The sequence below is a fragment of the Micromonospora sp. NPDC048947 genome (genome assembly GCF_040649495.1).
GTDB classification, from domain to species: Bacteria; Actinomycetota; Actinomycetes; order Mycobacteriales; family Micromonosporaceae; genus Micromonospora; species Micromonospora alfalfae.
Map to the genome: position 1 here is coordinate 1 of NZ_JBEZFO010000022.1, position 113,846 is coordinate 113,846.

Consider the following 113,846-nt stretch of genomic DNA (forward strand, 5'->3'; position numbering starts at 1 on the left):
ACAAACACCCCACGTTTTAACACCACCCCCCCCCGCTCGGGCTTCCGGGCGCGGGGGGGGTGGCCCCTTTTGGGGTCTTAAAAAACACCACACCCCCCGGGGGGGGGCGCGCCCCCCCCCCCCCCCCGACTGCTGTGCGGCCCCGCCCCGTTGAGGTGTGACGTGCCCACCGAGACCATGGCCGCCGTGACCAACGAGCAGGCCGATGCCCGGGGACTGGCACCGCCGTACTGGGGGTTCAGCCGTGTCCGGGCATTCCCGTTCGGCCCTGTGATCGAAATCCGTTGCCGAGCCCGACGAGAACTCGATAGCGTGGCCGTACACGTGAAAGGAGGTGGTCCAGACTTGTATAGCAATCGGACTCGTGAGGTGGCTGTCAGCTAGCCGCTGTCCTCGACAGTGATCGGCTCGCCGCGAGGCGGGCAAAAAGCACCATCGTCGAGACCGTGTGGCAGCGGTGCGGCGAATCCACGACAGCCACCCGACCCCCGGGGTGCCGGCCAAGTCCAGCCGGCCCGCGCACATGCGCGGAGCGCCCCGGGGGTCGCTCCATATCCGCAGGAGTGGCGATGTCAATGCGCGAGCTGGTGGTGCTGGGGACGGCCAGCCAGGCGCCGACCCGTCAGCGCAACCACAACGGGTACGTGCTGCGGTGGGACGACGAGGTGATCCTCTTCGACCCGGGTGAGGGCAGCCAGCGCCAACTCCTGCACACCACTGTCACCGCCACCGACCTGACCCGGATCTGCGTCACCCACTTCCACGGCGACCACTGCCTGGGCCTGCCCGGCACCATCCAGCGGCTCTCCCTGGACCGGGTGGCGCACCCGGTCGCCGTGCATTTTCCCGCGGGCGGCGCCGAATACTTCGCCCGACTGCGGTACGCCACCTCGTTCTACGAGACCGCCGAACTGCGGGTCGAGCCCATCGAGGCGGACGGGCAACGGATCGCCCTGCCCTGCGGCACGCTGGAGGCACGCCGGCTCCGGCACCCCATCGAGACGTACGGCTACCGGCTGGTCGAGCCGGACGGGCACCGGATGCTGCCGGAGAAGCTGGCCGCGTACGGCATCGCAGGGCCGGCCGTCGGCGAGCTGATCCGCGTCGGGCACCTGGACCTCGACGGACGCCGCGTCACCCGGGACGAGGTGAGCGTGCCCCGGCCGGGGCAGCGGTTCGCGTTCGTGATGGACACCGGGCTCTGCGACGGGGTGTACGCCCTCGCCGAGCACGCCGACCTGCTGGTCATCGAGTCGACGTTCCTGGAGTCGGAGGCCGCGCTCGCCGCCGAGGTCGGCCACCTGACCGCGGCGCAGGCCGCCCGGGTGGCCACCGAGTCCGGGGTACGCCGACTCGTGCTCACCCACTTCTCCCAGCGCTACCCCGACCCGCGCCGGTTCCACGACGAGGCGCGCGCGCACTTCGACGGCGAACTGATCATCGCCGAGGATCTGACCACGGTGCAGCTACCGCCGCGCCGGGTAGCCTCGGCCGGGTGACCGTCACGCTCCGCCCAGCGACCGAAGACGACCTGATGGCGGTGGGTGCCCTGCACCAGCGCTCCCGGGTCGCCGCGTACTCCGCCTTCCTGCCGGCCGAAGCGTTGGCCGACCCGACACCGGAGGCGATGGGGCGGTACTGGGTCGAGCGGTGGATCTGGGAGCGGGACACCCACCGGATGACAGTGGCCGAGCGGGCCGGGGCGTTGGTCGGGTTCAGCCACCTGGGCCCGGACGACGAGGACGACCCCGCCACCGGACTGCTCAACGCGATCCACCTCGACCCTGCCGAGCAGGGCCGCGGCGTCGGTCGCACGCTGATGGTGGACGCCCTGGACGCCATGCGGGCGCAGGGCTGGCGGCGTGCCGTGCTATGGGTGCTGCGGGACAACGCCCACGCCCGCTCGTTCTACGAGCGCGGCGGCTGGACCCCCACCGGCGACGAACGCGACGAGGCGATCGGGTCGGCCCCGACCCGACAACTCCGCTACGCCCGCCCCCTCTAACCGCCCACCCCACCCCGCCACCACGCCCCGCCTCGCCCCGCCCCCACCTCGCCGATCTTGCACTTTCTGTCGGGACAAAACGCCGCAGTAACGACATTCAGGCGACAGTAAGTGCAAGATCGACGGGGCGGGGGACGGGGGACGGGGGACGGGGAGCGGGGAGCGGGGGTTAGTGGGCGCCTAGGTGGGACAGGAGGTCCTGGCGGGTCAGGACGCCCTTGGGCTTGCCGTCGACCAGGACCAGGGCGGCGTCGGACTTCTCCAGCATGCCCACCGCCTCGCTCACCGGCTGACCACCACCGATCATCGGCAGCGGGTCGCCCATGTGCCGCTCGATCGTGTCGTGCAGGTGGGCCTGGCCGGTGAACAGCGCGTCGAGCAGGTCCCGTTCGGCGATCGAGCCGGCGACCTCACCGGTCACCACGGGCGGCTCGGCCTTGAGCACCGGCAGCTGCGAGACGCCGTACTCGCGCATGTAGTCGATCGCGTCGCGGACGGTCTCGGTCGGGTGCACGTGCACCAGTTCGGGCAGCCCGCCGGGCTTGCTGGCCAGCGCGTCGGCCACCGTCGGCTCCGCGCCCGAGTTGTCGAGGAAACCGTACCGGGCCATCCACGAGTCGTTGAAGATCTTGGAGAGGTAGCCACGACCGCCGTCGGGCAGCAGCACCACCACCACGTCGTCAGGTCCGGCCCGGCGGGCGACCTCCAGGGCTGCGACCACCGCCATGCCGCAGGAACCGCCGACCAGCAGCCCCTCCTCGCGGGCCAGTCGCCGGGTCATCTCGAAGGACGCCTTGTCGGAGACCTCCACGATCTCGTCGGCGACACCCCGGTCGTACGTCTCCGGCCAGAAGTCCTCGCCGACGCCCTCCACCAGGTACGGGCGGCCGGTGCCGCCGGAGTAGACAGAGCCCTCCGGGTCGGCCCCGACGATGCGCACCCGACCCTCGGACGCCTCCTTTAGGTACCTGCCGATGCCGGAGATGGTGCCGCCGGTGCCGACGCCGGTCACGAAGTGGGTGAGTTCGCCGTCGGTCTGCTTCCACAGCTCCGGGCCGGTCGTCTCGTAGTGCGAGCGCGGGTTGGCCGGGTTGCTGTACTGGTTGGGCTTCCAGGCGCCGGGGATCTCCCTGGTCAGCCGGTCGGAGACGTTGTAGTACGAGCGCGGGTCCTCAGGCGCCACGGCGGTCGGGCAGACCACCACCTCGGCGCCGTACGCCCGGAGCACGTCCTGCTTGTCCTGGCTGACCTTGTCGGGGCAGACGAAGACGCACTTGTAGCCCTTGAGCTGGGCCACCAGGGCCAGCCCGACGCCGGTGTTGCCGCTGGTCGGCTCGACGATGGTGCCGCCGGGCTTGAGCAGGCCGGCGGCCTCGGCGTCCTCCACCATCCGCAGCGCGATCCGGTCCTTCACCGAGCCGCCCGGGTTGACGTACTCCACCTTGGCCAGCACGGTGGCCTGGATGCCCTCGGTGACGTTACGCAGACGCACCAGCGGGGTGTTTCCGATCATGTCGACGACGTTGTCGTAGTACTGCACGGTGTGCCCTTCGTTGCGGCGCCGACGGTGGCGGCCAGGAAGACGTTCGCTCACCGCCCAGCGTACGTGTCGTCAGGGCACCAACCCCCCGGGGATGACCGAGCTGCGGCGGGCCTCCCACTCCAGGAACCTGTCGGTCTCGGCGAGCACGCTGCCGGCCAACCAGGTGACCATTACCGCGTCGTCGGCCAGCCCGAAGATCGCCAGCGGGATCTCCGGAAGCAGGTCGATCGGCGAGACGATGTACGCGGTCGCCGCGGTCATCAGGGCCAGCCGAAGGCCGCCGTCGTACTCCCCCTTGGTGGTGGCCCTGATCATCCGGGGCAGCGCGGCCAACCGCGTGCCGATCGACGGTCCGTTGCGCGCCCCGGCCGCCAGGGCCCGCGCCAGGGCCGTGAACGCCGCGCTGCGCTTCAGTGTCTTACCCATCGTCGCGCTCCTCTCCGCCGGATCAGCGTGGCGGGTCGGCGCAAGTCGGCCGGCCTCGGTAACCCAGGTACCCCGTCGCGTCGGTTTCCAGGCACCCGGGTGCCGTCACGACGACAGCGGTGTGTCGGGCCAGCGCGATAATGTCGAGATATGGGGGTGGCAGGTTTCGTCGTACCCGATGAGCGCTGGCGGCAGGCCAGGCGCGTCGCCCTGCTGGCCGCCATCGGGACGGGCGCCACAGCGGCGGCCGCTGTGGCGACCGGCGGGGTGCTGGTCGGCCAGGCCCGCCAGGCTCGACGGACCATCCCGATGGCCGAGGCGCCGCCGCCCCGCTGCGATGGGATGTACGGCGCGAAGTTCCCCGGTCCGGCGCTGACCATGGTCGTGCTCGGTGACTCGTCGGCCGCCGGCTACGGGGTGCACCGCCGTCGGGAGACGCCCGGGGCGCTGCTCGCCACCGGCCTGTCCCGTCGACTGCACCGGCCGGTGCAGCTGCACCGCTTCGCGGTGGTCGGCGCCATCTCGGCGGCGCTGCGCCACCAGGTGGAGGCGGCGCTGGAGTGCCGACCCGACATCGCGGTGATCCTCATCGGCGGCAACGACATCACCAACCGCACCCCGCGCGGCCTGGCGGTGCGCTACCTGGTCGAGGCGGTGCACACTCTGCGCGACGCGGGGTGCGAGGTGGTCGTCGGCACCTGCCCCGACCTGGGCGCGATCCGCCCGATCCAGCCGCCTCTGCGCTGGCTGGCGCACCGCTGGAGCCGCCAGCTCGCGGCCGCCCAGACGGTGGCGGTGGTCGAGGCGGGTGGGTGGACGGTCTCCCTCGGTGACCTGCTCGGCCCCCGGTTCGCGGCCGAGCCGACCCGGATGTTCGCCTGGGACCGGTTCCACCCCTCCGCCGAGGGGTACGCGATGGCCGCCGCCGCGCTCCTGCCGACGATGCTTTCCGCCCTCGGCGCGACGCCGGAACGACGGGCCACACCGACGCGCGCCGACGGCGTACGGTCGCTGCCGAAGGCCGCGCAGGAGGCGGCTCGACACGCCGGCACGGAGGTCAGCGGCGTCCAGGTCCGGGGCCGCGACCGAGGGCCGGCCGGCCGTTGGGCGCAGCTACGCCGACGGGCGTTCTTCGGTGTCGGCGCGGTGCCGCAGCACGGGTCCGCCTCGGACACCTCGACAGTGGAGGGACTGGCATGAACGAGCGCAGCGCACGGAGCGTGACCTCCGGCCTCGCCGGCCGACTGGGTCGGGCGGCGGCGATCTCGCTGTTCGCCGGCACTGTCGGGGGCGCCGCCGTCCTCGCAGGTGAGGCCTTCATCGCCCGGCACCGACGCTACGCCGAACCGGAGCTCGGCCTTGCCCTGCGCGCCACTGTCGGCCGGGCGGGCGCTTCCCCGCTGCGACTGGTGTTGCTCGGCGACTCGTCGGCACTGGGAGTCGGTGTCGACCGTCTGGAGGACACCATCGGCGGGCAGTTGGCCAACCTGCTCGCCGAGGGCCCGGCCGGCCGCCGGGTGCACCTGTCCAGCGTCGGCGTCTCCGGGTCCCGCTCGACGGACCTTGCCACCCAGGTGGCCCGGGCCCTGCTCGGCGAGCGGCCCGACGTGGCGTTGATCCTGATCGGCGCGAACGACGCCACCGGGCTGCGCCGACCCTCCGACGCGGCGGCCTACCTCGGCGCGGCGGTGCACCGCCTGCGCGAGGCGCGCGTCGAGGTGGTGGTGGGCACCTGCCCGGACCTCGGGGCCGTACGTGCCATCGCGCCGCCGCTGCGGCAGGTGGTCGGCTGGTCCGGGCGTCGGGTGGCCCGCGCGCAGACCACTGCCGTGCTGGAGGCGGGCGGCGCGGTGGTCGACCTGGCCACCGAGACCGGGCCGGTGTTCCGGGCCGACGCCGGGACGCTCTGCCAGGACGGCTTCCACCCCTCCGCCGACGGCTACCGGGTGTGGGCGCACGCGCTGCTGCCCGCCATCGTCGCCGCGGCGGCGGCCACGACCCGGCGCTAGATCACCCCCGGCCAGGGTGACATTTCCCGCCGCGCCGGCTTCTTCCGCGCCATGTTACCGGCGGGTTAACGTTGGTCCATGCCGATTGAGTCGTCCCGCGACGCCGTCATCGTCGCCACCGCCCGCTCCCCCATCGGCCGGGCGCACAAGGGTTCCCTGCGCGACGTCCGCTCCGACGACCTCGCCGCGACAATCGTCCAGGCCGCGCTGGACAAGATCCCCGCGCTCGATCCGACAACGATCGACGACCTCTACCTCGGCTGCGGCCTGCCCGGCGGCGAGCAGGGCTTCAACATGGCCCGGGTGGTGTCCACCCTCCTCGGTCTGGACACTGTCCCCGGGGCCACACTGACCCGCTACTGCGCCTCCTCGTTGCAGACCACCCGGATGGCGATGCACGCCATCCGGGCCGGCGAGGGCGATGTGTTCGTCTCCGCCGGGGTGGAGATGGTCTCCCGCTACGCCCGGGGCAGCTCCGACGGGCTGCCGCCCGAGGCGCAGGCACTGGTCGGCGGCGGCTGGGAGAACCCCCGCTTCGGGCCGGCCGGTGAGCGCTCGAAGCGCCGCGCGCAGGGCGGTGCCGAGGTGTGGACCGACCCGCGTGAGGCCGGCGAGCTGCCCGACATCTACCTGACCATGGGGCAGACCGCGGAGAACCTGGCCCAGGTGTACGACGTCACCCGCGCCGACATGGACGAGTTCGGTGTACGCAGCCAAAACCTCGCCGAGAAGGCCATCACCGACGGTTTCTGGGCCCGGGAGATCACAGCGGTCACCACGCCGGACGGCACAGTGGTGAGCACCGACGACGGGCCCCGGGCCGGCGTCACGCTCGACGCGGTCGCCGGGCTGAAGCCGGTGTTCCGCCCGGACGGTCGGATCACTGCCGGCAACTGCTGCCCGCTCAACGACGGCGCCGCCGCCGTGGTGGTGATGAGCGCCCAGCGGGCCGAGGAACTCGGGCTCACCTCGCTGGCCCGGATCGTCTCGACCGGTGTGACAGCCCTGTCGCCGGAGATCATGGGTCTCGGGCCGGTCGAGGCGTCCCGGCAGGCGCTGCGCCGAGCCGGCATGACCATCGACGACGTCGACCTCGTCGAGATCAACGAGGCGTTCGCCGCGCAGGTCATCCCCTCCTACCGCGAGCTGGGCATCCCGGAGGAGAAGCTGAACGTGATGGGCGGGGCCATCGCCGTCGGCCACCCGTTCGGCATGACCGGTGCCCGGATCACCGGCACCCTGCTCAACGCGTTGGAGTGGCACGACAAGACCATCGGTCTGGAGACCATGTGCGTGGGCGGTGGCCAGGGCATGGCCATGGTGCTGGAACGGCTCAGCTGAGCTGCCCCGCTCTCAGAGCGCGCTGCGGGTCGCCGTCACCTCGACGGCGGCCCGGGCCAGCGCCTCGGCCCCCGGGTCGGCGGCCAGCAGGTCCGCCGTGACCACCCGCAACTGATCGGGTAGGGCCAGGTCGTTGTCGAGCCGGGGCACCACCCGACGGGGCTCCCCCTCGGCGTCGGCGGCCAGGTTGGCGACCTCCTGCACCAGGCGGTGCACCAGGTCGGCGCGGGACACGTTGCCGACGGTCGCGACCGCCGCCCACCGGGGCTGCTGCCAGTGCGCGATCTGACGCACCAGCAACTGCACGGCCTTGTCCAACTCCGCTGCGCTCATCGCCGCCGAGTCTACGGCCGGGTCGGCCCGGTCAGCGGCGCAGGTAACTGAGCAGCCGCAGCAACTGCCAGTAGAGAAAGACCAACCCGGTGAGCAGGCCGAACGCGCTCAGCCACGCGTACCGACGGGCTCGGCCGTCCCGCACCGAGCGCTCGACGAGATCGAAGTCGAGGATGAAGCTGAACGCCCCGGCGATGATGGCCACCACCGAGATGGCGTACGGCAGCCAGCCGACCTCCCCGCTGACGCTGTAGCCCGCCAGGCCCGGCCGCCCGCTGATCAGGTACGACACCAGGTTGACCACGCTGAGCACGGCGATGCCGAGCAGGGTGCCGATCACCAGGCGGGCCAGGCGGGGCGTCGCCCGGATCACCCGGGCCCGGTAGAGCGCCGCCATGCCGAGGAACACGCCGAAGGTGCCGGCCACCGCCTGCACCACGATGCCCGGATAGACCTGCTCGAAGGTGCGGCTCGCCACCCCCAGCAGCAGCCCCTGGAGGATGGCGTAGCCGACGATCGGCACCGGGTTGGTGATCGCTCGCAACGAGATGACCAGGACCAGCGCGATCGAGGCGAGCGCGCTGCCGGCCAGCGCGGCGCCCAGCCACACCGCGTCGGGGATCACCGCCCAGGACACCGCCGCGGCCACGCCGGTCACCAGCAGCAACCCGACGGTACGGACCACCACGTCGTCGACTGTCATCGGCTCGACGTCACGGGCGCCGAGCACCCGGGCCTCCACCCGGCCGGTTTCGTCCAGCCGGTTGAGCACCGGGTTGTTGCTGCGCACCGCCGCCTCCTTCGCCCGCGTACCCCCCTCGCAGTCACTCTGCCCCGGGCGGACCGGCGGCGGCGGGCAAACGGCGCGGACGACGGCGCCCGCCCCCACCGGAGTGGGGACGGGCGCCGGTCGGCAGTGCGGACGAGGTCAGTCGTCGCCCTGGAAGTAGCTCAGCAGGCGCAGGATCTCGATGTAGAGCCAGACCAGGCTGACCAGGATGCCGAACGCGGCCACCCAGGAGTAGCGCTGGGGCAGGCCCATCCGGACGCCGTCCTCGATCTCCTTGAAGCTGAGCACGAAGCTCAACGAGGCGACCACGATGCAGACCAGGCTGAAGCCGATGGCGAGCGGGCTGCCGTCGCGCAGGCCGGTGTTGACGCCGAACAGCGCCAGCACCAGGTTGATCATCATGACCGCGAAGAGGCCGACCATCACGGCGATCATGCCCTTGACGAAGGCCGGGGTGGCCCGGATGACCTTCGCCCGGTAGAGCATCGCCATCAGGAAGAAGATGCCGAAGCTGGCTGCGGCGGCCTGAAGCACGATGCCGTCGTAGGCAGTCTCGAACGCCTTGCTGACCATGCCGACGAAGACACCCTCGACGACCGCGTACGCGATCACGAGCGCCGGGTTGGCCATCCGGGAGAACGAGATGATCAAGCCGAGCACCAGGCCGACCACCGCGGCGCCGACCCAGGCGGTACTGACCAGCGCGTCGGGCACGAGCACCCAGGCGGCCGCAGCCGTGATGCCGAGAATGCCGAGCAGAGCGACAGTCTTGACGACCACGTCGTCGACGGTCATCGGTGCCACGGTCGGCGGCGCGGCCGGGTAGTCGGCCTGGGACGGGTACTGCTGGGGAATGCCGGGCTGTCCGTACGGCCCGGCCGGGGCGTACCCGGCGGAGCGCTCCCGCTCGGCCGCTTGGCCGAGCCGGGCGAGCACCGGGTTCGAGGTCTTCACTGTCTGGCCTCCCTCAGGGGGTCGTTTGCACGTGAACGTGCCCTCCAAGAGTAGACGGCAGAGCCAAGTCCTGGAGATCACGAATGAGAATGTGTGAGTCGACCGGTGCCCGGGGCGGGGGTCGAACCCGCACGCCTTTCGGCAGCCGCTTTTAAGGCGGCCGTGTCTGCCTTTCCACCACCCGGGCGAGTGGCACCGGCGCGCCGACACGCCTGGTGCAGTGTCACCGTAGCCGGTCTGCGGCGACCCGGCGTACCCCGCCGGCCTGGCCACATTAGGGTCGATGCCGTGAGCAGCGCAGCCCCCACGGCCCCCGACGCCGCCCCTGAGCAGGCATTCCGCCTCGCCGATCAGGTCAACCGCCGGCCCCGGGCCACCCGGCTGCTGGCCGCCGTCCGCCGCCACCGGGCGGACCTGCTGGCCGCACTGCTCTTCGCGGTGCTGGCCGGCTGGCTCACCCACGGGCTGTGGCCCGACCCGGGCGCCCGAATCCTGGCGCTCAACCCGGAGGACCAGGCCCTCTACGAGTGGTTCCTGGCGGTGGACGCCCGCGCGCTGCTCGGCGACTTCGACCTGCTCACCGACCGGCTCAACGCGCCCGACGGCGTGAACCTGATGACAAACACCACTGTGATCGCCCTCGGGGTCCTCTTCTCGCCGGTCACCCTGCTGCTGGGCGCACCTGTCACCTTCGCGCTGCTCGCCGCCGGCAACCTCGCCGGCACCGCACTCGCCTGGTACCTGCTGTTCCACCGGACGCTGCGCGCCCGCCGGGTGGCCGCCGCGCTCGGCGGCGGGCTGTGTGGATTCGGGCCCGGTATGGTCTCGCAGACCAACAGCCACCTGCACATGACCGCCCAGTGGCTGGTGCCGGTAATCGTCTGGCTGGTGGTCCGGCTGCTGCGGGCGGCCGACCCCGGGCCCGGGACACCCGACGAGACCGGCCGTACCCGCACCACCGGGCCGGACCGTCGGCGGATGTTCACCTCCGCGGTCGGGCTGGCCGGCGCGGTCAGCGCGCAGGTCTTCATCGGCGAGGAGGTGCTCTTCCTCGCCGCGATCACGCTGCTGGTGATGGCGGTCAGCTACGCCGTGTCGGACCGGGACCTGGCCCGCCGGGCGCTCCCCGGGTTCGCCGGCGGGTTGGCGATCGCCGGCGGGCTCGCCCTGCTGGTGCTCGGCTATCCGCTGTGGTTCCAGTTCGCCGGGCCGCAGGGAGTCGCCGACGGGATGTTCACCCCGGCCTACTTCTCCGCCGACCTGAGCAGTTGGTGGACGTTGTCCCCGCTGTCGGTCGCCGGCAGCGACGCATCCGCCCGGCTGACCACCGGCCCCGCCGAGTACAACACGTTCCTCGGCTGGCCACTGCTGCTGGTCACCGCGGTCTGCGCGATCTGGGCCGGGCGACGCCGGCTGGTCTTCGCCTGCGTCGTGGCGGGCCTGGTGATGGGGGCGCTCTCGCTCGGCCCGGAGGTGGTGCTCGGCGGCACCAGGACGGCGATCCCCGGCCCGTACGCGGTGATCGGAGGGCTGCCGGTGGTGGACGGGGCGTTGCCGATGCGGTTCGCGCTGGCGTTGCTGCCGATCGTCGCGACGCTGCTGGTGCTCGCTGTCGACCGGGCCCTGCGCAGCTCCGGGCGGGCGCGGCGGCTGGTGCCCCTGGCCGTCGGCGTGGCGCTGCTGCCGATCTTCCCGACCCCCCTGCCGACCGCCGGACGACCCGCCGTGCCGGAGTTCATCACCGGCGGCCACTGGCGGCAGTGCGTGCCGCCGGGCGGGGTGCTGGTCCCGGTGCCACTGCCCACCCCGAAGGAGCCCTGGCCGATGCGCTGGGCGACCGCCGCCGACGCCGCTTTCGGGCTGCCGGAAGGCTTCTTCATCGGCCCGTATGGCAGGGGCGGCAGCGCGGCGATGGGTACCTTCAAGCAGCCCACCTCGGCGCTACTGGCGGACGTCGCCCGCCGTGGCGACCAACCGGCCATCGGCGACGAGCAGCGCCGCCAGGCGGTCCGCGACGCGGACTTCTGGGGCGCCTCCTGCGTGGCGCTCACCGACGACGCCCCCCACGCGGACAGCCTGCGCGCCACCCTGGAGCAGTTCTACGGCCCAGCCACCCGCATCGCCGACGCCTGGACCTGGCGCGTCTGAGCGGAACAGCGGATACGACAAGGGGCCCCTGCCCCACCGGAAACGGTGGGAAGGGGCCCCTTCGTACAGTTGGCGGTCAGACGCGGGGCGCGCCGACGGGCTGGGACGCCTCGACGAACTCCTCACGCGGGTCGTGCAGCTGACCCAGCGCGACCACCTCGCGCTTGAGGAAGAACGCCAACGACCAGTCCACCACCACGCGGACCTTCCGGTTGAACGACGGGATCCGGCTCATGTGGTACGTCCGGTGCATCACCCAGGCCGGCCAACCGGTCATCTTGATCCCGTACACCTGGGCCACGCCCTTGTGCAGGCCGAGGCTCGCCACGCTGCCCACGTGCTTGTGCTTGTAGTTCACCGGCTCGCGACCCCGGATCACCGCCGCGATGTTGTCGGCCATCCGGGCGGCCTGGCGCACCGCGTGCTGAGCGCTCGGCGAGCAGAAGTTGCCCGGCTCCTTCGTCAGGTCCGGCACGGCCGCGCAGTCCCCGGCGCTCCACGCACCCTCGAGCACCTGGTCACCGTCGACCACCTGGAGCGTGGGCAGGCAGGTGATCCGTCGACGGTCGTCGCGCGGGAAGTCGGTCGAGTCCAGCATCGGCGACGGCTTCACACCGGCCGTCCAGACGATCGTGTCGGAGCGGAAGCTGTCACCGTCGGAGAGCTTGACCACCCCGTCGACGCAGGACTCCAGGCGGGTGTCCAGCCGGATGTCCATGTTGCGCTTCAGCAACTGCTGCACCGTGTAGGCACCCATGTCCCGGTCGACCTCGGGCAGCACCCGCTGGGTGGCCTCGACCAGCACCCAGCGGACCTCGTCCTGCTTGAGCTCCGGGTAGTAACGCAGGGCGTCGCGAGCCATGTCCTCCATCTCGGCGAGCGCCTCGATGCCGGCGTACCCACCGCCGACGAAGGTGAAGGTCAGCGCCGAACGGCGGACGTCCGGATCCGGCGTGGCGGCCGCCACGTCGAGCCGATCCAGCACGTGGTTGCGCAGGTAGATCGCCTCGCCGATGGTCTTGAACCCGATGCCCTGCTCGTGCAGGCCGGGGATCGGCAGGGTGCGGGAGACCGACCCCGGGGCCACGATCACGTGGTCGTAGGTGATCTCCCGGGCCGGGCCGCTGATCGGCTGCACGGTGGCCACCTTGCGGTCGTGCTCGATCCGCGTGACCGTGCCGGCCACCATCTTGCACCGGCGCAACTCCCGCCGCAGCGGCACCACCGAGTGCCGCGGGGAGATGTTGCCCGCCGCAGCCTCGGGCAGGAACGGCTGATAGGTCATGTGGGGTTGGGGGTCAACCACCATGACCTCAGCCTCACGGGAGCTGAGCTTCTTCGACAGGCGCAGGGCCGCATACAGACCGACGTGCCCGGCACCAACCACAAGGATCCGCTTCGGATTCACGTTGTCTATCTTTCCCCGGCCGGCTCAGGTAATCCCGCTCGCGCCCCCCATCTGTGACGGAGCACAACCCATGTGACCTGCGTAACCCTTGCCTCGCAGTGGTCACCGACGCCGCAGAAGCCAGCCCAGCAACACTGCCACCCCCACCGCCACCAGCAGCCCCAGCACTGTCACCCACTGGTATCCGGCGGCCCCACCCGTCCCCGTCGCCTGCAACAACAGCACGCCGAGCACGGCGGAACCCAACAGCACGGCGGCCGACCGCGCCAACCACCGGGTGATCAACTCAGGGTCCACCATCGCGTCATAGGGCAACAGCGCGGCCAGCGCGCACAGGGTGTGACCCAGGTAGAGCAGGGCCGCGACGCCGAGCAGCCGCCAGAGCGTGACCGGACGGCCGTACCCGTCGGTGGCGAGCAGCCAACCGCCGACTGTGACCAACGCAGTGAAGGTCGTCCAGACCTTTCGCGGCCCGAACGCGGGCAGCAGGGCCGCCATCGCCAGCAAGAAGACCGGACGGCCGGAAAGCACCTCGGCGGGGAACGCCAGGGCGAACCCGGCAAACACGATGACGAAGATCCCGGCCCGGACCAGCAGCGGGGCCACACTGACGCGAGCGACGGCGTACTGCGCCGCCCGAACCCGCTCCACCAGAGCGTTCACCGCACCCGCCTTCCGTTCGCGACTGCGGGGCTCGCAAGCTCACTCCTCGCGCTCACCGCACCCGCCTTCCGTTCGCGACTGCGGGGCTCGCAAGCTCACTCCTCGCGCTCACCGGCCACCCACCCTCGGGGCCGTCGCCAACCGGGCCACGTCCCGCAACACCTGGTCCAGGCTGCCGGCACCGGCCCAGCGCACCACAGGTACGCCGTGCTCCCGGAGCTGGCCAATCATGATCTCCCGATCCAGGCGCCACAGCCGGTACGCCACCTCGGCCCAACCCCGGTCCTTCGGCGACGCCAGGTCGGCCGGCAGCGTGTCGACCGCCACTACGAACCGCCCACCGCGGGCCAACCGGGCGAGCATCTGCGCCGACCGTTCGTCCAGCAGCGGGGTGAGCACCACCACCAACGCGTCCGAGGAGAGCAACTGCGGGCCGAAGACCTGGTCGTACGGTTCGTGGGCGGACGCGTGGACCCGGACGTCGAGCAACCACTCCAGGACGGTCAGGTACTGCCGCCGCCCGGCGGCCGGCCGGAGCCGGCGGGCCGCCGGCCCGTACTCCAGCAGCGAGACCCGGTCACCACGGTGCAGGTAGTGCTCGGCGATCGCGGCGGTGGCCCGGACCGTGGTGTCCAGGACCGACGCCGCGCCGTCCACCCCACCGGAGCGGCCCGCCTCGGCGAGCACGTCGAGCAGCACCACCACCTCCGCGTCCCGGTCGGAGAGGGTGGCGGCCACGTGCAGCTGCCGGGCCCGCAACGAGACACGCCAGTCGATCCGGCGCAGCCGGTCCCCGGGGGCGAAGACGCGTACGCCGGCAAGCTCGCCGCCCTCTCCGGGTCGGCGGGAGTGGTGCGCCCCGACCAGTCCGGCGGCGCGGGGCATCGCCTCGACCGCCTCGAACGGCTCGGTACGGGGATACACCCGTACCCGCACCGGCTCGATGATCACCGCCCGGGAGACCAGCAGACCCCCGGCGGTGGCGACCCGGGCACCGGCGGGGCCGATCGGGTGCCGGCCCCAGCGCAGGGCCTTGCCGGCCAGCTCCAGGTCCACGGCGGCGCCCATCGGCACCGAGGTCACGAACGGCCGGTCCGCTACGGAACGACGCCCGCCGTTGCCCTGCGCCGTCGCACCAGTTTCCGGGGTGGCGCTCGGCCCTCCGTCGTCGACGGCCTCGTCGCGGGCGAAACCGGCCCTGTGGATGCGCAGCCACGGCGACACGCGGGTCCGCATCACCACCAGGTCGTAGTCGACAGTGTCCGGGTTGCCGACGCTCACCGCCGCCGCCACGTCACCGCCCTCGACCAGCGGCCCACCGTCGGCCTGGCTGATCCACACCTGTGGCAGCGCCGTGGGCCGTCGGCGCAACGCGTACGCGGTGCCCAACGCGAACGGGGCGGCGAGCACAATCAGGTCCACCCGGCCCAGCAGCACCCCGGCCACCAGCAGCAGGCCGGCGAGCAGCACCGCGCGGCCGAGCGCCGGGGTGGGCGCCCAGCCGGCAGCCGGTTCCGCTTCGGTGGCTGTCGGCACTGTCGGTCCGGTCATCAGTGCCGGGGCCCGCCGGCGGCGTAGCTGGGCAGCGCGCCACTGGCCGGGGCGGGAGTCGCCTCCAGCACCTCGCCCACCACGAACGCCGGGTCGACCCGGCGCAACCACATCTCCGGGCGCAGGGTGATCCGGTGGGCCAGGGCGGGCGCCGCCACCGACTTGACGTCCTCCGGCACCACGTAGTCCCGTCCGCCGAACACCGCGCGGACCCGGGCCAGCAGCAGCAGCGCCAGCGAACCGCGAGGTGAGGCGCCGACCAGCACCGACGGGTGCTCCCGGGTGGCAGCGGTGAGCGACACGATGTAGCGGCCGATGGAGTCCTCCACCACCACGTCCTCCAGGGCGGCCTGCATGGCCCGCAGCGTCGCCGCGTCGACAACCGCCTTGATGTCCGCCTCCTCCCGGCGACGGCTCATCCGACGGCGCAGCACCTCCCACTCCTCTTCGTGCTGCGGGTAACCGAACGAGACCCGCAGCAGGAACCGGTCCAGCTGCGCCTCCGGCAGCGGGTAGGTGCCCTCGTACTCGATGGGGTTGGCGGTGGCCAGCACGTGGAACGGCTCGTCGAGCTTGTAGGTCACACCCTCGACCGACACCTGCTTCTCCTGCATCGCCTCCAGCAGCGCGGACTGGGTCTTCGGCGGCGTCCGGTTGATCTCGTCGGCGAGGAGCAGGTTGGTGAAGACCGGGCCGGCCCGGAAGGTGAAGTCGCCGTTGCGCTGGTCGTACAGGAAGGAGCCGGTGACGTCGGCGGGGAGCAGGTCGGGAGTGAACTGCAACCGACGGAAGTCCAACCCGAGGGCCTGGGCGAACGAGCGGGCGGTGAGTGTCTTACCGAGGCCTGGCAGGTCCTCCAGGAGCACGTGCCCGCCCGCGAGGATGCCGGCGAGGACCAGCTCCAACGCGTCCCGTTTGCCGACCACGACGGTGCCGACCGCGTCCAGGACCGCCCGAGCCAGGTGCCCGACCTCGGCGGGGGCAATGCTCCGGTCCACGTCGTTCATCAGATGCTCTCCAGTTCGGCGACGATCACCGCGAGGTCGCGCGGCGACGGGGTGCGGCGAGGCGGGGTCTCCAGGAACGTCCACAGGCGGTCACCCAGCAGGACGCGAGCGCGGGCGGGATCCGACTCACGGGTGACGCCGTGCTTCAGCCGCATCCGCTCGTCGGCCAGTTCACCGATCCGGGGAAGGACCACCTCGGTGAAACGTTCGGTTCGGTTCGAGGACCAGTCCAGGGGCCGTTCCCACTGGTTGATTGCGCCACGCAGCGCGTCCCGGGCGCCCCAGTTGTAGTTGCCGTCCTCTTCGCCCGCACCGGCCCGGCGAGCCGGCGGCGGCGGGGGTGGCGGCGCGAGCAGGGCGGTGACCCGGCGGACCGCCAGCACGGCGAGCACCCCGGCGATCAGTACGGGCAGCGAGACCTGGAGGCCCACCGCGCGGAGGCCGACCAGCAGGACCGCGACCACCGCGGCGGCCCACGCGAGTGAGCGCAGCACCGGACGCCATCGGGACGGGCGCGCCTGCGGACCGACCGGCGCGGCCTCCTCTTCGAACGCGAGCAGATCGTCGATGCTGGTGCTGCTCATGAGGCCACCGCCGCGGTGAGCTCTCCGCGCAGCCGGCCGAGCGCGGCGCGGGCCTGGTCCCGGGTGCGTTCGCCGACCGGGTGGGTGGCGTACCGGGCCTCCCGGTAGACGTGCGCGAACTCGGCCAGCACGTCGGTGCTGGCGATGGCCGGCACGCCCGCCGCCGGGTCGCCCTGCAACAGTCGGCTGACCAGGTCGGTGGGGGTGTCTCCGGCGAACTTCGGCACACCGGCAGCGGCGGCCGTCTCCTCCAGGCGCACCCAGCAGGCGATCACCGCCACCCGGGGGTCGGTGTCCCGGTCGTCGAGCTCCACCAGGCCGGCGTCGAGGGCGGCGACCACCTCGCGGGCGGTGCCCTCGGCGGTACGGCGGGCCCGCTGCGCAGGAAGCGCCCGGGTGGTACGGCGCAGCGCGCCCCGGATCAGCACCCAGCCGAGGTAGCCGAGCGCGGTGAGGATGGCCAGCCCGAGCAGGACCACCGCCACGGTGCCGACCCACTGCGGGATGTGCGCCTGGGTGGCCTCGCCGGCGTCACGTGGCTCGAACGGGATGGACGGTGACGGCTCAACGGTCGGGTACTCGGGAACCCAGGGAACGTTGTCCGCGGCCGGCGGGATGCGACTGGCCCCGATCGACGAGTGAGCGGACGCCAATGCGGCACCGGCGAGCAGTGCGGCGACCGCGCCGACCGGCCACCACCGGCGGAGCAGGCCCAGCACCGGCCGCAGCACACCCGGCTCGGCGGACTGTACCGGTGTGGGCGGGCGTGTTCCGTCTGTCATCGCCACCACCCCACGCGTCGTCTCAGTCCACTCCGGCCAGCTGTTTGGCCTGGCCGAAGACGTCGTCCAACATCCCTGGTGTCAACCGCCCGGTGAAGGTGTTCTGCTGACTGACGTGGTAGCAGCCGAGCACGTCCGGAGCGTTCGTGCCGGACCAGTGTGCCCCATGACCGAACGCCGGTCGCGGGCTGGGCGGGCGCTGCCCGTACACCGCTCGGAGCACCGGCCACCACGCGGCCCAGGCGAACGCGCCCAGCGCGACAACTACCCGCAGCGTCGGCCGGATCAACGTGACCTCGCGGTGCAGCCAGGGCGCGCAGGTGTCCCGTTCCAGGGGGGTCGGCTTGTTGTCCGGAGGCGCACACCGGACGGCCGAGAAGATCCGCAGGTCGCGCACTGTGAGCCCGTCGTCGGCGGCGACGCTGGTCGGCTGGTTGGCCAGCCCGGCCCGGTGCAGCGCGGCGAACAGCACGTCACCCGACCGGTCACCGGTGAAGATCCGGCCGGTGCGGTTGCCACCGTGTGCGGCGGGTGCCAGCCCGAGGATGGCGATCCGGGCGTCAGCGCTGCCGAGGCCCGGCACCGGCCGACCCCAGTACTCCTGGTCACGGAAGGCGGCCCGGCGGGTGCGGGCAACCTCCTCCCGCCATTGGACCAGCCGTGGGCAGGCGAAACAGTCGCTCACCGCCGCGTCGAGGTCGGCCAGGTCGGTCGCCCGCGCTGCGCGGGCGACCACCTGTGCGGGGGTACGCGTCTCAGCCAAGCTTGGCCCGGAAGAGTTCCAGGGTGCGGGCCCAGGCGCTGGCGGCGGCGCGCTGGTCGAACGCCTCCGGCCGGTCGTCGTTGAAGAAGGCGTGCGAGGTGCCCGGGTAGTCGTAGAGGTGGCAGTCGCCGCCGGCCTCCTCGATGGCCCGCCGGGCGGTCTGTACGCCCTCGTCGGCCGAGGTGCCGTCCTCTTCGGAGCAGTGGATGACCGCTGCCTTGCCGGCGTAGTCGGCCCAGTCGGGGCGCATCGACTCCCAGGGCAGCACGGGATAGAAACCGGCGGTCGCGACGATCCGCTCGGAGATGGTGGCCGACCAGAGGGCCAGGCTGCCACCGGCGCAGAAGCCCACGGCGCCGACCTTACCGGTGACCTCGGGTCGCCCGGCGAGATAGTCGGCAGCTCCGGCGATGTCCTTCGCCGCCTCGTCCATCCGCATCGCCAGCAGGAGCCGCTGCGCCTCGTCCGGCTCGCTGGTCGTCTCACCGTGGTAGAAGTCCGGGGCGAGGGCGACGAAGCCGGCTTCGGCGAACCGGTCCGCCACCGACCGGATGTGCGGGACCAGACCCCACCATTCCTGAATGACGATGACGGCGGGGCTGGCCGTGCCGCTGGCGGGTATCGCGAGATACCCCTCGCTCGTGCCCCCGTTGCTGCGGTAGCTCACCATTTCGCCCATGGGCCGTCCTCCTAGCGGTCAGTCATCGTTGGCTGGTCGCCCAGTGGTCCTACGTGCCGGTAGCCTGCCACGCCACGCGGCCGTCGGGAAGACGCCGGAACAGTGGCATTCACCTCCTGTTCGCCCCCCGGTGACTCCGGGTACGCCGACGGCGGCGGGGTCTGCTCCCGCCGCCGTCGATGCCGAGCTACCGCTGTGGTCAGACCTTCTTGGTCAGGCAGAGCACGTAGCCCGTCTTGCCCGGCTCGATGCTGGAGAAGATGTACCCCTCCTCGCCCTCCTTGAAGAACTGGGTGCAGGTGGTGTCGGCCTTGGCCTGAGCCTCGCTCTGGCCGTCCACCCGACCGACCACGCTGTACGCCGCGTCGGTGGAGGTGCACTCGACGACCTTGGCGCCGTCGACCTCCTCCTGCTCGGTGCCGGTGACCTCGGGCAGCTCGGCGATGCAGTCACCGGTCTTGGCGGCTGCCGTCTCGTCCTTGTTGAAGTAGTTGCCGATCGCCGAGGCGACGCCGAACTTCAGACCGGCGATGACGACGACGGCGAGGATCGCACCGACGATGCCGAGGGCCTTCGTCGCACCGGACTTCTCCGCCTTCGGCTCGGCCGTCGGCGGCGTCTCGGCCGTCAGTGGCGTCTCGGCCGTCGGCTCCGTCTCGGCCGTCAGCGGCGTCTCGGCCGTCGGCGGCGTCTCGGCCGTCGGCTCCGGCGCGGCGGCCGGCTCCGGCTTGGCCGTCGGCGGTGTGTCGGCGGCCGGCTCCGGCTCGGCCTGCTGCGGCGCGGCCGCTTGCGGCGTCTCGACAGCCGGCTCAGGGGTTGCGGCGTCGGGCGCGGGGGGCGGTGCGACCTGCTCTGGCACGGGGGTTCCTTCCGAGGGGTTGATGAGCAGACGACACCGTAACGATCATTGATTTCCGGTGCCGTCCCGCTCGCCTCGTCCGTTCAGATATTTCCCAGCTTCCTCTGCATGATCCAGTTCACACTGTGGTTCAGCGCGTCGGGGTGGGGGTTGGCGTTCCGCTCGGCGGCAGGCCGGTGGCCGTGGCCGTACCGGTCGGCAGCGGCGGCCCGGTCGCCCCGGATGTTCCGCTCGGGTCCGGCGTGCTGGCCGGGTCCGGGGTGGTGGCCGGCTCCGGCGTGCTGGCCGGGTCCGGGGTGCTGGCCGGGTCCGGGGTGCTGGCCGCTGGCGCGGGTGGAAGGGGCGCGCCCGGTGCGCGGGGCACGAAGGGCGCCTGCTCCGGGCAGTACGGGTACGCCCGCAGCGTCTGCTTCACATAGCCGCCTTCCAAGCAGTCCGGGTAGCCGAGCCGGATCGGGTTGCCGTTCTGGTCGAAGAGCCGGGCGTTCTCCACCAGGCGTCCCTCGCTGTCGTAGACGAAGACGTCCCGGACCCGGTCGTACGGGCTGTCGACAGAGGTCTGGTCGTAGCCGTAGTCGCCGTAGCGCATCCGGTCCTCGGCCTGGATCAGCGCGGCGAACGCGAAGACCACCAGCACCACACTGGCGACCTGCACTACCGAGCGCGGCCAGCGGGTCAGCTGGGCCGAACGGCGACCGATCCAGATGGAGCCGAGCACGAAGCCGATCAGCATGATCAGACCGGCGAGCAGCTCACCGCCGAACCTCGGCAGCAGCCCGAATTCGCCACCGGTGGTGATCACGGTGACCAGCATCGCCGCCAGATAGCCGCGCAGCACCCACCAGGCCGGACGCAACAGTCGGAGGAAGTCGCTGGCTGTCTCGTACCCCAGTGGTGGGCCGAGGCGGGTGTCCATGCCGCGCAGCCGGCCGCGGACCCGGGCCATCGCGCTCGCCACCCGCTGGTCGAGGTTGCGCCCGCTGCCCGGCGCGGCGCCGGCTGCGGCGCGCAGCTCGGCGGCGTACGTCTCGGGCTCGCCCAACCGCTCGACAAGGGTGCCCTCGGCCTCGGCGGCGACCTCGGTGAGGTGGTCGGCGAGATCCTCGGTCAACTCGTCGCGTTGCCCCGGCGGCAGGTCGGCCAGAGCGGCCCGGACCCGCGCCACATAGTCGGTGATCTCCTGCTCCGCGACGGTCATGCCGCCATCCCCCGATCGTCGAGCAGACTGTCCATTGTGGTGGCGAACGAACGCCAGAGCTTGCCGGAGCGGGTCAACTGGTCACGCCCCGCGGCGTTGAGTGAGTAGTACTTGCGGTGCGGCCCGGATTCGCTCGGCACGACGTAGGTGGTGAGCAGGCCGGCGGCGAAGAGGCGGCGCAACGTCCCGTAGACCGAGGCGTCACCGACCTCTTCCAGGCCGGCCTCGCGCAGCCGGCGCAGGATGTCGTAACCGTAACCGTCCTCCTCTCGGAGAACGGCCAGGACGGCCAGATCAAGCACGCCCTTCAACAACTGTGTGGTGTCCACGCATTGCACACTACTGCGTAATACGAAGTAGCGTCAACGAATCCGCCCCGACACGCCAAGCCGGCTGGCGCGCGGCCCGCCCGGAGGTGCGCTGGGCCGCTGCGGGGGTGCGCTGGGCGGAGATCGACTCGGTTTTCAGGAAGTCGGGGCTTCCGAGGCGACCAGACAACGCGGTTTCAATGAAAGCGAGTTGATCAAGCTCGCTGGCGCGCGGTGGCTTACTGGAGGCTCCAGGCGATGCCGTCGAGGATGTCGTGCTCCGAGGCGACCACCGACGGCATCCCGGCCCGCTCCATGATCACACGCAGCACCAGCGCACCGGCGCCGATCACGTCCGCGCGGCCCGGGTGCATCACCGGGTTCGCCAACCGCTGCGCACGGGTCTGACCCAGCAGCTCCGCTGTCACCCGGGCGACCTCCTCGTACGACACCCGGGCGTGGTGGATGCGCTCCGGGTCGTACTGCCGCAGGCCCCGCGCGAGCGCGACCACTGTGGTGACCGACCCGGCGAGGCCGACCAGGGTGGCCGCCTCGCGACCGGGCACCACTGCGAGCGCCCGATCCACCACCGCGGCGATGTCGGCCTGCGCCGCCGCGACCTGCTCGGACGTCGGCGGGTCACCGGGCAGGTGCCGCTCGGTCATCCGGACGCAGCCGATGTCCACCGAGATCGCCGACCGCACACCGGCGGCCCGGTCACCGACCACGAACTCGGTGGAACCACCACCGATGTCGACGACCAGGAACGGCTCCTTCGCGTCGGCGGGCAGCCCGCGCACCGCGCCGGTGAACGACAGCCGGGCCTCCTCGTCGCCGCTGACCACCTCAGGCGCGACACCGAGGGTGGCCTGCACCATCTCGGTGAAATCGGCGGCGTTGGCGGCATCGCGGGAGGCCGAGGTGGCACACATCCGCACCCGCTGCGCGCCGAACTTCTCAATGTCGGCGGCGTACGACGCCAACGCCACCCGGGTCCGTTCGATCGCCTCCGGCGCCAGTCGGCCGGTGCGGTCCACGCCCTGCCCCAACCGGACGATCTCCATCCGCCGGGTCAGGTCGACCAGCGGTGCCTGCGGCCCGGCCGAGACGTCGGGCAGGTCGGCGACCAGCAGTCGGATCGAGTTGGTCCCGCAGTCGATGGCCGCCACACGCGTCGTCACGGCAGCAACCTTACGGCAGGCCAGGCGGCCGTCCGGCGGCTTGGTCGGCAGTGGGCCACGACTCGCCCAGGTCGCCCGACGGCCCCCGCAACAACCCCACCCCGAGCGCGGTCAGGTGATGTCGGACGGCCCCGCCCTCCCGCTCGCTGGTCACCAGACCGGCCATGCGCAGCGCGCGGGCGTGCTCCGAGGCCGAGGAGAGACTGATCCCGACCGCCCGGGACAACACCGTGGTGGTCAACCCGCCGTCGGCAGCCAGTCGGCGCAGCACCAGCGCCCGGGTGACGCCGAGTAACCGACCGAGGGCATCGTCGTCGGCGGGAGCCCCGCGCGCGGGCATGACCACCGGGTAGACGAGCAGGATCGGGTAACCCTGCTCGACGAGCACCCGGGGCCGCGGCCCGGCCAACGGGGAGGGCAGCAGGATGATCCCGTGGCCGGTGCCGGGGAGATCGCCGTCCCACCACGTCCGCACCTCCAGCACCGGCTCCCGCCACCGGATCCCCGGGTGCAGGCCGGCGAAGAGACTGGCCAGGCCGTGCTGCGCCAGCCGCTGGCTGGCAGCCGTCACCTGCTGACGGTACGCGGACACCAGCTCGGCCCAGTGCGGTTCGAGCACCGCGTCGCACCAGGTCCGCACGGCCCCGCCGAACAGGTCCAGCACCTCCGGGTCGGCCGCCGCGAACCGTCGCCGCAGCGGGCTGGCCGACGTGTCCGCGTACGCCAGGGTGACCTCGGCGCGGACCCGCCGCGCCGGGGTGGCCCGGATCGCCTCCAACCCGGCCTCCACCGACTCCAGGCCGTCGAAGGGGGTGACGAAGTCGGGCAGACGTCCCCGGTCGGGCAGCAGATGCCGCAGAATCGCCGTGGCAGTCTGGGCGGCAGCAGTGCCCTCGGCCGCCGCCGCCCGCCTCGCCAGGGTCGGTGCCATCGCCGCGACAGTCGGATCGCGCAGCCACTGACCAGCCAGCAGCGCGATCCCGACCGGATGCAGCCGATCGGCGAACCGCACCCGGCACAGGTCGGCCGACCCGAGCTGGAGGCGAAGCATGGCAACAGCCTGCCTGCCTTCGCCCAGGACCGAAAGGGTTGATTCGCTGCCGAACGCTCTCCAGTGTGGACCGCGAGGTCGACGGGGGGTGGCCGGCGTGCGGCGAACAGTGGCGGTGTTGACGGGGCTCTGTCTCCTGGTCGTTGCCGCAGCTTGTGGTGAGCGGGGGCAGCCCTCGTCGGCCTCGCCAGCCTCACCGTCCGCGTCGAGCGAACGGCCGGCGGCCGGTGACCACCAACTCACGGTGCGCCACAACGGACGCGACCGCACCTACCTGCTGCACGCCCCACCGGGGTACGACCCGGGCAGAGCCTCCGCGCTGGTCGTCGCGCTGCACTTCTATCCCGGCCTCGGATCCTCGATGCGGGAGTTGGCGGGCCTGGAAGCCAGAGCCGACACTGACAACGTGCTGGTCGCCTACCCCGACGGGCAGGGCGGCGGCTTCAACGCGCTGATCTGCTGCGGCAGCGAGGACGACGTCGGCTTCCTCAACGCCCTCACCGATCATCTGGTGCAGACCTGGCACGCGGACCCGAACAGGGTGTTCCTCACCGGCATCTCGAACGGCGGCGACATGAGCTTCCGGGCGGCGGTGGAGAGCACCGGCAGGTACGCCGCGATCGGGGTGGTCAGCGGTGGCTACAGCGGAAACCTGACCACCGCCGACAGTTACGTGCCGAAGAGCCCGGTCTCCGTGATCACCTTCATCGGCGGCCAGGACCGCTACGCCTCGACCTTCCAGACCGGCATGCGGACCTGGCAGCAACGGCTCGGCTGCCGGCCGAGCCCGAAGGCGTCCGGGGTGCCGGGCGTGACGCACACGGTGGCTAGCTGCGCGGACGGCAGTGACGTCAGCGTCTACACGATCGCCGACATGGGTCACAGTTGGCCGGGGGCGACATCGGGCCAACTCGCCGCGTCCTCGGCGGGGCTGTCCGCCACCGACCTGATGTGGGAGTTCTTCGCCGCCCACCCCCGCAGGGCCTGACCTAGAGGCGCAGCAGCATCCGGGTGTTGCCCAGCGTGTTCGGCTTGACCCGCTCCAGGTCCAGGAACTCCGCGACACCCTCGTCGTACGAGCGCAGCAGTTGCTCGTAGACCGGCTGCGGCACCGGAGCGCCGTCGATCTCCCGGAAACCGAACGAGCCGAAGAACCGGGTCTCGAAGGTGAGCACGAAGATCCGCGCCACGCCCAACTCCCGGGCCGCGTCGATCAGCTCAGCGACCAGCCGGTGACCGATGCGCCGGCCCCGGCAGGACGGGTCCACCGCCACAGTGCGGATCTCGGCCAGGTCCTCCCACATGACGTGCAGCGCACCGCAGCCCACCACGACGTCGTCCTCGGCCCGGACCGCGACCCGGAACTCCTGCACGTCCTCGAAGAGGGTGACGGTGGCCTTGCTCAGCAGCCGCCGGTCGTCGGTGTAGGTGTCGACGAGTCGTCGGATGCCCCGCACGTCCCCGGTGCGGGCCCGCCGTACCAGGATCTGACTCTCGGGTGCCTCGGACCCGGCCGGCGTGCTCACTCGGCCGCCGGCACGTCCACGCACGGCCCCGCCGACCACCAGGGCTCGACCAGGCCCAACGTCTCGTCGCCGAGCGGGTTCACCCCGGGGCCGGCGCCCAACGCGTGGCCCAGGTGCACGTGCAGGCACTTCACCCGACCCGGCATCCCACCGGCCGAGATGCCGGCGATCTCCGGCACCTCGCCGATCGCCTCCCGGCGGGCGAGGTAGTCCTCGTGCGCGGCACGGTAGTGGGCGGCCAACTCCGGATCCGTCGCCAGCCGGTCCGCCATCTCCTTCATCAGCCCCACCGACTCCAGTCGGCTGCACGCGGCGGTGGCCCGGGGGCAGGTCAGGTAGTAGAGCGTCGGGAACGGGGTGCCGTCGGCGAGGCGGGGGGTCGTCTCCACCACGTCGGGAAGGCCACACGGGCACCGGTGGGCCACCGCGCGGGTGCCCCGGGGCGTCCGGCCGAGCTGCGCTGCCACAGCGGCCAGGTCGGCCTCGGTGGCCGGTTCGCGCTGCGGCAGGGGAACGGAATCCGCCGCCGGCTCCGACGGTGGTACGACAGTCACGGTGCCCATCTCTCCTGGTGTGCTGGTCGGTGGATCACTGGCCCGGCTGCTGGCTGTCCGCCGCCCGCACGCTCGACCAGAGCGTGTCGTACCAGGTCACCGGCCCGGCTGGCGGGGCCGAACCGGCCGACTTCCCGGCGTCGCGGGCGGCGCCCTCCGGGTCGTGCAGCACCACCATCATCTTCTCGCCGGGCCGGCCCATGAAGAACCGTTCCCGAGCCTGCGTCTTGATGTACTCGGGGTCCTTCCAGTTGGCGGCCTCGGCGGCGAGCTTGGCGATCTCCCGCTCCTGCACCGCCTGGGCCGCCTCCATCCGCTCGATGTCGGCCTGCTGGTCCAGGTAGACCCGGACCGGATAGGTGTAGGCCAGAGCGAGCGCGATCAGGACAGCGAACAGCACTGTGGCCCGGCCGGTGAAGCGACGGGGGTGGGGTGCGGCGAGCCGCTTCACCGCACCAGCGGCAGCGGTACGCCGAGCGGCGGCCGGACGATTCGCGGAGCGAACGCCTTCGGCGCCACGGGCAGCACCCGGCGCGCGACCGGCGGCACGCGGCTCGGCGCGTACGCCGGCCTCCCGGACCGACCCCCGCGTGGCGCGCCCACCGCCCGGCCGACCGGACTGACCCGACCGGCGGGCGGGACGCTGACCACCCGGTGTGCGGCGCTGCTGCATCGTCACACCCCTCCCCCGAGGCTTTCGTGGCTCAGGCCGAACGGTAGCGCGGGAACGCGCCAGCGCCGGCGTAGCGCGCCGCGTCGGCCAGCTCCTCCTCGATCCGGAGCAGCTGGTTGTACTTGGCGACACGGTCCGAGCGGGCCGGGGCGCCGGTCTTGATCTGGCCGCAGCCGGTGGCCACCGCCAGGTCGGCGATCGTGGTGTCCTCGGTCTCGCCGGAACGGTGGCTCATCATGCACTTGAAGCCGGCCCGGTGGGCCAGGTCCACCGCGTCCAGGGTCTCGGTCAGCGAGCCGATCTGGTTGACCTTGACGAGGACCGCGTTCGCCGCCTTCTCCGCGATGCCGCGGGCGATGCGCTGCGGGTTGGTCACGAACAGGTCGTCACCGACGATCTGCACCCGGTCGCCGATCGAGGCGGTCAGCGTCTGCCAGCCGCTCCAGTCGTCCTCGGCCAGCGGGTCCTCGATCGAGACGATCGGGTACTCGTCGGCCAGCTTCGTGTAGTAGGTGCTCATCTCCTCGGCGGACTTCGCGGCACCCTCGAACGTGTAGGTGCCGTTGTCGAAGAACTCGGTGGCCGCCACGTCGAGCGCGAACACGATGTCGGTGCCGAGCCGGTAACCGGCCTTCTCGACCGCCTCGGCGATCAGGTCCAGGGCCGCCGCGTTCGTCGGCAGGTTCGGCGCGAAGCCACCCTCGTCGCCGAGCCCGGTGGACAGGCCCTTCTTCTTCAGCACCGACTTCAGCGCGTGGTAGACCTCCGCGCCCGAGCGCAGCGCCTCACGGAAGGTGGGCGCGCCGATCGGCGCGATCATGAATTCCTGGATGTCGACGTTCGAGTCGGCGTGCGCGCCACCGTTGAGGATGTTCATCATCGGCACGGGCAGGAGGTGCGCGTTCGGGCCGCCCAGGTAGCGGAAGAGGCTCAGCTCGGCGCTGCCGGCAGCGGCCTTCGCCACCGCCAGGGAGACCCCGAGGATGGCGTTCGCGCCCAGCTCCGACTTGCTCTCCGTGCCGTCGATGTCGAGCATCTTCTGGTCGATCAGCCGCTGCTCGCTGGCCTCGTACCCGATGATCTGGTCGACGATCTTGTCTTCGACGTTGGAGACCGCCTTCTCCACGCCCTTGCCCTGGTAGCGGTCGGCGTCACCGTCGCGCAGCTCGATCGCCTCGAAGGCGCCGGTGGAGGCACCGGACGGCACGGCGGCGCGGGCTACCGTGCCGTCGTCCAGACCGACCTCGACCTCGACCGTCGGGTTGCCCCGCGAGTCGAGAATCTCCCGGGCGACGATTCCCTCGATGGTTGCCACTAAGTCGCTCCTCGTTGTTGTGATCCGGTCCGTGGGTGGGCCGCGACGGTGCGGCTGAGGCAGGTGTTGAACGCAGCGTATCGGGCGGCGCGAACGGGCACGGCGTCGCCCGCGCACCCGGGTCACCCCGCGTTGACGGACATTCCCGGATTTCCGGGCGTCAACCGGCAACGGGTTTGCGCTGCGCGGACCAGATCCACCAGGCTGGTCGCCATGCCCGCCGCCTCGACCACCCTCCGCATGCTCGCCGTGTCGGTCATCGCGTCGCTCACGGTCACCGGCTGTCAGACTTTCGAGGACGCCGGAGTCGCCATGGGCCGCTCGGACCTCGTCAACGACCTCGCCGCCCGGCTCGATCGGGCCCTGGAGTTGACCTACTCGGCCGACTACCAGTTGCCCGGCGGCCAGCGCGCCGCGATCGTGCAGGCGCAGGACCCGGCGCGATCCACGTACACCTATCCGGGCGGGCAACTCACCGTCACCCCGGAGGCCATCACCCGGTGCGCGACGACCGCCGCCCGCCCCCAGTGCACGCTGATCACCCCGCCCACGCCGGGCAGCAAGCCCACGGTGACGCTGTTCGGCGAGGCCAACCAGCAGGGCCTCGTCACCCCGCCGGTGGTGGTCGGGCTGCTCACCGCAGCCGCGCTCGACCCACAGGCAGTCATCAGGCAGAGCGACACCACAGTCGCCGGGCACCACGCCGCCTGCGTCGCTGTGCAGAGCTCGTCGTCCGGCGACTTCACCGCCTGCGTGACCACCGAGGGCGTGCTCGGCAGCTTCATCGGGCCGGTCGACGGGAAGCCGATGGAGCTGGCACTGAGCAACTACTCCGCGACAGTCGACGAGGGCGCGTTCGACCCGCCCGCCGGGGCCGACGTCGTCGACCGCCGCCCCGGCGGCTCGTGACCGACAGACCGGCAGAGCGCCCAACAGTCGCACCACCCGACGGGTCCGCGACCGGAACGCCGCCCGGTGGGTTCCTGCCGGGAGCCGATCGGAGCCGGCCTCCCGGCCCCGGCGACCTGGCCCTGCCGGTGACCGGCGCGAAGCTGCTGACCGGCGTCGACGGTCGACCCCTCCGCGTCGCCGACCTACCCGCCGACACCGACTGGGTGCCGCTGGGCACGCTCGACGGAGTGCCCGCCTGGGGCACTGACCTGACCAGCACCGCCACCGACCTTCCCGGCCCGTCACGCGGCTGGGCGTCACTCGCCGCCGAGGTGCCGGAGCCGCACGCCACGCTCGCCGGCCGGGCGCTGGCGGTGCTGACCTGGCGGCGTACCCACCGGTGGTGCGGCGCCTGCCGAGCGGAGCTGGCGGACCGACCCGGCGAGACCGCCCGACAGTGCCCCGACTGCGGGCTGTACGTGCCGATGCAGCTCTCCGCCGCCGTACTGGTGGCGATCACCCGGCCCGGCCCGCCCGGGCACGTCGACGAGCTGCTGCTGGTCCGGCACGCCACCGGTCCGACCGGGCTGTGGGCGCTGGTGGCAGGCTTCGTCGAGGCCGGCGAAACACTTGAGGCGGCGGTACACCGGGAGGTCGGTGAGGAGGTCGGGCTGCCCGTCGACCGGCTGGCCTACTTCGGCAGCCAACCGTGGGCGATCTCCGGCCCGAGCGTGCTGCTCGCCGGCTTCACCGCCCGTGCCGCCGACCCGCAGGCCGAACCGGTGGTCGACGGGCGGGAGCTGACCAGCGCTCAGTGGTTCGGCCTGGATGCGCTGCCGGCGCAACTGCCGCCCGCGTACTCCATCTCGCGCTGGCTCATCGACGCGACGGTGACCGCCGGGCGGCGGTGAGACCCGCGCGGCCCGGTTCTCCTCAGAGACCGAGCAGGGTGCGCAGGTGGCGCGGGGGCGGGCAGTCGTGGGCGAGCATCGCGTCGTGCCAGTCGCGGACCGACACCCCGTCCGGGCGGGCGGCGGCGATGTCGGCGACCTCGCTGTACCCGACGAAGTAGGTGGAGAGCTGGGTGGAGGTGAGCTGCGCGCGCCGCCACTTGCCGGCCGCCTCGCCCTCCTCCTGGAATCCGCGCCCGGTCATCAACGCCATCGCCTCGGCCTCGGGCAGGTCCTCGGCGTGCACCAACTGGTCGAGCAGCGCGTTGATTGTCATCCGTAGTTGCATCTTGAGCTGCTGCAACCGCACCGGCAGACCGCCGAAGCCGAGGCCCGTCATCACCTCCTCCGCGTAGACCGCCCAGCCCTCGATGAACGGGCCGGACTCGGCCAGCGCGCGGACCCGCGTGCCACCCACGTAGCGGCGGGCGTGGGCGAGCTGGAGGAAGTGCCCGGGCATCGCCTCGTGCACGGTGAGGTTGCGGATCATGTGGTCGTTGTATTCGCGGTAGAACGACTCGACCCGCTGCGCCGGCCAGTCCGACGGGGTGGGCGCGATGCAGTAGAAGGTCGGCACGGCGGCGGTCTCCAGCGGGCCGGGCGCGTCGCAGTACGCCACGGCGACCCCCCTGGCGAACTCCGGCATCTCCTGGATCACACACCGGTCGTCGACAAGGGTGACCAGGTCGTGTGCGCGGACGAAGTCGGTCGCCTCGTCCAGTGTCACAGCGGCCAGCTCGACGATCGTCGCGTCGTTCGGGTGTTCGGCGGCGAGCAGGTCCAACGCCCGACGTACTGACGCGTCGTCGGCCGGGCCGCCGACCAGCTCGACGGCCGCCTCGCGGATCTCCGCGGTGACGCGGTCCAGGTTGGCCCAGGCGCGGCGCTGGATCTCGGCGGCGCCCAACTCGGTGTCGAGGGTGTGCCAGAGCCGGGCCTCCCAGCGGCGCCGGCCCAGTCGCGGGTCACGGCCGGGGCCGGCGTCGGCGGCCAGGCCGACGCGCAGCCAGGCGACGAACTCGTCCAGCGCGGCAATCGCGGCGGTGGCCGCCGGTTCGACCCGGTCCAGGTGGCCCGGCGCCTGGGCGAGCAACGCCGGCAGCTCGTCGCGGATCAGCGCGGCAGTGCCGGTGAACTGCCCGACCGCCGTCTCCGCGTGGATGCGCGGCATGTCCCGCAGCGTCGCGCGGGCGGTGGCGAGGGCGTCCGGTACGGCGGCGAGCCGGCCGGCAAGTTGGGTCAGCCGCACGTCCGCGGGGGCGTACGGGCGGGCCAGCAGCGGGTGCAGCAGCGGGCCGGGGTTGTGCCGCAGCGGGTCCCACTCGTGCGACCGGATCTCGGTCAGCTCGAAGAGCTCCCGGTCCACGAATGAGGTGAGCAGCGCGTGGTCGACCTGCTCGTCGACGTCGAGCGAGTCCGGGTCCAGTTCGGACAGTGCGTTGGCCGCGTCGGAGAGCATCGCCCGATCGGCTGTCAACCCGTCGGCGGACAGGTCCGGCAGCCGGTCGTCGAAGCGGTGGTCGCCGGCGGCGGTGGCAACCCCCGGCCGCGACTCCAGTAAAGCCTCGACAACCCGCTCAGCCAGCACCCCAAACGCTTCCACCGCCCCACCCTACCGACCGCCGCACGCTCCGCCGCCGGTTCCACCCAGCGCCCCGGCGCCGTCGAGTTGATCAAGAGGTTTGCGTCAGGTCCGAGCCGATTCTTGACGTAAACCTCTTGATCACCGCGACCCGGCGGGTGGGGGTGGGGGTGGGGGTTCGGCTTTGCGGATGGTTTCGGCGTGGGCGAGGGTGGTGCGGCGGAGAGCCGCTTCTGGGTCTGTGCCCGCCTCGCGGGCGGCGGCCACCCTTGCCAGGAGGTCGGCGCCCAGCCTTGCCTCGGCGTCGGTCTGGTCGTCGGCCGACGGGAGTGGGACGTTGACGCCAGTGCGGGCGGCCCGGTCCAGGATCTGCGTCGCCAGGGCCAGCGCGGGCTGACTCAGTGCCACGCCGTCCAACACCGAGTGCCGTGCCTTCTCCGCGCGCTTGATCCGCTCCCAGTTCTCGGTGATCTCCTCCAGGGTGCCCGCCTCAGCACCGGCGAAGACGTGCGGATTACGCCTGATCATCTTGTCGACCAGACCACCGGCCACGTCGTCGATCGTCCACCGCTCGTCCTCGGGCAACTCCTCGGCAAGCCGCGCGTGCAGCACCACCTGCAACAACACGTCGCCCAACTCCTCGCGCAGCGCGTCGGTGTCGTCGGCGCAGATCGCGTCGTACGCCTCGTAGCTCTCCTCCAGCAGATAACCCGCGAGGCTGCGGTGCGTCTGCGCCCGCTTCCACGGGTCGCCACCCGGAGAGGCCAGTCGATCCAGCACGGCCACCGCGTCGAGCAGCCTGGCACCCGGCGGATCCCAGGAGCCGTACATCAACTCCATCTCGGCCAACCCCGGCTGCCGGGCCAACCGCAGACCCAACTCCCGGGCCAGCGTCTCGTCACCCGCCGGACCGGCCAGCCACACCACGGTGCCGTGCGTCGCCACAGCGTCCAGCAACGGCTGCGTCGCCGGGCCGTCCACCACTGTGACCTCGGCGCCCGCCTGGCGCACGGCCGTGGTCAACTCGCTGTCCGCGCCGGTCAACACCGGGTGCTGGCGTACGACGTCCCAGGCCGCGGCCGTCAACAGGCCGGCGGGCAACCGGGGTGAGGTGACCAGGAGGACGATCCGTGCGGTCATGCTCAGCTGGCCGTGCCCTCGGCCTCCGGCGTCCCGGTCGGCGCCTCCGGGGTGGAGATGTCGGTCACCGCGTCGGAGCCCGGCTCACCCAACGGCACGCTCACCGCGGGTGCGTCACCGGCGAAGCTGAGCAGCGGGAACTCAAGCGGACGGTACCGAGGGCTGACCGTGACGTCGTAACGACCGACCGCCTCGGCCAGGATCCTCTTGGTCGCCAGCGCGCCGCGTAGCTGCTCGCCGTCGAGCTGCTGGGCGGCCTCCGCATCGGTCACCTCGGCGGGGATCTTGCCGGCCGCACGCCCGGCGGCGATCACGTCGGCGATCTCCTCCTTGCTCGGCTCGACCGGCTCGGCCGGCAACCCGGACAGGCAGGTGAAGAGCTTCGCCACCTCCCGCACGTGCCCGGTCTCCGGGTCGAGACCGAGCTGCTGGGCGGCCTGGTCGGCCGCCACCTGGCCGCGCGGCTGGTAGTTCTTCTCGGCGGAGAGCTTCTCGCACACCTTCGTCAGCACCATGGTCCGCACCACGTCGGCCACCTTGGGCAGGGTCGGTTGCGGCGCCGCGGGCTGCCCACTGGCGGATGACTCCGGGGCCGGGTTCTTCGTCCGCAGGTCCTTCATCGCGCTGGTGACCTGAACGTCGGTGATGCGCTGGTCACCGATGTAAGCGGCGATACCAGGCTCAGCACGGCAACCGGAGAGGGCGACGAGGCCGAGCGCCACAGTGGCGACGGCGGCAAGACGGCGAGCACGCATAGCCGTCACTCTCTCACGCCGTCACCCGGGGTTGTGACACCCCCCACCTTCGCTCATCCCCGTACCAGGGACGGCGTCGACGCGCCGTCCCTGGTCGAGAGCACACCGCCGGCTCAGGCGCTCGCGGCCACAGCGATGGCTCAGGCGCTCGCGGCGACGGCGAGTGGGGCGGGAGCACCGAGCACATCGGAGAGCAGTTGCGCACACCACTGGAGCAGCGCCTGGTCACGCAGCGGCTCGCCGCCGATCCGACGGGTGGTCGGTCGGGGCACGCTGACCTGGTCGGTGGCCTGCTTGTAGACGGCATCCGGGTGGTAGCGCTTGAGCCGCAACTGCTTCGAGTCCGGTAGCGGCAGCGGGCCGAACCGTACGTGCTTGCCCTGCATCGACACGTCGGTCAGGCCGTAGCGGCGGGCCAGCAGACGGAACCGGGCCACCTCCACCAGGTTCTGCACCGGGGCGGGCGGCTCGCCGTACCGGTCGGTCATCTCGGCGATCACCTCACCCAGCCGCTCCTCGTCGCGCGCCTCGGCGAGCTTGCGGTACATCTCCAGGCGCAGCCGCTCCACGCTCACGTAGTCGTGTGGCAGGTGCGCGTCGACCGGCAGGTCGATCTTGACGTCGGTCTCCTCCTCCGGCCGCTCACCCTTGAACGCGGAGACCGCCTCGCCGACCATCCGCACGTACAGGTCGAAGCCGACGCCCTCGATGTGCCCGGACTGCTCGCCGCCGAGCAGGTTGCCGGCGCCCCGGATCTCCAGGTCCTTCATCGCCACGTACATGCCGGCGCCCAACTCGGTGTGCTGGGCGATGGTGGCCAACCGCTCGTGGGCGTGCTCGGTGAGCGGCTTCTCCGGCGGGTAGAGGAAATAGGCGTACGCCCGCTCCCGGCCCCGGCCGACCCGGCCCCGGATCTGGTGCAGCTGGGCCAGGCCGAGCAGGTCGGCCCGCTCCACGATCAGGGTGTTGGCGTTCGGGATGTCGATGCCGGACTCCACGATCGTGGTGCAGACCAGGACGTCGAACTCCTTCTCCCAGAAGCCGACCATGACCTTCTCCAGGGCGTCCTCGCTCATCTGGCCGTGCGCCACAGCGACCCGCGCCTCGGGCACCAACTCCCGCAGCCGCCGTGCCGCCCGGTCGATCGACTCGACCCGGTTGTGCAGGTAGAAGACCTGCCCGTCGCGGAGCAGCTCACGGTGGATGGACGCGGCGACTTGACGGTCGTCCTGCGCGCCGACGAAGGTGAGCACCGGGTGCCGCTCCTCCGGCGGGGTGGCGATCGTGGACATCTCCCGGATGCCGGTGATCGCCATCTCCAGGGTGCGCGGGATCGGGGTGGCGGACATGCTGAGCACGTCGACGGACGCCCGCAGCGTCTTCAGGTGCTCCTTGTGCTCGACACCGAAGCGCTGCTCCTCGTCGACGATCACCAGGCCCAACTGCTTGAAGCGGGTTGCCGTCTGCAACAGCCGGTGCGTACCGATGACGATGTCGACGGTGCCGTCGGCGACCATCTCCAGCGTCCGCTCGGTCTCCTTCGCCGTCTGGAAGCGGGACAGCTGCCGGATCTGGACCGGGAACTGGCTCATCCGCTCGGCGAACGTGTTGTAGTGCTGCTGAACCAGCAGGGTGGTCGGCACCAGCACCGCCACCTGCTTGCCGTCCTGTACCGCCTTGAACGCCGCCCGGACCGCGATCTCGGTCTTGCCGTAGCCGACGTCGCCGCAGATCAGCCGGTCCATCGGGACGGTCTGCTCCATGTCCCGCTTGACCTCGTCGATAGCGGCGAGCTGGTCTGGCGTCTCCTGCCAGGGGAAGGCGTCCTCCAGCTCCCGCTGCCACGGGGTGTCCGGGCCGAACGAGTGCCCCTTGGACGCCTTGCGGGCGGCGTAGAGCTGGATGAGCTGCGCGGCGATCTCCCGGACCGCCTTGCGGGCCCGTGCCTTGGACTTCTGCCAGTCCGAGCCGCCCATCTTGTGCAGGGTGGGCTGCTCGCCGCCCACGTAGCGGGAGAGCTGGTCGAGCTGGTCGGTCGGGACGAACAACCGGTCGCCGGGCTGGCCCCGCTTGCTGGCCGCGTACTCGATGACGAGGTATTCCCGGCTGGCGCCGTTGACGGTGCGCTGCACCAGCTCCACGTAGCGGCCGATGCCGTGCTGCTCGTGCACCACGAAGTCGCCGGCCTTGAGCTCCAGCGGGTCGATGGTGTTGCGCCGGCGGCTCGGCATCTTGCGCATGTCCCGGGTCGAGGTGCCGCGACCGCCCGTCACGTCATTGCCGGTGAGCAGCACGAAACGGGACGCCTCGTCGACGAACCCGCTGCTCAGCGCACCGCAGGTGACCACCAGCTCGCCGGGGACGGGCGCTGTCGGCACCTCCTCGACCAACCGGGCGCCCAGGCCGGCGTCGCGCAGCACCTCCACCGCCCGCTGGGCGGGGCCGTGCCCCTCGAAGACCAGCGCGATCGACCAACCCTCGCCGGCCCAACGCTTGAGGTCCTCGACCACCCGCGAGGTCTCGCCGTGGTACAGCGGGGCCGGCTGTGCGGCGAGGGTCACCGCGATGGCGTCGTCCGGGGTCACGCTGGCCTGCTCGGGCGCGTCCTCCCACGGCTGCCGAGTCTCGGCGGTCTCCCCCTCGACAAGGCCGAACGGGGACAGCGTCCACCACGGCTGGCCGAGCCTGCCCGCGGCGGCGCGCACCTCGCCGAGGGTGCGGAAGGCGGCGGCGCCGACGTCCACCGGCGCCTGGCCGCCGACCGCGGCGGCGGCCCAGCTGGCCTGCAAGAACTCCTCCGATGTACGCACCAGGTCGTGCGCCCGCGTGCGGATCCGCTCCGGGTCGCAGAGCAGGACGTGGGTGCCGGCCGGCATGGCGTCCAGCAGCAGCTCCAGCGAGTCGGGGCCGACCAGCACCGGGGCCAGCGACTCCATCCCCTCCACCGGGATGCCCTCGGCCAGCTTGTCGAGGATCTCGGCCAGCTCGGGGTGCTGCTCGGCGAGCGCGGCGGCCCGGTCGCGGACCGCCGGGGTGAGCAGCAGCTCGCGGCAGGGCGGTGCCCAGAGCAGCGGAACCTGCTCGATGGTCCGCTGGTCGGCGACGGCGAAGGTGCGGATCTCCTCCACCTCGTCGCCCCAGAACTCGACACGCGACGGGTGCTCGTCGGTGGGCGGGAAGACGTCCAGGATGCCGCCACGCACCGCGAACTCGCCGCGCTTGGTGACCAGGTCGACCCTGGCGTAGGCCATGTCGATCAGGCGGCGGGCGACCTCTTCCAGGTCGGCCTCCTCGCCGGCGGCGAGCTGCACCGGCTCCAGATCGCCGAGCCCCTTGAGCTGCGGCTGGAGCAGGGAACGGACCGGGGCCACCACCACTCGCAGTGGACCGGTGCCGCCGTGCGCGTCGGTCGCCTCCGGGTGCGCCAGCCGGCGCAGCACTGCCAGCCGCCGGCCGACGGTGTCGGAGCGGGGGGACAGCCGCTCGTGCGGCAGCGTCTCCCAGGAGGGGAAGACCACCACCTGCTCGGCCGGCAGCAACCCGCCCAGCGCGGCGGCGAGGTCGTCGGCCTCCCGGGTGGTGGCGGTCACCGCCAGCACCGGTCGCCCGGCGCCGTCGTTGTCGGCGGCGACCGCCGCGACGGCGAACGGGCGCAGGGCCGCCGGGGCGGTGATGTCGAGGCCGTCGACCTGGGCGGCACCGGAGCGCGCCAGGTCACGCGCCCGGGTCAGCCCGGGGTCGGCCAGGGCGGCGGTGAACAGACCGGTGAGCAAGGGAAACCTTTCGGGGAGTCGACGCACACGACGGCGGCCCCTCGTCCAGCCGGACGGGGGGTGCACGACGCAAGCCTATCCCCGTCGACCGACAGCCACCCCCTTCCGCCCAGGTCCGCGCCGCGCGCCGTGTCCCCGCAGGCCACCCCTCGTTCCAAGATCCGCGCAACTTCCCGGAGATTGCCGCGTCCGGGGCGCGGGAGGCGGCAGTTCCTCGATGTTGTGCGGATCTTGTCGCTGCCGCACTGTCGACCGCGCCGGAGCGCGCCGACAGGTGACCGGGCGGGGCGATCCGTCCCGCTGCCGCCTCGCGCGGCGGACACACCGAGCAAGATCGTCCTCGATCCAGGATGTAGTGGTCTCGAAGCCGGCAGACCGCACTCTTTCCTGGATCGAGCACGATCTTGGCGGAGCGGAGGGCGCTGACCGCTGCCCCGCCGATGGGGGCCGGCACCGGCACCTTTCGGTCCGCGCCTTCGCCGTCGTCGACCCCTGACGCCTGCCGCACCGCTGGTCTCTGCCGCGCCTCGGGGACGGCGAGCTGATTCCACCCTGGGGTCTGCAAATCGGGCCATAGGCTAACAACGTGGACGAAGAACCGCGGGGCACGGCTCGCGACTGGGCGCCGCGCAGCATCGGACTGCTCCTCGGCACCCTCGTGCTGGCCACGGCGTTCATCGCTGCCTACGTCGGCGCGTTGCACCAGCCCACACCCCGCGACCTTCCGATCGGCGTCGTCTCCGGCGACCAACGCGCCCAGGCGACGCTCGACGCCGTGCGCGGCCAGACCACCATCCTCAAACCCATCGGGTACGACGACCCGACCGCCGCCGAGGACGGGCTGCTCAGCCGCGCGGTGTACGCAGTACTCAGCACCGGAGAAGACAACGGCCTGCTCCTCACCGTGGCGAGCGCCTCCGGCCCCTCCGCCACCAGCGCGATCAAGGAGGTCCTGGGTACCGCCACCACCCGCACCGGGACCCCGCTCCGGATCGTCGACGAGGTTCCGGTCACCCCGGCCGACACGCGCGGGGTGGTGCCCTTCTACCTGAATGTCGGGTACGTGCTCGGCGGCTACCTCGCCTCGACGGTGCTCGGGATATCCGCCGGCACCACCCCCCGTACGGCGCGACGGGCCGGACTGCGCGTCGCCGCCCTGGCGGTCTACAGCGTGCTGCTCGGCATCGCCGGCGCGGTGGTGGTCGGACCCGTACTGGACATCTGGCACCACGACGTACCGACGATCGCCGCCATCGGGGCGCTGGCCGTCTTCGCCGCAGCCATGTTCGCCAGCGCCATTCAGGGCTGGCTCGGCGTCGCGGGCACCGCGCTGGTCATCCTGCTGTTGGTGGTGCTCGGCAACCCGGGCTCCGGTGGCATCTACGCGCCCGAGTTCCTGCCCGGGGTGCTGCGCGGCATGCACCGCTGGAACATCCCCGGGCTCGCCAACGACCTGACCAAGGCCGCTGTGTACTTCGACTGGCGGTCGGCCGGCTGGCCCGCTTCCGCCCTCGGGATCTGGGCGGTGCTCGGAGGGCTCGGACTGGTCAGCGCGAGCCTGGTCCGGGGTCGCCGGGCCGCCCCCTCCGGCACCGCAACGACCCGCTCGGGCCCCTCGCCGGACCGCGACGGTGGTTGAGATCACCCCGGAAAACACCCTCCTGAGGGCAGTGGATCACCAGGGGGCCCTCCAGACATCCCCTGCGCGCGGATACCATCCAGTAAGTCGGACAGCGCTGTCCTTCGTATCCACGTAAGGGAGCGCATCGTGACCGACCAGCACGACCACGACGGCCCGGACGCCGCACTGCGCGCCGACATTCGCCGACTCGGCACCCTCCTCGGCCAGACCCTGGCCCGCCAGGAGGGTCGCCCGCTGCTCGACCTCGTCGAGGAGATCCGCGCCCAGGTCCGCTCCGACGCCCCGGCGGCCGCCCAGCGCCTCGGCGGGCTCGACGTGACCACCGGCACCAAGCTGGCTCGCGCCTTCTCCACCTACTTCCACCTGGCCAACATCACCGAGCAGGTGCACCGGGCGCGGGATCTGCGCCGCCGCCGCGCGGTGCAGGGCGGCTGGCTGGACCAGGCCGCCAAGATGATCGCCGAGCGCGGGGTGCCGGCCGAGGAGATCGCCAACGCGGCTCGCCGGCTGGCGGTGCGACCGGTCTTCACCGCGCACCCGACCGAGGCGGCTCGTCGCTCGATCCTGTCCAAGTTGCGGGCGATCGCCGACGAGTTGGACACCGAGACCGCCAACGCGATCCTCTACGGCGCCAGCGACGAGGGCCCGGCCAACCGCCGGCTGGCCGAGTTGCTGGACCTGATGTGGCAGACCGACGAGCTGCGGCTCGACCGGCCGGACCCGACCGACGAGGCCCGCAACGCCATCTACTACCTGCGCGACCTGTACGCCGAGGCCGCCCCGCAGGTGCTCGACGACCTGGCCGACACGTTGCGCACGCTCGGTGTGGAGACCTCACCGACGGCCCGGCCGCTGAGTTTCGGCACCTGGATCGGCGGCGACCGCGACGGCAACCCGTTCGTCACCCCGGCGGTCACCCGTGAGGTGCTGACCATTCAGCACGAGCACGGCATCGCGGCCACCGAGAAGGCGATGGACCACCTGATCAACGAGGTCTCGGTGTCCCGCCGACTCCGCGGGGTCTCCCTGGACCTCTCCGCCAGCCTCGCCGCCGACCTGGACGCGCTGCCCGAGGTGGCACAGCGCTTCCGCCGGGTCAACGCAGAGGAGCCGTACCGGCTCAAGGCACGCTGCGTGAAGGCGAAGCTCGCCAACACCCGGCTGAGGTTGCGCCAGGGCACCGCGCACGTACCGGGCCGGGACTACCAGGGCTCCGCCGAGCTGATCGCCGACCTGGACCTGCTGCGCGCCTCGCTGGCCCGCAACTCCGGGCAGCTCACAGCGGTCGGCCGGCTGGCCTCCACCATCCGTACGGTCTCCGCGTTCGGCCTGCACCTGGCCACCATGGACGTCCGGGAGCACGCCGAGGCGCACCACGCGGTGCTCGCGCAGCTCTACGAGGCGGTCGGCGAGGTCTCCGACTACCCGGCGCTGACCCGGCTGGAACGCACCAAGCTGCTCGCCGACGAGCTGACCGGTCGCCGTCCGCTGTCGACTGTGGACACGTCGCTGTCCGAGCCGGCCCGCAAGACGTTCGACGTGTTCAGCACCATCCGGGAGGCACAGGACCGGTTCGGTGCCGAGGTGATCGAGTCGTACATCATCTCGATGACCCTGGGTGTCGACGACGTGCTGGCCGCCGTGGTGCTGGCCCGCGAGGCCGGCCTGGTGGACGTGCACAGCGGGCGGGCCCGGATCGGGTTCGTCCCGCTCCTGGAGACCCCGGCCGAGCTGAACTCCGGCGGCGAACTCCTCGACGAGCTGCTGTCGCTGCCCGCGTACCGGGCGCTGGTGACGGCCCGGGGTGACGTGCAGGAGGTCATGCTCGGCTACTCCGACTCGAACAAAGAGGCCGGGATCACCACCAGCCAGTGGTCGATCCACCGGGCGCAGCGCGCGCTGCGCGACGTGGCGGCCCGGCACGGTGTGCACCTGCGGCTCTTCCACGGCCGGGGCGGCACGGTCGGGCGCGGCGGCGGGCCGACGCACGAGGCGATCCTGGCGCAGCCGTACGGCACCATGGACGGCGCGATCAAGGTGACCGAGCAGGGCGAGGTGATCTCCGACAAGTACACACTGCCCTCGCTGGCCCGGGAGAACCTGGAGCTCACCCTCGCCGCGGTGCTCCAGGCGACCCTGCTGCACACCGCACCCCGCCAGCCGGCCGAGATGTTGGAGCGCTGGGACGCGACGATGGACGTGGTCTCCGAGTCGGCGTTCCGGTCCTACCGGTCGCTGGTCGAGGACCCGGACCTGCCCGCGTACTTCTGGGCGTCCACCCCCACCGAGCTGCTCGGCGCGCTGAACATCGGCTCCCGGCCGGCGAAGCGCCCGAACACCGGCGCCGGGCTGTCCGGGCTGCGGGCCATCCCGTGGGTGTTCGGCTGGACGCAGACCCGGCAGATCGTGCCGGGCTGGTTCGGCGTCGGCTCCGGGCTGGCCGCCGCCCGCGAGGCCGGTCTGGCGGACGTGCTGGCCGAGATGCACCGCAACTGGCACTTCTTCCGCACGTTCCTGTCGAACGTCGAGATGATGTTGACCAAGACCGACCTGAGCATCGCCCGCCGGTACGTCGAGACGCTGGTGCCGAAGAAGCTGCACCCGATCTTCGAGCAGATCGAGCAGGAGTACGAGCTGACCAAGCGGGAGGTGCTGGCGGTGACCGCCTCACCGGCCCTGCTGGAGAACTCGCCGGTGCTCCAGCGCACCCTGGCCGTCCGCGACACCTACCTGGAGCCGCTGCACCATCTCCAGGTGGCGCTGCTGCGGCAGTACCGGGAGTCGGGCGCTGCCGGGCGGGCGATCGCCACCGCACCGGGCGGCCGTCGCGCGCCGAGCGACGGCACCGCCCTGGAACGCGCGCTGCTCACCACTGTGAACGGCATCGCGGCCGGGATGCGCAACACCGGCTGATCGACAGGTACGGAAAACGGGCCCCGGTCGCTGCGACCGGGGCCCGTTTCCGTAGCTCTGAACGACTGTCAGAAGTCGCCACCGCCGAAGCCGCCGCCACCGAAGTCACCGCCGGCGTAGTCGCCGCCGCCAAAGTCCCCACCCTGGTCGCCGCCGCCGAAGTCGCCGCCCTGGTCGCCACCGTCGCCGCCCTGGTCGACACCGTCACCGAAGCCCTCCTGGTAGCCGGCGTCGTAGCCGTACCCGGGGTCGGCGAAGGCGGGCGAGAAGAGCGCGTCGGCGATGAGGATGCCGCCGAGCACACCGGCGCCGGCACCCAGTGCCGTCTTCCACCAGGGCGTCGAATACCAGCCGGCGGGCACCGGTCGGCCCTGATAACGCCCACCGGGGTAGTAGTAGGGCGTTTCCCGGCCGGGTTGCGGCCCGGCCCGGAAGGTCTGCCCCTGCACATCGACCTCGCGTTCCTTCGTGAGCTGCCCCACGCCGCGGGCGGCGGCCAGGGTCGGCACCTCGGGGCCCGGATCGATGCCCAGCGCCGTGCGCGCCGCCCGGATGTACGCCAGACCCTCCAGCGCGGTCTCCCGGGCCAGCCCGAACTGGTGCGGCGTGGACGCCTGCTCCAGCTGGGAGCCCGCCGCGTTGTACCGCTCACCGGCGTCGGCCAGCGCCTGGCGTACCGCCGGGTCGTCGCCGTGCAGGTTCATCAACTGGCCACCGAGGCGCTCGTACCACCGCTGCGCCTCCGCGCGGGCGTCGCCGAGCTCGGTGCGCCGACGGGCACCGGCCTGAGCGCGGACGAGCGCGGCGGCGCCCAACGCGCCGACCAGCACAACGGCGAGGCAGAGCACAAGTTCCATGTCATCGAACGTACCCCCGGGTCGCACGTCGTATCCGTCTGGCAAGCTCCGGTGATGGACGTCTCGACGCTGCTCCTGGTGATCGTGTGCCTCGGCGCTGGCGGGGCGGTGGGCTGGCTCGCGGCCCGGTCCCGGTCGGCCGCCGACATCGCCCGCCTGGATGCCACACTGGCCGCCACCCGGGAGGGCGAGGGTCGGCTGGAGCAGTCCATGCGGGCGTTGAGCTACGAGGCCACCGCACAGTCCCAGGAGGCGGTGGCCAGGGCGGTCGCGCCGCTGCACGACACCCTGCGCCGTTACGAGCAGCGGGTGGCCGAGCTGGAGCACGACCGCGTCGACGCGTACGCCGAGCTGCGTGAGCAGGTCCGCTCGATGAACGCGGTCTCCGGTGAGCTGCGCACCGAGACCAAGCAGTTGGTGGCGGCGCTGCGCGCACCGCAGGTGCGGGGCCGCTGGGGCGAGCACCAGTTGCGCCGGATCGTCGAGGCTGCCGGCATGCTGGAGCACTGCGACTTCTCCGAGCAGGTCACCGCCGCCACCGACCAGCAGGTCGTCCGACCGGATCTGGTGGTTCGCCTGCACGGTGGTCGCTCGGTGGTGGTGGACGCCAAGGCCCCGTTCGACGCGTACCTGACAGCCATGGAGGCCCGCGACGAGCGCGGCCGGGACACCCACCTCGACGCGCACGCGCGGCATCTGCGGGGGCACGTCGACGCCCTGGCCGCCAAGTCGTACTGGTCGGCGTTCGACAACTCGCCCGAGTTCGTGGTGCTGTTCGTCCCGGCCGACCCGTTCCTCGACGTCGCGCTCCAGCGAGACCCGACGCTGCTGGAGCACGCCTTCACCCGCAACGTGGTGCTGGCCACGCCGGCCACGCTGGTCGCCCTTCTCCGCACTGTGGCCTATTCCTGGCGGCAGGAGGCGCTGGCCCGCAACGCGCTCGCCGTGCACACCCTCGCCCGGGAGTTGTACGGCCGGCTCTCCACCCTCGGCGACCATGTGGGCAAGCTCGGGTCCTCGCTGGCCGGTGCGGTGACCGCCTACAACCGGGCGGTCGGCTCGCTGGAGGCCCGGGTGCTGGTCAGCGCCCGCAAGCTCGCCGAGTTGGGTGTCTCTGACGACGAGTTGGCCACGCCGGCGCAGGTCGAGTTGACGCCCCGGCAGCCGCAGGCTCCCGAGCTGGCCGATCCGGCAGCCGACGAGGTCTCCACCCGCTCTCCATCCATGTGACAGTGCGTATACCCGCATGTCACGAACTGGTCACAAGGGACTGACCAGTAGTGACAGTGCTCGGCGGTAGCACGAAAGATTCTGCTCACCACAGCGCCCTTCTCTGATGGGCCCTGTTCTCTGGAGGTAAAGAGAACGTGAGCAGACTCCGAAACCTGAGCCGGCGCACCTCAGCCGCGCTCTTCGCGTCGGTCCTGGCGGCGAGCGCCATGACGACAATGGGTGGTGCCGCCACAGCGGCCGCCGCTCCCGCCGCCACACCGGACGCTTCCCCGGCCACCGCCGCCGAGACGCTGGGCGCCCACGACGCCAAACTGCTCAGCGAGGCCCGCGCCAAGAAGGCCCCGACCGTCACGTTGATCGTCGCCACCGAGAAGGGTGAGGCGGGGGACGTCGCCGACAGCCTCACCAAGCTCGGCGGCACCGTCAGCCAGCGGCAGGACCGGGTCGGCTTCGTGCTGGCCAAGGTCCCGACCGACCGGGTCCTCAAGGCGGCGCGGCTGCCCGGCGTCTCGGCCGTCGACCTGGACGAGGTCATCCAACTGCCGGACCCGGCCCCGGAGCGCACCGCCACCGGCACCGCCGGCGCGCGGCAGGCCACCGTCGGGGCGCCGGGAGAGACCACCCCGGCTGACAACCCCTACATGCCGACGAACGAGACCGGCGCTGTGGCGTTCACCGCGGCCCACCCCGAGTGGGACGGCCGGGGCGTCACGATCGGCATCATGGACTCCGGTGTGGACCTGGCCCACCCGGCGTTGCAGCAGACCACCACCGGCGAGCGCAAGATCGTCGACTGGGTCACCGCTACCGATCCGCTGGAGGACGGCTCGTGGCGGCGGATGCAGGCCGAGGTCGCCGGCCCGTCGTTCACCATCGCCGGCGGCACCTGGACGGCGCCGGCCGGCACGTACCGGTTCAACCTGTTCAGCGAGTCGGTCACCACCGCGAGCGACGCCCGGGGTGACGTCAACCGCGACGGCGACACGACCGACACCTGGGGTGTGCTCTTCGACCCGGCCACCAACAACATCCGGGTGGACGCCAACCAGAACCTCAACTTCACCGACGACCCGGTCATGCGGCCGTACAAGGAGAAGTACGACATCGGCTACTTCGGTACCGACAACCCGGCGACCCCGGTCGCCGAGCGGCAGCCGTTCGTGGTCGAGTTCCGCAAGAACGTGGACACCACGCCGATCGGGCTGCCTGGCACCTACGACTACGTCAACATCGGCATCGTCGAGAGCACCCACGGCACCCACGTCGCCGGCATCACCGCCGCCAACGACATGCTCGGCAACGGAGCCTTCGACGGCGCCGCGCCCGGCGCGAAGCTGGTCTCCGCCCGCGCCTGCTCCTGGGGCGGCGGCTGCAGCGCGGCGGCCCTCACCGTCGGCATGATCGACCTGGTGGCCAACCGCGGCGTCGACATCGTCAACATGTCGATCGGTGGTCTTCCGGGCCTGAACGACGGCAACAACGCGCGGACGAACCTCTACGACGAACTGATCGAGACGTACGGCGTGCAGTTGGTCATCTCGGCCGGCAACTCCGGCCCGGGTCTCAACACCGTCGGCGACCCGTCGGTGGCCAGCAACGTGATCAGCGTTGCCGCCAACATCAGCAAGGACACCTGGCTGGCCAACTACGGCTCGGTCGTCAAGAAGAAGAACGCCCTGTTCAACTTCTCCTCCCGTGGCCCGCGCGAGGACGGCGGCTTCAAACCGAACATCGCCGCCCCCGGCTCGGCCATCTCCACCGCACCGACCTGGCAGCTCGGAGCCCCGGTCCCCGAGGCCGGATACGCGCTGCCCCCGGGCTACGCGATGCTGAACGGCACCTCGATGGCGTCACCGCAGACCGCCGGCGCCGGCGCGTTGCTGCTGTCGGCCGCCAAGGCCACCGACCGGGGCGTCAGCCCGGCGGCACTGCGGCGGGCGCTGTTCAGCTCCGCCAAGCCGATCGCTGACGTGCCGACGTACGCGCAGGGCTACGGCATGGTCAACGTTCCGGGCGCGTGGCATCTGCTGCGTCAGGGCGTCGAAACCCGGTCGTACGTCTCCGACGCGCCGGTCTGCAGCCCCCTGGCGGAGCAGCTGACCATCTGGAACGGTGTGAAGTTCGTGCCGAACCCGGGTCGGGGCACCGGCGTCTACAACCGCTGCACCTCATCCGAGGGCGGTCACAAGGTCGGCCAGAGCAAGACGTACCCGGTCAAGCTCACCCGCACCAGCGGCCCGGCCGGCACCATCAAGCACACCATCACGCTCCAGGGCAACGACGGCACCTTCAAGGCGCCGAAGAGCGTCGCGCTGCCGCTCAACAAGCCCGTCACCATCAGCGTCACCGCCAAGCCGGCCACCGAGGGCGCGCACGGCGCGATCGTGCGGATCGACGACCCGACCACCAACGTGGTCGACTTCGAGGTGTCCACAGTGGTGGTGGCCTCGAACGACGTGAAGAAGCCCAACTTCTCGTACGCCAACGAGGGCTCGGTCGACCGCAACGGCTTCACGTCGTACTTCGTGACGGTGCCCGAGGGCGCCAAGGCACTTCAGGTGAACCTCTCCGGGATCGCCACCGGTTCACAGACCCGGTTCATCGCGATCAACCCGTTGGGTGTGCCGGTGGAGGCCACCACCAGCACCGTCTGCTACACCAACTTCTCCGACGTCAACGTCTGCAAGCCGCAGGAGCGTGACTACCAGAACCCGCTTCCCGGGGTCTGGGAGATCGAGGTGGAGTCGCGGCGGACGTCCCCGGCGCTGAACAACCCGTTCAAGCTCCAGGCGCGGGTGCAGGGCCTGACTGTCGAGCCGGCGCTGGTCGAGCTGCCCAGTGTCGAGGCCGGCGAGCCGACCCCGGTGAGCTGGAAGGTCACCAACGCCTTCGGTCCGGTCTCGGTCAGCGGCCGCAGTGGCGCGCTGACCGGTGTGCGGACCGAGCGTCCGACCATCACCGAGGGCGGTCCCAACCAGGAGTGGACCGTCGAGATCCCGGCGGGTACGTCGACGTTCACCGCCCGGATCGGCAACCCCGCCAGCGCGGGCGCCGACCTGGACCTGTTCGTCTACCGGGGTACCACCGAGGTCGGCCGGGCCGCGGACGGCGACTCGGAGGAGGCGGTCACGCTGACCAACCCGGCCGCCGGCACCTACCGCGTCGTGGTGGAACCGTACGGGGTTGACGGGCCGGGGACCAGCACCGCCTACGACTACTACGACGCGTTCGCGTCCGCGTCGCTGGGCACGATCACCGCTTCGGCCGTCGCGGTGCCGCTGATGCACGGCGAGTCCGCCACCATCACCGGCACGGTGACCGCGGTGGCCGTTCCGGCCGACGGACGTCAGCTCTCCGGTGAACTGGCGATCGTCACCAGCGAGGGTGCGATCGTGGGGCGCGGCAACGTGTCCATCGGTGCCGTGAACTGATCCGCTCGTAACACCGGCAGGAGCCCGTCCCCACGTTCGGGGGCGGGCTCCCGCATGTCACTGGTGCGAGGTCAGGACCGGTGGGCGGCCGTCACGACGAACGGGGTGCCCTGCTGGCAGGTGGTCATCATGCCGGGCTCCACCCGACCGGTGACCTCGACCCGGGCACCCGGCGTCAGCACCTCACGCGGGCCGCCGAGCAGCAGGTAACCGTCGAGCAGCACGCAGCCGGGCTCCACACCGCCCTGCACGGTGCCGCTCAGTGTGGTGGCTCCGACGCCCGGCGGCGTGCTCGGGCCGCCCGGTTTCGGAGTTTTCAGCCCGGGCGGCACGGACCGGGTGCCGGTCTCCGGCGAGGGCGTCGGGTCGGGCGTGGGCTGGCTGGTCACCGGCTGCGCTCCCGTCGGGGTCGGGCTGGGTGCGCCGCCCCCGACGCCCTGGCCGCCGCAGGCGCTCAGCGCCACGCAGACGGCCAGCGCGGGGACGGCGAGCCGAAGAGTCCTCATGCCGAATCTGACGTACGCCGACCCGAGTTCGTTCCCGCGCTTCAGCCGCGCGCCGCTGCGGCCTTCATGTCCCGCCTCAGCTCCTGCGGAAGCGAGAACGTGAGCCGCTCGTTGGCGGTGGTGATCTCCTCGACGTCGGCGAAGCCGCGGGCGGCGAGGTGGACCAGCACCTCCTGGACCAGGTCGTCCGGGACGCTCGCGCCCGAGGTCAGGCCGACCGTGGTGGCCCCTTCCAGCCAGGCGTCGTCGATCTCGTGCGCGAAGTCGACGAGGTGACCGGCGCGGGCGCCGGCGTCCAGGGCGACCTCGACCAGGCGGACCGAGTTGGAGGAGTTCGTCGAGCCGACCACGATCACCACGTCACAGTCGGCGGCGATCTCCTTGACCACGTGCTGGCGGTTGGAGGTGGCGTAGCAGATGTCGTCGCTGGGCGGGGACTGCAACAGCGGCAGCCGCTGCTTGAGGCGGGCCACCGTCTCCAGCGTCTCGTCGACCGAGAGCGTGGTCTGGGAGAGCCAGACCACCTTCTCCGGATCACGTACGGTGATCTTGTCGGCGTCGTCCGGGCCGTCCACCAGCTGGATGTGCGCGGGGGCCTCCCCGGCGGTGCCGATGACCTCTTCGTGCCCCTCGTGGCCGATGAGCAGGATGTCGTAGTCCTCAGCCGCGAAACGTCGCGCCTCGTGGTGCACCTTGGTGACCAGCGGACAGGTCGCGTCGATCGCCTTCAGCGAACGCGCCTTGGCCTGCTCGTAGACCTCCGGCGCCACACCGTGTGCGGAGAAGATGACGGTGGCGCCCTCCGGCACCTCCTCGTTCTCCTCCACGAAGATGGCGCCCTGGGCCTCCAGGGTCTGCACCACGTGCTTGTTGTGCACGATCTGCTTGCGCACGTAGATCGGGGCGCCGTAGAGCTTCAGCGCCTCCTCCACTGTCTGCACCGCGCGGTCGACACCAGCGCAGTAGCCGCGGGGCTTGGCCAGGAGCACGCGCTTGCCGGTCCGGTGAGTCGCCTGAGCCTCAGTCACCACCCCATCGTACGTGCCGGATCTCCCCCCGCCACCGGCCCACAACTCCACCCCCGTTCCGCGTTGATCATGAAGTTGTTGCCCCGACACGCCGGCACGGAGGGCAATAACTTCATGATCGACGGTCCAGATGGGGTGGGTCGTAGGGTGGGCGGGTGACTGACGGTGGGGGGCGGGTGGGAAGCGGCGGGGGCGGCGGGGCCAGCAGCGCTGAGGAGCCCTGGCCGGTACGGGTGGTCAGCCAGAAGGTGGGGGCCTGGATCGCCAAGCTGGGCTGGGTATGGGTGGACGGGCAGGTGGCGCAGATCAGCCGCCGCCCCGGGGCCAGCACCGTCTTCCTCACCCTGCGTGACCCATCGGCCGACCTGAGCCTGACCGTCACCACCAACCGGGACGTCCTGGACTCCGGCGCGCCGGAGCTACGCGAGGGCGCACGTGTGGTGCTGCACGCCAAGCCCGAGTTCTACGCCGCCCGGGGCACGCTGAGCCTGCGGGCCGACGAGATCCGTCAGGTGGGGCTCGGGGAGCTGCTGGCCCGACTGGAGAAGCTCAAGAAGCTTCTCGCCGCCGAAGGGCTCTTCGACCGCGCCCGCAAGCGTCGACTGCCGTTCCTGCCCGGCCGGATCGGGCTCATCACCGGTCGCGCCTCGGCGGCGGAGCGGGACGTGCTGACAAATGCCCGACGGCGCTGGCCGGCGGTGGAGTTCCGGACTGTCAACGTGGCCGTGCAGGGCCCGTCCGCGGTGCCACAGATCGTCGACGCGCTCAAGGTGCTGGACGCCGACCCGAGCATCGACGTGATCATCATCGCCCGGGGTGGCGGCGGCATCGAGGACCTGCTGCCCTTCTCCGACGAGGCGCTCTGCCGCGCGGTTTTCGGCTGTCGTACGCCGGTGGTCAGCGCGATCGGCCACGAGACGGACGCGCCACTGATCGATTACGTGGCCGACGTCCGCGCCTCCACCCCGACCGACGCGGCGAAGCGGGTCGTTCCCGACCTCACCGAGGAGGTACGTCTCATCGGTCAGGCCCGGCACCGCCTGGAACGGGCGGTGCGCAACCTGGTCGACAGGGAGACGCACCGGCTCGACGGGCTGCGTTCCCGGCCGGTGCTGGCCCGGCCCCAGGTGATGGTGGAGCATCGGGCGACCGAGCTGACCGCGTTGCGTCAGCGGGCCGGCCGCTGCCTGGAGCACCGGCTCGGGGCCGCGGAGGATGACCTGCGGCACACCCTGGCGCGGCTGCGCGCCCTCTCCCCCGCCGCCACCCTCGACCGGGGGTACGCGATCGTGCAGCGCGCGGACGGCCACGTGGTCCGCGCGGCGGCGGAGGTCGGCAAGGGCGACCTGCTGCGGGTACGACTGGCCGACGGCGAGCTGGCCGCCACCGTCGATGGCTGAGTGGCGACGCGGCGCGGCGGGGAGTGATGTGCTGAGATGAACGCGATGACTGATGACACGAAGGCCGGGCCGGACGAGCGGCTCAGTTACGAGCAGGCCCGCGCCGAGCTGGCCTCGGTGGTGGAGCGGCTGGAGGCCGGCGGCACGTCCCTGGAGGAGTCGCTGGCGCTCTGGGAGCGCGGCGAGGCGCTGGCGGTGATCTGTCAACGCTGGCTGGATGGTGCGCGGGCGCGGATCGACGCCGCCCGACAGGAGCCCGCTTCCTGACCGACTGCCGGTGGGGCGGCCGGAGCCGCCCCACAGCGGTACGTCAGTTGAACAGGCTGTACAGCTCGGCCGGCGCCTCGACGACCTGGTCCGCCGGCGGCTTCTGCGCGGCGGTGGCCGCACCGTAGTCGGAGTAGGTCATCTTGATCTCCTGGGCGGCGGTCTGCCCGGCGGCCGGCAACTGCAACACCAGCTCGCTGAGCCGGCCCTGCGGGTCCACCTTCGCGGTGAACGGGACGGTCTTCGCCTGGGTGCCCAGCGCGGCGATCGTCGCGGCGTTCAACGAGCCCGCTTCGGCGGCCTTTGTGACGTCGATGGTGCCGGCGTACGCGCCGGTGCCGGTGCTGCGGACCTCGGTGATGCCCTGGGTGAGCACCGCGCTACCGGCCGGGTCGACCTTCTCGAAATCGAAGCCGAGGTTGCGGTTGCCCTTGATCCGGTTCTGGTCCAGGTGCTGGTACTTGCCGAGGTTGAGCTGCTTGATCGCGGGCAGGCTGTCGGCGGTGGGGCCGGTCAGCTCCAGCTTGACCCAGCTGTCCGGCTTGAAGTGGACCACGTCGAGCTTCATCGCCAGGTCGGACGAGGGGCCACCGATCGCGATCTTCATCGCCGCGCTCTGGCTCGGCTGGTGCACCAGCCCTTCCGCCGTCGAGCCGGCACCGGCCAGGCTGAACCGGAAGTTCCCGTTGCTGATCTCCTTGGTGGAGTCGAGCAGGGCCTGCTTGGCGTCGCCCGCCACCGGGGCACCGGACGCGCTCGCCGTGCCGGACGCACTCACCGTCGGGGACGGCGTCGATCCGGTCGTGCCTGTTCCGCTGGCGCAGGCAGCCAGTGCGGGCGTGATCAGAGCGGCGGCTACCAGGCCGGCGCCGAGTCGTCGAACAGTCATACGTGTCTCCCAAGGGGGTCACCCGACGACCTGGACGGCGCCGGAAACTCCGGGCGACGCAGCAGCACCGTCGGCTGCGTCGCGCGACCCGGACCGAGCAGCGCGCCCGGGTCACTCCCTCCTTGTTCCCTGTCGACGCGTCGGACAATCACCCTTCGGGCCTGTTGCCCAGATTCGGCGCCAGCGGGCCATCCCACCGGGTCCGGTCAGCGCAGCGAGCCGGCCAGTTCGCGGAGTTCGTTGTCCCGGGCGTCGCCGACGACGATCACCGTACGGGTCGGCTCCAGCAGGACCAGCGCCTGCTGGTTCCCCCGGGCCGTGTAGAGCTGCCAGGCGCGCCCGGCCAGCTCGGTGGGGCCCTGCGGCTGGGCCTGACTGGTCAGCTCGGCGGGGAGCAGACGGTCCGCCGGGACGCTGCTCTGCAGCAGTTGGACGCCCCGCCCCTCCGGCGTGAGGTAGCCGAGTCGCAGGTTCGCACCGCCCTCGACGGTCTGGTAGCGGGCGGTGACCGTCTTCCAGTCGGCACCGAGCCCCTGCGGCTGGCTCACCGGAAAGACGTTCGCCGAACGTGCCTGCTCGATGGCGGGCGCCGGATCGACGGTGGTGGCCTGGTCGCCGCCGAGGAATCCCCGGTAGAACGCCAGCAGCAGCGCGATCGGGACGAGCAGCACCAGCAGCGAGATCGCCATGTCCTTCGGCGACCGCTCGGACTTGCCGGACACCGCCGGCGGCGGTGGGGTCGGGTCGGTCGCGGCGGGCTCACCACCGCGCCCGGCGGGGACGTCGGCCGGCGGCTGACCGTCGGGCGGCGTGCGGTCGGCGGGTACGCGGTCGGCTGGCTGTGCGGGTTCCACCCGTCCATCTTCGCAGCCGCCCGACCGGCGGTATCCGGGCCATCACCGCCCCGCGCCGATGCCCGGTCGGCCATCGTGTGAGGATCAGCGACAAAGCCGGCAGTGGGGGCCTCCCCGCCGCCGGTCGTCCCCGCACCGTCGCGAGGAGGAGTAGCCGTCATGACGAACACCAGGACGCGGATCCCACAGGATCTCGACCGAAACCTTGCCCTCGACCTGGTCCGGGTCACCGAGGCCGCGGCGATGGCCGCCGGTCGGTGGGTCGGTCGGGGCGACAAGGAGGGCGGCGACGGGGCCGCTGTCGACGCGATGCGCAAGCTGATCAACTCGATTCAGATGCGCGGCGTGGTGGTGATCGGCGAGGGCGAGAAGGACAACGCCCCGATGCTTTTCAACGGCGAACACGTCGGCGACGGCACAGGCCCGGAGGTGGACGTCGCCGTCGACCCGGTGGACGGCACCACCCTGATGAGCAAGGGCATGCCGAACGCGGTGGCGGTGCTCGCCGTCTCCGAGCGTGGCGCGATGTTCGACCCCAGCGCCGTGTTCTACATGGAGAAGCTCGCCGTCGGGCCGGCGTACGCCGACGTGATCGACATCAACGCCGGTGTCGCGGAGAACCTGCGCCGGATCGCCAAGGTCAAGGGCACCGACGTCTCCGAGGTGACAGTCTGCGTGCTGGACCGGAGCCGGCACGACGACCTGGTCGCGCAGATCCGCCGGACCGGGGCGGGGATCCGGTTCATCTCCGACGGCGACATCGCGGGCTCCATCGCGGCGGCCCGGGGCGAGTCGGACGTCGACGTCCTGATGGGCATCGGCGGCACCCCGGAGGGCATCATCTCCGCGTGCGCGCTGAAGTGCATGGGCGGTGCGATGCAGGCCAAGCTGTGGCCGCGCGACGATCAGGAGCGGGAGAAGGCGATCGCCGCCGGGCACGACCTGGACCGGGTGCTGGGCACCGACGATCTGGTCACCGGCGACAACTGCTTCTTCGTGGCGACCGGGGTCACCTCGGGTGACCTGCTGCGCGGGGTGCGTTACCGGGCGGGTGGCGCGTACACCCAGTCGATAGTTATGCGCTCGAAGAGCGGCACCATCCGGGTGATCGACTCGTACCACCGGCTGGAGAAGCTGGCCCTCTACTCCGCTGTCGACTTTGACGGTCGTCCGCTGGCCGAGCAGGAGTGACAGCCACCGACACGGCGACCCCGCAGACCCTGTCGGCCGCCCGCCGGATCACCGGCGTCGCGCTGGCGTCGGCCTCCGGGGTCGCGGTGGCGGTGCAGTCGCGCATCAACGGCGAGTTGGGGGTACGCCTCGACGACGGCTTCGCCGCCGCTGTCGTCTCGTTCGGCGTCGGCCTGCTGGTACTGCTGGTGCTGGTGCCCGCCACCCCCGGTGGCCGGCGAGGGCTGGCCGCGACGCGGCGGGCCCTGCGGACCGGCACGTTGCGACCTTGGCAGTGCCTCGGCGGGATGTGCGGGGCCTTCCTGGTGGCCACCCAGGGCCTCACCATCGGCACGTTGGGCGTGGCGGTCTTCACAGTGGCTGTGGTCGCCGGCCAGACCGGCAGCAGCCTCGCCGTGGACCGGGCCGGGATCGGCCCGACCGGACGGCAGCCGGTCACCCGGCAGCGGCTGGCCGGCGCGGTGCTCACGGTGCTGGCGGTCGGCCTGGCGGTCGGCGACCGTCTCGGCGACCCGGGTGCGCTGGCGCTGGCAGTGCTGCCGCTGCTCGCCGGGGTGGGTATCGCCTGGCAGCAGGCCGTCAACGGCCGGGTCCGAGCGGCGGCCGACAGCGCCTTGACCGCCACGCTTGTCAACTTCGCCGTCGGCACTGTCACCCTGCTCGTCGCGTTCGCGATCGACATCGCCGTACGCGGCTGGCCCGGCGGTCACCTGCCGAGTGAGCCGTGGCTCTACCTGGGCGGCCCGATCGGCATCGTGTTCATCGCGATCGCCGCCGCGATCGTCCGCTTCACCGGTGTGCTGCTACTCGGCCTGGCCACCATCGCCGGGCAGATCGTGGGCGCCGTCCTGCTGGACCTGATCCTCCCCACGGCGGCCTCGCACCCGGGTGTGAACACCCTGCTCGGGGCGGCGTTGACGATGGTGGCGGTGCTGATCGCCGCGCTGGCGCCACCCGCCCGCCGCTGAGTACGACGACGTCGGCTCTCGCATGCGCGGACCCGGCCGGGACGACTTAGCCGGCGTCGGAGGAGTGCCCGGGGAAGGGGCGTGCGCTCGGGTCGATGGCCATGGCCGCGCTGTTGACCGCCGTCGCCGCCTCACCGAAGCCGGTGGCGATCAGCCGGACCTTGCCCGGGTACTCGGTGATGTCACCCGCCGCGTAGACGCGGGGCAGGTTGGTGGCCATCGCGCTGTCGACCAGGATGCGCCGCCGGTCCAGGCGTAGCCCCCACTCGGCGAGCGGGCCCTGGTCGGCGGTGAAGCCGAGCGCGGCCACCACGATGTCCACCGGCAGCGTCTCGGTCGCGCCGCCGCGCACCGTCACCTCGGCACCGGTCACCGCGACGTCCCCGAGCAGCCTGGTGACCTCGGCGTTGACCACCACCCGCACCGGCAGGGAAAGCACCCGGGCGACCGTCGAGGCGTGGGCCCGGAACTTCTCCCGGCGGTGCACCAGGGTGACCGACCGGGCCAGCGGTTGTAGCGCCAGCGCCCAGTCGAAGGCGGAGTCGCCGCCACCGACGATCAGCACGTCCCGATCGGTCAGCTCGGTCGGCTCGGTCACGAAGTGGACGATCCCCGAGCCGGGGGCGCCGTCGGCGCACGGCAACGGTCGAGGGCTGAAGCTGCCGAGCCCGCCGGTGACCACGATCGCGCCGCACTCAAGCTGCTCGCCACCGGCCAGGCCGAGCACCGGGCGACCGTCGGCGTACGCGAGCTTCCCCACCTGGGTGCCGAGCAGGTACCGCGGATCGAACGGGGCTGCCTGGGCCAACAGGTTGGCCACCAGGTCGCGGCCCTTGACTGCGGGAAAGCCTGCGACGTCGAGGATCAGCTTCTCCGGGTACATGGCGGTGACCTGACCGCCCGGCTCGGGCAACGCGTCGATCACCGCCACCGACAGCCCCCGGAACCCGGCGTAGTACGCGGCGAAGAGGCCGGCCGGACCGGCCCCGATCACGGCGACATCGACCTCGCGCATGGCGTACCGTCGCTTTCCGCTCACGGATCAACGCGTGCTGATCTCGACCGTAAGCGGGTGCCGACGGCCGGGCAAGCTCGTCCCAGAGCCGCGCCGGAGAGCCGCCTCAGGGCAGGCTGAGCGTGGAGCCGGAGTAGTCCGAGCCGCCCACTGCGGGTCGCCGCCGACGGAACAGGATCGCCGCCACCACCCCGCCGAGCAGGCCGAAGAGGTGCCCCTGCCAGGAGATCCGCTCGTCGGTGGGGAGGATGCCGACCAGCTGCCAGCCGTAGAGCAGACCGACCAGGAGGAAGACCGCGAAGTTCCACCAGCTGCGCTCGACGATGCCCCGGGTGAGCAGGATGCCCAGGTAACCGAAGATGACACCGCTGGCGCCGACCACCACCGAGTTGGGTGAGCCGGTGAACCACACGCCGAGCCCGCTGACCAGGATGATGACAAGGGTCGACCAGAGGAACCGGCGGGCGCCGGCGGCGAGGACGAAGGTGCCCAGCAGGATCAGCGGGATGCTGTTGCTGTAGAGGTGATCGAAGCCGTGGTGCAGGAACGGGGAGAAGAAGACCCCGTCCAGCCCGTCGATGCGCTGCGGGATGATGCCGGCGGTGGCGTCCAGGCCGAACGCGAGCCCCTGGTCGACGGCCTCGATGAGAAAGAGGAACGGGACCACCGCGCACATGGCGACGAACGCCCGGCCGAGCGCGGCGTAGAACGCCTCGGTGCCGAACTGGTAGGGGTCGCCGCTTGACGGGTGCAGGGTCACTCCACAACTGCTATCAGCAAAAGCGGCCGACCGCCACTCACGTCCCGTCCGGAGTACGCGCGAAGGCGGGGCGAGTGGAGAGCCACCTGCCCCGCCTTCGCGGGCCGTCAGTAGTGGTTGTTGTTCTGGAAGTAGGTCCAGGCGCCGCAGGGCGTCTTGTACTTGCCCTTGACGTAGCCCAACCCCCACTTGATCTGCGTGGCCGGGTTGGTCTGCCAGTCGGACGCGACGGAGCTCATCTTGCTGCCCGGGTACGCCTGGGGGATGCCGTACGCGCCGGACGAGGAGTTGCGGGCCTTGTGGTTCCAGCCGCTCTCCTTGGTCCAGAGCTTCTCCAGGCAGGGGAATTCGGCGATGCCGAAACCGGCGTCGATCATCAGGGCGCAGCCGGTCTTGCGGTTGCCGCTGTACTCGGCGCAGGACGCCGGGATCGGCCCGTTGTACGGCTTGGCCTCGGCGTTGGCGGCTGCGCGCTCGCGCTTACGCGACGCTGCGGCGGCCTCGGCACGGCGAGCACGTTCGGCGGCTTCCTTGGCGGCCTGCGCCGCCCGCAGCTTGGCCTGGTACTCGGCGGCCCGCTGCTTGGAGAACTGCACCTGGTGGGCGGCCTGCCGCTCGCGCTGGTACGCGAGGTCGGCCCGGTCGACCTCGAGACTGACCTGCTCGGTCAGTCCCTGTTGCTGGGTTTCGCGGTCTTCGCCCAGGTAGAAGCCACCGGCAACGCCCACGGAGAGCAGCGCTACAGCAGCCGTACGGGCGCCCAACCGGCTCCACAGCCGACTCACGAAGTGGTCCCTTCGTCGGGAGCAAGGACGTGGCGCGGCGCAGACCACAGGTAGGCCCTCAGCCGTGCCACGAGCGCCCCGACCGGTTGCCGGCCGCGCCGACGCACCGACCTTCGCCGATGTCGTCCGTCTCGTGACGAACGATCGCCAACGATTCCGGTGGTGCATGGACGCTCGTGGGACACGATTGCGCACAGTGAGGCTGATGGGAAACCAACCAGACCGTTTGTGATCTGCGCCACACCAAAAATGCGGACAAAAGCCCGCATAACACCCGCTAAATCGGGATGTCCTCCAGGAGGTCCGTGACCATTGCGGCGATCGGCGAACGCTCCGAACGGCTGAGGGTGACGTGCGCGAAGAGCGGATGCCCCTTGAGCGCTTCGATGACAGCCGTCACCCCGTCGTGCCGGCCGACCCGCAGATTGTCCCGCTGGGCCACGTCGTGGGTGAGCACCACCCGGGAGCCCTGCCCGATCCGGGACAGCACGGTCAGCAGCACCCCGCGCTCCAGCGACTGGGCCTCGTCCACGATCACGTAGGCGTCGTGCAGGCTCCGCCCACGGATGTGGGTCAGCGGCAGCACCTCCAGGATGCCCCGCGAGGTGACCTCCTCCAGCACGTTCTCGTGCACCACCGCGCCGAGCGTGTCGAAGACCGCCTGGGCCCACGGCGACATCTTCTCCGACTCCGAACCCGGCAGGTAGCCCAACTCCTGGCCACCGACGGCGTACAGCGGGCGGAACACGATCACCTTCTTGTGTCGGCGACGCTCCATCACCGCCTCCAGACCGGCGCAGAGCGCCAGCGCCGACTTGCCGGTGCCGGCCCGGCCACCCAGCGAGACGATCCCGATCGACTCGTCCAACAGCAGGTCGAGAGCGATCCGCTGCTCGGCCGAGCGGCCGTGCAGCCCGAACGCCTCCCGGTCGCCCCGGACCAGACGCACCGACTTGTCCGGCAGCACCCGACCGAGCGCGGAGCCACGCCCCGAGTGCAGCACCAGACCGGTGTGGCAGGGCAGCCCGGCCGCCTCGTCGAGGTCGAGCGTCTCGCCGGCGTACAGCTGGCCGATCTGCTCCTCGCTCAACTCCATCTCCGACATGCCGGTCCAGGTCGGGTCGCTGGCCTGGCCGTGGCGGTACTCGTCGGCACGCAGACCCACCGAGGCCGCCTTGACCCGCAACGGCATGTCCTTGCTGACCAGTGTCACCTCCCGGCCCTCGGCGGCGAGGTTGAGCGCGACGGAGAGGATCCGGGCGTCATTGCTCTCGGTGCGGAACCCGGGCGGCAGGACACCGTCGTCGGTGTGGTTGAGCTCCACCCGCAGGGTGCCGCCGGCGTCGTTGGCGGGCACCGGGCGGTCGAGTCGGCCGTGCCGCACCCGCAGGTCGTCGAGCATCCGCAGCGACTGCCGGGCGAACCAGCCCAGCTCCGGATGGTGTCGCTTGCCTTCCAACTCGGTGATGACCACCAGAGGTAGCACCACCTCGTGCTCCGCGAACCGGTGGAACGCCGCCGGATCGGAGAGCAGAACCGACGTGTCCAGGACAAAGGCCTGGCCGGCTGGTCGTGGCTCCTTGGGGTCGGCCGGCGCGGCGGCCGCCGAACGGCGGCTCCTGGTGGCTCGGCGGGGCGTGGCAGTCGCGGCCGGGGTCTGGTCGGCACCGGCGATGGTACGGCGAGTCGTCACAGGCCTGCTCCGACGGATGGGCACCCGCCACCCGTGTTCCGCCTCCTCCGGTGCCCGGGGACACGGGGTCGGATGCGGAACCCCATGCGCGAGGTCGCAGATCCGGGCGGACCGGCTGGCTCGGGAGAACCCCGTGCCATGCCTAGACGCTAGCCCCGCCGGACCTTCCCGGCTAGGGGCCGAACGTGGATCTCCCAAGACGCGCTCGTGAACAGCGCTCCGTCGACGCCCGCACCAGCCGAAACGCGCTGTCGTGAACGCGGCGGAACCGGCCGGGATGCATGCCCCCTGCGCGCACCCCGGCCGGTGGGGCCACCGTCACCGGTCTGACGTGACCCGACGGTGCGTGTCCGCCGCGGACAACGCACCGCGCTCGTGGCGTCGGTCGGCGGGGCAGCCCCGCCGGCCGACCTCAACCGGTACGTCGGACGAGCGTGCCGGTCGGGTGCCGCCCGGTGATCGGGGCGGCCGGCGCGCTGAACGACGAGCCGGTGTACGTGGTGCCGGGGCGTTCGACAGCGCCGGCGGACCGGACCACGCCCGCTGGCGACACCGACAGGGCCGAGGCGATCGCCGCCTGGGCGTCCCGACGACGCCGGTTCCAGGCGCCCCGGTCACCGTCGAAGTAGCCCTGCCGGTACCCGAAGCGGTAGCCGATGCGGTAGCTGAGCTGCCCGTGCAGCCGGCCGGCCGCGTAACTGGTGGCACCGAGCACCAGGACGAGGAACACCGCGAGGAACGGGCTCATCGGGCAGCTCCGGCCCAGCCGGGACGCCAGGTCATCGCTCCTCCGGCTCGATCGTGGTGGGGTCGGCGACGAGCAGCCGGTCCAGGTCGTCGGTGCTGACCTCCTCGACCAGCTCGACGCTGATCCGGCAGCCGTCCAGCACGACTTCGGCCACCGAGGACCGGCGGATCTCGCCCCCGGCGTCGTAGACCCGGACGCTCAGCTCCGGGCAGCCGAGATGGGTACGCCAGGCGTTCCACTCGGCACGATCACCGACGCTCAGCGACAGGTAGCGGCAGCCTCGGGCCAGGTAGAGGCGCCAGGGGGCGGTCAGCCCTGCGGCGACCCCCTCGGCGATCAGCCCGAAGGCCTGGGCGCGGGTGGCGAGCTCGGTCACCACGACCCCCTGGCACCGGGGGCGTGACGCATGTGAGCACCAATCGTCTCATGCACGTGACACACCGTAGATTGTCCCATGGGCGTGACAGTATCAGCTTTTCGTCCGCTTACGTTTGTCACTACGTTCATCTATTCTGCCCGCGTGACACCCCTCAACAGTGGCACTGACTCGTTTACCGGAAATCCGAACCCTTCGTCACGTCTGCGTGACAGTGGCGAGCCGGGGCGCGCACCCGCAACTGGCTGGCCGTACCGTCACGGAGTGACCGAGACGGCCAATGCGCGGAAGATCGCCTTCGCCACCTTCGTCCGGCGGGCCCTGGACGAGGCACGGGCGACCCGAGCCTGGAGCGGCACCGAGGTGTCCCGACGCACCGGCGTCTCCCGGCAGACCATCAACCGCTGGGTCCGGGGCGACTGGGCCAGCGACCCGGAGGCCGAGCGGGTGGTCGCCTTCTGCGAGGGCCTGGGGCTGAACCCGGCCGCGGCCTTCGCCGCACTCGGCTGGGACCGCGCCGCCTCCGGCCCCCGCCCCGGCCAGGCCGCCCCTCCGATGGACCCCGACGTGGAGGCCCTGCTGCGCCGTCTGGTCGATCCGCAGGTGTCGGACGCGGAGAAGTTCCACATCCGGGAAACCATCAGATACCTCGCATACCGACCAACGTTGCCGGTCGATGTCCGAAAAAGGGGCAATCAGGCAGGCTAGTTCCTCAGATAGCGAAAGAACGCCTGGTCAGGTTCATTCGTTTACCTCCGGGGTTGGAACGGGCACGCTAGCGTCCCTATTCGTACTGCTTGGGCTCGTCATCGGCGGGGGGACGGGACAAGGCCGAACCCAGCCCTGCGGGACAGAAGGAGGGGTCTGTCCATGACCCTGAAGTGGTTGGCAGTCGTGGTCGCAACGGTGTCGGTGACACTGTGGGCGACCGGCAACACGGTGACCCTCGCGGTCGACGGCGGGCAGCTGCCGCTGCTCGTCAACCTCTTTGCGCTCATCACCGCCGGCACCGCGGTCGTCCTGGCCGTCGTCGCCGAGCTGCACGAGCGTCTGAACAACCGAATCACCGCGCTCACCGAGTTCCTGGTGGCACGGCTCAACGAGATCGACAACCACACCGGCGATCGCAACACCGGGTTCGTGGAGGGCTACCTGTTGAGCCACGGTCAGGAGGCGGCGGTGGTGCCGTTCGGCCGGCGCGGACGAGGAGCCGCCGAACGCTGATCGCGTACCGCTCAATGGGTCCGCTCGGCCAGGAATGAGCCTGGATCGCCGGGGTACGCTGACGCGCGTGCCGCCGTTGAATCTGGGCAATCAGCAGCCGAGGACCCCGTTGAACGCCGACCAGGCCTGGCAGACAACCGCCAGCCGGGCGGCCGGGACCGTGCTCTTCTTCGACTTCGACGGCACGCTCGCGCCCGTCGACGACGATCCGACAGCGGTACGCCCGGCGCCCAAGGCGTTGGCAGCGATCGAGGCGCTCGCCCCGGTCGTGCAGCGGGTCGCGATCGTCTCCGCCCGACCCGTCGAGTTCCTTCGGGATCAGCTCGGCGGGCTCGCCGGCGTGGACCTCTACGGCCTCTACGGGCTGGAGCACAGCCACTCCGGCGGCGAGACAGTCACCGAGCCGGCCGCACTGCCCTGGGTGCCAACGATGGCGGAGCTGGCCGACCTGGCTCGGGCGGAACTGCCGCCCGGCACGCTCGTGGAGTACAAGCGGCTCTCGGTAGCGCTGCACTGGCGTACCGCCCCGCAACTCGGCGCGACGGTGCAGCAGTGGGGGCAGGCGCAGGCCGACCGTCTGGGGTTGCGCTCGCAGGCCGGGCGGATGGTGCTGGAGCTCAAGCCACCTGTCGACCGGGACAAGGGCATGGTGATCGGCGAGGCGATCAAGGGTGCCACCGGCGCGTGGTACTTCGGCGACGATGTCTCCGACATCAAGGCCTTCGCGGCGCTGCGCGCTCGCGCCGCCGCCGACCCGGACTTCCTCGGTGTCTGCGTGGCGGTGGCCAACCCGGAGACCGGCCACGAGGTGGCAAACGCCGCCGACCTGACCATCGAGTCGCCAGCCGCCCTGGGTGACTTCCTCACCCAGGCGCTGACCCACCTGATCTGACTCCGACGGCGTCGCCGCCCGGGTCAGGCGCCGTAGCGGCGTTGTCTGGTGGCGTACGAGCGCAGGGCCCGCAGGAAGTCGATGTGCCGGAAATCCGGCCAGTTGAGCTCGCAGAAGTAGAACTCCGAGTGCGCCGACTGCCACAGCATGAAACCGGACAACCGCTGCTCGCCGCTGGTGCGGATGACCAGGTCCGGGTCGGGCTGGCCCCGCGTGTAGAGGTGCTCCGCGATGTGCTCGACGTCCAGCACCTCGGCCAACTCCTCGATCGTGCCCCCGGTGGCGGCGTGCTCCAGCAGCAGCGAACGGACCGCGTCGGTGATCTCCCGGCGGCCGCCGTAGCCCACCGCGATGTTGACCTCCGCGCCGCCGGTGCGCTCGCGGGTGCGTTCCTCGGCGCCCTTGAGTGCCGCAGCGGTCTGCGCCGGCAGCAGGTCGAGCGCTCCGACGATGCGCAGTCGCCAGGGGTTGCCCTCCTCGGAGAGCTCCACCACCAGGTCCTCAATGATCTTGAGGAGCGGGTCCAGCTCGGCGGCCGGACGGCGCAGGTTGTCAGTGGCCAGCAGGTAGAGGGTCACGTGCCCGACGCCGGCCTGGTCACACCAGCCGAGGACATGCTTGATCTTCGCCGCGCCGACCCGGTGCCCGTCGTTCGGGTCGACGAAGCCCATCTCCCTGGCCCATCGGCGGTTGCCGTCGCACATCACCCCGACGTGCCGGGGCACCGGCTTACCCGCGAGCTTCGCCGTGAGCCGGCGCTCGTACACGGAGTAGATAAGGTTCCGCAGCGTCATCACCTAGCAGCGTAGCGACCCTTCGGCCAGTTCACTGCCTCGGAGCCCCATCCCCGCCGCCCAGACCGGCGCCGATCAGTGCGAGCGTACGAGCGGTGAGGCGTCCGTCACCCAGTCCCAACTCGACCACGTCGTAGAACACCCTGTCGTCCCGACGGGCGGCCCGGACCGCCGCGTCCACCACCCGACGTCGCCGGGCCAACCAGGCCGCCACCGAACTGTGCCGCAGGTGGGTGCCGAGGCGGCGGCGCAACCCGTCGGCGTAGCGGCCAGCAGCGCCCTCGGGCGACCGGGCCGCCGCCGACCCGGCGAGCGCGCCGGAGAGCAACGCGTAGAAGATCCCCTCCCCGGTGAACGGGTTGATCAGTGACAGGGCGTCCCCGGCCAGCAGGGTGCGCCCACGCCCCGGCGACGGCCGGTGAGTGGAGAGCGGCAGGTGATGCGCGCGCAACGCTGTCACTGTCGCCAGATCGGTGCCGGGCAGCAGCGCGGCAAGCCGGTCCAGCAGGTACCCGCGGCTCAGCGGCTCACCGCGCAGGACCTCCCCGTACCCGACGTTCGCCCGTCCGTCACCGATCGGAAACGACCACGCGTACGCCGGCCAACGCGCCTTCGAGGTGACGATGAGCTGCTCGGACGGGCCGGGCAGAGCCGGGGCGTACCCCCGGATGGCCAGCGCGAGGTGCCGGTCGGGGTTCTGCTGATGGCCGAGCGCCCGACGTACCACCGAGCCGGCGCCGTCCGCGCCAATCACCACCCGGCCGGACACCTGCCCGTCGAGCACCACCCGGTCCGCGCGCGGCTCGACCTGGCGCACCGTGTGCCGGCGAAGCTGCGCGCCGGCGGCCACAGCGGCCGCCACCAGCCGCGCGTCGAAAACCTCCCGGGGCACCGTGTACGCGGGTCGGGGCAACGCCCGAGCCACCGCACTCCCACCGGGCGAGATCATGCGTAACGCCGGCAGCGGCGCGTAACCCGCCACCGCCTCGGTCACCCCCAGCTCGGCGAGCACGTCCACCGAGTGCGCGGCGATCCCGTCTCCACACGCCTTGTCCCGGGGAAAATCGGCCCGGTCCAGCAGCAGCACGCTGGCACCGGCCCGGCGGGCCGTCAGCGCGGCTGCCGCCCCGGCCGGTCCCGCCCCCACCACCACCACGTCGAACTCGTCGCCCACCGCGCGCCTCCCGTCAGCCCGACGTGGCGCGACATGGTCCCGCGCCGACGACAACCACCCACGCCGCACCGGCGCCGACCGTGGTGACCGCCGCCATCCCCATCCTCCCCCACCCACCCCTCGGGTACCGCTCGCCGTGCCCGGCGTTGCCGCCGCCCATCGCCACGCGATCTTGCAGTTTGTGTCGACGTCCCGCGAGGAATGCACCTTTTGTCGCCACACTAAGTGCAAGATCGACGGCGCGGGGGTCGGGGGTCGGGGGGCGGGGTTGGGATCAGGCTGGGGTGCGGGTGGCTCGGTGTAGGCCGTAGAGGGTGAGGGCGGCGGCGGCCAGCAGGGGGGCGCCGTCGCGGATCAGGCCGTCCACGCCCAGCAGCCACCAGCACAACGGCAGATCCACAGCGAGTACGGCCACCGTGACGACGACCAGCAGGCCCCGTGCCCAGTCCTTGCCCCGCATCAGGAACGCGGTGCAGAACAGCACCGCGTAGCTGGCCGTGATGCCCGCGCCGAACCAGAACAGCACGGCCGGCACCGCGGTCAGTCGACCATCCAGGATGGAACCCCCGGCCACCAGTGCCGGCACCAGCATCAGCGGGCTGTAGGTGAAGGCCGCCACCCTGCTGGTCAACAACCAGGCACTGGCCTGTGGTCGGCGGGGAGGGGTCTCCCGCCAGGAGATGCCGTCCCGATCGATGACGAGGCGTGGACGGTGCCGGACCAGGTGCCCGGCCAACGCCGACGAGCGGTAGAGCAACCAGACCACCGCGACACAGAGCGCCGTGAGAATGGCGAAGCCGAGCAGGCCGGGCAGCGGCGGCACCCCCTGCCGGGGCACGATGAGCCGGCCGACCGCGAAGATCGTGGTGACCGCGAGGATCAGACCGAACGGGCGGGCCACCGTACGACCCCGTCGCACGTGCCCGATCAGCAGCAGGAAGCCGAACGAGCGCAGCATGGCCCAGCCGGTCCGTACGGCCAGCCCGAATCCCTGCTCCGGGGCGTACCACCAGTTGAGCAGCTCGACCACGACGGTGGCCGCCGCAGTCGTCGCCAGCAGGGTGGTGAGCACCCGGACGGCGGACGGCCGCCGGACCTGGGTCTCGGCGGCCGTCCTCATGAAATCCGATGGTGCCCGCGAACTGCCTCGTTCACACCTACCGCTGTGGCTGTGTGGCGTCCAGGCGGGCGCGCAGCGCGTCCAACTCGGCCCAGAGCACGCCGGGCAGCTTGTCACCGAACTTCTCGAACCACTCGGTGATCATCGGCAGCTCGTTACGCCACTCGTCCGGGTCGACCTTCAACGCGATCCGAACATCCTCAGGGGTCATGTCCAGGCCCTCGACGTCCAGGGCGTCCGGCGCGGGGACCATGCCGACCGGCGTCTCGACAGCGGCGGCAGTGCCCTCGATCCGCTCGACGACCCACTTGAGCACCCGGGAGTTCTCCCCGAAGCCCGGCCAGAGGAACGAGCCGTCCGGGTCCTTGCGGAACCAGTTGACGTAGTAGATCTTCGGCAGCTTCGCCTCGTCGCCGTCGGCGCCCTTGCCCATCTCGATCCAATGCCGGAAGTAGTCCCCGGCGTGGTAGCCGATGAACGGCAGCATCGCCATCGGGTCCCGCCGGACCACGCCGACGGCGCCGGACGCGGCGGCGGTGGTCTCCGAGGAGAGCGTCGCGCCCATGTAGACGCCGTGCACCCAGTCGCGGGCCTCGGTCACCAGCGGGACGGTGTCCTTGCGGCGTCCGCCGAAGAGGATCGCGTCGATCGGCACGCCGTTCGGGTCGAAGTACTCGTCGGCGAGGATCGGGCACTGGGTGATCGGGGTGCAGAACCGGCTGTTCGCGTGGGAGGACAGGCTGTCGCTCTCCGGCGTCCAGTCGTTGCCCTTCCAGTCGATCAGGTGTGCCGGCGGCTCGCCCATGCCCTCCCACCAGACGTCGCCGTCGTCGGTCAGGCCGACGTTGGTGAAGACGGAGTTGCCCCGGTCCAGTGTGCGCATGGCGTTGGCGTTGGTCTTCCAGTCGGTGCCGGGCGCGACGCCGAACAGGCCGTACTCCGGGTTGACCGCGTAGAGGCGGCCGTCCGGGCCGAACCGCATCCAGGCGATGTCGTCGCCGATGGTCTCGACCTTCCAACCCGGGATGGTCGGCTCGACCATTGCCAGGTTGGTCTTGCCGCAGGCAGACGGGAACGCGCCGGCGATGTGGTAGGTCTTGCCCTCCGGCGAAGTGATCTTGAGGATCAGCATGTGCTCGGCGAGCCAGCCCTCGTCCCGGCCCATCACGCTGGCGATCCGCAGCGAGTAGCACTTCTTGCCGAGCAGCGAGTTGCCGCCGTAACCCGAGCCGTACGACCAGATCTCCCGGCTCTCCGGGAAGTGCGAGATGTACTTGGTGTCGTTGCACGGCCAGGCGACATCCTGCTGACCGGGGGCGAGCGGGGCGCCGATCGAGTGCAGCGCGTGCACGAAGTCCGCGTCGTCGCCCATGGCCTCGAGGACGCGGGTGCCCATCCGCGTCATGATGCGCATCGAGGCGACCACGTACGGGCTGTCGGTGATCTCGACACCGAACATCGGGGACTCGGCCTCGACCGGCCCCATGACGAACGGGATGACGTACATGGTGCGACCGCGCATGGAACCCCGGTACAGGTCCGTCATCGTCCGCTTCATCTCGGCCGGCGCCATCCAGTTGTTGGTGGGGCCGGCGTCCGCCTCGTCGACGGAACAGATGTAGGTGCGCTCCTCGACCCGGGCGACGTCCGTCGGGTCGGTGCGCGCGTAGAACGAGTTGGGCTTCTTCTCGGGGTTGAGCCGGATCAGGGTGCCGGCCTCTACCAGCTCATCGGTGAGGCGGCGCCACTCCTCGTCGGACCCGTCCACCCAGACGACACGGTCGGGGGTGGTCAGTTCCGCGACCTCACGGACCCAGGCGAGCAGTTTCGGATGGGACGTCGGGGCCTGATCGATACCCCGCACAACAGCCGGAGCAACCATGACACATCTCCTTGTGGTCGACGCTGACCGATCTATGGGATGCACGAGACTCAGCGGCGCGATGCGTCGCCTTCGTGGAAACCTGGGATTGGCCTCAGCGTAAACCGGGCAGCCTTCCGAGTCAGTGGGACAGGTTGTGAAGAACTGCACAAGCTACGGCCTCGCTGCGGCATCACGAGCTGATACCCGCTTTCCCGCGCAGTTTCACGCAAATCTTGTTGTGCACCCCGGCGGACGCTTGTTGCGGTCGGGCCGTGGACCTGCCCCGCCGACCGATGCGGTGATTCCCGTTCCGCAGCGGCTCAGTCCTCCCAATTGGCTACGCTCTGTGCAGTCATCACGTACGCGGCGCTGGGCCCCTCCGGGAGGCCACGCCCGCTTGCCGTTGCTGCCCCTCTGACTGGCCGGCAGCCGGTAGGCTCCCTCCGTGGCCGCCACGATGACCGGGGAACAACCGGGTCCCCGGCAGACCCGACGGGGTCTCGTCGGCTTACTCCTCGACCGCTTCGGTCACCTCATCCGCGAGATGGGCAAGTTCGCCACTGTTGGTGGTTTCGCCTTCCTCGTCGACTTCGCGCTCTTCAACTACCTGACGAGCAAGCACGGCGTCGAAGAGCTGACGGCGAAGACGATCTCCACAGTGATCGCGGCCTCCGTCGCCTTCGTTGGCAACCGGTTCTGGACCTGGCGGCACCGCCAGCGCAACAACGCGGCTCGCGAGTACGCGCTCTTCTTCTTCTTCAACGCTGTCGGTCTCGGCATCACGGTGGCGTGCCTCGCGCTCAGCCGCTACGGGCTCGGAGCCATCTGGCCGGCGGTGTTCCAGACCCGCCTGGCGGACAATCTCGCCAGCTACATCGTCGGCACGGGGTTCGCCACGCTGTTTCGATTCTGGTCGTACCGGCGGTTCGTCTTCGTCGAAGCGGGAACCCCGACCCTTCCGCAGGTGAATCCCGATCGAGACCACGGGGCGTGACCTGCCGCCCACCTCGTTCGGCCGGTGATCGCCGGCCGCACCGACTGCCCTAAGGTGTTTCGCATGCGTCTTGTCCGCCTGCTGCCTGAGCGCTGGCAGAAGTTCATCCACGAGGCGCTCAAGTTCGGCATCGTCGGCGGCATCAACACCGTCATCAATTACGCGGTGTTCAATGCCCTTGCACTGACCGTTTTCGTCAATGGTCAGTTGAAGGCGACAGTGATCGCGACGATCGTCGCCACCATCACGTCGTACCTCATGAATCGGCACTGGACGTACCGCGATCGCCCGAAATCGGCGCTTCGCAGGGAATATCTCCTTTTCTTCCTGTTCAACGGCGCTGGCCTGCTCATTGAACTGGGGGCCGTGGCGGCGGCCAAGTACGGACTCGGCGTACACGGTCTGCTGGCGCTGAATCTGGCCAAGACCGTCGGCGTCCTGCTGGCCACGCTGTTCCGGTTCTGGTCCTACCGCACCTTCGTCTTCCAACCCGTCGCACCGGCCGAGGACGAGGCGGCGAAGCCCGACTCCACCTGGCACGACATTCCGCGCGACGAATGGGACACCATGGCGGAGATGGACCCGGTCGCCGAGTTGGCGGAATCGGTGTCCGAGCTGGAGGAGGCGGAGTCCGCGCAACGCCTCGACCCGCCGGCCGGCGCACCGGCTCAGGGCCGGCCCCCGCGGCTGAGCGTCAGCCCCGCCGTCGACCTGGACGCGGAACTCGCCGCGGAGCTGCACGTCAGCACCCGCCGCGCGCCCCGCCGGTGACGACCCCCGACGCCCGCTCCGGCACGGGGCGGCCGGCCGAGCTGTTCTTCGAGGATCTCGTCCCGGGGCTCACCGTCGACCTCGGCGTGGTCACCGTGGACGCCGACGAGATGGTCGCCTTCGCCCGCCGCTTCGACCCGCAGTGGTACCACGTCGACCCGGACCTGGCCGCCGCGAGCCGGCACGGTGGTCTGATCGCCAGCGGCTTCTACACCGTCAGCCTGTTCATGCGCGCGTACGTCGACCACCTGCTGTCCCGGGCCGCCGCGGACGCGTCCCCCGGCCTGGAGGAGCTGCGTTGGCTCGCCCCGGTGCGGGCCGGCGACCGGCTCGCGGTCCGGGTCGACGTGATGGGCGCCCGGCCGTCGACCGCCCGGCCCGGGCTCGGCACCGTGAGCCTCACCGGCACCATGCTGCGCCTCGGCCCGGACGACCGGCCCGAGCAGGAGGTGCTGCGGACCCGCTTCCGCGGCTGGTTCGCCGTGCGACCGGTCGAGGCCGACCCCGCCGAGACCGAAGCCGCCGAAGCCGCCGAAACCGACGCTGACCAGCCAGATGCGGACCGGCCCGGGATTGACCAGCGCGGGGTTGACCAGCCCGACAGCGGCCCTATCGCAGCGGATCCGTCCACCGTCGGGACCTCCGACGGCGACGCGACGGAGAGCGGCGGCTCTCCCCAGGCCCAACGACCCGACTGACCCGCCCCGACCGTACGGCAGGGGCGGGTCACAACCGTCCGGTTCAGGTAGTGGTGTCGCGCAGCGGCTTGCCGTCCTGCATGTCGGCGAGCATGTCGCGCATCTCGTCATCGCCGAGCGAGTGCTTGTCGTGCTGTGCCTCCACCAGCTCGTACAGGGTGGTCTGCACCTTTCCGACGTCCGGCACGTCGGCGAGCACCGACTGGCCGCGCTCACCTGCCGACTCGATGGTGAGCGTCCCGCAGCCGAGCAGGCGCTCGACGAAACGCTGGTTCATCGAGTGGTCGTTGACCCGGGCGAGCGGGAGGTCCCGCCGGTCCCGGGAGAACACACCCTGCTGAAGCAGGACTCGCTCGTTCGTGAACAGGTAGTGGGTGGTGCGCCAGACCAGGAACGGCCACAGGCCGAGCCAGAGCACCGCGACCAGGGCGATCGCCCCGATCACGGCCAGCGCTATCGAACCGCCGCCGCTCTCGGGCAACAGGAGCACGCCGACCACCACCGCGGCGATGGCCAGCACCAGCACCGCGATCGGCCGGATCAACGCCTTCCAGTGCGGATGCAGGTGCAGCACGACGTGCTCGTCCTCGGTGAGCACGTCTTCAGGAAACGCCACGGGAACCTCCAACGCGATTTTCTAGACGCGCAGACGGTAAACCCCCCAGGCCCCACCACAACATCCGCCGCGCGGGCCCGTCCCCACCTGCCCGCGATCTTGCACTTTCGGTCGTCGTTACGCGGCTTTCACCCCGATCCACCTCGACAGAAACCGCAAGATCGCCGGGGTGGAGGTGGGGCGGGGCGGGGTTAGCGGAGGTGGAGGACGTCGCCGGCGGCCAGGGTTCGGGCGCCGGTTGACGTGGTGACCATCAGTTGGCCGTCCGAGTCCACTCCGGTGGCGGTGCCGGTCAGGGAATCGCCGTCGGGGAGCAGAACGCGTACCTCGCGGCCGATCGTCGCGCAGGCCGCCAGGTAGGCGTCGCGCAGGCCGCTGGCCACCGCGTCGCCGCCCGCCGAACGCCAACGGTCGTACCAGTCGGCGACCGCCCGCAGCAGCGCCCGCAGCAGCGGATCCCGATCGGTGGCCACCGCGCCGGCCAGCTGGAGCGAGGTGGCCGGCAGCCCGGTCGGATTCACCGGCAGCTCGTCGGCGCGCAACGTCACGTTGAGCCCGATGCCCAGCACGATCGCCGGCGGTTGGTCCGGCGCCCGTCCGGGCACCGCCTCGGCCAGCACGCCCGCGCACTTCGCGTCGTCGATCAGCAGGTCGTTCGGCCACTTGAGGGTGGCTTCCAGCTCGGCCAGCCGGGCCACCGCCTCGACCAGCGCGACGCCGGCCAGCAACGGCAGCCACCCGTACCCGGTGGGTGCCGCCGGCAGCCAGCCGCGATCCGGCACTGCCTCGCCGGGCCGCAGCAGGACGCTCGTCGCGATGCCGGCCCGCGCCGGCGACTGCCAGACCCGACCGCGCCGGCCGCGCCCCTCGGTCTGCCGCTCGGCGACCACGACCAGGCCCTCGGGCTCGTCGGACCGGGCGGCCTCGGCCACGTCGGCGTTCGTGGAGCCGGTCTCGGCACGCAGCTCCAGCCGGGCCCACGGCCCGTTCGGTGCGGTCAACGCGCGGCGCAGCCGGGCCGCCGACAGCGGCGGACGGTCCAGATTCGTGTACGGGGAGCCCGACATTCCGCCAGCCTACGGCGGTGCTCCGGTCGACACTGAGGCGTACTGCACAGCGGCACCCACCTGAACCATCGTTATATTCCCTGGGTGACTACCGAGACCGGGACCAACATGCACAGCACCGCGGGCAAGCTGGCGGACCTGGAGCGCCGGGTCGACGAGGCGGTGCACGCCGGGTCGGCCCGCGCCGTGGAGAAGCAGCACGCGCGCGGCAAGAAGACCGCCCGGGAGCGGATCGAGATGCTGCTCGACGAGGGCTCCTTCGTCGAACTCGACGAGCTGGCCCGGCACCGGTCCACTGCCTTCGGGCTGGAGCGGAACCGCCCGTACGGCGACGGTGTGGTCACCGGCTACGGCACGGTGGACGGCCGGCAGGTGTGCGTCTTCGCGCAGGACTTCACGGTCTTCGGTGGCTCGCTCGGCGAGGTCTTCGGCGAGAAGATCGTCAAGGTGATGGACCTGGCCATGAAGATCGGCTGCCCGGTGGTCGGCATCAACGACTCCGGCGGCGCGCGCATCCAGGAGGGTGTCGTCTCCCTCGGCCTCTACGGCGAGATCTTCTTCCGCAACGTGCGGGCCTCCGGCGTCATCCCGCAGATCTCGCTGGTGATGGGCCCCTGTGCCGGCGGTGCCGTCTACTCCCCGGCGGTCACCGACTTCACAGTGATGGTCGACCAGACCTCGCACATGTTCATCACCGGCCCCGACGTGATCAAGACGGTGACGGGCGAGGACGTCGGCATGGAGGAGCTGGGCGGCGCCCGTACGCACAACTCCCGCAGCGGCAACGCGCACTACCTCGCCAGTGACGAGGAGGACGCTGTCGACTACGTCAAGGCGCTGCTGTCGTACCTGCCGTCGAACAACCTCGACGAGCCGGTCGTCGTCGACGCCCCCGCTTCGCTTGAGGTCACCGACGAGGACCGGGAGCTGGACACACTGATCCCGGACTCGGCCAACCAGCCGTACGACATCCACACGGTCATCGAGCACGTCGTCGACGACGGGGAGTTCCTGGAGGTCCAGCCGCTCTACGCGCAGAACATCGTGGTCGGCTACGGCCGGGTCGAGGGGCGACCTGTCGGTGTGGTGGCCAACCAGCCGATGCACTTCGCCGGCACCCTGGACATCGCCGCCTCGGAGAAGGCCGCCCGGTTCGTTCGCACCTGCGACGCGTTCAACATCCCGGTGCTGACCTTCGTGGACGTGCCCGGCTTCCTGCCCGGCACGGGTCAGGAGTGGGACGGCATCATCCGCCGGGGCGCGAAGCTCATCTACGCGTACGCCGAGGCGACCGTCCCCAAGGTCACCGTGATCACCCGCAAGGCGTACGGCGGGGCGTACGACGTGATGGGCTCCAAGCACCTCGGCGCGGACCTGAACTTCGCCTGGCCGACAGCGCAGATCGCCGTGATGGGCGCGCAGGGCGCTGTGAACATCCTCTACCGCTCCGAGCTGGCCGGGGCCGAGGACCCGGCGGCGGTCCGGGCCGAGAAGATCGCCGAGTACGAGGACACTCTTGCCAACCCGTACGTGGCCGCCGAGCGCGGGTACATCGATTCGGTGATCGCTCCGCACGAGACGCGCACCCAGATCGTCCGGGCGCTGCGCGTCCTGCGGACCAAGCGGGAAACCCTGCCGCCCAAGAAGCACGGCAACATCCCGCTCTGAGGCTGGTCGATCCGCGCAACTTCACGAGAAGCTAACTCCGGGCGCGGGCAACAACCCGAGGTTGCGCGGATCGACAGTGGTCAGCAGGCTGGGTTGGCGGCGACGCACATCCGGCGGGCGGCGACCCCCGCCAATCGGGGCAGGTCCACCTCGTCGCCCGTCTGCCTCAGAGTGAGCACGGTGATCAGGTCGCCCACGCGGACCACGGCGGTGGTGGTCGGCCGAGGTGGCGCGGCGATGGGCTTGCCCGTCTTCCGGTCGACGGGCTGCGAACCGGTGTGCCGCAGCAGCGCAGCCCCGTCACCGGCGAAGTCCCGCTGGGTCACCGCCCAGCGGTGCGTCGCCGACGCGGTGCCTGTTGCGCCCTGCGCCTTGTATTCGCCGATGCTGGTCCATTCGGCGCACGGTGCGACCAGGTCGTCCATGGTGGCGAGAAGCTGGATGGCCGCGTCCGGAGGCAGCCGGTAGAGATCCTGCGTGACCAGACCATCGGACTGGGTGAGGACCGCCGCAGCGCGCTTCGGCACCAGGGTCTGCGAACGGGACAGGATCGAATGCAGCCAGCCATTCGATCGCCCCTGACTCGTCCGGCACGCGGCGAGCATGTGATCCAGCAGGACCGGCTCGCCCAGGCCCGACTGGCTGAGCTGCACGTCGACCTGCTGCGGCAGGTCAGCCGGTTGCAACAGGGCCTCGGTGGCGATCTCGTGGCGGGTCGGCGCGGCGGAGGGCGCGGCGGCCGGATGAACCGGCGGCGCAGACTTCCTCGGGGCGGCGACCGCCACCGCGGAAACCCCGGCGAGGGCCAGCACGACGGTGGCCACCACGATCTTGCGCTGGCCGCGGCGGCGGGCGCGGGTGCGGATCTCCTCCGGGCCGAGCCACCGCACGTCCCCCAGGTCCCGCTGGATCTGTTCGACGAACGTCGGGTCGTCACGCATCGGTTGTCTCCTCCAGATCAGAGACGGCGAGCAGGCCGGCGAGCGCGGTACGCCCCCGGGAGAGACGGGCCTTGACGGTGCCCACCGGGGCCGCGGTCTCCCGCGCGACCTCGGCGACCGGCATGCCTACCAGGTAGTACAGGGCGATGGCGATGCGTTGCTCCTCGGGCAGTCGACGCAGGGCGGCGACCACGGCGACCGTGTCGGTGCCCGGCCCGGGAACGGTCTCGGTGGCCCCGTGTCGCAGGTAGGCGCGGGCGCGGCTACGCAGGCTGCGCCACCGGCTCACGGCGATCCGGCTGGCCACCACCCGCACCCACGCCTCCGGGTCGTCGTACGCGCTGATTGTCGACCAGCGCTGCCACGCCCGGACGTACGCCTCCTGCACGGCGTCCTGCGCCTCACCCCGATCGCCGGTTAGGGCGTAGACGAACCCGAGGAGCCGTTGCCGACTCCCCCGGTAGAACTCGTCGAACCCGTCGACGTCCGGCACCCGCTACCTCCCCGTGTCGGTCGCTGGGAACACGCACCGGCAAGGGCCGTTGGTTGCCCGGTCAGGCGATCGACTTTTCCAGCTCGCTGAGCGGGAACGCGCCGGCCCCGATCCGCTCCCGGACCGCCCGGCGTACGGCCCGCTGCACGGCGACGTTGACCGGCGTCGGTACGCCGTGCAACCGGCCGAGCAGCGCGATCTCCCCGTTGAGGTGGTCGACCTCGGTCGAGCCGGTGCCCCGGGCCAGACTTTGCCAGGTGGAGCCACCGGAACGGGCCTCGCCGTCGACAGGGCGCTGCCCGACCAGATCGCCGCGTTCGGCCTTCTCCTCCTCCGGCGAGGTGTGCGCGATGCCGGCGGCGGCGAGCGCGGCGACGCCCTCGGCGCGTACCCGCTCGACCAGCGTGTCCGGGATGTCCCGGCCGAGCAACGCCTGGAGGCCGTTACCGAGGTTGCTGAGCAGCTTGCCGTACTTCCAGCGCAGCACGTCGGCGCGGACCGGGGCGACGAAGCCGGCGGCGGTCAGGTCCGCGGCGATCCCCCGGTCGGTGTCGTCGACGCCCCCGGGGTACCGCCCGATGTGGAGCATCCCGGGATGCGGGTACCCGTTGGCGACCACCACGCCCGGGTCCAGGTGGGTGGCCGGCAGCCAGACGCAGACCGGGTGCACGTCGGCGAAGAGGCGCAGCGCGGCCCGCTCGTTGGCCACCCCGTTCTGCGCGGTCACCAGCGGCAGACGTTCGCCCGCCGTGCCGCCGCCGACCACCGGCGCGTCCACCCAGGCAGCCAACGCGCCAGCCGTGTCCTGCGACTTCACGGTGAGGATCAGCACTGTGTCCGCCGGCAACGGCTGGTCACTGGGCCGGTCCACCGCGGCGAGCCGGGCGGTGACCTCACCGTCGGGCTGCCGCAATGTCAGACCCCGCGCGCGGATCGCGTCCAGGTGGGCGCCCCGGGCCACCACTGTCACGTCCCGGTCGGCCAGGGCCAGCCGTACGCCGATGGTCCCGCCGACCGCACCCGCCCCGATAATCACGTATCGCATGCCCAAATCCTCCCCTCCCCACCCTGCCCCACCCACGCCCCACGCCCCACGCCCCCCGCCCACGCCCCCCGCCGTCGATCATGGAGTTGTGGTGCCCGAATGAGGACTGATCGCGGTTTTTGTGGCCCACCACAACTCCATGATCGACCCGGGCGGCGGGCGGGACTGTCAGGGGTTGGGAAGGAACGGGCCGGCGAGCAGGAGCGCGCCGGCGAGCAGGGCCGCCAGGTTGACCAGGGCGAAGACACTCACCCAGAAGAACGCCGGGAACGGGGTGAGGCCGGCGAGTTGGTCGGCGTCCGAGGCGGGCATCCGGCCCCGCGAACGCAGCCGTTGCAGCTCGACCACCGGCCGCACCCCACCGAGCAGCAAAAACCACACCCCGGTGTACGCGAAAGCGGCCTGGACCTGCGGCGTCGCGTACCACGAGACGGCGAACACCAGCGCGCCGGTGACCAGCAGCGACACCACGCCGAAGACGTTGCGGATCATGACGAGCATGGCCAGCAGCAGCGCCACGGCCACCCAGAGCAGCAGGGTGATCCGGTTGCCGCCGAGAAGCCAGGCGCCGGCCAGCCCGACCAGCGGCGGCGCGACGTATCCGGCGAGCAGGGTGAGAATCATGCCCGGTCCGGTGGGACGGCCGGCGGAGAGCGTCAGCCCGGACGTGTCCGAGTGCAACCGGATGCCGCGCAACTTGCGGCCGGTGAGCAGGGCGACCAGGGCGTGCCCGCCCTCGTGCGCGATGGTGATGGCGTTACGGGCGATCCGCCACGGCAGCCGGGTGGAGACCAGCACCAGTGCTACGGCCCCGGTGATCAGCACCAGTAGCGCTGGCGGGTCCGGCTGCGCGCCGAACAGCGTGTCCCACAGGTCGCCCAGACCGTCGATCGACATCATGGGGCGCGAGCCTACCGGCGGCGTTCCGTGTCGCTCCCGAGGCACCGGCTCGCACATCGGCCAGCGGGGCGACTGACGCGCGCCGATGAAGCTTTCTTCAGTCGCACTTGTGATCTAGGGCACTTATCTCCAAAGATGGATGTCGATAGAGCGACGTCCTTGGAGGAACTCATGGCCCGTACCTCATCAACGCTGCGCCGCGTGCTCGCGGCCGGCCTCACCGTCCTCGCCACCGCGGCGGCGGCCCTGGTAGCGACCGCCGGACCGGCGGCCGCAGCCACCACACCCGGTGTCGACGTGTCCCGCTACCAGGGCAGCATCAACTGGACCAGTGTCCGCAACGCGGGCATCCAGTTCGCCTTCATCAAGGCGACCGAGGGCACCAGCTACAAGGACCCGAACTTCAACGCCAACTACGTCAACGCGTACAACGCCGGGGTGATCCGCGGGGCGTACCACTTCGCCCGCCCGAACATCTCCGCCGGCTCCACCCAGGCCAACTACCTGGCCTCCAACGGCGGGGCCTGGTCCGCCGACAGCCGCACCCTGCCGGCCGCGCTGGACATCGAGGGCAACCCGTACGCCGGCGGCTACTGCTACGGGCTCAGCACCACCGGGATGCGCAACTGGGTGCAGGACTTCCTGAACACCTACCGCTCCCGCACCGGCCGGTACGCGGTCATCTACACCACCACGAGCTGGTGGAACCAGTGCACCGGCAGCTGGACCGGCCCGTGGGCCAACCACCCGCTCTGGCTGGCCCGCTGGTCGAGCACCCCTGGCGCCCTGCCGGCCGGCGCGTCGGTGTGGAGCTTCTGGCAGTACACCAGCACCGGCGCGGTCTCCGGGATCAGCGGCAACGTGGACCGCAACTACTGGAACGGTGACCGGAGCCGCCTGATCGCGTTGGCCAACAACACCTGACCGGGCCGTTGGCGGCAGCGGGATCGACTGTCACCACACGGTCGACAATCGGTCCGGCTGCCGCCACACCACCGGGTACGGGTCAGGCCCGCCGCCGGCTCATCGCCGGCACCATCACCGGAGCGTCCTCGCGGGCGACCGCGTCCCGCCGGCTGAGCCGGCGGACGCCCACCGCACCAACGGCGATGGCGACGACGCCGAACAGCGCGACGAGTACTGGAAGCCCAACGCTGATCAGCAGCAGTGCCACATCGCCGAGTGCGACGAGCATCCACAGTGCCAGCCGGGGCCGGGCGTTCCTGTATCGGTAACCCATGTCGCACCTCCCTCCGTCGTTGGAGATCAGATACCCCGAACGACGCAAGAACATGCGAGAGAGGTTCGCGAAGGTGCGGAACGCGGTCAGTTGACCCGGTCGGGCTTGAAGCCCTTGACGATCTGGTCGAAGTTGGCGAGGTTGGCCTGCCAGTCCTTCTCCGCGATCTCCCACCGGATGGCGTAGCCCCGGTTGCTGGCGGTTACGAAGCCCCGGTTGCGCACGTGGATCCGGGTGTTGTCCCGGGTCTCCAACCACTCCCAGTCGGCGCAGGTCCGATACCAGTCGCAGGCCTTGATGCTGCCCACCAACTGGTAGTTGCTGACCAGATTCCGACGGTACGGTTCCTTATCCTTCCAGTCGGCGACCGCGTCCTTCAGCGGGCTGGGGGTCCACTGGACCAGCATCTTGCCGGGCCCGCCGGACTGGTTGAAGACGACCGTGTCCGAGCTGGTCTGACGGCCGCTCCAGCCGGGTGGGAGCGGGATGGAGAAGGTCGGCCCCTCGTGCAGCTTCCAGCCCGCGGGCAGCGCGTTCGGGTCGATCGACGGCGTGGCCGAGGGCGACGCACTCGGTGCGCCAGTGGTGGGCGGAGGCGCCGCAGGAGCCGAGGACTGCGCCGGCGCCGACGTCGCGGCCGCACCGGTCGTCGGGCCGGTCTGCGGGGTCTCGTTGTCGTCACCCTTGGTGAGCATCGGCACGATCACCACGAGGCCGATCAGCAGCAGGGCCACAAGCGCCCCGATCAGCACGTTGCGTCGGGTGTTGTTCGGCTTCGTGCCATCCGAGGGCGGCACCGGCGCTCGGCCGGCCGGGCTCAGCGGCGGCATCAGCGACGTCGGCGTGGTCGGCTTGCGCTGCTCCGGAGCCACTGGCGGACCGTCGACAACAGTCGGCTCGTCGTCGACGTTCGTCGTACCGTCGCCGCTCGTGTCGGGCGCGCCGCTCGTGTCGGGCGCTGCCGCGACCTTCGCGGTCGGCTCGGCCTCGGTCGGGTCGGCCTCGGACGGACTGTCGATCGTGGCGGTCGGCTCGGCCGGCGCCGCCGCGTTCGACTCGCCCGACACCAGCGCGGTCGGGTCGGCGGCCGCACCGGAGGAAACGACGGCCGTCGGCGTGGCATCGGCGGCTGGGGTCGCGGCGGCAGCAGAGGTGGCAGCTGAGGTGGTCGCGGCCGCCGGTGGCGGCGACACCGGCCGGTCGACACTCTCGGCCGGTCGCGGGGCCGGCACCACCGGCAGGCGCGGCTCGCGCGGACCGTTCGGCCCGGGCCGGCGTACGCCATCGAGCAGTGAGATCCCGCGCGACCGCTTGCCCCCGGCGCGACGCAGCAAGCGCTCCGCCACCTCGGCGGTGATCCGCTCGTTCGGGTCCTTGCGCAGCAGCCCGTTGAGCACGGCCTTGAGCGGACCGGCGTTCTTCGGCGGCGGAATCGGCTCGGTGGCCAACGCGGCCAGGGTGCCGATCGCCGACGGCCGGGCGTACGGCGACTTGCCCTCGACCGCCGCGTACAGCGTCGCGCCCAGCGACCACAGGTCGGCCTCCGGCCCGGCGGTGCCGTCCCGAGCGCGCTCCGGGGAGATGTACGCCGGCGAGCCGAGCACCATGCCGGTGCGGGTCACGTTGGGGTCGCCGGGGATGGTGGCGAGACCGAAATCGGTCAGCACCACCCGACCGTCGTCGCCGAGCAGCACGTTGCCGGGCTTCACGTCGCGGTGCATGACACCCGCCTTGTGCGCGGCGCTGAGCGCACCCAGCACGCCCAGGCCGATCTCCACAGTGCGGGCCACCGACACCGGGCCGTCCTCGGCGAGAGTGTCCTGCAACGACCTCGACGCCACGTACTCCATGACGATCCACGGATCGCCGTCGGTGCGCAGCACGTCGAAGATGCGGACGACGTTGGCGTGGTTGAGCCGGGCGATGGCCCGCGCCTCCCGCAGCGAGCGCTCGCGCATCTCGCGGCGCTCCTCGTCGGTGAGGCCGGGCGGCGGCACCAACTCCTTGATGGCGACGTCCCGGTGCAGCACCTCGTCGCGCGCCTTCCACACCCGGCCCATGCCGCCCTGGCCGAGCGGCGACAGGAGCCGGTATCGGTCAGCGACGAGTTGGGGAAGCGCGTTCGACATCGGTGAGACGGTACCCGGACCCGCTGACGCTCACACCGCCGGCACGCCACTGTGCGGTCCCCGTAACTTTCGGCCGCGTACCCTGGCGGCATGTCTGCCGAAGAGCCGCTGTTCCGGGTCGTCCGCGGCGTGCCCACCGCCGAGGAGTTGGCCGCTCTGGTGGGGGCGATCATCGTCCGAACCCGACCGGCCGCCACCCCCGCGCCGGTGACCGCGTCCGCCTGGGCGCGCAGCAGTCGACCGGGCCACTCCCGCGGCTGGCGCGCCGCCGGCCTGCCCCGCTGACCCGACACCCACCACGTACGGGGGCTGTCAGGGTGGCGTTGAGCCGTTAACCTCACTCAGGGAAACGGTGCCGCTACGGGTAGGGAGGATCCATGATCCCCGAAGAGGACCGGCCAGCACCCTGGCTACGCGGTTACGGCGGCATCGAAGCCGACATCAGCCAGCTCAGAGAGTTCGCCGACCGGCTCGCCGCCGAGGTCGAGAGCAACTACGCGCCGCACCTGTCGTACATCGCCGAAGACATGTCAGCGAAGGTGCCCAACCCCTGCGACGCCTTCATCGAGCTGGTCACCTTCCTGCACGCGCACCACGAGACGCAGCAGGCCACCGCCGACATGGTGTACGCCGTCCGAGGCGCCACCGGCCACCTGGCCGCCGCCGCCGACCAGGTCGCCACCCACTACGCCGACAGCGACGCCTTCACCGCCGCCCGAGTGGTGGACGTGCAACGAGCCCTCGCCAACCCTTTGAACATGCTGCCCGGCGGCCCCACGTCGATGCTGACCGACCCGACCGGTCCCGACGCCAAAGGACCGGTGGTGTTGCCGTGATCGAACGGGGCACCGGCCGCACCTCCGGCCTCACCGACTGGCACCTCATGGACGTCAACAGCATGTGGGCCTGCCTCCAGGACCACGACACCACCAACCACTGGAAACAGGTCGCCGGCTGGCGCAAGGTCTGCGACCTGGCACAAACCCACCTCGGCCGCCTCCAGCAGTACCGACGCGGACTCGCCGAGGCATGGCCCCCCGAGACCAGCGCCGCCTCCCGCACGTACCTCGCCGAACTCGACGCACTCATCGACAAGGTGCAGCGCACCCACGACGCCGCCGCCGCGAACTACACCGCACTCTCCGCCGCAACCCAGGCCATCGGCACCACCCGCGCTGCACTCCGCAAGATCCACGAGGAGTACGCGACCAAGTTCCAGCAGAAGCAGGCGTACGAGTCGATGGTCGCCGACCCGAAAGCGGTGATGGGCAACCGGACTACCACGCCGCCTGTTGCTGACGGGGAACTGGAACGGCTCAACGTCCAGGCCCGATCCATGATGTTCAGCCTGAGCGGCGAGCTCCAGCAAGCCCAAGCCACCCTCCAAAAACCACCCGTCACGCCCAGGAACGTGCGGCAGCCGGACGACCCCGATGTGTATGGCGGTTATCTAGCACCGGCTATTCCCCCGATAGTTCCAGCGCCGTTGCCTACCTCCACCACTCACCCTCGTGGCGCAAGTGCTCAGCGGGTGATTTCCACCGCCGCCGCGACGTCGGGGATCGGTCCAGTCCTCGGGGGTGCGGCCGCAGGAGTCTCCTCGGCACCCGCTGGGACGACGCCGCCAACCGTTCAAGCGCCGGGAGTGGGAGGCCCATCAGCTGCCATCGGCCCTGGCATTACGCCAAGGATGCCTGCTGCTTCCATTGGCTCGCCTCCCACGCGAACATCCCAACCTGGGAGCCTGTCAAAACCTGTCGGCGGGGTCTCCGAGGGAAGCACCGCACACCCCGCAACGCCCACCCGCCCGGTCCCTTCCGCCGGAGGATTAATCGGCGGCGTCCCAGGACCAGCCCCAGGCCATCCGGTCAACAACTCTGGCGCCCCTAGGAGGGTCAATCCGGTAGGCGGGGTCATCGGCGGCGGCGGCGCTGGGACAGCGCCCACCGGTTCGGCTGGAAGTCGGCCGGGCGGGGGACGTGGTCTCAATGGGAGTGCGAACGGTTTCCCGATTGGCGGTGCACCCGGTCTGCCTGGAACAGGAGGCCGTCCAAAGCTTGGGGCAGAGAGCGAGGAGAGCTCCCGCTACTGGGACCCGGATAACCCTTGGGAAACCGACCAGGGCGTCCCTCCGGTGGTTCGCCCACCAGACAGAGACAATCCGATCGACCCCGGTCCGGCAATTGGTTTCGGCAGGTGATTGAGTCATCCCTGGTGGGCCTTTCCAGACTAGCTCTGGTCGGAGCCCTGCTTCCTGCCAGCCTTGCCACCCCGCCTCAAGACGCGGACTTAATACGTGGCGATCAATGGCACCTACCATTTCTGCGGATTGAGCAGGTACATAAATTCAGTCAAGGGTCCGGCGTAATCGTCGCAGTGCCGGACACTGGAGTCGACCCCCATCCCGACCTGCGCGAGAACTTACTTCCAGGGGCCGACGTTATTCCTGGTGGAAGTGGTGACGGACGCCGGGATCGGGATAGTCATGGAACCTCAATGGCTGGCCTGATCGTCGCGCACGGAAGGACGAAAAACCAGGGCGCCCTCGGCATTGCGCCAAGAGCAAAGGTCCTTCCAATCCTGGATACCCCACCTAATGACGTGGGCAGTCCCGACGCACTAGCCTCCAGCATTGAATTCGCCATCGCCGGCGGCGCCGACATTATCAGTATTTCAGCGGTCGCCGGTGCCAGCATAAGACTTCAGCGAGCGATCAGGGCTGCCCAGGATGCTGACATCGTAGTAGTTGCCGCAGCAGGTAATACACCTCCCGACACGGACGTGCGTTATCCAGCCAGCGAAGAGGGTGTTATCGCGGTCGGGGGTGTCGATCGCACTGGACAACACGCTGCCATATCCGTCACCGGGCCGAAGATCGATGTGGTCGCTCCTGCGGTCGACATCTATAGCACCAGCTACGACGGGAAATACTCGAAGGGGACTGGCACCTCGAGCGCGACGGCGATCGTGGCGGGTGCGGCTGCGTTGATCAGGTCCAAGTACCCGTATCTACCGGCCCGGGAGGTGGCGCACCGGCTCACGGCTACCGCCATCGACAAGGGCCCTCCTGGGCGTGACGACGAGTACGGCTATGGAGTGATCGATCTTGTGGCAGCGCTGACGGCAGACGTACCGCCGCTCGGGTTTGAATCGGTGAGCGCTCCGGCCGGTGCTGGCCCGACCACGACGGCTGCCGCTCAGCCGGGTGATGGGAGCGATAGCGCAACCGCGCGCGGCCTGGCCACGCTCGGGGTGCTCGTGGCTGCCGGGGTCGGGTGGGCCGTGATAGCGCGGCGACGGCGGCGTGGTGATGATCCGCCGCCCAGAATCAGTCGCTGATCTATCAACGAAGCGGTGATCCACTCGACTTTCAGGAAACCGCGGTGTCCGGGGCGAGGGGATACCGCGTCTTTCTGAAAGTCGAGTGGATCAAGGCCGCCCGGCCACCGAGCCGCCAGACCACCAGCCCGAACGACCACCGGGCCGAACGACCACCGGGCCGAACGACCACCGGGCCGAACGACCACGGGGCCGAACTACCACCGAGCCGCACCACGCCAGGCCGACCGGGCGGCGACCGGGTGGTGGGTGCTGGGCCGGGTGTCGGTCTTGGTGGGGGGCTGGGCGGTAACGTCGGGCTGGTGTCTGAGACTTTGCCGCTTCGCCTCGTCCTCGCATCGGCGAGCCCTGCCCGTCGTAAGTTGCTCCAGGCTGCCGGCGTCGAGCCGGAGGTGCTGGTCAGTGGGGTGGACGAGTCCCTGGTGGTGACCGAGCGGGCCGAGGAGTTGTGCCTGGAGTTGGCTCGCCTGAAGGCACAGGCGGTGTTGACCCGGCTGAACGCGACCGCCGATCAGCGGACGTTGGTGATCGGCTGCGACTCGGTGCTCGCCTTCGACGGGGAGATCCTCGGCAAGCCGGCGGATGCGGCGGACGCGACCCGGCGGTGGCTGCGGATGCGGGGACGCAGCGGCGTTCTGCACAGCGGGCACTGCCTTGTCGACGTTACTGCGGGTCGGCGCGCGGAGGCTGTCGCGTCGACCACTGTCCACTTCGCCGACGTCAGTGACGACGAGATCGCCGCGTACGTGGCCACTGGTGAGCCGCTGGCGGTGGCCGGCGCGTTCACGATCGACGGGCTGGGTGGGCCGTTCGTGGAACGGATCGAGGGTGACCCGGGGACGGTGGTGGGGTTGTCGATGCCGCTGTTGCGCCGGCTCCTCGCCGAGTTGGATCTGCGGATCACCGACCTGTGGACGACTGTCGCGCCGGGCGGCCAGATGGTCGAGCCGCTCGGTAACGTCCGGTCATGACCACCAAGTCGATCCCGCTCACCAACGAGCTGCACGCCTATCTGGTCGCACACGGCTCCCCGCCGGACGAGATCATCAGTGATCTGGCCGAGGAGACCCGGTCGGTGTTGCCGGAGCACGCCGCCATGCAGGTGGCTCCGGAGCAGGCCGCGCTCCTGACGTTCCTCACCCGGCTGCTCGACGTGCGGCAGGCCGTCGAGGTCGGCACGTTCACCGGGCTCTCGTCGCTGGCGATCGCCCGCGGGTTGCCCGAGGGTGGGCGACTGACCTGTTTCGACATCTCCGAGGAGTTCACCGGCATCGCCCGGCGCTACTGGGCGCGGGCCGGCGTGCAGGATCTGATCGACCTGCGCATCGGTCCGGCAGCGGACGGGCTGCGGGAGTTGCCGCACGAGCGGCACCTGGACTTCGCGTTCATCGACGCGGACAAGACCGGCTACCCGATCTACTGGGCCGAGTTGGTGCCCAGGATGCGTCCGGGTGGGGTGATCGCCGTCGACAACGTGTTGCGGGGAGGTCGGGTGATCGCCCCGCAGGACGCTGGCGACCGGGCCATCGCCGCGTTCAACGACGAGGTTCTCGCGGACGTGCGGGTGGACCCGGTGATGCTGCCGATCGCGGACGGCCTCACCCTCGCCCGGGTCCGCTGACCGCCGACAACCGGCGACCGGCGACCGGCGACCGGCGACCGGCGACCGGCGACCATCGGCAACCGCTGAACACGGTGTTGGGGTGTCCCCACCAGGGGACACCCCAACACCAAGGAACAGCGAAAGCCGGCGTCAGCGGACGCTGCGGGCGAACTGGCGGGCGGCCCAGTAGACGCCCAGCGCGGCGAGGACCGCGGTGATGCTGAGGCCCTGCCAGACCTTGTCGCTGCCCAGGTCACCGGCGAACAGCGCCCGGGTGCCGTCGACCGCCCAGGAGAACGGGTTCCAGTTGGCGATGCCCTGCAACCAGCCGGGTGCGAAGGTCAGCGGCAGCAGGATGCCGGAGAGCAGCAGCACCGGCTGAGCCACCGTGTTCATCAGCGGGGCCAGCGCATCCTCGCTCTTGACCTTGAGGGCGACGCCGTAGGAGACGGCCGAGGTCATGAGGGCGATCAGGGCGAGCATCAGGTACGCCAGCAGCAGGTCCCCGATGAACACCCGCAGGTCGAAGATGAGCGCCAAGAGCGTGATGATGACCGCCTGCACCAGGAGCGAGACCACGTCGCGCAGCGAGCGGCCGAGCAGCAGGGCGAGCCGGCTGATCGGGGTGACCCGGGAGCGTTCGATGACGCCGGCTCGCAGCTCGGCGATCAGGCCGAAGCCCTGGAACAGGCCACCGAAGATGGCCAGCAGCACCAGCAGACCCGGTACGAAGATCTTGTAGGCGGCGGCCTGGGTGGGTGCGTTCAGTGCGGGCTTGAGCAGCGGGGCGAAGAGCAGCAGGTACATGACCGGCTGGAACACGCCAACGAAGACCCAGACCGGGTTGCGTAGCAGGAGTTGGATCTGGCGCTGGAAGATCAGCCACGTGTCACGGGCGAATTTCATGAGAGTCGTCTCCGGTGGTCAGGACTCGCGCAGCGAGCGGCCGGTCTTGGTGAGGAAGACGTCGTCCAGGCTGGGTCGGTGCAGCTCGATCGAGCGCAGCTCCAGCCCGGCGTGGTCGAGTCGGCGCAGCACCTGCGGAATGGCTGTGGCGCCCTCGTCGACGTAGAGGCGCAGGCCGCCCTCGTCGACAGTCTCCAGCTTGTTGACGTACGGCTCGCCGTCGAGCGTCTGGGCGGCCTGCGGGGTGGCGGCCAGGTCGAGACCGACCAGCACCACGTCGCCGGAGATCTCCCGCTTGAGCTCGGTCGGCGTGCCCTCGGCCACCACCTCGCCGTTGTCCATGATCGCGATCCGGTCGCAGAGCGCGTCGGCCTCGTCCAGGTAGTGCGTGGTGATGAAGACTGTCATCCCGTCGGCGCGGAGCCGGCGGATCTCGTCCCACATGTGGGCGCGGCTCTGCGGGTCGAGGCCGGTGGTCGGCTCGTCCAGGAAGACGATCTTCGGCTCGTGGATGATGCCGAGGGCGATCTCCACCCGGCGACGCTGGCCGCCGGAGTAGGTCTTGCACTTGCGGTCGGCGTACTCGGTGAGCTGGAAGGCGTCCAGCGCGCGGGCCGCGCGCCGCTGCGCGTCGGCCTTGCTGATGCCGTACATCCGGGCGTGCAGCACCAGTTCCTCGCGGGCGGTGGACTCGTCCCAGGTGCTGCCGCCCTGCGGGACGTACCCGATGCGGCGGCGCACCTCGGCCGGGTCCTTGCGCAGGTCGGCGCCCGCGATGGTGGCCTCGCCGCCGTCCGGCTCGATCAGTGTGGCGAGCATCCGCAGCGTGGTGGTCTTGCCGGCGCCGTTCGGGCCGAGGAAGCCGAAGATCTCGCCCTTGGCAACGTCAAGGTCGACGCCCCGCACGGCGTCCACCGTCTTCGTCTCTCGACCCGCGCGGGAGCGGAACGACTTCCGCAGCCCCCTGGTCTCGATCATTTCTGCTCCTGGTCGTTCGGGCCGGTCGGGCCGGCCGTCGAGTGGGACGACGCCGGACGGCGCACTCCCCCGCTGTGCCGCCAGCAGGCTAACGCGATATAGCTTTTTTAGTCAACGTTGATTATTCCGCGTCGGTGTCGGACGGCTCCACGCCGTCCCTCCACCCCGACCAACCCTGCGCTTCATCCAGCTCAGCAGGCAGGTACGACACTCCGGAATCGATCCGCTCGGCGATCCGCTCGCACCAGCTCATCTCCGCCTCCGCTCGCGCCGACCACAGCTCGAACATCCAGCCCACGTGCGCGGGCTTGCGGTTGCGCACCCAGTCCGACTCCAGCGAGGCGCGCATGGATTCGACGCCGGCGCGCAGCAGGTTGGCACGGTTACGCAGGGCGGCGGCCGCCTCGGCGCGCGGCATGGCCGGCAGGAAGGAGAAGGCCGCCACGAACGGGTCGGCGGGCTCGCTGATGGTCCACCAGGAGTTACGCAGCAGCGTCTCGAACTCGTCCTCCCCCTTGACCGTCACCTCGTACGTGGTCCGCGCCGGACGGGCGCCCACCTGCTCGGTCGCGACGGCGCGCAGCAGCCCTTCCTCGGTGAGCTTGCGCAGGGCGTGATAGATCGATCCAGGCTGTATGTTCGCCCACTTGTCGGCGCTCCAGCTCAGCAGCTCACGGCGCACGTCGTAGCCGTGCACGGGCTGCATCCACCGCACCAGACCGAGAATCATCATCCGAGTCGAAGACACCCGATAAGCGTAATAGCCAAGTTTGACTAAACCGTGGCGGGCGCAGTGCGGCATCCCACACTGAGCGATCGTTAGGGCCGCCGTGGGCGGCCGATACACTCCCCGTCAGTAACCTGCCCGGGAGGAGCCACGAAGGTGCGCAAGGTACTCATCGCCAACCGCGGCGAGATCGCCGTCCGGGTGATCCGCGCGTGCCGCGACGCCGGCCTGGGCAGCGTCGCCGTGTACGCGGACTCCGACCGCGACGCCCTGCACGCCACCCTCGCGGACGAGGCGTACGCGCTCGGCGGGGACAGCGCCACCGAGACCTACCTGCGCATCGACAAGCTGCTCGACGTCGCCGCTCGGGCCGGCGCCGACGCCGTACACCCGGGTTATGGCTTCCTCAGTGAAAACGCCGACTTCGCCCAGGCCGTCATCGACGCCGGGCTGACCTGGATCGGCCCCACCCCCCAGGCCATCCGCGACCTGGGCGACAAGGTCACCGCCCGGCACATCGCCCAGCGGGCCGGCGCACCGTTGGTCCCCGGCACCCCGGACCCGGTGGCCAGCCCGGACGAGGTGATGGCCTTCGCCGTCGACCACGGTCTGCCGGTCGCCATCAAGGCCGCCTTCGGCGGCGGTGGGCGCGGCCTCAAGGTCGCCCGCACGATGGAGGAGATCCCCCAGCTTTTCGAGTCGGCCACCCGGGAGGCGGTCGCGGCGTTCGGTCGGGGCGAGTGCTTCGTCGAGCGGTACCTCGACCAGCCCAGGCACGTCGAGGCGCAGGTCCTCGCCGACCAGCACGGCAACGTGATCGTGGTGGGGACCCGGGACTGCTCGTTGCAGCGACGTCACCAGAAGCTCGTCGAGGAGGCGCCCGCGCCGTTCCTCAGCGACGCCCAGCGCGCGCAGATCCACGAGAGCGCCAAGGCGATCTGCCGCGAAGCCGGCTACCACGGCGCCGGCACTGTGGAATACCTGGTCGGCGTCGACGGCACCATCTCCTTCCTGGAGGTCAACACCCGACTCCAGGTCGAGCACCCGGTCACCGAGGAGACCGCCGGCATCGACCTGGTCCGCGAGCAGTTCCGGATCGCCGACGGCGAGAAGCTGCGGATCACCGAGGACCCGACGCCGCGCGGGCACGCGATCGAGTTCCGGATCAACGGCGAGGACCCGGGCCGCAACTTCCTGCCCGCCCCCGGCACTGTCACCGCGCTCCGCCTGCCCAGCGGGCCGGGTGTGCGGGTCGACACCGGCATCTCGGCCGGCGACGTGATCGGCGGCAACTTCGACTCACTGCTCGCCAAGGTGATCATCACGGGTGAGACGCGGACCGAGGCGCTGGAGCGCGCCCGCCGCGCGTTGGACGAGATGGTCCTCGACGGGATGGCCACCGCGCTGCCGTTCCACCGGCTCGTGGTGCGCGACGAGGCGTTCACCGCCGAACCGTTCACAGTGCACACCCGGTGGATCGAGACCGAGTTCCACAACACGGTGCCGCCGTTCACCGCCGCCGCCGGCGCCGCCGAGGCGCCGGCCGAACGCGACACCGTCGTGGTCGAGGTGGGCGGCAAGCGCATCGAGGTCAGTCTCCCCGCCGGCTTCGGCGGGAGTACGACCACAGCGGCACCCGCCGCCCGTAGGCCGACCCGGCGCGGCGGCGCCAAGGCCGGTGCTCCGGTCGGCGGCGACGCGCTCACCTCGCCGATGCAGGGCACCATCGTCAAGATCGCGGTGGCGGACGGCGACACAGTGGCCGAGGGCGACCTGGTAGTGGTGCTGGAGGCGATGAAGATGGAGCAGCCGCTGCACGCGCACAAGGCGGGTACGGTCAGCGGTCTCAGCGCCGAGGTCGGCGCCGTGATCACTGCCGGTGCCCCCATCTGCACCATCGCCTGAGCCGTCCGGCCGGCGCTCAGCGCAGGGCTTCGGCGGCGACCGTGCGGACGGCGGCGGTCAGGGCGTTCAGCACGTCCGACTCCAGCCGCCAGTGCTGCCAGTACAGCGGGACGTCGAGGTGTCGGCCCGGCACGAGGTCGACGCAACGACCGGCGGTCAGGTCGGCCTCGGCGAGCTGTTCCGGCACCAGACTCCAGCCCAACCCGAGCCGGGTCGCCTCGCTGAACGCCGGCACCGACGGTACGTAGTGCACCGGCGGGTCGAGCGGCCGACCGACCACCGCTCGGATGAACCGGTGCTGCACCCGGTCCTTCCGGTCGAAGACCAACAGCGGGGTGCTCGCCAGCGCGGCTGCGGTGAATCCTCCGGCGAAGTGGGACGCCGCGAATTCCGGGTTGGCCACCGCGCGGTAGCGCATGGCCCCGAGCCGCAGCACCCGGCAGCCCTGCACGGCGTCCCGCTGGGCGGTGACCGCCGCCGTCACCGAACCGTCGCGGAGCAGCTCGGCGGTGTGGTCCTGATCGTCCTGCCGCAGGTCGAACGAGAGCCCGGCCCGCTGCGGCAACCGGGCCAGCGCGGCGGGAAACCAGGTGGCCAGCGAGTCCGCGTTGACCACCACGGCGACGCGGATCCGACCACCGCCGGCCAGCGGGCCGCGGGCATCGGCCAGCGCCTCCCGTTCAAGCAGCGCGAGCTGGCCGGCCAGGCGCAGCAGCGGCCGGCCGGCGTCGGTTGCCACGCACGGACGGGCGCGGCGGACCAGCACCTGGCCGACTGTCTCCTCCAGCGCCTTGATCCGTTGGCTCACCGCTGACGGCGTGATGTGCAGCAGCCGGGCCGCCGCGTCGAAACTGCCCTCCGCCACCACCGCCGCGAGCGTCCGTAGCTGCGCCGAGTCGAGACCATCCATTAGCTGAGCTTAAGTTGCGTCAGAATCTTTAGTTGGACTGGTCGCCGTCGACGGTCCTAGCGTCGACTCCGTGCTCACCTCCGCCGTCGCCGGCTTCTCGATCTCCATCGCGCTCATCGTCGCCATCGGCGCCCAGAACGCCTTCGTGCTGAGACAGGGCCTGCGCCGCGAGCACGTCGTACCCGTGGTGCTGACCTGCGCCGCCTCGGACGCGCTGCTGATCATGGCGGGAGTGGCCGGGGTCGGTTCGCTGGTGACCGGTCGACCGGGCCTGCTGACGGCGATCCGCTGGGGCGGCGCGGCCTTCCTGCTCTGCTACGCGGGGCTCGCCGCCCGCCGCGCCCTGCGTCCCGGCGCCCTGTTGCCCACCGAACGGCCGCCGGCCACGTTGGCAGCGACGCTGCTCGCCTGCGCCGCCTTCACCTACCTGAACCCGCACGTCTACCTGGACACCGTGCTGCTCCTGGGCAGCGTGGCCCAACAACACCCGCACCGGTGGGTCTTCGGCGCCGGCGCCACCCTGGCCAGTGTGGTCTGGTTCACCGCGCTCGGCGTCGGCGCGCAGCGCCTCGCACCGCTGCTCGCCCGCGCCGTCGCCTGGCGGGTGCTGGACGCGGTCATCGCGGTCGTCATGGCCGGGCTCGCCGTGGCACTCCTGCTGGGCTGACCGGTTCGTACCCGGCCGGCCTCGCCGTGGCACTTCCGCACTGCTGCCGGGCTCCTGCGGCGAGCACCGACGACCCCACCGAACCAGGACCAACGACGATGCGAGTGTTTTCCACTACCACCGGCGGTGGAACTCGCCATGAGCGGGAATGATTGCCCGGTGCGGTTCCTTCACGGCGCGGCTCCCGCGCACGACCTGACCTATACCGACGTCTTCATGGCGCCGGCCCGCTCCGACCTTGGCTCCCGACTCGACGTCGACCTCTCCACCGGCGACGGCACCGGCACCACCATTCCGCTGGTGGTGTCGAACATGACAGCGGTCGCCGGACGGCGGATGGCGGAGACGGTCGCCCGCCGAGGTGCCATCACGGTGATTCCACAGGACATTCCGATCGAGGTGGTGGCGAATGTCGTCGCCTGGGTCAAGCAGCGCCACCTGGTCTACGACACGCCCATCACGCTGGGCCCGACCGAAACCGTGGGCGACGCCATCCACCTGCTGCCCAAGCGCTCGCATGGTGCGGTGATAGTGGTCGACGACGCCGGCCGGCCGATGGGTGTGGTCACCGAGGCGGACACCACCGGCGTGGACCGCTTCGCGCAGTTGCGCCACGTGATGTCCACCGAGCTGCACACCGTCCCGGCGGACGCGGATCCTCGTACCGGTTTCGATCTGCTCTCGGCGGGCCGTCGCCGACTCGCCCCGGTGGTGGACGCCGAGGGTCGGCTGGTCGGGGTGCTGACCCGACAGGGCGCGTTGCGCGCCACCCTCTACACGCCGGCCGTGGACGACCGGGGTCGGCTTCGGATCGCGGCGGCCGTCGGGATCAACGGAGACGTGATCGGCAAGGCCTCGGCGCTGCTGGAGGCGGGGGTGGACACGTTGGTGGTGGACACCGCGCACGGCCACCAGGCACGGATGATCTCCGCACTTCAGGCGGTCCGGAAGCTGGACCCGGGGGTGCCGGTGGCGGCCGGCAACGTGGTCACCGCCGAGGGTGTACGCGACCTGGTGGAGGCGGGGGCGGACATCATCAAGGTCGGCGTCGGCCCGGGGGCGATGTGCACCACCCGGATGATGACCGGCGTGGGTCGACCGCAGTTCTCCGCGGTGCTCGACTGCGCGGCCGCCGCCCGCCAACTGGGCCGGCACGTGTGGGCCGACGGCGGGGTGCGACACCCCCGGGACGTGGCGCTCGCGCTCGCCGCCGGCGCGTCGAACGTGATGATCGGCTCCTGGTTCGCCGGCACCTACGAGTCCCCCGGTGACCTGTACACCGACGCGGACGGCCGGCGGTACAAGGAGAGCTTCGGAATGGCCTCGGCTCGGGCGGTCAGCGCCCGAACCGCCGACGACAGCCCGTACGACAGGGCCCGCAAGGCGGTGTTCGAGGAGGGCATCTCCTCCGCCCGAATGCACCTGGACCCGGCCCGCCCCGGTGTCGAGGACCTGATCGACGAGATCATCGCGGGGGTACGCAGCGCCTTCACCTACGCCGGCGCACGGGACCTGACCCAGTTCCACGAGCGGGCCATCGTCGGCGTGCAGAGCGCCGCCGGCTTCACCGAAGGAATGCCCCTCCCCACCAGCTGGTAACCACCCCACCCCCCACCCCGCCCACCCTTGTTGATCATGAAGTTATTGCCTCCCGCAGCGGCGTGTCGTGGCAATAACTTCATGATCAACCGGCGAGGGGGTGGGGGTGGGAGGTTAGGGCGCCAGTCGGCGTAGGACTGTGCGGGCTGCGTCGCGGGGGTTGTCGCCCACCCGGTCGGGTAGTACGCCGGCCAGCCAGAGGGTGGCGAAGCCGTGCGCGATCGACCAGGCCGCGAGCGCGTCCCGGCCGGGGTCGACGGGCGCACTGCCGGTGGGTAGCGCCGCCACCCCGGCGCGGAGTACGGCACCGGCCCGGTCCCGGGCGGCGATCAGCTCGGCGTCGTCGGCCCGGTAGAACTCCGGCCGGAACATCACCTCGAAGTACGCGCGGCGCGTGACGGCGAAGTCGACGTAGGCGACGCCAGCCTCCAGCGGGTCGCCATCCGCCGCGGTCAACGCCTGGGCCAGCAGATCGAAGCCCTGCGCGGCGAGCGCGGTGAGCAGGCCCGCCTTGTCGCCGAAATGGTGTGCGGGCGCGGCGTGCGAGACACCGGCCCGACGGGCCAGATCGCGCAGGCTCAACGCGGCGGGCCCCACCTCATCGATGGCCTCCAACGCTGCGGCGAGCAGGGCGCGGCGCAGGTCGCCGTGGTGGTAGGTGCGCGAGTCGGTCACCCCCCGATCCTAATCTTGCCATTGACAAGATGTCACTCCACCGTGCAATCTTGCCACTGACAAGTTCACAAGGAGGAGGATTCCGATGGCACCCCTGATCGCCCTGATCGCCGGCACCGCACTGGCCCGACTCGCCGGCCTGGCGGGCATCACCGCACTCGACGGCTGGATCGCCGCGCTGCGCGTCGGGCTGGCCGTGATGTTCGCGCTGACCGCCGTCGCGCACTTCGCAGGACGGCGCCGCGCCGGATTGATCGCGATGGTCCCGCCCCGACTGCCCCGGCCGGATCTGCTGGTCACCGTCACCGGCGTGCTGGAGCTGATCGGCGCGGTCGGCCTGCTGCTCCCGGCGACCGCCAGGGTGGCGGCGGCCGGACTCGGCCTGCTCATGCTCGCCATGTTTCCGGCCAACGTCTCGGCCGCCCGTCGGCAGCTGACCCTCGCCGGCCGACCGGTCACCCCGCTCGGGCAGCGCACCGCAATGCAGGTCGTGTTCGTGGCCGCCGCCACGGCAATTTCGTTTGGTGCCTGACTATCAGGGGGCTAATCTACTTTCCGTGGAACTCGTGACCCTCCAGGACGTGCCGCTCGGCCGACTGTTGGTGGTGGCCGGGCACCTGGTCGGGCAGCGGTGGAACCGCTATCTCGCCGAGGAGCACGGCCTCACCCAGGCCGGCATGATCACCCTGATGACGCTCGCCCGGCACGGCGAGCTACCCCACCGGAAGGTCGCCGAGAAGGGGTTCGTCCGCCCGGCGACCCTGACCGGCATCGTCGACACGCTCGAGCGCGATGGTCTGGTCGAGCGGCAGCGCGACGACAGCGACCGACGCAGCATCCGACTCGCCATCACCCCCGCCGGGCGGGAACGGGTGGCCGCGCTCGGCGCGCTCATGCACTCCGGACGGCCCCTCACCTCGGTCGACGCCGACCCGGCGAAGGCCCAGGTGATCCGGGAGTTCCTGCTTGAGGTCATCGGCAGCGGAGACGACCCGCGGATGACCGGACGCCCTACCGAAACGAAGGACCCGGCGTGCTGATCCGACTCCTGCGCGGCCAACTGCGCACCTATCAGAGACCGTTGCTGGCGGTCGTGCTGCTTCAGTTCGTGGGCACCATGGCCTCGCTCTACCTGCCCAGCCTCAACGCGGACATCATCGACCAGGGTGTGGCCCGCGGCGACACCGACTACATCGTGCGTACCGGCGGTTGGATGCTGCTGGTCAGCCTGATCCAGATCGTCTGCTCGATCGCCGCCGTCTACCTGGGCGCCCGGGTCGCGATGGGCTTCGGCCGCGACGTACGCGCCGAACTGTTCGGGCACGTCAACCGCTTCTCCGCCCGCGAGGTGGCCCGGTTCGGGGCACCGTCGCTGATCACCCGCAACACCAACGACGTGCAGCAGGTGCAGATGCTCGTGCTGATGAGCTGCACGATGCTCGTCGCCGCACCGATCATGAGCGTCGGCGGCGTGTTCATGGCGTTGCGTGAGGACGTCGGGCTCTCCTGGCTGATGCTGGTCAGCGTGCCGGTGCTGGCCATCGCCCTCGGCGCGATCATCCGTCGGATGGTGCCGGGCTTCCGGCTGATGCAGACCCGCATCGACACCGTCAACCGGGTGCTACGGGAGCAGATCACCGGCATCCGGGTGGTCCGCGCGTTCGTCCGCGAGCCGTACGAGACGGACCGCTTCGCCGTCGCCAACGCCGACCTGACAGCGACCGCGCTGCGTACCGGTCGATTGCTGGCGTTGATCTTCCCGGTGGTCATGCTGGTGCTGAACGTCTCCAGCGTGGCGGTGCTCTGGTTCGGCGCGCAGCGGGTGGACGCCGGTGCGATCCAGGTCGGCGCGCTCACCGCGTTCCTGCAGTACCTGATGCAGATCCTGATGGCGGTCATGATGGCCACCTTCATGCTGATGATGGTGCCGAGGGCGGCGGTCTGCGCCGAGCGGATCGTCGAGGTGCTGGACACCGACTCGTCGGTGGTCCCGGCCGCCGCGCCGGTCACCGAGCTTCCTACCCGAGCCGAGCTGGAGCTGCGCGGGGTGCGCTTCCAGTACCCGGGCGCCGTGGAGCCGGTGCTGCGCGACATCTCCTTCCGGGCGACACCGGGCACCACCACGGCGATCATCGGCAGCACCGGCGCGGGCAAGACGACGCTGCTGTCGCTGATCCCCCGCCTGGTCGACGTCAGCGACGGCGCGGTGCTGGTCGACGGGGTGGACGTGCGGGAGTTGGCGCCGGACGAGCTGTGGCGACGCATCGGCCTGGTGCCGCAGCGGCCGTACCTGTTCACCGGAACTGTCGCCAGCAACCTGCGCTACGGCAACCCGGACGCCACCGACGAGGAGCTGTGGACGGCGCTGGAGATCGCCCAGGCCCGGGACTTCGTGGCCCAGATGCCCGGCGGGCTGGACGCCCCGATCGCGCAGGGCGGCACCACGGTCTCCGGTGGGCAGCGGCAGCGCCTGGCCATCGCCCGGGCCCTGGTCCGGCAACCGGAGATCTACCTCTTCGACGACTCGTTCTCCGCGCTCGACCTGGGCACCGACGCGCGGCTGCGAGCGGCCCTGCGGCCGGTCACCGCGCAGGCGGCTGTGGTCATCGTGGCCCAGCGGGTCTCCACGATCATCGACGCCGATCAGATCATCGTCCTGGAAAACGGAGGGGTCGTCGGAGTGGGACGACATGCGGAGTTGTTGGACACCTGCCCGACGTACGCCGAGATCGTGGCCTCGCAGCAGACCACGGAGGTGGCGGCATGAGCGAGCGTGACGAGCCGCGCACCGCGGCCGTACCCAGTCAGAAGCCGGCCGGCGACGGACGGACGCCGAACGAGACCACGCAGCAACCAGGCGGGGAAACCGCGCCGGAGACCGGCACTGGCGCGCCGACGCCGAAGCGGCTGCCCGGCGGTCAGCGCGGCGGCCCGGGATGGATGAGCGCCGGAATGCCCGCCGAGAAGTCGATGAACTTCGGGCCGTCGGCCCGGCGGTTGCTCGGCCGGCTGCGCTCGCACCGACTGCACCTGGCCGCGATCATCACGTTGGCCCTGGTGAGTGTCGGGTTCAGCGTTGCCGGGCCGAAGATCCTCGGCCACGCCACCGACCTGATCTTCACTGGGGTGATCGGTCGACAACTGCCGGCAGGCACCACCGCCGAGCAGGCCGTCGCGGCGGCCCGGGCCAGCGGCAACAACAGCTTCGCCGACATGCTGGCCCGGATGGACGTGGTGCCCGGGGTGGGCATCGACTTCAGCGCCCTGAGTCGGGTGCTGCTGCTGGCGCTCGGGCTCTACCTGGCGGCGAGCCTGCTGTCCTGGTGGCAGGGTTGGCTGCTCAACGGGGTGGTCCAGCGCACAGTGCTGCGGCTGCGCGCCGAGGTGGAGGAGAAGCTCAACCGGCTGCCGCTGCCCTACTTCGACAGGCAGCCGCGCGGTGAGCTGCTCAGCCGGGTCACCAACGACATCGACAACATCTCCACCAGCCTCCAGCAGACCCTCAGCCAGCTGCTCACCTCGCTGCTGACAGTCATCGGCGTGCTGGCCGTGATGTTCTGGATCTCGCCGGTACTGGCCCTGGTGGCCCTGGTCGCGGTGCCGTTGTCGGTGCTGGTCACCCAGCGCATCGCCAAGCGCTCGCAGAAGCAGTTCATCGCCCAGTGGACGCACACCGGCGAGTTGAACGGCCAGATCGAGGAGGCGTACACCGGTCATGAGCTGGTGAAGGTCTTCGGCCGGCAGCGTGAGGTCGAGGCCGCGTTCCACGCGAAGAACGAGGAGTTGTTCCGGGCCAGCTTCGGGGCACAGTTCATCTCCGGGATCATCATGCCGTCGATGATGTTCATCGGAAACCTGAGCTACGTGGCGATCGCCGTGGTCGGCGGGCTGCGGGTCGCCTCCGGCACGATGAGCCTCGGTGACGTGCAGGCGTTCATCCAGTACTCCCGCCAGTTCACCCAGCCGCTCACCCAACTCGCCTCGATGGCCAACCTGCTCCAGTCCGGGGTGGCGTCGGCCGAGCGGGTCTTCGCGGTGCTCGACGCGGACGAGCAGACCCCCGACCCGGTCGCGCCGGCCCGGGTCACCGACCCGCACGGTCGGGTCGAGTTCGAGCACGTCTCGTTCCGCTACGAGCCGGACAAGCCGCTGATCGACGACCTTTCGCTGGTCGCCGAACCCGGACACACGGTGGCCATCGTCGGCCCGACCGGTGCCGGCAAGACCACCCTGGTCAACCTGGTGATGCGGTTCTACGAGCTGGACGCGGGCCGGATCACGCTCGACGGGGTGGACATCACCACGATGCGCCGCGACGACCTGCGCGGCCGGATCGGCATGGTGCTCCAGGACACCTGGCTGTTCGGCGGCACCATCCGCGACAACATCGCCTACGGGCGGCCGGACGCGACCGAGGAGGAGATCCTCGCCGCCGCCCGGGCCACCTTCGTGGACCGGTTCGTGCGCAGCCTGCCCGACGGCTACGACACCGTCATCGACGAGGAGGGCAGCAACGTCAGCGCCGGCGAGAAGCAGCTCATCACCATCGCACGGGCGTTCCTCGCCGAGCCGTCACTGCTGATCCTCGACGAGGCCACCAGCTCGGTGGACACCCGCACCGAGGTGCTGCTGCAACGGGCGATGGCCGCGCTGCGCTCGGACCGGACCAGCTTCGTGATCGCGCACCGGCTCTCCACCATCCGAGACGCCGACCTGATCCTGATGATGGAGGACGGTCGGATCGTCGAGCAGGGCACCCACGAGCAGTTGCTCGCCGCCCAGGGCGCGTACCACAGGCTCTACCGCTCGCAGTTCACCGGCGCGGTCGTCGACGACGAGCCGGCCGCCGAACCGGCGGCGGTCTAGAACATGTGGCAGCGCCCCGGGACGGCCGGCGACTCAGCCCTGCGGCAGCAGGTCGGTCGCGCGGGCGGCGACCTGCCCGCCGATCAGGGCGAGAGCCTCGTCGGCGGGCATCGGCGCCAGGGCGCGGCCGCCGCGCAGGCGCAGCGCGAGGTGCCCGTCGGCCACCTCCCGGGCACCCAACACCCCGAGGTACGGGACGCGGCGGCTGGCCGCGTCCCGTACCCGGGCGCCCAGCGAGCCGGCGGCGTCGACAGCGACCCGCAGGCCGGCGTCGCCCGCCCGTCGGGCCAGGTCGGCCGCCGCGTCGACCTGACCGCCGTCGACCGGCAGCAACACCAACTGGATGGGCGCGTACCAGGCCGGGAACGCCCCCTCGTGCACCTCGATGAGGTACGCGAACAGCCGCTCCATGCTGCCGACCAGGCTGCGGTGCACCATCACCGGCCGACGCCGGCTGCCGTCCGAGTCGGTGTACGACAGGTCGAACCGTTCCGGCTTGTCGAAGTCCAGCTGGATGGTGGAGATGGTCGACTCCCGGCCGGCGGCGTCGACGATCTGAACGTCGATCTTCGGACCGTAGAAGGCGGCCTCCCCCGGCGCCTCGACGTACTCCACCCCGGCCAGCGCCTCCCGGAGCAACTCCTCGGCGCGGGCCCACTGCGCGTCGTCGCCGACGTACTTCTCGCCCGGCCCGCGCAGCGACAGCCGGAACCCGGCCGGCCGGACACCGAGCGCGGCGTGCGCGGCATGGATCAGCCCGAGGATCTCGACGACCTCCGCGCCGACCTGCTCGGGGGCGCAGAAGGTGTGCGCGTCGTTGAGCGAGATGGCCCGGACCCGGGACAGCCCGCCAAGCACACCGGAGCGCTCCGAGCGGTACATTCCGCCCAGCTCCGCAATCCGCAACGGCAGCTCCCGGTAGGAACGGCCCCGCGCGCGGAAGACCAACGCGTGGTGTGGGCAGAGCGCCGGCCGGAGCACGAACTCGTCGTCGGCGCTCAGCCGCATCGGCGGGAACATGTCGTCGGCGAAGTAACCGAGATGGCCGGAGAGTTCGAAGAGTTCCCGCTTGCCCAGTGGCGGCGAGTAGACGTGCTGGTGGCCGGAGCGGCGCTCCAACTCCCTGACGTACTCCTCGACGGCGTGCCGGGCGGCGGCGCCGGCCGGCAGCCAGATCGGCAGGCCGGCACCGGCCAGCGGGTCGGAGACGAAGAGGTCCAGCTCGCGGCCGAGCCTACGGTGGTCGATCATGTCGGGCTCCTGGATCGGGTACGACCCGGAGGCGACCTGAGCTCCGAACGGCGCGCTGCCCTCGGGGGCGGATCGCCCCGGGGCCTGGTCGACTGTGGTTACGTCAGAGCGGCGCGCCGGGGACACCCGGCGTCGTGGTCATCACTACCGCGCTGCGCATACGGCGACAGTACCCGCGCGACGTTCGGGGATGCACCCGGATTTGCGGCGGAGGGGTGGGCCGCCGGCGCGGGACCCGCCGGCGGCCCTGGCGGCCGAATCGTCAGGAACGGGGGACCCGACGGGCATGGCCGCGCCGACAACGGTACGCCGACGAACGCCGTTCTGCCGCCCGCCTCGAACGGGTGGAGCAGCCTCCGGGCCCGTCACCCGGCAGCGATCGGCCTCGTTGTAGCTGGGTGGCCCAGTCGTGTCGACGGTCACGACGGGCCGGGGCCGTCCACCGTGACGCCGGACACGACGTCAGGCTCAAGACACCCAATCGGCCGCATCCGGCGAGGTGGCAGGCGTGCCCGAACTTCTGACTGACGTCGCGTCGCCGACGTGGGCGTACCTGGTGCTGCTCGCGCTGCTGGTGGCGGACGCCTTCGTGCCGGTGATCCCCACCCAGATCGTCATGATCACCAGTGGTGCGCTCACCGTCTACGGCGGGCTCAGCCTGCCGGTCACCATCGCCGTCGGCGCGCTCGGCGTATTCGTCGGCGACCTGGCCTGTTACCTGCTCGGGCGCAGCGCACCGGATCGGCGGCAGCCCCGGCACGCGGAGCTGAGCCGCGCCCGCCGGGTGGCCAGCCGGGTCACCCAGGGTCTGCGACAACCCGGGCCGCTGGTCATCCTGCTCTGCCGGTTCGTGCCCGGCGGCCGGATGGCGGCCTGTTTCTCGGCCGGGCGCAGCCGCTACCCGTACCGCCTGTTCGTGCTCTACGAGGCCGTCGCCGCGCTGGGCTGGGCCACCTACGGCGCGCTGGTCGGGCACCTGGGCGGCACCGCACTGACCGAGTCGGCCTGGCGGCTGGCCATCATCGCCACCGCCGCGGCGGCCGGCTTCGCTGCGGCGGGATGGGCGATGACAGTGGTCAGCGCCCGCCACGCCCGCGCCGCCGCCGCGGTCGCAGTCAAGGTCCCCCTAGACTGACCCGGCCGCGCCCCAGCCTCCGCGATCTTGCACTTACTGTCCCGACAATCGCGGCATGCCACGCATTCGGACGACCGAAAGTGCAAGATCGCGGCGGGTTGGCGGCAGTCCTCTAGGGGTGGTCCCGGGGAACTTTTTCGGTGGCTGTCCCGGATTCGGGTGGGGTGTCAGCGGCGACAGGCTGAGGCATGCCTGTTCCCCGGAGTACCGGCCTGCTGGCCCTGGGCGGGATCGCCCTGGCGGCGCTGCTCACCGTGATCGGCCACCTCGAAGTCAACGACGACCTCAACCCGTGGGCGTTGACGATCAGCGACTTCGCGGTCTCCGACCGCGGCGGCGTCATCGACATCGCCATGGTGGTGCTCGCGCTCGCCACAGTGGCGTTGCTGTACGGACTGCGCCGCGCCAGCCCACCCCGACCCCGCTCCGGTCGAACTGCCGAGCTGCTGCTCGGCGCATGGGTGGGTGGGCTGCTGCTGGCCGCAGTGGTGCCGACGAACGAGCCGGGCACCGCCATGACCACCGCCGCCTACCTGCACCGGTACGCGTCGGTGATCGCCTTCCTGGCGTTGCCCGCTGCCGGTTGGCTGCTCGCCCGCCGACCCGACCTGACGCCCGCAGCCCGGACGCTACGCGCCCTGGTCCTGCTGAGCCTGGCCCTGGCGGCGGCGATGATCTGGTCCGCCTACCCCGGCGACCGGATGCTCATCGGCCTGGCCGAGCGCCTCCTGATCCTCACCGAGGTCGCGGTCCTGGCCACTGTAGCGACGACCCTGACCCGACCCGCACGGGTCGATCATGGAGTTGTGGTGCCTCACAAAAGGGGTGTGGCGGCGTGAAACGGCCACCACAAGTCCATGATCGACGAGGAGGGTCGGGTCACTCCAACTCGTGCAGCATGAGCTGGCGGGCCGCCTCGGTGATGGAGCCGGAAAGGCTCGGGTAGATGGTGATGGTCTGGGCCAGCTCGTTGACCGTGAGGTTGTTCTCCACCGCCATGGTGATGGGCAGGATCAGCTCACTGGCCTTCGGAGCGACAACCACACCGCCGATCACCTGACCGCTGGCGGGACGGCAGAACAGCTTCACGAAACCGTCGGAGAGGTCGTCCATCTTGGCCCGGGCGTTGCCGGAGAGCGGGAGCATCACCTGCCGGGCCGGCACCTTGCCCGCGTCCACCTCGTCCTGCGAGACACCCACAGTGGCCAGCTCCGGGTCGGTGAAGACGTTCGCCGCGACGGTACGCAGCCGTAGCGGGCGGACCGCCTCACCGAGCGCGTGCCACATGGCGATCCGGCCCTGCATCGCGGCGACGCTGGCCAGCAACAGCACTCCCGTGCAGTCGCCGGCGGCGTAGATGCCAGGCACGTTGGTCCGGGAAGCCCTGTCGACAGTCAGGTAACCGCCCCGGCCCAGCTCCACCCCGTACTCGGTCAGACCCAGGTTCGCGGTGTTCGGGATCGACCCGACGGTGATCAACGCGTGTGAGCCGGTCACCTTGCGGCCGTCGGACAGCTCGACCTCGACACCGTCGGCGGTACGCCGGACCGCGTCGGCCCGGGAGTTGTTGAGGATCTCCATGCCGCGGTTGCGGAACACCCGCTCGATGGCGGAGGCGGCGTCGGCGTCCTCGTGCGGCATCACCCGGTCCCGGCTGGAGACCAGGGTCACCTCGACCCCCATCGCCAGGTACGCGCTGGCGAACTCCGCACCGGTCACGCCGGACCCGACCACGATCAGGTGCTCGGGCAGCTCCGGCAGGTCGTACACCTGTCGCCAGGTCAGGATGCGCTCACCGTCCGGTACGGCGGTGGGCAGTTGGCGGGGCGTCGAGCCGGTGGCCACCAGCACTGTTGACGCGTCGATCGAGTACTCCTCGCCGCCATCGGCGGGGGTGACGACCACCCGGTGGGTGTGCCCGAGGGAGTCCTCGCCGAGCCGGGCGGTGCCGGCCACGAAGGTGACCCCCGCCTTCAGCAGCTTGGCGTGGATGTCCGCGGACTGCGCCAGGGCCAGCCGCTTGACCCGCCCGTGCACCGCCCGCGCGTCGACGGTCACCGCCTCCAGGCCGTCCGAGTGCACCCCGAACTCCTCGGTGTCGCGGTAGCCGGTGACCACCCCCGAGCTGGCGATGAAGGTCTTCGACGGTACGCAGTCCGACAGCACACAGGCACCGCCGGCACCGTCGGCCTCCACCACTGTGACATCGGCGTCCAGCTGGGCGGCGACCAGTGCCGCCTCGTACCCGGCCGGCCCCCCGCCGATGATCACGATCCGGCTCACAGCGTTAGCCCTTCGTCCATGCTCACAGTGACTTTCTTCTCCCGAGCGCATTCGACACGCACTGTCGTATTCTCCCCCACCCGTCGGCCGGGCTATCGTCATCGCCGTGCGTCATCACGCCGCCTACGGCTCAAATCTCGACCCTGCCCGGATGCGTGCCTACTGTCCGCATTCGCCGATGGTGGGCACCGGCTGGCTGGAGGGCTGGCGGCTGACCTTCGCCGGGGCCGACGTGATCGGCTGGGAGGGCGCGGTGAGCACCCTCGTCGAGTCTCCCGGTGACCGGGTCTTCGTGGCGCTCTACGACATCCACCCCTACGACGCGGGCCAACTCGACGAGATCGAGGGGGTGACCGCCGGCACATACCGCAAGCTGCACGTGCGGGTCTCCACCCTCGACGGCGACGTGACCGCGTGGATCTACGTCTTCAACGGGTACGAGGGTGGCCTGCCGACCTCGTGGTACCTGTCGGAGATCGCGAACGCCGCCGAGAAGGCGGGCGCCCCGGACGACTACGTCACCGAGTTGCGGGCCCGCCCCACCGGCACCGCCTCGGCGTAGCAGCGCGTATCGCACGCCTCCAGTCTGCTCCCGCTGTCGACCGCGGCGCCGTCCGGGCCGGACCGGGGTCGTCAATCACACACCGGCCGCCGGAACGGAAAGCTCGTACATGTCGGTCCAGTGGGTTTCCCGCAGGCCCACCGACCGGTAGAGCGACAGCGGGGCGGTCGGGTTGGTGAGGTCGACGCCCAGGCCGACCGACCGCCGCCCCTTCTCGGCGTAGCGGGCGAAGGCGCGGCGCAGCAACGCCGCACCCACTCCCCTACGCCGGTACGCGGACAGCACCGACAGACTCTTCACCCAGCCCGACTGCTGGTCGAGTGCCTGGTCCGAGGACTGCAACGCGCCGACCGGCACCCCGTCCACCTCGGCGACGAACCACTCGTCCCAGGCGGTCAGGTCGCCGATCCGGGCCCGCCACCGCTCGTACGACAGCGGCTCGTGGTCCGGGGTGTCGCCGAAGGCGGCCTCGTAGATCCGGTGGAACTGCGCCAGGTCGGTCTCGTCGTCCGGGCGGACCTGGCGCACCGTCACGGCCGGTGGCCCGGCCGGCTCGTCGGGTAGGTCGATCAACGGCCGGCTCATCCGGACGTACCGCTTGACCAGGGCGAACCCCAGCCCGCGCAGGGCGTGTTCCCAGTCGCGTTCCGGAGCGAAGACGGCGCAGCGGACGGTGAGTGACGGCAGACCCCGCTCGGCAGCGCGCTCGGCGACCCGGTCCAGCTGGCGGAGCAGCAACGGCACGCGGACGGCGGCGGCCCGTACCGGGTCGACGTAGACCTCCACGAACTCCCTGCCCACCCCGGTCGGGTTGTCCAGCGTCGCCCAGCCGACAACTGTGTCGTCCGGGTCGATGGCCAGCCAGGAGTCCCGGGTCGGGTCGAAGTGGGGGCCGTTCAGCGACGCCGCGACGTCCTCGGCGTCGAAATCGGGATGGCCGATGGCGAAGGTGTCGGCGGCGTGCACCACCGCGAGGATCGCCGGCACGTCGTCGAGGGTGGGTCGGCGCGTCGTCCAACCAGCGGGAAGGGTCACGGCAGGACATCCTGGCAGCCTCTCGGCTCCGACGCCGCCCATTTTTCGGCCGCCGGCAGGCTCAGCCGAGGTCGGCCCGGGTGCGGTGCAGCAACTCCACCAACTCCGCGCCGTCGGCGGGCCCGAGGACAGTGAACGCCGGCGCGGCCAGCCGGTTGGTCACCGCCTCCGCCCAGAGCCGGCGGCGCACCAACGGCCCGATCGGCGGGTACGGCGGCGGCCAGCCACAGGCCACCGCCCCGGCCTCGCCCTCCGGACCGGCCAGCACCGCCTCCAGCGGGGTCATCCCGGCGGCGCGTACCGCCAGCAGGTAGGCGCCGGTGAAGTGTTCCCGGAGCAGCCGCAGCCCGGCGGCGCTGCGAGCCCCGGGCGAGAGATCCGGGAGCGGCATGGCCCGCCACGCGGCGAAGAGCGGCATCCCACTGGCCTCCGCCGCCACAACGGCCCGCTCGACGAGCGCCGACAGGCGCTCGGTGCCGGGCAGGGGGCCGAGCTGCTGCTCCCCCCACCGGCAGCACTCGGCGAGGCTCGCGGCGGCCACCTCGAACGGCGCGACGACCCGGGCGGCGGCGTCCCAACCGTCGGCGACCGCGTCCGGGGCGATGAACCCGAGGGCGGCGGCGGCCGTCTCGGCCCGCACACCGCCGAGCGCGCCGGCCCGGCCGCTGATGTAGAAGGCCCAGCCGGAGATGCCGAGCAGTCGGGCCCGGCGCAACGTGGTCGGGTCCCGACTGAAGGCGTCGCCGAGGTCGAGCACGACGGGCTTACTGGCGGCCGCGACCTGCTCCGGAGTCACCGCGCCGCTCCGCTCGGGCAACCCGACCCGGCGACCACGACCACGCCCCGACCCGGGGCCACTCGCCGTGTACCGCCCGCACACTCGTCGTCGTCCATCGATGTCAGTCTGCCGCGCCGCCGCCCTCGTCCGCATTCCCCTCTTCGGCCGCCAGTGCCTCGACCGCCGCCTCGACCTCACCGGCGCGTCGCCGGGCCACAGTGACCGCCCGCTCGGCGGCACGCCGGGCGAGCTTGGCCCGGCTGAGGTCCTGCTCAGCGACCGCGCGCCGCCGTTCCAGCTCGGCCAGCTCGGCCTCAAGACGATCGAGTACGGCCACACCGTCGCGTTCCTGCCCGGTCGCCTCGGTCAGCTCGGTCTCGGTCCGCTCCTGCTCGGCCTGGGCCTTCGCCAACTCCCGGTCCAGGGCACGGCGCTGCCGGGCCCGCTCGGCTCGGGCCGCCCGCTGTGCTGCCTGCTCGGCACGCTCGGCAGCCCGGTCCGTACGGGGTGCCGCCTCGGGACGGCCCCGTTGGGGGCCGGGTCGGCGGGCCGGGCGCTCCTCCTCGCGCTCCTCGTCATCGTCGGTGACCAGCCGCAGTTGGGGCCGGGGCACCTCACCGAAGCCGGCGTAGCTGGCCGCCCGCAGCAGCCGGCCGGCCCGCACCTGCTCGGCGACCTCGACGTCGGAAAACGCCGCGTTCAGCGTCGCCTCCACCTCGGCCAGGGGCAGCCGGCTCGCCGGTGGCGCGTCCGGCTCGGCTGCGGCGAGCTTGCGAACCTCGGCGACGAGCGCGCCGACCGCCGCCCGGCGCTGCGCGGACAGCTCCCGCAGGCGGGGCCCCCGCAACTCCCGCTGGGCGACTCGCAGGGCGTCGGCGAGCTGCACCAGATCGGCTACCAGTTCCGGGCGTCGGATGGCGAGGAGGTTCACCAACCAGGCGGCCACCGTCGGGCGACGCAGCCGGGCCAGTTGCCTTGCGGTGGTCGGGTCGCCGGCCCGGCGGGCCTCGGCCACGGCGGCGTCCCGGGCGGCCACGAACCGGTCCGGTGGGGTGCGGTAGAGCTGCTGCACCAGCTCCGCGGAGAGGCCGGGCATCGGGTCAGACGTCCACCCGGCTACCGGGCTCCAGTCGCTGGTATTCGGTGCCGGACAGCGCTGTGTACTGCCGGTCGAGCACGCCCAGCCCGTTGTCGTTGAGCGACGCGTCGTGCACTGCGTACGCACGCCGCGGTGCTACCGCGCGGATGAAGTCGACCACCTCGGAGAACTTCGACCAGGGGGCGTGGATCGGCGCGAAGAGCGTGTCGACCGGTGTCTCGTCGGGCACCACGAGCGAGTCTCCCGGGTGGTAGACCACGTCGTTGATCAGGTAACCGAGGTTGTCGATCACCGGGATGTCGGGGTGGATCACGGCGTGCCGCCCCCCGTACGCGCGCACCGCGACCCCGGCTGCGGTGAACGACTCACCGACGCTGACCGGGCGCAGCACGTCGGCCGCGTCACCGAGGGTCCCGCCGAGTGAGGCGGGGCCGTAGATCGGGAACGGCTGTCGGTCGAGTTGGAGACGCACCGCTGCCAGATCGAGGTGGTCGGGGTGTTCGTGGGTGATCAGCACCGCGTCCGCACCGTCCAGCGCCGCCGAGGCGTCGCCGAACACCCCGGGGTCGACGACGAGCACTCCCCCGTCGTGTTCCACCCGAAGGCAGGAGTGGGCGTACTTGGTGAGCCGCATCGTGACTCCTCGATTATCGAATCGTGACGTCCTCAGCGCAGTCTGCCGGAACCAGCCGGTGTGCGCGTCGCGTCCGAGCTATCGCCACACCGGTTGACGACGATGGGAGCGGGGATGGACGGACAGGTGGGACGACGCCGCGGTGCGCTGCTGGCGGCTACGACACTGGCGGCGGCCCTGGCGCTGACAGGCTGCGGTGCCGGCGACGGGGCGCAGGACAGCGCCGGCTCGGCGGCCGAGGCGCCACCGGCCAACGGCGGCGAGGCGGGCCGGGACGCCGCAGCTGGCGCGCCGGAGGGGGCCGGCGCCGGCGCACCGGACCTACGGGTCGACCAGCGGGCGATCATCTACACCGGAAGGATGCGGGTGCAGGTGGACGATGTGGACTCTGCCGCCCGCGAGGCCACCGCCGTAGCCATCCAGGCCGGCGGCTTCGTCGGCGGCGACCAGCGGCGCAGCGCCGACGCTGACGCCGTAGCGGAGTTGGAGTTGCGGGTGCCGGCGGCGAAGTTCACCGGCGTGGTGGAGGAGATCGCGAAGCTCGGTGAGCAGCAGAGCCGGCAGATCGACACTCAGGACGTCACCGAGGAAAGCGTCGACCTGGAGGCCCGGATCACCAGTCAGCGGGCCCGGGTGGAGAGCGCCCGCCGGTTGCTGTCCCGGGCCACCTCGATCACCGACCTGGTGTCGCTGGAGAACGAGCTGGGTCGCCGGGAGGCCGACCTGGCCTCGCTGGAGGCCAAGAAGCGACGCCTGGCCGACCTGACCGCCCTCTCCACGATCACCGTGTCGCTGGCGGGGCCGGCGGCGAAGGACACCGAGGAAGAGGCCGAGACCGGCTTCCTGGTCGGGCTCAGGGGCGGCTGGAAGGCGTTCGTCGTCTCGATGACCGTCCTGCTCACAGTGCTGGGCGCGTTGCTGCCCTGGCTGGTGGCGATCGGCGTACCGCTGGTGGCGCTGCTGGTCGTGCTGCGCCGACGGCGCAAGTCCCCGGCTCCGGTCGCGCCGGTCAGCGCGCCGCCGCCAGTGCCCGCAACGCGGTCTGCACCATGACGCGGACGCCGACCGCGATGGACCGCTCGTCCACGTCGAAGCTCGCCCGGTGCAGGTCGACGTTGGGGCCGGAGCGACCCACGCCGAGCCGGGCGAGGGCTCCGGGGACGTACTCCAGGTACCAGGAGAAGTCCTCGCCGCCCATGCTCTGCGGTGTCTCGGCGATCCCGTCCGGGCCGAGGGCTGCGGCGGTGGCGGCGGTCAGCACCTGGATGGCGTGGGCGTCGTTGCACACCGGCGGCCGGCCGCGCAGGTATTCCAGGTCGACGGTGGCGCCGGTCGGCGCGATCACGTCCCGCACCACCTGAGCGACGATCTTGGGCGCCTGCTCCCAGGTGTCGCGGTCCATCACCCGGAGGGTGCCGGAGGCGCTCGCCTCGGACGGGATGACGTTGTAGCGGGTGCCGGCCGAGGCGTGGCCGAAGACCAGCAGCAGGCCGCTGTTGGCCGGCACCCGGCGACTGACCAGGGCCGGCACCTCGGTGATCAGCCGACCGAGGGCGTCGACCATGTCGACGGTCAGGTGCGGGCGGGCGGTGTGACCGCCCGGGCCGGAGAGTCGGACGGTCACGTTGTCGGCGGCCGCGGTGATCGGGCCGACCCGCAGGCCGACCTGACCCACCGGCAGGTTCGGGTCGCAGTGCAGCGCGAAGATCTGCACCACGTCGTCCAGGCCGCCGGCCTCGATGACCTCCAGCGAACCGCAGGGCAGGATCTCCTCGGCCGGCTGGAAGATGAGCCGGACCCGACCGTCCAGCTCACCGAGGTCGGCGAGCTGGGCCAGCAGCATGCCGACGCCGAGCAGGACCGAGGTGTGCACGTCGTGGCCGCAGGCGTGGCAGACGCCCTCCACCGTCGACCGGTACGGCACGTCCTTGGGGTCGTCCAACGGCAGGGCGTCGATGTCGGCGCGCAGCGCCACGACCGGGCCGTCCGGCCTGCCGTTGACGTCGCAGATCACGCCGTTGCCCTTGGGCAGCAGACGCGGGGTCAGCCCGGCCAGCGACAGCTCCCGGGCGATCAGCGCGGCCGTCTCGAACTCGTTGCCGGACAGCTCCGGGTGCGAGTGGATGTGACGGCGCGTAGCGATCAGCCCCGGTACCCGGAGCGCGAGAAGGTGGTCCAGCTCGCGGGGCAGGGGCTGGGATCCCGGTGCCGTCTCCGGCCAGGACGACGCCAGCTGGCCGCTTGTGGGCAGCGTCAACGCACTCGTCACGTCGAATTCTCGATCACTAGGAATGGATGGATCATCGGGGACAGCAGACAGCCTAGACCTCCGACGGTGACGCTGCGCAACCTCGTTACGGTAATGATCGGACCGCGCAGAGTCACGTATGCCCTGCTGGGGGCGCTCGTCCAGGTGAGGGACAGCAGGTAGATCACGGTCAAACGCCGTCATCAGCCCCTCACCTCCTACAACGCGTAACCGATCGCGGCGGTCACGAATCCCGGCGCCAGTCGGAGACCCGTTGCCAAATTGTCGCATTAGTCGGGGTGATGAACTGACACTCCGACAATTAGCCGACCACACACCGCAACGAGCCGGATAAGGACGCTCACACGCACCCATCCACCGTGGGCGCACACTGTGTGCGTCCCGGCTCAACCGACCGGATACCCGCTGAGAGCGCCGGACACACCGCGCCCCGAGGCCGCAGTGGCGGCCGGACGCTCAGAATCGGTCGGTGGGCCGGTACAACCCCCACACCTCACGCAACGTCCCGCAGACCTCACCCACCGTCGCCCGGGCCCGCAGCGCCTCCTTCATCGGGTACAACACGTTCTCCGTGCCCTCGGCGGCGGCCCGAAGATCGGCGAGCGCCCGAGTGACAGCGTCGGCGTCCCGCTCGGAACGCAACCGGGCCAACCGGTCGGCCTGGGCCGCCTCGATCGTCGGGTCGACCCGCAGCGGCTCGTACGGCTCCTCCTCGTCCACGGTGAACCGGTTGAGCCCGACCACCACCCGTTCCCCCGAGTCGATCTCCTGGGCGATCCGGTACGCGGACTGCTCGATCTCCCGCTTCTGGAACCCGGCCTCGATCGCGTCCACCGCCGAGCCGTGGTCGGCCACCCGCTCCATCAACTCGACGGCGGCGGCCTCGATCTCGGCGGTCATCGCCTCCACCACGTACGACCCGGCGAACGGGTCGACGGTGGCGGTCAGGTCCGTCTCGTAGGCCAGCACCTGCTGGGTACGCAGCGCGAGGCGGGCCGCCTTCTCGGTGGGCAGCGCGATCGCCTCGTCGAAGCTGTTGGTGTGCAGCGACTGGGTGCCACCGAGCACGGCACCCAGACCCTGCACCGCCACCCGAACCAGGTTCACCTCCGGCTGCTGGGCGGTGAGCTGCACGCCAGCGGTCTGGGTGTGGAACCGCAGCATCATCGACTTCGGATCCTTGGCGCCGAAGTCGTCCCGCATCAGCCGAGCCCAGATCCGCCGGGCGGCGCGGAACTTCGCCACCTCCTCCAGCAGCGTGGTGCGGGCCACGAAGAAGAACGACAGCCGGGGCGCGAAGTCGTCGACGGCGAGCCCGGCGGCCAGTGCCGCCCGTACGTACTCCACCCCGTTGGCCAGCGTGAACGCGATCTCCTGCGCTGGCGTCGCGCCGGCCTCCGCCATGTGGTAGCCGGAGATGGAGATGGTGTTCCACTTCGGCACCTCGCTGCGGCAGTACGCGAACGTGTCGGCCACCAGGCGCAGCGACGGCTTCGGCGGGAAGATGTACGTCCCCCGGGCGATGTACTCCTTGAGGATGTCGTTCTGGATGGTGCCGTTGAGCGCCGTGCCCGGCACCCCGTTCTCCTCGGCGACGAGTTGGTAGAGCAGCAGCAGCACCGAACCGGGCGCGTTGATGGTCATCGAGGTGGACACCTTGTCCAGTGGGATGTCGGCGAAGAGCAGCCGCATGTCCTCGATGGAGTCGATCGCGACACCGACCTTGCCGACCTCGCCGTGCGCGATCGGCTCGTCGGAGTCGTAGCCCATCTGGGTCGGCAGGTCGAACGCGACCGAGAGGCCCATCGTGCCGGCCCGCAACAACTGGTGGTACCGCGCGTTGGACTCGGTGGCGGTGCCGAAGCCGGCGTACTGGCGCATGGTCCACGGGCGGGAGGTGTACATGGTGGGGTAGACACCCCGGGTGTACGGAAACTCGCCCGGGCTGCCGAGCCGGGAGTCCAGTTCCTCCGGAAGGTCGGCCTCCGTGTAGACGCCGTTGATCGGGAAACCGGACTCACTTGACCGCCGTTGGTTCATCCCCGGATGGTAGGACGCCTGGCCACGTCGTCGGGTGAGGGATACCGCACAGTGCGTCCCGACCTGTCGACACCAGGTGAACGACAGGGCACGTTCTGTCGACTTCGATAAACGTCCGCCGCGTCGGCTTTCGCATCGGGCGTCGGAACCAGCAAGATAGGGGGGTTGTGTCCCAGCCCCCCTCGATTTCCCCCGGTGGCTTTTCTGTGACTCAGATCCCGACGTGGAGCGGCGGACCAGTCAGTCCCGCCAACGGACGAGCGGCGCCCGGCACCACCATCGGTGGCCGGTACTCGCTGCGGTCCTCGGTGGGCAACGGCGGCATGGGCACGGTGTGGCGCGCCACAGACACCCTGCTGCGCCGTGACGTGGCGGTGAAGGAGGTCGTCCTGCCCCCGGGGCTGGCCCCCAGCGACCGCGACGCGATGTACGAACGCACCCTGCGCGAGGCCCGCGCCGCCGCCGCCATCCAGCACCCCGCTGTGGTGCAGGTGTACGACGTGGTCACCGAGGCCGGCCGACCGTGGATCGTGATGGAGCTGCTGGACGCCCGCAGCCTCGCCGACATGGTGATCGAGGACGGGCCGGTCGCGCCCCGCGCCGTCGCCAAGATCGGCATCGCGCTGCTGGGTGCGTTGGAGGTAGCGCACGCGATCGGCGTGCTGCACCGCGACGTCAAGCCCGCGAACGTGCTGATCTGCACCGACGGGCGCTGCGTGCTGACCGACTTCGGGGTCGCCCGGATGCCCACCGACGTGCAGCTCACCACCCCCGGCATGGTGCTCGGCTCGCCGCACTTCATCTCCCCCGAGCGGGCCATGGGCCAGGAGTTCGGCCCGCCCAGTGACCTCTTCTCGCTGGGTGTGACGCTCTACACCGCTGTCGAGGGGCGGCCCCCGTTCGACAAGGGCGACCCGATCGAGACCATGCACGCAGTGGTGGAGGACCCGCCCGCCCCGCCGCAGCGCAGCGGCCCGCTGACCCGGGTGCTGATGGGTCTGCTCGAGAAGGACCCGGCGCGCCGCCTCGACGTGCACACCTCCCGGGCGATGCTGCGCGAGCTGCTCGCCGGCCCGCTGGGCAGCACGGCGACGGCTGTGCACTCGGTCACCGACCCGTACGCCGTGGTGCCGGTGCAGCAGCGCCCCATCCCCGTCCTCCCGCCGGCCCAGCCGGAGCCGAAGCCGGACAGCCAGATCGGCGGTCCGGCGATGCTGGCCCCGGGTGAGTCCCTGACCGACCGGCTGGCCTCGCTGCGCCGGGGCGAGCGCCCGCAGGCAGCTCGCGCGGCCGGCACCACCGGTGGGCTCGACGAGACCAGCGCCGACGCCCTGGCCGGTCCGCTGCACACGCCGACCGGCGCGATGCCGACTCCCGGCCGACCGGCGGCCGGGCGCACCTACGGTGGCAACGCGGACGCCACCCAGCGGGTGGACGCCGGCGGGCACCCCGACGCCACCCAGCGGGTCAGCTACGGCAGCCCGGCCGATGCCACCCAGCAGGTCGGGTACGGCGGCGCAGCACCGGAGGCCACCCAGCGCGTCGGCGGCACCTACGGCGGTGGCAACCAGTGGTCGGTGCCGGGCACCGGCCAGCCCTGGGCCACCACGCCCGCCGCCTCGGGCGGCAGCGCGCTGGACAAGGTCCGGGCCACCGGTGGTCAGCTCGTCACCACCGTCAAGGGCTGGCCGCGCAAGGTGCAGCTCGCCGCGGCCGGCGGGTTGGTCGTCGTGCTGCTGATCACCGCCGTGGCGCTCTCCGGCGGCGACGACGCCCCGCCGAGCACCCCGGCCGCGCAACCCACCACGTCCGCTCCGGCGGCTCCCACCGTCGAGATGCAGGAGCACACGGCCCGCGGGATCCAGGTCATGGTGCCGAAGGGCTGGAAGAAGGCCACCGGCGGCTCGTACACCGACTACATCGACCCGGCGGACAGCGGCCGCAAGGTTCGCATCATCACCGAGAAGTGGACCAGCAGCTCCACCCGGTGGGCCGAGACGGCCGAGAACGGCCTCAAGACCCGGAGCACCTCCTGCGTCAAGCCGTACAACCAGATCGCCTCCACCGAGACCGAACTGGCCAGCAAGCCGGCAGCGGAATTCGAGTACACCTGCGGTGAGGGTGACGCGATGCGACACGGCGTCTGGCGGGGTGTGGCGCAGGACGGCAAGGCGTACTCGTTCTATCTCACCGCCACCGACGCCAAGTTCGCGGAGAGCAAGCCGATCTTCGACGAGATGGCACGGACGTTCCAGCTCACCGGGAACGGCTGAGCCGGAGGGAACCCACAGGGGTGATCCGTCGCCGTGCTATCAAGGGGCATGGCGGCGGACACCACTGACATCGACGACATTCGTGAGCAAGCCCGGCGTTGGCTGGCCGACGACCCCGACCCGGCCAGCCGGGACGAGCTGACGGCGGTGCTCGACGGGCTTCCGGCGAGCGCCCCGGAGCTGGCCGACCGGTTCGCCGGCCCGTTGACCTTCGGCACGGCGGGCCTACGCGGCCCGCTGCGAGCCGGCCCGAACGGCATGAACCTCGCAGTGGTCACCCAGGCCGCTGCCGGCCTGGTCACCTGGCTCGCGGCCCAGGGCGGCACCGGCCCGCTGGTGATCGGGTACGACGCCCGGCACGGCTCCCGGCAGTTCGCCGAACGCACCGCCCAGGTGGCCACCGGCGCTGGCCGTCCGGCACTGCTGCTGCCCCGCCCGCTGCCCACCCCGGTGCTGGCGTATGCCGTACGGCACCTCGGCGGTGTCGCCGGCGTGATGGTCACGGCCAGCCACAACCCGCCGCAGGACAACGGCTACAAGGTCTACCTCGGCGCGGAGCTGGGCGGCGAGCTGGGATCCGGCGCGCAGATCGTGCCACCCGCCGACGCCGGTATCGAGGCCGCCATCCGATCGGTCGGGCCGCTGGCCCAGGTGCCGTTGGGCGAACCCGGTCAGGTGCTCGGCGACGACCTGGTCGCCTCGTACGTCGAACAGGCCACCGCGGTGATCGACCCGGACGGCCCACGGGACCTGACGGTGGCGTACACCCCGCTGCACGGGGTGGGCGCGGCGGTGCTCACCGCCGCCTTCGCCAGCGCGGGCTTTCCGACCCCGGGGGTGGTGCCCGACCAGGCCGAGCCGGACCCGGCGTTCCCCACCGTGTCGTTCCCCAACCCGGAGGAGCCGGGTGCTGTGGACCGGCTGATCGCCCTGGCCGACTCCACCGGCGCGGACATCGCCATCGCCAACGACCCGGACGCCGACCGGTGCGCTGTGGTCGTCCGGGAGGGCGCGCCAGCGAGCGCGAGGAGTGAGCTTGCGAGCCCCGCAGTCGGGAGCGAAGAACGGCCCGGCTGGCGGATGCTGCGGGGCGACGAGGTGGGCGTCCTGCTCGCCGATCACCTGATGCGCCGGGGGGTGACCGGGCTCTACGCCACCACGATCGTGTCGTCGTCACTGCTGCGGGCGATGTGCGCGGCCCGGGGCCTGCCCTACGACGAGACGCTGACCGGATTCAAGTGGATCGTGCGGGCCGGCGGCGGAAGCGCGCCGCTGGTCTTCGGCTACGAGGAGGCGCTCGGCTACTGCGTCGCCCCGGAGCACGTCCGGGACAAGGACGGGATCACCGCCGCGCTGACGGTGGCCGAGTTGGCCGCCGGCCTGA

Annotated in this window: 105 protein-coding genes and 1 tRNA gene (1 of these 106 running past the window's edge); 43 read left to right on the plus strand and 63 right to left on the minus strand. The window is 71.3% G+C overall.

Annotation, left to right across the window (positions count from 1 at the left end; translation table 11 throughout):
* The first annotated feature begins 569 nt into the window (after window positions 1-569).
* The gene (locus AB0B98_RS26910; RefSeq protein ID WP_357366252.1) at window positions 570-1,499 is read left to right on the plus strand and encodes a ribonuclease Z; all 930 of its coding nucleotides are present in this window, start codon (window positions 570-572) and stop codon (window positions 1,497-1,499) included.
* Window positions 1,496-2,005 carry a GNAT family N-acetyltransferase gene (locus AB0B98_RS26915; RefSeq protein ID WP_357366254.1) on the plus strand — a complete coding sequence of 170 codons (510 nt, stop codon included), beginning with the start codon at window positions 1,496-1,498 and terminating at the stop codon, window positions 2,003-2,005. The genes AB0B98_RS26910 and AB0B98_RS26915 overlap by 4 nt, the downstream gene beginning before the upstream one ends.
* A 169-nt stretch (window positions 2,006-2,174) precedes the next feature.
* On the opposite strand, the gene AB0B98_RS26920 is transcribed toward AB0B98_RS26915, so the two are convergent.
* Together AB0B98_RS26920 and AB0B98_RS26925 are read right to left on the minus strand one after the other, a co-directional pair.
* On the minus strand, window positions 2,175-3,545 hold the full coding sequence (locus AB0B98_RS26920; protein WP_210787667.1) for a cystathionine beta-synthase: 1,371 nt from the start codon (window positions 3,543-3,545) through the stop codon (window positions 2,175-2,177).
* A 72-nt stretch (window positions 3,546-3,617) separates the two neighbouring features.
* Complete coding sequence (locus AB0B98_RS26925) at window positions 3,618-3,974, minus strand: YkvA family protein (RefSeq protein ID WP_112582466.1); 357 nt, start codon at window positions 3,972-3,974, stop codon at window positions 3,618-3,620.
* 150 nt (window positions 3,975-4,124) lie between these two features.
* Between AB0B98_RS26925 and AB0B98_RS26930 the strand changes: the two genes are divergently transcribed.
* The 3 genes from AB0B98_RS26930 to AB0B98_RS26940 all read left to right on the plus strand — a co-directional run bounded on the left by AB0B98_RS26930 (window position 4,125) and on the right by AB0B98_RS26940 (window position 7,324).
* Window positions 4,125-5,174: an SGNH/GDSL hydrolase family protein gene (locus AB0B98_RS26930; RefSeq protein ID WP_357366256.1), complete on the plus strand. Its 1,050-nt coding sequence runs from the start codon at window positions 4,125-4,127 to the stop codon at window positions 5,172-5,174.
* Window positions 5,171-5,983, plus strand: a complete 813-nt coding sequence (locus AB0B98_RS26935) for an SGNH/GDSL hydrolase family protein (RefSeq protein ID WP_238666663.1) — start codon at window positions 5,171-5,173, stop codon at window positions 5,981-5,983. Before AB0B98_RS26930 ends, AB0B98_RS26935 begins: the two co-directional genes overlap by 4 nt.
* 78 nt (window positions 5,984-6,061) lie before the next feature.
* Window positions 6,062-7,324: an acetyl-CoA C-acetyltransferase gene (locus AB0B98_RS26940; RefSeq protein ID WP_357366258.1), complete on the plus strand. Its 1,263-nt coding sequence runs from the start codon at window positions 6,062-6,064 to the stop codon at window positions 7,322-7,324.
* Window positions 7,325-7,336: 12 nt separating this feature from the next.
* Here the strand turns inward: AB0B98_RS26940 and AB0B98_RS26945 are convergent, their stop codons facing one another.
* The 4 genes from AB0B98_RS26945 to AB0B98_RS26960 form a co-directional block, all read right to left on the minus strand.
* Entirely contained in the window at window positions 7,337-7,657 is a 321-nt protein-coding gene (locus AB0B98_RS26945) for a hypothetical protein (protein WP_357366260.1), read from the minus strand.
* A 31-nt stretch (window positions 7,658-7,688) separates the two neighbouring features.
* A complete protein-coding gene (locus tag AB0B98_RS26950; RefSeq protein ID WP_357270936.1) occupies window positions 7,689-8,447 on the minus strand; it encodes a Bax inhibitor-1/YccA family protein in 759 nt (252 codons plus the stop codon).
* A gap of 138 nt (window positions 8,448-8,585) precedes the next feature.
* Window positions 8,586-9,401: a Bax inhibitor-1/YccA family protein gene (locus AB0B98_RS26955; RefSeq protein ID WP_238666667.1), complete on the minus strand. Its 816-nt coding sequence runs from the start codon at window positions 9,399-9,401 to the stop codon at window positions 8,586-8,588.
* 106 nt (window positions 9,402-9,507) lie between these two features.
* A tRNA-Leu gene (locus AB0B98_RS26960) sits at window positions 9,508-9,588 on the minus strand.
* 101 nt (window positions 9,589-9,689) lie between these two features.
* Here AB0B98_RS26960 and AB0B98_RS26965 point away from each other — a divergent pair.
* The gene (locus tag AB0B98_RS26965) at window positions 9,690-11,549 is read left to right on the plus strand and encodes a hypothetical protein (RefSeq protein ID WP_357366262.1); all 1,860 of its coding nucleotides are present in this window, start codon (window positions 9,690-9,692) and stop codon (window positions 11,547-11,549) included.
* 76 nt (window positions 11,550-11,625) lie between these two features.
* Here AB0B98_RS26965 and AB0B98_RS26970 read toward each other — a convergent pair whose 3' ends face one another.
* The 13 genes from AB0B98_RS26970 to AB0B98_RS27030 all read right to left on the minus strand — a co-directional run bounded on the left by AB0B98_RS26970 (window position 11,626) and on the right by AB0B98_RS27030 (window position 23,583).
* A complete protein-coding gene (locus AB0B98_RS26970) occupies window positions 11,626-12,957 on the minus strand; it encodes an NAD(P)/FAD-dependent oxidoreductase (protein ID WP_124857748.1) in 1,332 nt (443 codons plus the stop codon).
* A 102-nt stretch (window positions 12,958-13,059) separates the two neighbouring features.
* Window positions 13,060-13,620, minus strand: coding sequence for a hypothetical protein (locus AB0B98_RS26975; protein ID WP_357366264.1), 561 nt, complete (start codon window positions 13,618-13,620; stop codon window positions 13,060-13,062).
* A gap of 108 nt (window positions 13,621-13,728) precedes the next feature.
* Window positions 13,729-15,171, minus strand: a complete 1,443-nt coding sequence (locus AB0B98_RS26980; RefSeq protein ID WP_357366266.1) for a DUF58 domain-containing protein — start codon at window positions 15,169-15,171, stop codon at window positions 13,729-13,731.
* Window positions 15,171-16,178 carry a MoxR family ATPase gene (locus AB0B98_RS26985; RefSeq protein ID WP_091394243.1) on the minus strand — a complete coding sequence of 336 codons (1,008 nt, stop codon included), beginning with the start codon at window positions 16,176-16,178 and terminating at the stop codon, window positions 15,171-15,173. The genes AB0B98_RS26980 and AB0B98_RS26985 overlap by 1 nt, the downstream gene beginning before the upstream one ends.
* Complete coding sequence (locus tag AB0B98_RS26990; RefSeq protein WP_238666671.1) at window positions 16,178-16,762, minus strand: hypothetical protein; 585 nt, start codon at window positions 16,760-16,762, stop codon at window positions 16,178-16,180. Before AB0B98_RS26990 ends, AB0B98_RS26985 begins: the two co-directional genes overlap by 1 nt.
* Window positions 16,759-17,544 (minus strand): DUF4129 domain-containing protein, encoded by a 786-nt coding sequence (locus tag AB0B98_RS26995; RefSeq protein ID WP_357366268.1) that lies wholly within the window; start codon window positions 17,542-17,544, stop codon window positions 16,759-16,761. The genes AB0B98_RS26990 and AB0B98_RS26995 overlap by 4 nt, the downstream gene beginning before the upstream one ends.
* Before the next feature lie 22 nt (window positions 17,545-17,566).
* The gene (locus tag AB0B98_RS27000) at window positions 17,567-18,280 is read right to left on the minus strand and encodes a uracil-DNA glycosylase (protein WP_308193386.1); all 714 of its coding nucleotides are present in this window, start codon (window positions 18,278-18,280) and stop codon (window positions 17,567-17,569) included.
* Window positions 18,281-18,299: 19 nt separating this feature from the next.
* Window positions 18,300-18,986: a dienelactone hydrolase family protein gene (locus tag AB0B98_RS27005; RefSeq protein ID WP_112671006.1), complete on the minus strand. Its 687-nt coding sequence runs from the start codon at window positions 18,984-18,986 to the stop codon at window positions 18,300-18,302.
* Between the two features lie 199 nt (window positions 18,987-19,185).
* Window positions 19,186-19,845, minus strand: a complete 660-nt coding sequence (locus AB0B98_RS27010; protein WP_357366270.1) for a hypothetical protein — start codon at window positions 19,843-19,845, stop codon at window positions 19,186-19,188.
* Between the two features lie 130 nt (window positions 19,846-19,975).
* The gene (locus tag AB0B98_RS27015) at window positions 19,976-21,043 is read right to left on the minus strand and encodes a hypothetical protein (protein ID WP_357366272.1); all 1,068 of its coding nucleotides are present in this window, start codon (window positions 21,041-21,043) and stop codon (window positions 19,976-19,978) included.
* Window positions 21,040-21,372 (minus strand): PadR family transcriptional regulator, encoded by a 333-nt coding sequence (locus tag AB0B98_RS27020; RefSeq protein ID WP_074316865.1) that lies wholly within the window; start codon window positions 21,370-21,372, stop codon window positions 21,040-21,042. Before AB0B98_RS27020 ends, AB0B98_RS27015 begins: the two co-directional genes overlap by 4 nt.
* A 218-nt stretch (window positions 21,373-21,590) precedes the next feature.
* Window positions 21,591-22,520, minus strand: a complete 930-nt coding sequence (locus tag AB0B98_RS27025; protein WP_357366389.1) for a Ppx/GppA phosphatase family protein — start codon at window positions 22,518-22,520, stop codon at window positions 21,591-21,593.
* A 22-nt stretch (window positions 22,521-22,542) separates the two neighbouring features.
* The gene (locus AB0B98_RS27030; protein WP_357366274.1) at window positions 22,543-23,583 is read right to left on the minus strand and encodes a helix-turn-helix domain-containing protein; all 1,041 of its coding nucleotides are present in this window, start codon (window positions 23,581-23,583) and stop codon (window positions 22,543-22,545) included.
* 244 nt (window positions 23,584-23,827) lie between these two features.
* On the opposite strand from AB0B98_RS27030, the gene AB0B98_RS27035 reads away from it, so the two are divergent.
* Entirely contained in the window at window positions 23,828-24,571 is a 744-nt protein-coding gene (locus tag AB0B98_RS27035; RefSeq protein WP_357366276.1) for a polyhydroxybutyrate depolymerase, read from the plus strand.
* 1 nt (window position 24,572) lies between these two features.
* Here AB0B98_RS27035 and AB0B98_RS27040 read toward each other — a convergent pair whose 3' ends face one another.
* Genes AB0B98_RS27040 through eno form a run of 4 tightly spaced genes read right to left on the minus strand, consistent with a single transcriptional unit; the run spans window position 24,573 to window position 27,651 of the window.
* Window positions 24,573-25,070 (minus strand): amino-acid N-acetyltransferase, encoded by a 498-nt coding sequence (locus tag AB0B98_RS27040; protein WP_357366391.1) that lies wholly within the window; start codon window positions 25,068-25,070, stop codon window positions 24,573-24,575.
* Window positions 25,071-25,105: 35 nt separating this feature from the next.
* Window positions 25,106-25,663 carry a DUF501 domain-containing protein gene (locus AB0B98_RS27045; protein WP_357366278.1) on the minus strand — a complete coding sequence of 186 codons (558 nt, stop codon included), beginning with the start codon at window positions 25,661-25,663 and terminating at the stop codon, window positions 25,106-25,108.
* A gap of 34 nt (window positions 25,664-25,697) precedes the next feature.
* Window positions 25,698-26,336, minus strand: coding sequence for a septum formation initiator family protein (locus tag AB0B98_RS27050; RefSeq protein WP_357366280.1), 639 nt, complete (start codon window positions 26,334-26,336; stop codon window positions 25,698-25,700).
* Window positions 26,337-26,367: 31 nt separating this feature from the next.
* The gene (gene eno, locus AB0B98_RS27055) at window positions 26,368-27,651 is read right to left on the minus strand and encodes a phosphopyruvate hydratase (protein ID WP_091394269.1); all 1,284 of its coding nucleotides are present in this window, start codon (window positions 27,649-27,651) and stop codon (window positions 26,368-26,370) included.
* A gap of 213 nt (window positions 27,652-27,864) precedes the next feature.
* Between eno and AB0B98_RS27060 the strand changes: the two genes are divergently transcribed.
* Complete coding sequence (locus tag AB0B98_RS27060; protein WP_357366282.1) at window positions 27,865-28,560, plus strand: hypothetical protein; 696 nt, start codon at window positions 27,865-27,867, stop codon at window positions 28,558-28,560.
* Window positions 28,561-28,688: 128 nt separating this feature from the next.
* Window positions 28,689-29,453: an NAD(+) diphosphatase gene (gene nudC / locus AB0B98_RS27065; protein WP_357366284.1), complete on the plus strand. Its 765-nt coding sequence runs from the start codon at window positions 28,689-28,691 to the stop codon at window positions 29,451-29,453.
* 22 nt (window positions 29,454-29,475) lie between these two features.
* On the opposite strand, the gene AB0B98_RS27070 is transcribed toward nudC, so the two are convergent.
* The 4 genes from AB0B98_RS27070 to mfd all read right to left on the minus strand — a co-directional run bounded on the left by AB0B98_RS27070 (window position 29,476) and on the right by mfd (window position 36,742).
* Window positions 29,476-31,095 carry a DUF885 domain-containing protein gene (locus AB0B98_RS27070; RefSeq protein WP_357366285.1) on the minus strand — a complete coding sequence of 540 codons (1,620 nt, stop codon included), beginning with the start codon at window positions 31,093-31,095 and terminating at the stop codon, window positions 29,476-29,478.
* A gap of 120 nt (window positions 31,096-31,215) precedes the next feature.
* A complete protein-coding gene (locus AB0B98_RS27075) occupies window positions 31,216-32,214 on the minus strand; it encodes a nucleoside triphosphate pyrophosphohydrolase (protein WP_357366286.1) in 999 nt (332 codons plus the stop codon).
* Between the two features lie 2 nt (window positions 32,215-32,216).
* Window positions 32,217-32,969 (minus strand): hypothetical protein, encoded by a 753-nt coding sequence (locus tag AB0B98_RS27080; RefSeq protein ID WP_357366288.1) that lies wholly within the window; start codon window positions 32,967-32,969, stop codon window positions 32,217-32,219.
* Window positions 32,970-33,109: 140 nt separating this feature from the next.
* On the minus strand, window positions 33,110-36,742 hold the full coding sequence (gene mfd, locus AB0B98_RS27085) for a transcription-repair coupling factor (RefSeq protein WP_357366290.1): 3,633 nt from the start codon (window positions 36,740-36,742) through the stop codon (window positions 33,110-33,112).
* 586 nt (window positions 36,743-37,328) lie between these two features.
* On the opposite strand from mfd, the gene AB0B98_RS27090 reads away from it, so the two are divergent.
* Together AB0B98_RS27090 and ppc are read left to right on the plus strand one after the other, a co-directional pair.
* Window positions 37,329-38,381: a hypothetical protein gene (locus AB0B98_RS27090; RefSeq protein ID WP_357366291.1), complete on the plus strand. Its 1,053-nt coding sequence runs from the start codon at window positions 37,329-37,331 to the stop codon at window positions 38,379-38,381.
* Window positions 38,382-38,510: 129 nt separating this feature from the next.
* Window positions 38,511-41,297 (plus strand): phosphoenolpyruvate carboxylase, encoded by a 2,787-nt coding sequence (gene ppc, locus AB0B98_RS27095; RefSeq protein WP_357366293.1) that lies wholly within the window; start codon window positions 38,511-38,513, stop codon window positions 41,295-41,297.
* Window positions 41,298-41,365: 68 nt separating this feature from the next.
* Here the strand turns inward: ppc and AB0B98_RS27100 are convergent, their stop codons facing one another.
* Window positions 41,366-42,154 carry a hypothetical protein gene (locus AB0B98_RS27100; RefSeq protein ID WP_357366295.1) on the minus strand — a complete coding sequence of 263 codons (789 nt, stop codon included), beginning with the start codon at window positions 42,152-42,154 and terminating at the stop codon, window positions 41,366-41,368.
* 54 nt (window positions 42,155-42,208) lie between these two features.
* On the opposite strand from AB0B98_RS27100, the gene AB0B98_RS27105 reads away from it, so the two are divergent.
* Together AB0B98_RS27105 and AB0B98_RS27110 are read left to right on the plus strand one after the other, a co-directional pair.
* Complete coding sequence (locus tag AB0B98_RS27105) at window positions 42,209-43,384, plus strand: DNA recombination protein RmuC (RefSeq protein WP_238666689.1); 1,176 nt, start codon at window positions 42,209-42,211, stop codon at window positions 43,382-43,384.
* Between the two features lie 137 nt (window positions 43,385-43,521).
* Entirely contained in the window at window positions 43,522-46,818 is a 3,297-nt protein-coding gene (locus AB0B98_RS27110; protein WP_357366297.1) for a S8 family serine peptidase, read from the plus strand.
* 71 nt (window positions 46,819-46,889) lie between these two features.
* On the opposite strand, the gene AB0B98_RS27115 is transcribed toward AB0B98_RS27110, so the two are convergent.
* Together AB0B98_RS27115 and AB0B98_RS27120 are read right to left on the minus strand one after the other, a co-directional pair.
* The gene (locus AB0B98_RS27115; RefSeq protein ID WP_357366299.1) at window positions 46,890-47,324 is read right to left on the minus strand and encodes a hypothetical protein; all 435 of its coding nucleotides are present in this window, start codon (window positions 47,322-47,324) and stop codon (window positions 46,890-46,892) included.
* Window positions 47,325-47,365: 41 nt separating this feature from the next.
* Complete coding sequence (locus AB0B98_RS27120; protein WP_238666692.1) at window positions 47,366-48,352, minus strand: 4-hydroxy-3-methylbut-2-enyl diphosphate reductase; 987 nt, start codon at window positions 48,350-48,352, stop codon at window positions 47,366-47,368.
* 155 nt (window positions 48,353-48,507) lie between these two features.
* Here AB0B98_RS27120 and xseA point away from each other — a divergent pair, with 155 nt between their 5' ends.
* Together xseA and AB0B98_RS27130 are read left to right on the plus strand one after the other, a co-directional pair.
* Window positions 48,508-49,752 carry an exodeoxyribonuclease VII large subunit gene (gene xseA, locus AB0B98_RS27125; protein ID WP_357366301.1) on the plus strand — a complete coding sequence of 415 codons (1,245 nt, stop codon included), beginning with the start codon at window positions 48,508-48,510 and terminating at the stop codon, window positions 49,750-49,752.
* Window positions 49,753-49,797: 45 nt separating this feature from the next.
* Window positions 49,798-50,019 (plus strand): exodeoxyribonuclease VII small subunit, encoded by a 222-nt coding sequence (locus AB0B98_RS27130; RefSeq protein WP_030328827.1) that lies wholly within the window; start codon window positions 49,798-49,800, stop codon window positions 50,017-50,019.
* Between the two features lie 43 nt (window positions 50,020-50,062).
* On the opposite strand, the gene AB0B98_RS27135 is transcribed toward AB0B98_RS27130, so the two are convergent.
* Together AB0B98_RS27135 and AB0B98_RS27140 are read right to left on the minus strand one after the other, a co-directional pair.
* On the minus strand, window positions 50,063-50,908 hold the full coding sequence (locus AB0B98_RS27135; RefSeq protein ID WP_238666694.1) for a hypothetical protein: 846 nt from the start codon (window positions 50,906-50,908) through the stop codon (window positions 50,063-50,065).
* A gap of 206 nt (window positions 50,909-51,114) precedes the next feature.
* Window positions 51,115-51,762: a DUF4245 domain-containing protein gene (locus tag AB0B98_RS27140; protein WP_357366304.1), complete on the minus strand. Its 648-nt coding sequence runs from the start codon at window positions 51,760-51,762 to the stop codon at window positions 51,115-51,117.
* Between the two features lie 159 nt (window positions 51,763-51,921).
* On the opposite strand from AB0B98_RS27140, the gene glpX reads away from it, so the two are divergent.
* Both glpX and AB0B98_RS27150 read left to right on the plus strand, forming a co-directional pair.
* Window positions 51,922-52,953, plus strand: a complete 1,032-nt coding sequence (glpX, locus tag AB0B98_RS27145; RefSeq protein ID WP_238666696.1) for a class II fructose-bisphosphatase — start codon at window positions 51,922-51,924, stop codon at window positions 52,951-52,953.
* Window positions 52,950-53,921, plus strand: coding sequence for a DMT family transporter (locus tag AB0B98_RS27150; RefSeq protein WP_357366306.1), 972 nt, complete (start codon window positions 52,950-52,952; stop codon window positions 53,919-53,921). Before glpX ends, AB0B98_RS27150 begins: the two co-directional genes overlap by 4 nt.
* Before the next feature lie 46 nt (window positions 53,922-53,967).
* Here the strand turns inward: AB0B98_RS27150 and AB0B98_RS27155 are convergent, their stop codons facing one another.
* The 6 genes from AB0B98_RS27155 to AB0B98_RS27180 form a co-directional block, all read right to left on the minus strand.
* Window positions 53,968-54,936, minus strand: a complete 969-nt coding sequence (locus AB0B98_RS27155; protein ID WP_357366393.1) for an NAD(P)/FAD-dependent oxidoreductase — start codon at window positions 54,934-54,936, stop codon at window positions 53,968-53,970.
* 106 nt (window positions 54,937-55,042) lie between these two features.
* On the minus strand, window positions 55,043-55,696 hold the full coding sequence (locus AB0B98_RS27160; protein ID WP_238666699.1) for a rhomboid family intramembrane serine protease: 654 nt from the start codon (window positions 55,694-55,696) through the stop codon (window positions 55,043-55,045).
* Window positions 55,697-55,803: 107 nt separating this feature from the next.
* Window positions 55,804-56,481, minus strand: coding sequence for a lytic transglycosylase domain-containing protein (locus AB0B98_RS27165; RefSeq protein WP_238666701.1), 678 nt, complete (start codon window positions 56,479-56,481; stop codon window positions 55,804-55,806).
* A gap of 277 nt (window positions 56,482-56,758) precedes the next feature.
* Entirely contained in the window at window positions 56,759-58,174 is a 1,416-nt protein-coding gene (locus AB0B98_RS27170) for a PhoH family protein (protein ID WP_357366309.1), read from the minus strand.
* Window positions 58,175-58,586: 412 nt separating this feature from the next.
* Window positions 58,587-58,922 carry a hypothetical protein gene (locus AB0B98_RS27175; protein WP_091394339.1) on the minus strand — a complete coding sequence of 112 codons (336 nt, stop codon included), beginning with the start codon at window positions 58,920-58,922 and terminating at the stop codon, window positions 58,587-58,589.
* Window positions 58,923-58,953: 31 nt separating this feature from the next.
* Entirely contained in the window at window positions 58,954-59,298 is a 345-nt protein-coding gene (locus tag AB0B98_RS27180; RefSeq protein ID WP_030328857.1) for a hypothetical protein, read from the minus strand.
* 264 nt (window positions 59,299-59,562) lie between these two features.
* Between AB0B98_RS27180 and AB0B98_RS27185 the strand changes: the two genes are divergently transcribed.
* From AB0B98_RS27185 to otsB, 3 genes are all read left to right on the plus strand, one after another.
* Entirely contained in the window at window positions 59,563-60,006 is a 444-nt protein-coding gene (locus tag AB0B98_RS27185; protein ID WP_238666704.1) for an XRE family transcriptional regulator, read from the plus strand.
* 162 nt (window positions 60,007-60,168) lie between these two features.
* The gene (locus AB0B98_RS27190; protein ID WP_238666706.1) at window positions 60,169-60,522 is read left to right on the plus strand and encodes a hypothetical protein; all 354 of its coding nucleotides are present in this window, start codon (window positions 60,169-60,171) and stop codon (window positions 60,520-60,522) included.
* 67 nt (window positions 60,523-60,589) lie between these two features.
* Window positions 60,590-61,414 carry a trehalose-phosphatase gene (gene otsB, locus AB0B98_RS27195; protein WP_357366312.1) on the plus strand — a complete coding sequence of 275 codons (825 nt, stop codon included), beginning with the start codon at window positions 60,590-60,592 and terminating at the stop codon, window positions 61,412-61,414.
* Window positions 61,415-61,437: 23 nt separating this feature from the next.
* On the opposite strand, the gene AB0B98_RS27200 is transcribed toward otsB, so the two are convergent.
* The 4 genes from AB0B98_RS27200 to AB0B98_RS27215 all read right to left on the minus strand — a co-directional run bounded on the left by AB0B98_RS27200 (window position 61,438) and on the right by AB0B98_RS27215 (window position 66,384).
* A complete protein-coding gene (locus AB0B98_RS27200; RefSeq protein ID WP_091394347.1) occupies window positions 61,438-62,208 on the minus strand; it encodes an isoprenyl transferase in 771 nt (256 codons plus the stop codon).
* A gap of 31 nt (window positions 62,209-62,239) precedes the next feature.
* The gene (locus AB0B98_RS27205) at window positions 62,240-63,382 is read right to left on the minus strand and encodes a geranylgeranyl reductase family protein (protein WP_357366314.1); all 1,143 of its coding nucleotides are present in this window, start codon (window positions 63,380-63,382) and stop codon (window positions 62,240-62,242) included.
* Between the two features lie 274 nt (window positions 63,383-63,656).
* Window positions 63,657-64,502: a hypothetical protein gene (locus AB0B98_RS27210; RefSeq protein WP_357366316.1), complete on the minus strand. Its 846-nt coding sequence runs from the start codon at window positions 64,500-64,502 to the stop codon at window positions 63,657-63,659.
* A 37-nt stretch (window positions 64,503-64,539) separates the two neighbouring features.
* Window positions 64,540-66,384, minus strand: coding sequence for a phosphoenolpyruvate carboxykinase (GTP) (locus AB0B98_RS27215; RefSeq protein WP_238666712.1), 1,845 nt, complete (start codon window positions 66,382-66,384; stop codon window positions 64,540-64,542).
* A gap of 427 nt (window positions 66,385-66,811) precedes the next feature.
* On the opposite strand from AB0B98_RS27215, the gene AB0B98_RS27220 reads away from it, so the two are divergent.
* The 3 genes from AB0B98_RS27220 to AB0B98_RS27230 all read left to right on the plus strand — a co-directional run bounded on the left by AB0B98_RS27220 (window position 66,812) and on the right by AB0B98_RS27230 (window position 68,829).
* Window positions 66,812-67,360: a GtrA family protein gene (locus AB0B98_RS27220; RefSeq protein ID WP_238666713.1), complete on the plus strand. Its 549-nt coding sequence runs from the start codon at window positions 66,812-66,814 to the stop codon at window positions 67,358-67,360.
* 63 nt (window positions 67,361-67,423) lie between these two features.
* Window positions 67,424-68,131 (plus strand): GtrA family protein, encoded by a 708-nt coding sequence (locus AB0B98_RS27225; RefSeq protein ID WP_238666762.1) that lies wholly within the window; start codon window positions 67,424-67,426, stop codon window positions 68,129-68,131.
* A complete protein-coding gene (locus AB0B98_RS27230; RefSeq protein ID WP_357366318.1) occupies window positions 68,128-68,829 on the plus strand; it encodes a MaoC/PaaZ C-terminal domain-containing protein in 702 nt (233 codons plus the stop codon). The genes AB0B98_RS27225 and AB0B98_RS27230 overlap by 4 nt, the downstream gene beginning before the upstream one ends.
* 43 nt (window positions 68,830-68,872) lie before the next feature.
* Here AB0B98_RS27230 and AB0B98_RS27235 read toward each other — a convergent pair whose 3' ends face one another.
* The gene (locus tag AB0B98_RS27235; protein WP_357366320.1) at window positions 68,873-69,445 is read right to left on the minus strand and encodes a PH domain-containing protein; all 573 of its coding nucleotides are present in this window, start codon (window positions 69,443-69,445) and stop codon (window positions 68,873-68,875) included.
* A gap of 191 nt (window positions 69,446-69,636) precedes the next feature.
* Window positions 69,637-70,512 (minus strand): biotin--[acetyl-CoA-carboxylase] ligase, encoded by an 876-nt coding sequence (locus AB0B98_RS27240; RefSeq protein ID WP_357366321.1) that lies wholly within the window; start codon window positions 70,510-70,512, stop codon window positions 69,637-69,639.
* An 84-nt stretch (window positions 70,513-70,596) separates the two neighbouring features.
* On the opposite strand from AB0B98_RS27240, the gene AB0B98_RS27245 reads away from it, so the two are divergent.
* On the plus strand, window positions 70,597-72,180 hold the full coding sequence (locus AB0B98_RS27245) for an acyl-CoA carboxylase subunit beta (protein WP_357366322.1): 1,584 nt from the start codon (window positions 70,597-70,599) through the stop codon (window positions 72,178-72,180).
* Window positions 72,181-72,260: 80 nt separating this feature from the next.
* Here the strand turns inward: AB0B98_RS27245 and AB0B98_RS27250 are convergent, their stop codons facing one another.
* The 4 genes from AB0B98_RS27250 to AB0B98_RS27265 all read right to left on the minus strand — a co-directional run bounded on the left by AB0B98_RS27250 (window position 72,261) and on the right by AB0B98_RS27265 (window position 75,559).
* Complete coding sequence (locus AB0B98_RS27250) at window positions 72,261-73,121, minus strand: hypothetical protein (protein WP_357366324.1); 861 nt, start codon at window positions 73,119-73,121, stop codon at window positions 72,261-72,263.
* Window positions 73,114-73,614, minus strand: a complete 501-nt coding sequence (locus tag AB0B98_RS27255; RefSeq protein WP_357366325.1) for a SigE family RNA polymerase sigma factor — start codon at window positions 73,612-73,614, stop codon at window positions 73,114-73,116. Before AB0B98_RS27255 ends, AB0B98_RS27250 begins: the two co-directional genes overlap by 8 nt.
* A 61-nt stretch (window positions 73,615-73,675) precedes the next feature.
* Window positions 73,676-74,659 carry a 2-dehydropantoate 2-reductase N-terminal domain-containing protein gene (locus tag AB0B98_RS27260; protein WP_357366327.1) on the minus strand — a complete coding sequence of 328 codons (984 nt, stop codon included), beginning with the start codon at window positions 74,657-74,659 and terminating at the stop codon, window positions 73,676-73,678.
* 168 nt (window positions 74,660-74,827) lie between these two features.
* Complete coding sequence (locus AB0B98_RS27265) at window positions 74,828-75,559, minus strand: M50 family metallopeptidase (RefSeq protein ID WP_357366328.1); 732 nt, start codon at window positions 75,557-75,559, stop codon at window positions 74,828-74,830.
* Window positions 75,560-75,730: 171 nt separating this feature from the next.
* Between AB0B98_RS27265 and AB0B98_RS27270 the strand changes: the two genes are divergently transcribed.
* Window positions 75,731-76,483, plus strand: coding sequence for a GH25 family lysozyme (locus AB0B98_RS27270; RefSeq protein WP_357366329.1), 753 nt, complete (start codon window positions 75,731-75,733; stop codon window positions 76,481-76,483).
* Window positions 76,484-76,565: 82 nt separating this feature from the next.
* Here AB0B98_RS27270 and AB0B98_RS27275 read toward each other — a convergent pair whose 3' ends face one another.
* Both AB0B98_RS27275 and AB0B98_RS27280 read right to left on the minus strand, forming a co-directional pair.
* Window positions 76,566-76,799, minus strand: a complete 234-nt coding sequence (locus AB0B98_RS27275; RefSeq protein WP_357366331.1) for a hypothetical protein — start codon at window positions 76,797-76,799, stop codon at window positions 76,566-76,568.
* Window positions 76,800-76,885: 86 nt separating this feature from the next.
* A complete protein-coding gene (locus AB0B98_RS27280; protein WP_357366334.1) occupies window positions 76,886-78,928 on the minus strand; it encodes a protein kinase in 2,043 nt (680 codons plus the stop codon).
* Window positions 78,929-79,018: 90 nt separating this feature from the next.
* Between AB0B98_RS27280 and AB0B98_RS27285 the strand changes: the two genes are divergently transcribed.
* The 5 genes from AB0B98_RS27285 (at window position 79,019) to AB0B98_RS27305 (ending at window position 83,888) form a co-directional block, all read left to right on the plus strand.
* Window positions 79,019-79,213, plus strand: a complete 195-nt coding sequence (locus tag AB0B98_RS27285) for an acyl-CoA carboxylase subunit epsilon (RefSeq protein ID WP_357366336.1) — start codon at window positions 79,019-79,021, stop codon at window positions 79,211-79,213.
* A 92-nt stretch (window positions 79,214-79,305) separates the two neighbouring features.
* Entirely contained in the window at window positions 79,306-79,764 is a 459-nt protein-coding gene (locus AB0B98_RS27290) for a hypothetical protein (protein ID WP_357366337.1), read from the plus strand.
* A gap of 1,375 nt (window positions 79,765-81,139) precedes the next feature.
* Window positions 81,140-82,267, plus strand: a complete 1,128-nt coding sequence (locus AB0B98_RS27295; protein WP_357366395.1) for a S8 family serine peptidase — start codon at window positions 81,140-81,142, stop codon at window positions 82,265-82,267.
* 302 nt (window positions 82,268-82,569) lie between these two features.
* Window positions 82,570-83,238 carry a Maf family protein gene (locus tag AB0B98_RS27300; protein ID WP_357366339.1) on the plus strand — a complete coding sequence of 223 codons (669 nt, stop codon included), beginning with the start codon at window positions 82,570-82,572 and terminating at the stop codon, window positions 83,236-83,238.
* Window positions 83,235-83,888, plus strand: a complete 654-nt coding sequence (locus AB0B98_RS27305; protein WP_357366341.1) for an O-methyltransferase — start codon at window positions 83,235-83,237, stop codon at window positions 83,886-83,888. Before AB0B98_RS27300 ends, AB0B98_RS27305 begins: the two co-directional genes overlap by 4 nt.
* Before the next feature lie 132 nt (window positions 83,889-84,020).
* Here AB0B98_RS27305 and AB0B98_RS27310 read toward each other — a convergent pair whose 3' ends face one another.
* From AB0B98_RS27310 to AB0B98_RS27320, 3 genes are all read right to left on the minus strand, one after another.
* Entirely contained in the window at window positions 84,021-84,776 is a 756-nt protein-coding gene (locus tag AB0B98_RS27310) for an ABC transporter permease (RefSeq protein WP_124823257.1), read from the minus strand.
* A gap of 18 nt (window positions 84,777-84,794) precedes the next feature.
* Window positions 84,795-85,754 carry an ATP-binding cassette domain-containing protein gene (locus AB0B98_RS27315; RefSeq protein WP_112601935.1) on the minus strand — a complete coding sequence of 320 codons (960 nt, stop codon included), beginning with the start codon at window positions 85,752-85,754 and terminating at the stop codon, window positions 84,795-84,797.
* 121 nt (window positions 85,755-85,875) lie between these two features.
* Window positions 85,876-86,487: a PadR family transcriptional regulator gene (locus AB0B98_RS27320; RefSeq protein WP_238666765.1), complete on the minus strand. Its 612-nt coding sequence runs from the start codon at window positions 86,485-86,487 to the stop codon at window positions 85,876-85,878.
* Window positions 86,488-86,637: 150 nt separating this feature from the next.
* Here AB0B98_RS27320 and AB0B98_RS27325 point away from each other — a divergent pair, with 150 nt between their 5' ends.
* A complete protein-coding gene (locus tag AB0B98_RS27325) occupies window positions 86,638-88,386 on the plus strand; it encodes a biotin carboxylase N-terminal domain-containing protein (RefSeq protein ID WP_357366343.1) in 1,749 nt (582 codons plus the stop codon).
* 16 nt (window positions 88,387-88,402) lie between these two features.
* On the opposite strand, the gene AB0B98_RS27330 is transcribed toward AB0B98_RS27325, so the two are convergent.
* A complete protein-coding gene (locus AB0B98_RS27330; protein ID WP_357366345.1) occupies window positions 88,403-89,296 on the minus strand; it encodes a LysR family transcriptional regulator ArgP in 894 nt (297 codons plus the stop codon).
* 70 nt (window positions 89,297-89,366) lie between these two features.
* On the opposite strand from AB0B98_RS27330, the gene AB0B98_RS27335 reads away from it, so the two are divergent.
* Both AB0B98_RS27335 and AB0B98_RS27340 read left to right on the plus strand, forming a co-directional pair.
* On the plus strand, window positions 89,367-89,963 hold the full coding sequence (locus AB0B98_RS27335) for a LysE/ArgO family amino acid transporter (RefSeq protein WP_238666738.1): 597 nt from the start codon (window positions 89,367-89,369) through the stop codon (window positions 89,961-89,963).
* A 159-nt stretch (window positions 89,964-90,122) separates the two neighbouring features.
* On the plus strand, window positions 90,123-91,562 hold the full coding sequence (locus AB0B98_RS27340; protein WP_357366347.1) for a GuaB1 family IMP dehydrogenase-related protein: 1,440 nt from the start codon (window positions 90,123-90,125) through the stop codon (window positions 91,560-91,562).
* 114 nt (window positions 91,563-91,676) lie between these two features.
* Here AB0B98_RS27340 and AB0B98_RS27345 read toward each other — a convergent pair whose 3' ends face one another.
* Window positions 91,677-92,237: a TetR/AcrR family transcriptional regulator gene (locus AB0B98_RS27345; RefSeq protein ID WP_357366349.1), complete on the minus strand. Its 561-nt coding sequence runs from the start codon at window positions 92,235-92,237 to the stop codon at window positions 91,677-91,679.
* A gap of 85 nt (window positions 92,238-92,322) precedes the next feature.
* On the opposite strand from AB0B98_RS27345, the gene AB0B98_RS27350 reads away from it, so the two are divergent.
* The 4 genes from AB0B98_RS27350 to AB0B98_RS27365 all read left to right on the plus strand — a co-directional run bounded on the left by AB0B98_RS27350 (window position 92,323) and on the right by AB0B98_RS27365 (window position 97,103).
* A complete protein-coding gene (locus AB0B98_RS27350) occupies window positions 92,323-92,769 on the plus strand; it encodes a DoxX family membrane protein (protein WP_238666742.1) in 447 nt (148 codons plus the stop codon).
* A 25-nt stretch (window positions 92,770-92,794) separates the two neighbouring features.
* Window positions 92,795-93,277, plus strand: a complete 483-nt coding sequence (locus AB0B98_RS27355) for a MarR family transcriptional regulator (protein ID WP_124776542.1) — start codon at window positions 92,795-92,797, stop codon at window positions 93,275-93,277.
* Window positions 93,271-95,004: an ABC transporter ATP-binding protein gene (locus tag AB0B98_RS27360; RefSeq protein WP_357366351.1), complete on the plus strand. Its 1,734-nt coding sequence runs from the start codon at window positions 93,271-93,273 to the stop codon at window positions 95,002-95,004. Before AB0B98_RS27355 ends, AB0B98_RS27360 begins: the two co-directional genes overlap by 7 nt.
* Window positions 95,005-95,189: 185 nt before the next feature.
* Window positions 95,190-97,103 carry an ABC transporter ATP-binding protein gene (locus AB0B98_RS27365; RefSeq protein ID WP_357366397.1) on the plus strand — a complete coding sequence of 638 codons (1,914 nt, stop codon included), beginning with the start codon at window positions 95,190-95,192 and terminating at the stop codon, window positions 97,101-97,103.
* Between the two features lie 33 nt (window positions 97,104-97,136).
* Here the strand turns inward: AB0B98_RS27365 and thrS are convergent, their stop codons facing one another.
* Window positions 97,137-98,354 carry a threonine--tRNA ligase gene (gene thrS / locus AB0B98_RS27370; RefSeq protein ID WP_357366353.1) on the minus strand — a complete coding sequence of 406 codons (1,218 nt, stop codon included), beginning with the start codon at window positions 98,352-98,354 and terminating at the stop codon, window positions 97,137-97,139.
* Window positions 98,355-98,862: 508 nt separating this feature from the next.
* Here thrS and AB0B98_RS27375 point away from each other — a divergent pair.
* Window positions 98,863-99,489 (plus strand): DedA family protein, encoded by a 627-nt coding sequence (locus AB0B98_RS27375; RefSeq protein WP_357366355.1) that lies wholly within the window; start codon window positions 98,863-98,865, stop codon window positions 99,487-99,489.
* A 188-nt stretch (window positions 99,490-99,677) separates the two neighbouring features.
* Window positions 99,678-100,328 (plus strand): DUF998 domain-containing protein, encoded by a 651-nt coding sequence (locus AB0B98_RS27380; protein ID WP_357366357.1) that lies wholly within the window; start codon window positions 99,678-99,680, stop codon window positions 100,326-100,328.
* 40 nt (window positions 100,329-100,368) lie between these two features.
* On the opposite strand, the gene AB0B98_RS27385 is transcribed toward AB0B98_RS27380, so the two are convergent.
* Window positions 100,369-101,772, minus strand: coding sequence for an NAD(P)H-quinone dehydrogenase (locus tag AB0B98_RS27385; protein ID WP_112588199.1), 1,404 nt, complete (start codon window positions 101,770-101,772; stop codon window positions 100,369-100,371).
* A 106-nt stretch (window positions 101,773-101,878) separates the two neighbouring features.
* On the opposite strand from AB0B98_RS27385, the gene AB0B98_RS27390 reads away from it, so the two are divergent.
* Complete coding sequence (locus AB0B98_RS27390; protein ID WP_112588201.1) at window positions 101,879-102,334, plus strand: gamma-glutamylcyclotransferase; 456 nt, start codon at window positions 101,879-101,881, stop codon at window positions 102,332-102,334.
* Window positions 102,335-102,409: 75 nt separating this feature from the next.
* On the opposite strand, the gene AB0B98_RS27395 is transcribed toward AB0B98_RS27390, so the two are convergent.
* The 4 genes from AB0B98_RS27395 to AB0B98_RS27410 all read right to left on the minus strand — a co-directional run bounded on the left by AB0B98_RS27395 (window position 102,410) and on the right by AB0B98_RS27410 (window position 105,880).
* Window positions 102,410-103,369 (minus strand): GNAT family N-acetyltransferase, encoded by a 960-nt coding sequence (locus tag AB0B98_RS27395; RefSeq protein WP_357366359.1) that lies wholly within the window; start codon window positions 103,367-103,369, stop codon window positions 102,410-102,412.
* Between the two features lie 61 nt (window positions 103,370-103,430).
* The gene (locus tag AB0B98_RS27400) at window positions 103,431-104,165 is read right to left on the minus strand and encodes a hypothetical protein (RefSeq protein ID WP_238671117.1); all 735 of its coding nucleotides are present in this window, start codon (window positions 104,163-104,165) and stop codon (window positions 103,431-103,433) included.
* A 103-nt stretch (window positions 104,166-104,268) separates the two neighbouring features.
* Window positions 104,269-105,243 carry a hypothetical protein gene (locus AB0B98_RS27405; protein ID WP_357366361.1) on the minus strand — a complete coding sequence of 325 codons (975 nt, stop codon included), beginning with the start codon at window positions 105,241-105,243 and terminating at the stop codon, window positions 104,269-104,271.
* A 4-nt stretch (window positions 105,244-105,247) separates the two neighbouring features.
* Entirely contained in the window at window positions 105,248-105,880 is a 633-nt protein-coding gene (locus AB0B98_RS27410) for an MBL fold metallo-hydrolase (RefSeq protein ID WP_238671119.1), read from the minus strand.
* 93 nt (window positions 105,881-105,973) lie between these two features.
* On the opposite strand from AB0B98_RS27410, the gene AB0B98_RS27415 reads away from it, so the two are divergent.
* The gene (locus AB0B98_RS27415) at window positions 105,974-106,933 is read left to right on the plus strand and encodes a DUF4349 domain-containing protein (protein WP_357366364.1); all 960 of its coding nucleotides are present in this window, start codon (window positions 105,974-105,976) and stop codon (window positions 106,931-106,933) included.
* Here AB0B98_RS27415 and AB0B98_RS27420 read toward each other — a convergent pair.
* Together AB0B98_RS27420 and AB0B98_RS27425 are read right to left on the minus strand one after the other, a co-directional pair.
* Window positions 106,890-108,149, minus strand: coding sequence for an amidohydrolase (locus tag AB0B98_RS27420; RefSeq protein ID WP_238671121.1), 1,260 nt, complete (start codon window positions 108,147-108,149; stop codon window positions 106,890-106,892). The two genes, AB0B98_RS27415 and AB0B98_RS27420, sit on opposite strands and share 44 nt — an antisense overlap.
* 456 nt (window positions 108,150-108,605) lie before the next feature.
* Window positions 108,606-110,189: a methylmalonyl-CoA mutase family protein gene (locus tag AB0B98_RS27425; protein WP_238671122.1), complete on the minus strand. Its 1,584-nt coding sequence runs from the start codon at window positions 110,187-110,189 to the stop codon at window positions 108,606-108,608.
* A 206-nt stretch (window positions 110,190-110,395) separates the two neighbouring features.
* On the opposite strand from AB0B98_RS27425, the gene AB0B98_RS27430 reads away from it, so the two are divergent.
* Both AB0B98_RS27430 and AB0B98_RS27435 read left to right on the plus strand, forming a co-directional pair.
* The gene (locus AB0B98_RS27430) at window positions 110,396-112,462 is read left to right on the plus strand and encodes a serine/threonine-protein kinase (protein WP_238671123.1); all 2,067 of its coding nucleotides are present in this window, start codon (window positions 110,396-110,398) and stop codon (window positions 112,460-112,462) included.
* A 48-nt stretch (window positions 112,463-112,510) separates the two neighbouring features.
* Window positions 112,511-113,846, plus strand: partial view of a phospho-sugar mutase gene (locus AB0B98_RS27435; protein ID WP_357366366.1) — the 5' portion only. The gene runs 386 nt beyond the window's last position; 1,336 of the gene's 1,722 nt are visible here — the first part of the coding sequence; it begins with the start codon at window positions 112,511-112,513; its stop codon lies off the right edge, out of view.

What these genes read in the sequence shown, in the direction of transcription:
- AB0B98_RS26995 (WP_357366268.1), bottom strand. Translation starts at nt 17,544, where the DNA reads ATGACAGACGGAACACGCCCGCCCACACCGGTACAGTCCGCCGAGCCG.
- AB0B98_RS27060 (WP_357366282.1), top strand. Translation starts at nt 27,865, where the DNA reads ATGCCCGCCGCCTCGACCACCCTCCGCATGCTCGCCGTGTCGGTCATC.
- AB0B98_RS27320 (WP_238666765.1), bottom strand. Translation starts at nt 86,487, where the DNA reads ATGATGATTCTCGGTCTGGTGCGGTGGATGCAGCCCGTGCACGGCTAC.
- AB0B98_RS26980 (WP_357366266.1), bottom strand. Translation starts at nt 15,171, where the DNA reads ATGACCGGACCGACAGTGCCGACAGCCACCGAAGCGGAACCGGCTGCC.
- AB0B98_RS27410 (WP_238671119.1), bottom strand. Translation starts at nt 105,880, where the DNA reads ATGCGGCTCACCAAGTACGCCCACTCCTGCCTTCGGGTGGAACACGAC.
- AB0B98_RS26935 (WP_238666663.1), top strand. Translation starts at nt 5,171, where the DNA reads ATGAACGAGCGCAGCGCACGGAGCGTGACCTCCGGCCTCGCCGGCCGA.
- AB0B98_RS27115 (WP_357366299.1), bottom strand. Translation starts at nt 47,324, where the DNA reads ATGAGGACTCTTCGGCTCGCCGTCCCCGCGCTGGCCGTCTGCGTGGCG.
- AB0B98_RS27265 (WP_357366328.1), bottom strand. Translation starts at nt 75,559, where the DNA reads ATGATGTCGATCGACGGTCTGGGCGACCTGTGGGACACGCTGTTCGGC.
- AB0B98_RS27215 (WP_238666712.1), bottom strand. Translation starts at nt 66,384, where the DNA reads ATGGTTGCTCCGGCTGTTGTGCGGGGTATCGATCAGGCCCCGACGTCC.
- thrS (WP_357366353.1), bottom strand. Translation starts at nt 98,354, where the DNA reads ATGATCGACCACCGTAGGCTCGGCCGCGAGCTGGACCTCTTCGTCTCC.
- AB0B98_RS27075 (WP_357366286.1), bottom strand. Translation starts at nt 32,214, where the DNA reads ATGACCGCACGGATCGTCCTCCTGGTCACCTCACCCCGGTTGCCCGCC.
- AB0B98_RS26990 (WP_238666671.1), bottom strand. Translation starts at nt 16,762, where the DNA reads ATGAGCAGCACCAGCATCGACGATCTGCTCGCGTTCGAAGAGGAGGCC.
- AB0B98_RS27280 (WP_357366334.1), bottom strand. Translation starts at nt 78,928, where the DNA reads ATGTCGAACGCGCTTCCCCAACTCGTCGCTGACCGATACCGGCTCCTG.
- AB0B98_RS27080 (WP_357366288.1), bottom strand. Translation starts at nt 32,969, where the DNA reads ATGCGTGCTCGCCGTCTTGCCGCCGTCGCCACTGTGGCGCTCGGCCTC.
- AB0B98_RS27330 (WP_357366345.1), bottom strand. Translation starts at nt 89,296, where the DNA reads ATGGATGGTCTCGACTCGGCGCAGCTACGGACGCTCGCGGCGGTGGTG.
- AB0B98_RS27285 (WP_357366336.1), top strand. Translation starts at nt 79,019, where the DNA reads ATGTCTGCCGAAGAGCCGCTGTTCCGGGTCGTCCGCGGCGTGCCCACC.
- AB0B98_RS27030 (WP_357366274.1), bottom strand. Translation starts at nt 23,583, where the DNA reads ATGCTTCGCCTCCAGCTCGGGTCGGCCGACCTGTGCCGGGTGCGGTTC.
- AB0B98_RS26945 (WP_357366260.1), bottom strand. Translation starts at nt 7,657, where the DNA reads ATGAGCGCAGCGGAGTTGGACAAGGCCGTGCAGTTGCTGGTGCGTCAG.
- AB0B98_RS27380 (WP_357366357.1), top strand. Translation starts at nt 99,678, where the DNA reads ATGCCTGTTCCCCGGAGTACCGGCCTGCTGGCCCTGGGCGGGATCGCC.
- AB0B98_RS27350 (WP_238666742.1), top strand. Translation starts at nt 92,323, where the DNA reads ATGGCACCCCTGATCGCCCTGATCGCCGGCACCGCACTGGCCCGACTC.
- AB0B98_RS27190 (WP_238666706.1), top strand. Translation starts at nt 60,169, where the DNA reads ATGACCCTGAAGTGGTTGGCAGTCGTGGTCGCAACGGTGTCGGTGACA.
- AB0B98_RS27130 (WP_030328827.1), top strand. Translation starts at nt 49,798, where the DNA reads ATGACTGATGACACGAAGGCCGGGCCGGACGAGCGGCTCAGTTACGAG.
- AB0B98_RS27425 (WP_238671122.1), bottom strand. Translation starts at nt 110,189, where the DNA reads ATGAACCAACGGCGGTCAAGTGAGTCCGGTTTCCCGATCAACGGCGTC.
- AB0B98_RS27175 (WP_091394339.1), bottom strand. Translation starts at nt 58,922, where the DNA reads ATGAGCCCGTTCCTCGCGGTGTTCCTCGTCCTGGTGCTCGGTGCCACC.
- AB0B98_RS27260 (WP_357366327.1), bottom strand. Translation starts at nt 74,659, where the DNA reads ATGCGATACGTGATTATCGGGGCGGGTGCGGTCGGCGGGACCATCGGC.
- AB0B98_RS26930 (WP_357366256.1), top strand. Translation starts at nt 4,125, where the DNA reads ATGGGGGTGGCAGGTTTCGTCGTACCCGATGAGCGCTGGCGGCAGGCC.
- AB0B98_RS27365 (WP_357366397.1), top strand. Translation starts at nt 95,190, where the DNA reads ATGCCCGCCGAGAAGTCGATGAACTTCGGGCCGTCGGCCCGGCGGTTG.
- AB0B98_RS26910 (WP_357366252.1), top strand. Translation starts at nt 570, where the DNA reads ATGTCAATGCGCGAGCTGGTGGTGCTGGGGACGGCCAGCCAGGCGCCG.
- AB0B98_RS27050 (WP_357366280.1), bottom strand. Translation starts at nt 26,336, where the DNA reads ATGCAGCAGCGCCGCACACCGGGTGGTCAGCGTCCCGCCCGCCGGTCG.
- AB0B98_RS27105 (WP_238666689.1), top strand. Translation starts at nt 42,209, where the DNA reads ATGGACGTCTCGACGCTGCTCCTGGTGATCGTGTGCCTCGGCGCTGGC.
- AB0B98_RS27315 (WP_112601935.1), bottom strand. Translation starts at nt 85,754, where the DNA reads ATGATCGAGACCAGGGGGCTGCGGAAGTCGTTCCGCTCCCGCGCGGGT.
- AB0B98_RS26940 (WP_357366258.1), top strand. Translation starts at nt 6,062, where the DNA reads ATGCCGATTGAGTCGTCCCGCGACGCCGTCATCGTCGCCACCGCCCGC.
- AB0B98_RS26985 (WP_091394243.1), bottom strand. Translation starts at nt 16,178, where the DNA reads ATGAACGACGTGGACCGGAGCATTGCCCCCGCCGAGGTCGGGCACCTG.
- AB0B98_RS27270 (WP_357366329.1), top strand. Translation starts at nt 75,731, where the DNA reads ATGGCCCGTACCTCATCAACGCTGCGCCGCGTGCTCGCGGCCGGCCTC.
- AB0B98_RS27100 (WP_357366295.1), bottom strand. Translation starts at nt 42,154, where the DNA reads ATGGAACTTGTGCTCTGCCTCGCCGTTGTGCTGGTCGGCGCGTTGGGC.
- glpX (WP_238666696.1), top strand. Translation starts at nt 51,922, where the DNA reads ATGACGAACACCAGGACGCGGATCCCACAGGATCTCGACCGAAACCTT.
- AB0B98_RS27310 (WP_124823257.1), bottom strand. Translation starts at nt 84,776, where the DNA reads ATGAAATTCGCCCGTGACACGTGGCTGATCTTCCAGCGCCAGATCCAA.
- AB0B98_RS27135 (WP_238666694.1), bottom strand. Translation starts at nt 50,908, where the DNA reads ATGACTGTTCGACGACTCGGCGCCGGCCTGGTAGCCGCCGCTCTGATC.
- AB0B98_RS27210 (WP_357366316.1), bottom strand. Translation starts at nt 64,502, where the DNA reads ATGAGGACGGCCGCCGAGACCCAGGTCCGGCGGCCGTCCGCCGTCCGG.
- AB0B98_RS27015 (WP_357366272.1), bottom strand. Translation starts at nt 21,043, where the DNA reads ATGACCGTCGCGGAGCAGGAGATCACCGACTATGTGGCGCGGGTCCGG.
- AB0B98_RS27305 (WP_357366341.1), top strand. Translation starts at nt 83,235, where the DNA reads ATGACCACCAAGTCGATCCCGCTCACCAACGAGCTGCACGCCTATCTG.
- AB0B98_RS27200 (WP_091394347.1), bottom strand. Translation starts at nt 62,208, where the DNA reads ATGACGCTGCGGAACCTTATCTACTCCGTGTACGAGCGCCGGCTCACG.
- AB0B98_RS27275 (WP_357366331.1), bottom strand. Translation starts at nt 76,799, where the DNA reads ATGGGTTACCGATACAGGAACGCCCGGCCCCGGCTGGCACTGTGGATG.
- AB0B98_RS27290 (WP_357366337.1), top strand. Translation starts at nt 79,306, where the DNA reads ATGATCCCCGAAGAGGACCGGCCAGCACCCTGGCTACGCGGTTACGGC.
- AB0B98_RS27405 (WP_357366361.1), bottom strand. Translation starts at nt 105,243, where the DNA reads ATGCCCGGCCTCTCCGCGGAGCTGGTGCAGCAGCTCTACCGCACCCCA.
- AB0B98_RS27005 (WP_112671006.1), bottom strand. Translation starts at nt 18,986, where the DNA reads ATGGGCGAAATGGTGAGCTACCGCAGCAACGGGGGCACGAGCGAGGGG.
- AB0B98_RS27155 (WP_357366393.1), bottom strand. Translation starts at nt 54,936, where the DNA reads ATGCGCGAGGTCGATGTCGCCGTGATCGGGGCCGGTCCGGCCGGCCTC.
- AB0B98_RS27250 (WP_357366324.1), bottom strand. Translation starts at nt 73,121, where the DNA reads ATGCGTGACGACCCGACGTTCGTCGAACAGATCCAGCGGGACCTGGGG.
- AB0B98_RS26925 (WP_112582466.1), bottom strand. Translation starts at nt 3,974, where the DNA reads ATGGGTAAGACACTGAAGCGCAGCGCGGCGTTCACGGCCCTGGCGCGG.
- AB0B98_RS27240 (WP_357366321.1), bottom strand. Translation starts at nt 70,512, where the DNA reads ATGTCGGGCTCCCCGTACACGAATCTGGACCGTCCGCCGCTGTCGGCG.
- AB0B98_RS27225 (WP_238666762.1), top strand. Translation starts at nt 67,424, where the DNA reads ATGCGTCTTGTCCGCCTGCTGCCTGAGCGCTGGCAGAAGTTCATCCAC.